Annotated in this window: 116 protein-coding genes and 1 tRNA gene (1 of these 117 only partly in view); 74 read left to right on the top strand and 43 right to left on the bottom strand. The window is 68.4% G+C overall.

Annotated features, from left to right (window positions below; all coding sequences use genetic code 11):
- The 4 genes from cydC to ACZ5BU_RS34600 all read left to right on the top strand — a co-directional run.
- Positions 1-931, top strand: the 3' portion of a protein-coding gene (gene cydC, locus ACZ5BU_RS34615) for a thiol reductant ABC exporter subunit CydC (protein WP_465704879.1). It extends 686 nt beyond the left edge of the window; the window shows 931 of its 1617 coding nt (coding positions 687-1617); the start codon falls outside the window, past its left edge; it ends in the stop codon at positions 929-931.
- Positions 932-1010: 79 nt separating this feature from the next.
- Positions 1011-2177, top strand: coding sequence for a signal recognition particle-docking protein FtsY (gene ftsY / locus ACZ5BU_RS34610; RefSeq protein WP_465705165.1), 1167 nt, complete (start codon positions 1011-1013; stop codon positions 2175-2177).
- Between the two features lie 63 nt (positions 2178-2240).
- Positions 2241-2648, top strand: coding sequence for a YciI family protein (locus ACZ5BU_RS34605; RefSeq protein WP_465704877.1), 408 nt, complete (start codon positions 2241-2243; stop codon positions 2646-2648).
- Positions 2626-3831 (top strand): RNA polymerase sigma factor, encoded by a 1206-nt coding sequence (locus ACZ5BU_RS34600; RefSeq protein ID WP_465704875.1) that lies wholly within the window; start codon positions 2626-2628, stop codon positions 3829-3831. Before ACZ5BU_RS34605 ends, ACZ5BU_RS34600 begins: the two co-directional genes overlap by 23 nt.
- Here ACZ5BU_RS34600 and ACZ5BU_RS34595 read toward each other — a convergent pair.
- Together ACZ5BU_RS34595 and ACZ5BU_RS34590 are read right to left on the bottom strand one after the other, a co-directional pair.
- Positions 3828-4787 carry an asparaginase gene (locus ACZ5BU_RS34595; RefSeq protein ID WP_465704873.1) on the bottom strand — a complete coding sequence of 320 codons (960 nt, stop codon included), beginning with the start codon at positions 4785-4787 and terminating at the stop codon, positions 3828-3830. The genes ACZ5BU_RS34600 and ACZ5BU_RS34595 overlap by 4 nt on opposite strands.
- Before the next feature lie 13 nt (positions 4788-4800).
- Complete coding sequence (locus ACZ5BU_RS34590; RefSeq protein ID WP_465704871.1) at positions 4801-5376, bottom strand: XRE family transcriptional regulator; 576 nt, start codon at positions 5374-5376, stop codon at positions 4801-4803.
- Positions 5377-5426: 50 nt separating this feature from the next.
- Between ACZ5BU_RS34590 and ACZ5BU_RS34585 the strand changes: the two genes are divergently transcribed.
- Genes ACZ5BU_RS34585 through ACZ5BU_RS34575 form a run of 3 tightly spaced genes read left to right on the top strand, consistent with a single transcriptional unit; the run spans position 5427 to position 7038 of the window.
- Entirely contained in the window at positions 5427-6383 is a 957-nt protein-coding gene (locus ACZ5BU_RS34585; RefSeq protein ID WP_465704869.1) for an NAD(P)/FAD-dependent oxidoreductase, read from the top strand.
- Positions 6384-6409: 26 nt separating this feature from the next.
- Positions 6410-6853, top strand: coding sequence for an RNA polymerase sigma factor (locus ACZ5BU_RS34580; protein ID WP_465704867.1), 444 nt, complete (start codon positions 6410-6412; stop codon positions 6851-6853).
- Positions 6850-7038 (top strand): hypothetical protein, encoded by a 189-nt coding sequence (locus tag ACZ5BU_RS34575; RefSeq protein WP_465704865.1) that lies wholly within the window; start codon positions 6850-6852, stop codon positions 7036-7038. Before ACZ5BU_RS34580 ends, ACZ5BU_RS34575 begins: the two co-directional genes overlap by 4 nt.
- Positions 7039-7064: 26 nt before the next feature.
- Here ACZ5BU_RS34575 and ACZ5BU_RS34570 read toward each other — a convergent pair whose 3' ends face one another.
- Positions 7065-7613, bottom strand: coding sequence for a TetR/AcrR family transcriptional regulator (locus ACZ5BU_RS34570; protein ID WP_465704863.1), 549 nt, complete (start codon positions 7611-7613; stop codon positions 7065-7067).
- Between the two features lie 417 nt (positions 7614-8030).
- Here ACZ5BU_RS34570 and ACZ5BU_RS34565 point away from each other — a divergent pair, with 417 nt between their 5' ends.
- The 12 genes from ACZ5BU_RS34565 to ACZ5BU_RS34510 all read left to right on the top strand — a co-directional run bounded on the left by ACZ5BU_RS34565 (position 8031) and on the right by ACZ5BU_RS34510 (position 21830).
- Entirely contained in the window at positions 8031-9368 is a 1338-nt protein-coding gene (locus tag ACZ5BU_RS34565; RefSeq protein ID WP_465704861.1) for an ammonium transporter, read from the top strand.
- Complete coding sequence (locus ACZ5BU_RS34560) at positions 9365-9703, top strand: P-II family nitrogen regulator (protein WP_465704859.1); 339 nt, start codon at positions 9365-9367, stop codon at positions 9701-9703. The genes ACZ5BU_RS34565 and ACZ5BU_RS34560 overlap by 4 nt, the downstream gene beginning before the upstream one ends.
- Entirely contained in the window at positions 9704-11962 is a 2259-nt protein-coding gene (locus tag ACZ5BU_RS34555) for a [protein-PII] uridylyltransferase (RefSeq protein WP_465704857.1), read from the top strand.
- Positions 11963-11971: 9 nt separating this feature from the next.
- On the top strand, positions 11972-13024 hold the full coding sequence (locus ACZ5BU_RS34550) for a DUF2332 domain-containing protein (RefSeq protein WP_465704855.1): 1053 nt from the start codon (positions 11972-11974) through the stop codon (positions 13022-13024).
- 41 nt (positions 13025-13065) lie between these two features.
- Positions 13066-14625 carry a signal recognition particle protein gene (gene ffh, locus ACZ5BU_RS34545; RefSeq protein ID WP_465704854.1) on the top strand — a complete coding sequence of 520 codons (1560 nt, stop codon included), beginning with the start codon at positions 13066-13068 and terminating at the stop codon, positions 14623-14625.
- A 256-nt stretch (positions 14626-14881) separates the two neighbouring features.
- Positions 14882-16228, top strand: coding sequence for a lytic transglycosylase domain-containing protein (locus ACZ5BU_RS34540; RefSeq protein ID WP_465704852.1), 1347 nt, complete (start codon positions 14882-14884; stop codon positions 16226-16228).
- Positions 16229-16357: 129 nt separating this feature from the next.
- Entirely contained in the window at positions 16358-17620 is a 1263-nt protein-coding gene (locus tag ACZ5BU_RS34535) for a lytic transglycosylase domain-containing protein (RefSeq protein WP_465704850.1), read from the top strand.
- 26 nt (positions 17621-17646) lie between these two features.
- On the top strand, positions 17647-18732 hold the full coding sequence (locus tag ACZ5BU_RS34530; protein ID WP_465704848.1) for an amidohydrolase family protein: 1086 nt from the start codon (positions 17647-17649) through the stop codon (positions 18730-18732).
- Positions 18733-18786: 54 nt separating this feature from the next.
- Positions 18787-19119, top strand: a complete 333-nt coding sequence (locus ACZ5BU_RS34525) for a hypothetical protein (protein WP_465704846.1) — start codon at positions 18787-18789, stop codon at positions 19117-19119.
- Positions 19116-20018 carry a sensor histidine kinase gene (locus tag ACZ5BU_RS34520; RefSeq protein WP_465704844.1) on the top strand — a complete coding sequence of 301 codons (903 nt, stop codon included), beginning with the start codon at positions 19116-19118 and terminating at the stop codon, positions 20016-20018. Before ACZ5BU_RS34525 ends, ACZ5BU_RS34520 begins: the two co-directional genes overlap by 4 nt.
- Positions 20018-20647 carry a LuxR C-terminal-related transcriptional regulator gene (locus tag ACZ5BU_RS34515; protein WP_465705163.1) on the top strand — a complete coding sequence of 210 codons (630 nt, stop codon included), beginning with the start codon at positions 20018-20020 and terminating at the stop codon, positions 20645-20647. Before ACZ5BU_RS34520 ends, ACZ5BU_RS34515 begins: the two co-directional genes overlap by 1 nt.
- A gap of 88 nt (positions 20648-20735) precedes the next feature.
- Positions 20736-21830: a S1 family peptidase gene (locus ACZ5BU_RS34510; RefSeq protein ID WP_465704842.1), complete on the top strand. Its 1095-nt coding sequence runs from the start codon at positions 20736-20738 to the stop codon at positions 21828-21830.
- A gap of 61 nt (positions 21831-21891) precedes the next feature.
- Here the strand turns inward: ACZ5BU_RS34510 and ACZ5BU_RS34505 are convergent, their stop codons facing one another.
- The 3 genes from ACZ5BU_RS34505 to ACZ5BU_RS34495 all read right to left on the bottom strand — a co-directional run bounded on the left by ACZ5BU_RS34505 (position 21892) and on the right by ACZ5BU_RS34495 (position 24054).
- Complete coding sequence (locus ACZ5BU_RS34505; RefSeq protein WP_465704840.1) at positions 21892-23241, bottom strand: flotillin family protein; 1350 nt, start codon at positions 23239-23241, stop codon at positions 21892-21894.
- 22 nt (positions 23242-23263) lie between these two features.
- The gene (locus ACZ5BU_RS34500) at positions 23264-23458 is read right to left on the bottom strand and encodes a hypothetical protein (protein ID WP_130387656.1); all 195 of its coding nucleotides are present in this window, start codon (positions 23456-23458) and stop codon (positions 23264-23266) included.
- A gap of 143 nt (positions 23459-23601) precedes the next feature.
- Complete coding sequence (locus ACZ5BU_RS34495) at positions 23602-24054, bottom strand: hypothetical protein (RefSeq protein ID WP_465704838.1); 453 nt, start codon at positions 24052-24054, stop codon at positions 23602-23604.
- 197 nt (positions 24055-24251) lie between these two features.
- On the opposite strand from ACZ5BU_RS34495, the gene ACZ5BU_RS34490 reads away from it, so the two are divergent.
- Complete coding sequence (locus ACZ5BU_RS34490) at positions 24252-24635, top strand: hypothetical protein (RefSeq protein ID WP_465704836.1); 384 nt, start codon at positions 24252-24254, stop codon at positions 24633-24635.
- A complete protein-coding gene (locus ACZ5BU_RS34485) occupies positions 24574-26724 on the top strand; it encodes a caspase, EACC1-associated type (RefSeq protein ID WP_465704834.1) in 2151 nt (716 codons plus the stop codon). The genes ACZ5BU_RS34490 and ACZ5BU_RS34485 overlap by 62 nt, the downstream gene beginning before the upstream one ends.
- Here ACZ5BU_RS34485 and ACZ5BU_RS34480 read toward each other — a convergent pair.
- The 4 genes from ACZ5BU_RS34480 to ACZ5BU_RS34465 are packed head-to-tail and all read right to left on the bottom strand — an operon-like array spanning position 26690 to position 30699.
- On the bottom strand, positions 26690-27517 hold the full coding sequence (locus tag ACZ5BU_RS34480) for a carbohydrate ABC transporter permease (RefSeq protein ID WP_465704832.1): 828 nt from the start codon (positions 27515-27517) through the stop codon (positions 26690-26692). The genes ACZ5BU_RS34485 and ACZ5BU_RS34480 overlap by 35 nt on opposite strands.
- On the bottom strand, positions 27514-28446 hold the full coding sequence (locus ACZ5BU_RS34475) for a carbohydrate ABC transporter permease (protein WP_465704830.1): 933 nt from the start codon (positions 28444-28446) through the stop codon (positions 27514-27516). Before ACZ5BU_RS34475 ends, ACZ5BU_RS34480 begins: the two co-directional genes overlap by 4 nt.
- Positions 28443-29732 carry an ABC transporter substrate-binding protein gene (locus tag ACZ5BU_RS34470; RefSeq protein WP_465704828.1) on the bottom strand — a complete coding sequence of 430 codons (1290 nt, stop codon included), beginning with the start codon at positions 29730-29732 and terminating at the stop codon, positions 28443-28445. The genes ACZ5BU_RS34475 and ACZ5BU_RS34470 overlap by 4 nt, the downstream gene beginning before the upstream one ends.
- 4 nt (positions 29733-29736) lie before the next feature.
- Positions 29737-30699, bottom strand: a complete 963-nt coding sequence (locus ACZ5BU_RS34465; RefSeq protein ID WP_465704826.1) for a carbohydrate kinase family protein — start codon at positions 30697-30699, stop codon at positions 29737-29739.
- A 126-nt stretch (positions 30700-30825) separates the two neighbouring features.
- On the opposite strand from ACZ5BU_RS34465, the gene ACZ5BU_RS34460 reads away from it, so the two are divergent.
- From ACZ5BU_RS34460 to ACZ5BU_RS34405, 12 genes are all read left to right on the top strand, one after another.
- The gene (locus ACZ5BU_RS34460) at positions 30826-31578 is read left to right on the top strand and encodes a DeoR/GlpR family DNA-binding transcription regulator (RefSeq protein WP_465704824.1); all 753 of its coding nucleotides are present in this window, start codon (positions 30826-30828) and stop codon (positions 31576-31578) included.
- Positions 31579-31603: 25 nt separating this feature from the next.
- On the top strand, positions 31604-32956 hold the full coding sequence (locus tag ACZ5BU_RS34455; RefSeq protein WP_465704822.1) for a 6-phospho-beta-glucosidase: 1353 nt from the start codon (positions 31604-31606) through the stop codon (positions 32954-32956).
- Between the two features lie 176 nt (positions 32957-33132).
- The gene (rpsP, locus tag ACZ5BU_RS34450; protein WP_465704821.1) at positions 33133-33669 is read left to right on the top strand and encodes a 30S ribosomal protein S16; all 537 of its coding nucleotides are present in this window, start codon (positions 33133-33135) and stop codon (positions 33667-33669) included.
- A gap of 5 nt (positions 33670-33674) precedes the next feature.
- The gene (locus ACZ5BU_RS34445; protein ID WP_131292053.1) at positions 33675-33926 is read left to right on the top strand and encodes an RNA-binding protein; all 252 of its coding nucleotides are present in this window, start codon (positions 33675-33677) and stop codon (positions 33924-33926) included.
- Positions 33927-33999: 73 nt separating this feature from the next.
- On the top strand, positions 34000-34542 hold the full coding sequence (rimM, locus tag ACZ5BU_RS34440; protein ID WP_465704819.1) for a ribosome maturation factor RimM: 543 nt from the start codon (positions 34000-34002) through the stop codon (positions 34540-34542).
- Complete coding sequence (gene trmD, locus ACZ5BU_RS34435; RefSeq protein ID WP_465704817.1) at positions 34532-35728, top strand: tRNA (guanosine(37)-N1)-methyltransferase TrmD; 1197 nt, start codon at positions 34532-34534, stop codon at positions 35726-35728. Before rimM ends, trmD begins: the two co-directional genes overlap by 11 nt.
- A 172-nt stretch (positions 35729-35900) precedes the next feature.
- Positions 35901-36260 (top strand): 50S ribosomal protein L19, encoded by a 360-nt coding sequence (rplS, locus tag ACZ5BU_RS34430; RefSeq protein WP_458166475.1) that lies wholly within the window; start codon positions 35901-35903, stop codon positions 36258-36260.
- Between the two features lie 145 nt (positions 36261-36405).
- Positions 36406-37035 (top strand): signal peptidase I, encoded by a 630-nt coding sequence (gene lepB, locus ACZ5BU_RS34425; RefSeq protein ID WP_465704814.1) that lies wholly within the window; start codon positions 36406-36408, stop codon positions 37033-37035.
- The gene (gene lepB, locus ACZ5BU_RS34420) at positions 37032-37805 is read left to right on the top strand and encodes a signal peptidase I (protein ID WP_465704812.1); all 774 of its coding nucleotides are present in this window, start codon (positions 37032-37034) and stop codon (positions 37803-37805) included. The genes lepB (ACZ5BU_RS34425) and lepB (ACZ5BU_RS34420) overlap by 4 nt, the downstream gene beginning before the upstream one ends.
- Positions 37806-37856: 51 nt before the next feature.
- Positions 37857-38564 (top strand): ribonuclease HII, encoded by a 708-nt coding sequence (locus tag ACZ5BU_RS34415; protein WP_465704810.1) that lies wholly within the window; start codon positions 37857-37859, stop codon positions 38562-38564.
- On the top strand, positions 38554-38877 hold the full coding sequence (locus ACZ5BU_RS34410; RefSeq protein WP_012922325.1) for a DUF2469 domain-containing protein: 324 nt from the start codon (positions 38554-38556) through the stop codon (positions 38875-38877). Before ACZ5BU_RS34415 ends, ACZ5BU_RS34410 begins: the two co-directional genes overlap by 11 nt.
- A gap of 513 nt (positions 38878-39390) precedes the next feature.
- Positions 39391-39456 (top strand) — tRNA-Thr (locus ACZ5BU_RS34405).
- A 184-nt stretch (positions 39457-39640) separates the two neighbouring features.
- Here the strand turns inward: ACZ5BU_RS34405 and dprA are convergent.
- The 4 genes from dprA to ACZ5BU_RS34385 form a co-directional block, all read right to left on the bottom strand.
- Entirely contained in the window at positions 39641-41416 is a 1776-nt protein-coding gene (gene dprA, locus ACZ5BU_RS34400) for a DNA-processing protein DprA (protein WP_465704808.1), read from the bottom strand.
- Positions 41413-42993 carry a YifB family Mg chelatase-like AAA ATPase gene (locus ACZ5BU_RS34395; protein WP_465704806.1) on the bottom strand — a complete coding sequence of 527 codons (1581 nt, stop codon included), beginning with the start codon at positions 42991-42993 and terminating at the stop codon, positions 41413-41415. Before ACZ5BU_RS34395 ends, dprA begins: the two co-directional genes overlap by 4 nt.
- Entirely contained in the window at positions 42993-43349 is a 357-nt protein-coding gene (locus tag ACZ5BU_RS34390; RefSeq protein WP_465704805.1) for a YraN family protein, read from the bottom strand. The genes ACZ5BU_RS34395 and ACZ5BU_RS34390 overlap by 1 nt, the downstream gene beginning before the upstream one ends.
- Before the next feature lie 99 nt (positions 43350-43448).
- The gene (locus ACZ5BU_RS34385) at positions 43449-45086 is read right to left on the bottom strand and encodes an APC family permease (protein WP_465704803.1); all 1638 of its coding nucleotides are present in this window, start codon (positions 45084-45086) and stop codon (positions 43449-43451) included.
- A 136-nt stretch (positions 45087-45222) separates the two neighbouring features.
- Between ACZ5BU_RS34385 and ACZ5BU_RS34380 the strand changes: the two genes are divergently transcribed.
- From ACZ5BU_RS34380 to ACZ5BU_RS34370, 3 genes are read left to right on the top strand one after another with little or no spacing between them, the layout of a single operon-like run.
- Positions 45223-46164: a tyrosine recombinase XerC gene (locus ACZ5BU_RS34380; protein WP_465704801.1), complete on the top strand. Its 942-nt coding sequence runs from the start codon at positions 45223-45225 to the stop codon at positions 46162-46164.
- Positions 46165-46224: 60 nt separating this feature from the next.
- The gene (locus ACZ5BU_RS34375; protein ID WP_141852253.1) at positions 46225-46704 is read left to right on the top strand and encodes an RrF2 family transcriptional regulator; all 480 of its coding nucleotides are present in this window, start codon (positions 46225-46227) and stop codon (positions 46702-46704) included.
- 51 nt (positions 46705-46755) lie between these two features.
- A complete protein-coding gene (locus tag ACZ5BU_RS34370; RefSeq protein WP_465704799.1) occupies positions 46756-47160 on the top strand; it encodes a VOC family protein in 405 nt (134 codons plus the stop codon).
- Positions 47161-47163: 3 nt separating this feature from the next.
- Here ACZ5BU_RS34370 and ACZ5BU_RS34365 read toward each other — a convergent pair whose 3' ends face one another.
- Positions 47164-47766 (bottom strand): peptidoglycan DD-metalloendopeptidase family protein, encoded by a 603-nt coding sequence (locus ACZ5BU_RS34365; protein ID WP_465704797.1) that lies wholly within the window; start codon positions 47764-47766, stop codon positions 47164-47166.
- Between the two features lie 291 nt (positions 47767-48057).
- Between ACZ5BU_RS34365 and rpsB the strand changes: the two genes are divergently transcribed.
- The 6 genes from rpsB (at position 48058) to ACZ5BU_RS34335 (ending at position 52826) form a co-directional block, all read left to right on the top strand.
- Positions 48058-49032 (top strand): 30S ribosomal protein S2, encoded by a 975-nt coding sequence (gene rpsB, locus ACZ5BU_RS34360; RefSeq protein WP_465704795.1) that lies wholly within the window; start codon positions 48058-48060, stop codon positions 49030-49032.
- Between the two features lie 84 nt (positions 49033-49116).
- Positions 49117-49935 (top strand): translation elongation factor Ts, encoded by an 819-nt coding sequence (gene tsf / locus ACZ5BU_RS34355; protein ID WP_465704793.1) that lies wholly within the window; start codon positions 49117-49119, stop codon positions 49933-49935.
- A 57-nt stretch (positions 49936-49992) separates the two neighbouring features.
- Entirely contained in the window at positions 49993-50754 is a 762-nt protein-coding gene (gene pyrH / locus ACZ5BU_RS34350) for a UMP kinase (protein ID WP_387666247.1), read from the top strand.
- A gap of 82 nt (positions 50755-50836) precedes the next feature.
- Positions 50837-51391 carry a ribosome recycling factor gene (frr, locus tag ACZ5BU_RS34345; protein WP_465705161.1) on the top strand — a complete coding sequence of 185 codons (555 nt, stop codon included), beginning with the start codon at positions 50837-50839 and terminating at the stop codon, positions 51389-51391.
- Complete coding sequence (locus tag ACZ5BU_RS34340; protein ID WP_465704791.1) at positions 51391-52239, top strand: phosphatidate cytidylyltransferase; 849 nt, start codon at positions 51391-51393, stop codon at positions 52237-52239. Before frr ends, ACZ5BU_RS34340 begins: the two co-directional genes overlap by 1 nt.
- Positions 52236-52826 carry a GNAT family N-acetyltransferase gene (locus ACZ5BU_RS34335; protein ID WP_465704789.1) on the top strand — a complete coding sequence of 197 codons (591 nt, stop codon included), beginning with the start codon at positions 52236-52238 and terminating at the stop codon, positions 52824-52826. Before ACZ5BU_RS34340 ends, ACZ5BU_RS34335 begins: the two co-directional genes overlap by 4 nt.
- Here the strand turns inward: ACZ5BU_RS34335 and ACZ5BU_RS34330 are convergent.
- Together ACZ5BU_RS34330 and ACZ5BU_RS34325 are read right to left on the bottom strand one after the other, a co-directional pair.
- Entirely contained in the window at positions 52816-53781 is a 966-nt protein-coding gene (locus tag ACZ5BU_RS34330; protein WP_465704787.1) for an LLM class flavin-dependent oxidoreductase, read from the bottom strand. The genes ACZ5BU_RS34335 and ACZ5BU_RS34330 overlap by 11 nt on opposite strands.
- 28 nt (positions 53782-53809) lie before the next feature.
- Complete coding sequence (locus ACZ5BU_RS34325; RefSeq protein WP_465704785.1) at positions 53810-54211, bottom strand: MarR family winged helix-turn-helix transcriptional regulator; 402 nt, start codon at positions 54209-54211, stop codon at positions 53810-53812.
- A gap of 61 nt (positions 54212-54272) precedes the next feature.
- On the opposite strand from ACZ5BU_RS34325, the gene ACZ5BU_RS34320 reads away from it, so the two are divergent.
- From ACZ5BU_RS34320 to ACZ5BU_RS34300, 5 genes are all read left to right on the top strand, one after another.
- Positions 54273-55169, top strand: a complete 897-nt coding sequence (locus ACZ5BU_RS34320; protein WP_465704783.1) for an LLM class flavin-dependent oxidoreductase — start codon at positions 54273-54275, stop codon at positions 55167-55169.
- A 99-nt stretch (positions 55170-55268) separates the two neighbouring features.
- Complete coding sequence (locus ACZ5BU_RS34315; protein ID WP_465704781.1) at positions 55269-55940, top strand: C39 family peptidase; 672 nt, start codon at positions 55269-55271, stop codon at positions 55938-55940.
- 75 nt (positions 55941-56015) lie between these two features.
- Positions 56016-56324, top strand: coding sequence for an Rdx family protein (locus ACZ5BU_RS34310; RefSeq protein ID WP_465704779.1), 309 nt, complete (start codon positions 56016-56018; stop codon positions 56322-56324).
- A 41-nt stretch (positions 56325-56365) separates the two neighbouring features.
- The gene (gene rlmN, locus ACZ5BU_RS34305) at positions 56366-57487 is read left to right on the top strand and encodes a dual-specificity RNA methyltransferase RlmN (protein WP_465704777.1); all 1122 of its coding nucleotides are present in this window, start codon (positions 56366-56368) and stop codon (positions 57485-57487) included.
- Positions 57487-57819: a DivIVA domain-containing protein gene (locus tag ACZ5BU_RS34300; protein WP_465704776.1), complete on the top strand. Its 333-nt coding sequence runs from the start codon at positions 57487-57489 to the stop codon at positions 57817-57819. The genes rlmN and ACZ5BU_RS34300 overlap by 1 nt, the downstream gene beginning before the upstream one ends.
- Here the strand turns inward: ACZ5BU_RS34300 and ACZ5BU_RS34295 are convergent.
- Positions 57816-58154, bottom strand: coding sequence for a YybH family protein (locus ACZ5BU_RS34295; protein ID WP_465704774.1), 339 nt, complete (start codon positions 58152-58154; stop codon positions 57816-57818). The genes ACZ5BU_RS34300 and ACZ5BU_RS34295 overlap by 4 nt on opposite strands.
- Complete coding sequence (locus ACZ5BU_RS34290; RefSeq protein ID WP_465704772.1) at positions 58151-58849, bottom strand: alpha/beta fold hydrolase; 699 nt, start codon at positions 58847-58849, stop codon at positions 58151-58153. The genes ACZ5BU_RS34295 and ACZ5BU_RS34290 overlap by 4 nt, the downstream gene beginning before the upstream one ends.
- A 37-nt stretch (positions 58850-58886) precedes the next feature.
- Here ACZ5BU_RS34290 and pdxY point away from each other — a divergent pair, with 37 nt between their 5' ends.
- Positions 58887-59738, top strand: coding sequence for a pyridoxal kinase PdxY (gene pdxY, locus ACZ5BU_RS34285; RefSeq protein ID WP_465704770.1), 852 nt, complete (start codon positions 58887-58889; stop codon positions 59736-59738).
- Here pdxY and ACZ5BU_RS34280 read toward each other — a convergent pair.
- The 3 genes from ACZ5BU_RS34280 to ACZ5BU_RS34270 all read right to left on the bottom strand — a co-directional run bounded on the left by ACZ5BU_RS34280 (position 59735) and on the right by ACZ5BU_RS34270 (position 62015).
- Complete coding sequence (locus ACZ5BU_RS34280) at positions 59735-59959, bottom strand: ATP-binding domain-containing protein (protein WP_465704768.1); 225 nt, start codon at positions 59957-59959, stop codon at positions 59735-59737. The two genes, pdxY and ACZ5BU_RS34280, sit on opposite strands and share 4 nt — an antisense overlap.
- Before the next feature lie 227 nt (positions 59960-60186).
- Positions 60187-60894 (bottom strand): alpha/beta fold hydrolase, encoded by a 708-nt coding sequence (locus ACZ5BU_RS34275; RefSeq protein WP_465704766.1) that lies wholly within the window; start codon positions 60892-60894, stop codon positions 60187-60189.
- Between the two features lie 32 nt (positions 60895-60926).
- On the bottom strand, positions 60927-62015 hold the full coding sequence (locus tag ACZ5BU_RS34270; RefSeq protein WP_465704765.1) for an LOG family protein: 1089 nt from the start codon (positions 62013-62015) through the stop codon (positions 60927-60929).
- A 41-nt stretch (positions 62016-62056) separates the two neighbouring features.
- On the opposite strand from ACZ5BU_RS34270, the gene ACZ5BU_RS34265 reads away from it, so the two are divergent.
- Positions 62057-63346 (top strand): aspartate aminotransferase family protein, encoded by a 1290-nt coding sequence (locus ACZ5BU_RS34265; protein WP_465704763.1) that lies wholly within the window; start codon positions 62057-62059, stop codon positions 63344-63346.
- A gap of 66 nt (positions 63347-63412) precedes the next feature.
- Here ACZ5BU_RS34265 and ACZ5BU_RS34260 read toward each other — a convergent pair whose 3' ends face one another.
- From ACZ5BU_RS34260 to ACZ5BU_RS34235, 6 genes are all read right to left on the bottom strand, one after another.
- Entirely contained in the window at positions 63413-63841 is a 429-nt protein-coding gene (locus ACZ5BU_RS34260) for a hypothetical protein (protein ID WP_465704761.1), read from the bottom strand.
- Between the two features lie 21 nt (positions 63842-63862).
- The gene (locus tag ACZ5BU_RS34255) at positions 63863-64291 is read right to left on the bottom strand and encodes a hypothetical protein (RefSeq protein ID WP_465704759.1); all 429 of its coding nucleotides are present in this window, start codon (positions 64289-64291) and stop codon (positions 63863-63865) included.
- A gap of 217 nt (positions 64292-64508) precedes the next feature.
- Entirely contained in the window at positions 64509-65411 is a 903-nt protein-coding gene (locus tag ACZ5BU_RS34250) for an amino acid ABC transporter permease (RefSeq protein ID WP_465704757.1), read from the bottom strand.
- On the bottom strand, positions 65408-66097 hold the full coding sequence (locus ACZ5BU_RS34245) for an amino acid ABC transporter permease (RefSeq protein WP_465704755.1): 690 nt from the start codon (positions 66095-66097) through the stop codon (positions 65408-65410). Before ACZ5BU_RS34245 ends, ACZ5BU_RS34250 begins: the two co-directional genes overlap by 4 nt.
- Positions 66098-66175: 78 nt before the next feature.
- Complete coding sequence (locus ACZ5BU_RS34240) at positions 66176-67009, bottom strand: glutamate ABC transporter substrate-binding protein (protein WP_465704753.1); 834 nt, start codon at positions 67007-67009, stop codon at positions 66176-66178.
- 47 nt (positions 67010-67056) lie between these two features.
- Positions 67057-67818: an amino acid ABC transporter ATP-binding protein gene (locus tag ACZ5BU_RS34235; RefSeq protein ID WP_465704751.1), complete on the bottom strand. Its 762-nt coding sequence runs from the start codon at positions 67816-67818 to the stop codon at positions 67057-67059.
- A 261-nt stretch (positions 67819-68079) separates the two neighbouring features.
- Here ACZ5BU_RS34235 and ACZ5BU_RS34230 point away from each other — a divergent pair, with 261 nt between their 5' ends.
- Positions 68080-70755 carry a WD40/YVTN/BNR-like repeat-containing protein gene (locus ACZ5BU_RS34230; RefSeq protein ID WP_465704750.1) on the top strand — a complete coding sequence of 892 codons (2676 nt, stop codon included), beginning with the start codon at positions 68080-68082 and terminating at the stop codon, positions 70753-70755.
- 55 nt (positions 70756-70810) lie between these two features.
- Here the strand turns inward: ACZ5BU_RS34230 and ACZ5BU_RS34225 are convergent, their stop codons facing one another.
- Positions 70811-72337 (bottom strand): amidohydrolase family protein, encoded by a 1527-nt coding sequence (locus tag ACZ5BU_RS34225; RefSeq protein ID WP_465704748.1) that lies wholly within the window; start codon positions 72335-72337, stop codon positions 70811-70813.
- Positions 72338-72438: 101 nt separating this feature from the next.
- Here ACZ5BU_RS34225 and miaB point away from each other — a divergent pair, with 101 nt between their 5' ends.
- Together miaB and ACZ5BU_RS34215 are read left to right on the top strand one after the other, a co-directional pair.
- Complete coding sequence (gene miaB, locus ACZ5BU_RS34220) at positions 72439-73911, top strand: tRNA (N6-isopentenyl adenosine(37)-C2)-methylthiotransferase MiaB (protein ID WP_465704746.1); 1473 nt, start codon at positions 72439-72441, stop codon at positions 73909-73911.
- Positions 73908-74594 carry a phosphotransferase gene (locus tag ACZ5BU_RS34215; protein WP_465704744.1) on the top strand — a complete coding sequence of 229 codons (687 nt, stop codon included), beginning with the start codon at positions 73908-73910 and terminating at the stop codon, positions 74592-74594. The genes miaB and ACZ5BU_RS34215 overlap by 4 nt, the downstream gene beginning before the upstream one ends.
- 7 nt (positions 74595-74601) lie before the next feature.
- Here the strand turns inward: ACZ5BU_RS34215 and ACZ5BU_RS34210 are convergent, their stop codons facing one another.
- The 5 genes from ACZ5BU_RS34210 to ACZ5BU_RS34190 all read right to left on the bottom strand — a co-directional run bounded on the left by ACZ5BU_RS34210 (position 74602) and on the right by ACZ5BU_RS34190 (position 78392).
- Complete coding sequence (locus ACZ5BU_RS34210; protein WP_465704742.1) at positions 74602-76410, bottom strand: LamG-like jellyroll fold domain-containing protein; 1809 nt, start codon at positions 76408-76410, stop codon at positions 74602-74604.
- 69 nt (positions 76411-76479) lie between these two features.
- Positions 76480-76932, bottom strand: a complete 453-nt coding sequence (locus ACZ5BU_RS34205; RefSeq protein WP_465704740.1) for an NUDIX hydrolase — start codon at positions 76930-76932, stop codon at positions 76480-76482.
- A 61-nt stretch (positions 76933-76993) separates the two neighbouring features.
- Complete coding sequence (locus ACZ5BU_RS34200; protein ID WP_465704738.1) at positions 76994-77731, bottom strand: MBL fold metallo-hydrolase; 738 nt, start codon at positions 77729-77731, stop codon at positions 76994-76996.
- Between the two features lie 63 nt (positions 77732-77794).
- Positions 77795-78034, bottom strand: coding sequence for an antitoxin (locus ACZ5BU_RS34195; RefSeq protein ID WP_465704736.1), 240 nt, complete (start codon positions 78032-78034; stop codon positions 77795-77797).
- A 121-nt stretch (positions 78035-78155) separates the two neighbouring features.
- A complete protein-coding gene (locus tag ACZ5BU_RS34190; protein WP_465704734.1) occupies positions 78156-78392 on the bottom strand; it encodes a hypothetical protein in 237 nt (78 codons plus the stop codon).
- A gap of 122 nt (positions 78393-78514) precedes the next feature.
- Between ACZ5BU_RS34190 and miaA the strand changes: the two genes are divergently transcribed.
- From miaA to ggt, 4 genes are read left to right on the top strand one after another with little or no spacing between them, the layout of a single operon-like run.
- Positions 78515-79492, top strand: a complete 978-nt coding sequence (miaA, locus tag ACZ5BU_RS34185; protein ID WP_465704733.1) for a tRNA (adenosine(37)-N6)-dimethylallyltransferase MiaA — start codon at positions 78515-78517, stop codon at positions 79490-79492.
- Positions 79479-79982 (top strand): SigE family RNA polymerase sigma factor, encoded by a 504-nt coding sequence (locus tag ACZ5BU_RS34180; protein ID WP_465704731.1) that lies wholly within the window; start codon positions 79479-79481, stop codon positions 79980-79982. Before miaA ends, ACZ5BU_RS34180 begins: the two co-directional genes overlap by 14 nt.
- Before the next feature lie 8 nt (positions 79983-79990).
- On the top strand, positions 79991-80683 hold the full coding sequence (locus ACZ5BU_RS34175; RefSeq protein WP_465704729.1) for a hypothetical protein: 693 nt from the start codon (positions 79991-79993) through the stop codon (positions 80681-80683).
- A 41-nt stretch (positions 80684-80724) separates the two neighbouring features.
- Entirely contained in the window at positions 80725-82569 is a 1845-nt protein-coding gene (ggt, locus tag ACZ5BU_RS34170; RefSeq protein WP_465704727.1) for a gamma-glutamyltransferase, read from the top strand.
- On the opposite strand, the gene ACZ5BU_RS34165 is transcribed toward ggt, so the two are convergent.
- Positions 82556-83638 (bottom strand): M20 family metallopeptidase, encoded by a 1083-nt coding sequence (locus ACZ5BU_RS34165; RefSeq protein WP_465704725.1) that lies wholly within the window; start codon positions 83636-83638, stop codon positions 82556-82558. The two genes, ggt and ACZ5BU_RS34165, sit on opposite strands and share 14 nt — an antisense overlap.
- A gap of 69 nt (positions 83639-83707) precedes the next feature.
- Here ACZ5BU_RS34165 and ACZ5BU_RS34160 point away from each other — a divergent pair, with 69 nt between their 5' ends.
- Genes ACZ5BU_RS34160 through menC form a run of 3 tightly spaced genes read left to right on the top strand, consistent with a single transcriptional unit; the run spans position 83708 to position 86109 of the window.
- On the top strand, positions 83708-84361 hold the full coding sequence (locus ACZ5BU_RS34160; protein WP_465704723.1) for a GNAT family N-acetyltransferase: 654 nt from the start codon (positions 83708-83710) through the stop codon (positions 84359-84361).
- Positions 84354-84989: a MurR/RpiR family transcriptional regulator gene (locus ACZ5BU_RS34155; protein ID WP_465704721.1), complete on the top strand. Its 636-nt coding sequence runs from the start codon at positions 84354-84356 to the stop codon at positions 84987-84989. The genes ACZ5BU_RS34160 and ACZ5BU_RS34155 overlap by 8 nt, the downstream gene beginning before the upstream one ends.
- Positions 84979-86109: an o-succinylbenzoate synthase gene (gene menC / locus ACZ5BU_RS34150; RefSeq protein ID WP_465704719.1), complete on the top strand. Its 1131-nt coding sequence runs from the start codon at positions 84979-84981 to the stop codon at positions 86107-86109. Before ACZ5BU_RS34155 ends, menC begins: the two co-directional genes overlap by 11 nt.
- Positions 86110-86247: 138 nt before the next feature.
- On the opposite strand, the gene ACZ5BU_RS34145 is transcribed toward menC, so the two are convergent.
- Positions 86248-86541, bottom strand: coding sequence for a hypothetical protein (locus tag ACZ5BU_RS34145; protein ID WP_465704717.1), 294 nt, complete (start codon positions 86539-86541; stop codon positions 86248-86250).
- 24 nt (positions 86542-86565) lie between these two features.
- Here ACZ5BU_RS34145 and dapF point away from each other — a divergent pair, with 24 nt between their 5' ends.
- The gene (gene dapF, locus ACZ5BU_RS34140; protein ID WP_465704715.1) at positions 86566-87426 is read left to right on the top strand and encodes a diaminopimelate epimerase; all 861 of its coding nucleotides are present in this window, start codon (positions 86566-86568) and stop codon (positions 87424-87426) included.
- Between the two features lie 54 nt (positions 87427-87480).
- On the top strand, positions 87481-88962 hold the full coding sequence (gene hflX, locus ACZ5BU_RS34135; RefSeq protein ID WP_465704713.1) for a GTPase HflX: 1482 nt from the start codon (positions 87481-87483) through the stop codon (positions 88960-88962).
- A 51-nt stretch (positions 88963-89013) separates the two neighbouring features.
- Here hflX and ACZ5BU_RS34130 read toward each other — a convergent pair whose 3' ends face one another.
- Positions 89014-91380 carry an immune inhibitor A domain-containing protein gene (locus tag ACZ5BU_RS34130; RefSeq protein WP_465704712.1) on the bottom strand — a complete coding sequence of 789 codons (2367 nt, stop codon included), beginning with the start codon at positions 91378-91380 and terminating at the stop codon, positions 89014-89016.
- A gap of 187 nt (positions 91381-91567) precedes the next feature.
- Between ACZ5BU_RS34130 and macS the strand changes: the two genes are divergently transcribed.
- The 5 genes from macS to ligD all read left to right on the top strand — a co-directional run bounded on the left by macS (position 91568) and on the right by ligD (position 98886).
- On the top strand, positions 91568-92683 hold the full coding sequence (gene macS, locus ACZ5BU_RS34125; protein WP_465704710.1) for a MacS family sensor histidine kinase: 1116 nt from the start codon (positions 91568-91570) through the stop codon (positions 92681-92683).
- Between the two features lie 31 nt (positions 92684-92714).
- Positions 92715-93347 (top strand): response regulator, encoded by a 633-nt coding sequence (locus tag ACZ5BU_RS34120; protein WP_465704708.1) that lies wholly within the window; start codon positions 92715-92717, stop codon positions 93345-93347.
- Between the two features lie 164 nt (positions 93348-93511).
- Positions 93512-95851: a protein translocase subunit SecD gene (gene secD, locus ACZ5BU_RS34115; RefSeq protein WP_465704706.1), complete on the top strand. Its 2340-nt coding sequence runs from the start codon at positions 93512-93514 to the stop codon at positions 95849-95851.
- A 55-nt stretch (positions 95852-95906) separates the two neighbouring features.
- Positions 95907-97904: an ATP-dependent DNA helicase gene (locus ACZ5BU_RS34110; protein ID WP_465704704.1), complete on the top strand. Its 1998-nt coding sequence runs from the start codon at positions 95907-95909 to the stop codon at positions 97902-97904.
- Positions 97905-97911: 7 nt separating this feature from the next.
- Entirely contained in the window at positions 97912-98886 is a 975-nt protein-coding gene (ligD, locus tag ACZ5BU_RS34105) for a non-homologous end-joining DNA ligase (RefSeq protein ID WP_465704702.1), read from the top strand.
- Between the two features lie 126 nt (positions 98887-99012).
- Here ligD and ACZ5BU_RS34100 read toward each other — a convergent pair whose 3' ends face one another.
- Positions 99013-99522, bottom strand: a complete 510-nt coding sequence (locus ACZ5BU_RS34100; protein ID WP_465704700.1) for a glutathione peroxidase — start codon at positions 99520-99522, stop codon at positions 99013-99015.
- Positions 99523-99570: 48 nt separating this feature from the next.
- Positions 99571-100368 (bottom strand): transcriptional repressor LexA, encoded by a 798-nt coding sequence (lexA, locus tag ACZ5BU_RS34095; protein ID WP_465704698.1) that lies wholly within the window; start codon positions 100366-100368, stop codon positions 99571-99573.
- Between the two features lie 366 nt (positions 100369-100734).
- Between lexA and ACZ5BU_RS34090 the strand changes: the two genes are divergently transcribed.
- Positions 100735-101262 carry a LysM peptidoglycan-binding domain-containing protein gene (locus ACZ5BU_RS34090; RefSeq protein ID WP_465704696.1) on the top strand — a complete coding sequence of 176 codons (528 nt, stop codon included), beginning with the start codon at positions 100735-100737 and terminating at the stop codon, positions 101260-101262.
- Positions 101263-101268: 6 nt separating this feature from the next.
- Here ACZ5BU_RS34090 and ACZ5BU_RS34085 read toward each other — a convergent pair whose 3' ends face one another.
- The 3 genes from ACZ5BU_RS34085 to ACZ5BU_RS34075 are packed head-to-tail and all read right to left on the bottom strand — an operon-like array spanning position 101269 to position 103169.
- Positions 101269-101838, bottom strand: coding sequence for a GNAT family N-acetyltransferase (locus ACZ5BU_RS34085; protein WP_465704694.1), 570 nt, complete (start codon positions 101836-101838; stop codon positions 101269-101271).
- A gap of 60 nt (positions 101839-101898) precedes the next feature.
- Positions 101899-102861 carry a nucleoside hydrolase gene (locus ACZ5BU_RS34080; RefSeq protein ID WP_465704692.1) on the bottom strand — a complete coding sequence of 321 codons (963 nt, stop codon included), beginning with the start codon at positions 102859-102861 and terminating at the stop codon, positions 101899-101901.
- On the bottom strand, positions 102858-103169 hold the full coding sequence (locus ACZ5BU_RS34075; RefSeq protein WP_465704690.1) for a metal-sensitive transcriptional regulator: 312 nt from the start codon (positions 103167-103169) through the stop codon (positions 102858-102860). Before ACZ5BU_RS34075 ends, ACZ5BU_RS34080 begins: the two co-directional genes overlap by 4 nt.
- Before the next feature lie 343 nt (positions 103170-103512).
- Between ACZ5BU_RS34075 and nrdR the strand changes: the two genes are divergently transcribed.
- From nrdR to ACZ5BU_RS34055, 4 genes are all read left to right on the top strand, one after another.
- On the top strand, positions 103513-103992 hold the full coding sequence (gene nrdR / locus ACZ5BU_RS34070; protein ID WP_465704688.1) for a transcriptional regulator NrdR: 480 nt from the start codon (positions 103513-103515) through the stop codon (positions 103990-103992).
- A 117-nt stretch (positions 103993-104109) separates the two neighbouring features.
- A complete protein-coding gene (locus ACZ5BU_RS34065; RefSeq protein WP_465704686.1) occupies positions 104110-107028 on the top strand; it encodes a vitamin B12-dependent ribonucleotide reductase in 2919 nt (972 codons plus the stop codon).
- 426 nt (positions 107029-107454) lie between these two features.
- Positions 107455-108084, top strand: a complete 630-nt coding sequence (locus ACZ5BU_RS34060; RefSeq protein ID WP_465704684.1) for a hypothetical protein — start codon at positions 107455-107457, stop codon at positions 108082-108084.
- A 189-nt stretch (positions 108085-108273) separates the two neighbouring features.
- Positions 108274-109323 (top strand): hypothetical protein, encoded by a 1050-nt coding sequence (locus tag ACZ5BU_RS34055; RefSeq protein WP_465704682.1) that lies wholly within the window; start codon positions 108274-108276, stop codon positions 109321-109323.
- A 59-nt stretch (positions 109324-109382) separates the two neighbouring features.
- Here ACZ5BU_RS34055 and ACZ5BU_RS34050 read toward each other — a convergent pair whose 3' ends face one another.
- Entirely contained in the window at positions 109383-109676 is a 294-nt protein-coding gene (locus ACZ5BU_RS34050) for a hypothetical protein (protein ID WP_465704680.1), read from the bottom strand.
- A gap of 140 nt (positions 109677-109816) precedes the next feature.
- Here ACZ5BU_RS34050 and ACZ5BU_RS34045 point away from each other — a divergent pair, with 140 nt between their 5' ends.
- The 3 genes from ACZ5BU_RS34045 to ACZ5BU_RS34035 all read left to right on the top strand — a co-directional run bounded on the left by ACZ5BU_RS34045 (position 109817) and on the right by ACZ5BU_RS34035 (position 110719).
- Complete coding sequence (locus tag ACZ5BU_RS34045; protein WP_465704678.1) at positions 109817-110170, top strand: helix-turn-helix domain-containing protein; 354 nt, start codon at positions 109817-109819, stop codon at positions 110168-110170.
- A 50-nt stretch (positions 110171-110220) separates the two neighbouring features.
- Positions 110221-110424 carry a KTSC domain-containing protein gene (locus tag ACZ5BU_RS34040; protein WP_465704676.1) on the top strand — a complete coding sequence of 68 codons (204 nt, stop codon included), beginning with the start codon at positions 110221-110223 and terminating at the stop codon, positions 110422-110424.
- A gap of 70 nt (positions 110425-110494) precedes the next feature.
- Complete coding sequence (locus tag ACZ5BU_RS34035; protein ID WP_465704674.1) at positions 110495-110719, top strand: hypothetical protein; 225 nt, start codon at positions 110495-110497, stop codon at positions 110717-110719.
- Positions 110720-111465 lie beyond the last annotated feature (746 nt).

Raw genomic sequence — 111465 nt, 5'->3', positions numbered from 1 at the left:
CGCAGAACGCCGATCCGCTTGGAGCGCCGGCCTCGGCAGCGCCCTCCTAGTACTGTGCGTCGGCGGCGCCAGCGTCGCAGCCCTCGTCCTCGGCAGTACGGTGAACATCACCGGCGCCGTCTTCGCCGTACTCGTCCTCACTCCGCTGGCCCTGGCCGACGTACTCGGTGGCATCCCCGCAGCCGCCCAGCTGGCCATCCGCGTACGAGCCTCCCTGGCCCGGGTCCAAGAACTCATCGACGCCCCACAACCAGTAACCGAGCCGGACTACCCGCTCTCGCTCCCACCCGGCCGCGACCTCCACGTGAACCTGCTACGGGTCGGGTACGACGACACAGACGTGCTAGACGGCCTCAGCCTCGACCTGCCCGCCGGGAGCCGGGTAGTGATCACCGGCCCGAGCGGCTCGGGCAAGAGCACCCTGGCAGCCGTACTGCTCCGTTTCCTCGAGCCCCGCGGCGGAGAGGTGCTCCTGGACGGCGTAGACCTCTCCAAGCTCGACGGCGACCAGGTGCGCTCAGTAGTAGGCCTGCTGACCCAGGAGAGCCACGTCTTCGACACGACCATCCGCGAGAACCTCCTCCTCGCCAGGCCAGGCGTGAGCGACCTACAGCTCTGGAAGGCCCTCTACCGCGCCCGCCTGGGAATCTTCGTCGAGAACCTGCCCGACGGCCTCGACACGATGGTCGGCGAGCACGGCGCCCGCCTGTCGGGCGGGGAACGTCAGCGGCTCGCGTTCGCCCGCCTCCTGCTGGCCGAGCGCGACGTCCTCGTCCTGGACGAGCCCACCGAGCATCTGGACGAGGAGACCGGCCGCGCCCTGCTGGCCGACCTGTTCGCAGCTGCCGGCGATCGGACGGTGGTCCTGCTCACCCACCGCCACGAGCTGGTACCCCCTCACGTACCGCGACAGCATGTTTGCCTGACGTGACGAATGCGTGCGGCGGGCCGGGCGTCTGTCAAGATGGGGAACCGTGTTGATCCCACAGCTCATCTCGATGCTCCTCCCGATGCTGACCGACCAGGCGTTGATCACGATCGTGGTCGTGATCGCGGTCGTCCTGGTCGTCGGTACCACCGGCCTGGTCGTCGCCCGCAGGCGCCGCGGAGAGTTGCCGTCGGCCACCAAGCCGGCGGTCGAGGCCCCGGAGGCCACTGAGCCGAAGGTCGGTGACGACGCCGAGGAGCCGCGCGACACACCGACCCGCACGCTCGAGGACACCGAGCTGCCGGAAGCGACGACGACGCTCGAGAAGCCCGAGTCCGCACAGGGCCGTCTGGTCCGGCTGCGCGCCCGCCTGGCCCGTTCGCAGGGCTCGCTCGGCAAGGGCCTGCTTGCGCTGCTGTCCCGGGACAAGCTCGACGACGAGGCCTGGGAGGACATCGAGACCACGCTGATCACCGCGGACGTCGGTGTGGCGCCTACGCAGGAGCTGGTCGAGAAGCTGCGCACCCGGATGCGTGTCGAGGGTGTCGGCGCCGCCCAGGCCAGGGAGATCCTCCGCGAGGAGCTGGTGAGCCTGGTCGACCCGTCGATGGACCGGTCGCTGAACGCGAGCCGCAAGAACGGTCAGCCCGCCGTCGTCCTGATGGTCGGCGTGAACGGTACCGGCAAGACCACCACCGTCGGGCGCCTGGCCCGGGTGCTGATCGCCGAGGACAAACACGTCGTCCTCGGTGCCGCCGACACCTTCCGTGCGGCCGCCGCCGACCAGTTGCAGACCTGGGGTGAGCGAGTCGGTGCCCGTACGGTGCGGGGTCCGGAGGGCGGCGACCCGGCCAGCATCGCGTTCGACGCGGTCAAGGAAGGCATCGAGGAGGAGGCGGACGTCGTACTCGTCGACACCGCCGGCCGCCTGCACACCAAGACCGGTCTGATGGACGAGCTCGGCAAGGTGAAGCGGGTGATCGAGAAGACCGCCGAGGTGGACGAGGTCCTGCTGGTCATCGACGCCACCACCGGTCAGAACGGCCTCACCCAGGCCCGGGTGTTCGCGGAGGTCATCAACGTCACGGGCCTGGTGCTGACCAAGCTGGACGGTACGGCGAAGGGCGGCATCGTGATCGCCGTCCAGCGGGAACTCGGCGTACCGGTGAAGCTGGTCGGCCTCGGCGAGGGCCCCGACGACCTGGCCCCGTTCGACCCCGAGCAGTTCGTCGACGCCCTGCTGGACTGATGTAGAGAACCGGCCAGCGGCTCCGTCTCCGGGTAGAACAACACCCGTACCTAGGAGGACCTGATGACGAAGTTCATGCTGCTGATGAACATGGACGGCGGGAACTGCGACGTCCCGATGCTGGAGTGGGACAAGGCCGACATGGACGCCCACCTGAAGCACCTGGGCGACAGCATCGAGCGCCTGCGGCAGAGTGGTGAACTGGTCGAGGTGAACGGGCTGACCTGGCCCAAGCACGCCAAGGTGGTGCGGGCGAACGGCGTGAGCGCGCCGGTGCTCACCGACGGTCCGTACGCCGAGTCCAAGGAAGTGCTGGCCGGTTACACGTTGATCGACGTGGAGTCGGAGGAGCGGGCGCTGGAGATCGCGGCGGAGCAGTCCAGCGCTCCCGGGCCGGGCGGCGTACCGCTGGAGCAACCGATCGAAGTACGCCGGCTGATGGATTCGGATGGCGATCTCCAAGACTTCTGACGGAGGATTCGAGGACCTGCTGCGGGAGCTGACGCCGCAGGTCGTCGGTGCCGTCGTGCGCTGGTCCGGTGACTTCGCCGCGGCCGAGGACGCCGTACAGGAGGCCCTGCTCGCGGCCGCGACCACCTGGCCGCGGGACGGCCGTCCTGACAACCCGAAGGCCTGGCTGATCCAGACGGCCTCGAGACGCTTCATCGACGAGGTACGGCAGCAGCAGGCCAGGCGGCGCCGTGAAGAACGCGCAGCGCTCCGCGAGGTTCCGCTGGGAGAGGTGGAGGAGTACGACGACACCCTCCGGCTGCTGTTCCTCTGCTGCCACCCCGAGCTGACCCCGGCGTCAGCGATCGCGCTGACGCTGAGAGCCGTCGGCGGGCTCACCACCGCCGAGATCGCCACGGCGTACCTCGTACCGGAGGCGACGATGGCGCAGCGGATCAGCCGCGCCAAGTCGAAGCTCAAAGGCGCCAGCTTCGAGCTGGACGCTGACCCGGACCGGCTGCGCAACGTGCTGCACGTGCTCTACCTGATGTTCAACGAGGGCTACACCAGCTCCAGCGGGCCTGAGCTGCACCGTAGCGACCTGTCGAGTGAGGCGATCCGCCTGACGCGCGCCGTACACGCTCAGCTGCCTGAGGACGGCCAGGTGACCGGCCTGCTTGCCCTGATGCTGCTGACCGACGCCAGGCGCGCAGCACGGACTGGTAAGGGCGGGGAGCTCATCCCGCTGGCTGAGCAGGACCGGTCGCTGTGGAACCACGAGTACATCACCGAAGGTGTGGAGCTCGCGGTCGAGGCGTTCGACACGCCACCGCTGGGGGAGTACCAGCTGCAGGCGGCGATCGCCGCGCTGCACGACGAGGTGGACCGGGCCGAGGAGACCGACTGGCCGCAGATCCTCGCGCTGTACGGCCTGCTGGAGAACCTGTCGGGCAACCCGATGGTGAAGCTCAACCGGGCGATCGCCGCCGCGATGGTCGACGGTCCTGACGCCGGCCTGAAGCTGCTCGAACCGCTGGACGCCGAACTGGCCGGGCACTACCGCCTGGACGCCACCCGCGGCCACCTGTACGAGATGCTGGGCGACCGCGGGACCGCCGCGGAACACTTCCGCGCGGCGGCCCGCGGTACGACGAGCCTGCCGGAACGTGACTACCTGATGGCGAAGGCCGCCTCGCTCAGCTAGGCGTACTGCGAGAACGCCGTCGCGACGTCGTCGTCCGTTGCCAACAGCAACCGAAGTAGGACGCGCGCCTTGTACGGATCGAGGAACCCGCCGTCGATCAGCCCGCGCTGCAACAGATCGGCCTCCGAGCCGGGGGAGTGGTACGTGTTGCGTACGACGGAACCCGCGCCGGTGCGTGACGTCAGCACGACCGGGATCCGCGTGGCCAGCTCACCGAGCACCGGAGCGAGCGCGGCCGGCACGTGGCCGACGCCGTACCCGGCTACGACCAGGCCCTGGTGTGTGTCGGCAAGCCCCTGAAGCAGCAGGCCGTCGTCGTCCAGTGTGACGGTGTAGAGCGCCACGTGAACGCGGTCGAGCTCAGTGGGTTCAGCGCTGCCCTGTACGCCGTCCAGCCGCTGCGGGCGGGTAAGAACCCGCACCTGGTCCTCGACGACGTGTCCGATCGGCCCGGTGTTCGGTGACGCGAACGTCGCCGTACTCGTGCTGTGTGTCTTGCGGACCCAGCGCGCTGCGTGGATCTCCTCCTTGAAGACGACCAGTGCGCCGAGGTCACGTGCCGCAGGGGAGCAGGCGACGCGTAGAGCGGCCAGGAGGTTCGCGGGGCCGTCAGGGCCGGCCAGGGTCGGGTTGCGCATCGCCCCTGTGAACACAAGCGGTTGCGGGTGCGGCCAGACCAGGTCGCCGAGGAAGGCGCTCTCTTCGAGTGTGTCGGTGCCCTGCGTGACCACTGCCCCGGCCGCGCCGGCCGCCACGGCCTTGGAGGCAGCGTCGACGACCTCCAGCAGCTTCGCTGCGGTCAGGTTGGCGCTGGGGACCTTCTCGATGTCCTGGATCTCCACCTGGTGCCCGAGGTCGGGCAGCCCAGGCATGGCTGCGGTGAGGTCGTCACCGGTCAGCCGACGGTTGCCGGCCATCGAGATCGTCCCGCCCAAGGTGAACAACGCGACGCTCACTGAATGTCTCCTGTCATTTGGTGCGTGCTCTGACGTGCAGCCGCTCCCCCTGCGGGCCGAACAGACATAGCACCTCGGCCGGTCCAGGACCCGGGTTGGAGAACCAGTGCGGCACCCGGCAATCGAACTCGGCCACCTCACCCTCGTTGACGACGAAGTCCTGATCGCCCAGCTTGAGCCGGATCCGGCCCGACAGCACGTAGAACCAGTCGTAGCCCTCGTGGGTCTTCTGCTCGATGTCGTTGCCCGGGTAGCCCTCCGGGAGGATCTGCTTGATCGCCTGCAGCCCACCCGGCCGCCGGCTGAGCGGGATGAGGATCGCGCCGTGCCGTTTGATCGGCTTCGGGTAGATCCGCGGGTCGCCCGTCGGCGGCGCGTCCACCAGCTCGTCCAGCTGCACCTGGTGCGCCCGCGCCAGCGGCAGGAGCAGCTCCAGCGTCGGCCTGCGCTGCCCGGACTCCAGGCGGGACAGAGTGCTCACCGAGATCCCGGTGGCGTCGGACAGTTGCGACAGTGTCGTACCGCGCTCGAGGCGAAGCGCCCGTAGCCGCGGTCCGACCGACTCGAGAACATCCTCGTCGTTTGCCATACCGGCAACATTACTTGTCGAAAGTGAAAACCACCACGCACTCTCGGATCATGACCTTTCAGACGAAGTACGACGTGATCGTGATCGGCGGCGGTGCGGCCGGGCTGAGCGGGGCGCTGGCGCTGGCCCGGTCGCGCCGGTCGGTGCTGGTCATCGACGACGGCATGCCCCGGAACGCACCCGCCGACGGAGTGCACAACTTCCTCACCCGGGACGGTGTACCGCCCGCCGAGATCTACGCCCTCGGCCGCCAGGAGGTGCAGGGGTACGGCGGTGAGTTCGCAGACGGCACCGTGACGGCCGCGCGGCGTGACGACGACGGTTTCGTGGTGGAGCTCGCAGACGGTACGCCGTACCGCAGCAGGCGGCTGCTGATCACCACAGGGCTCACAGACGTGTTGCCCGACGTACCTGGGCTGGCTGAACGCTGGGGGAAGGACGTAGTGCACTGCCCGTACTGCCACGGCTGGGAGGTGAAGGACCAGGCCATCGGCGTACTGGCGACCAGCCCGATGGCGATGCACCAAGTGCTGCTCTTCCGGCAGCTGAGCGACGACGTGACGCTGTTCCTGCACACTGCACCGGAGCCGACCGACGAGCAGTGGGAGCAGCTGGCTGCGCGTGGAATCGCTGTAGTACAAGGCAAAGTCGAGCAGGTGGAAGTGGCCGACGGCAGGATCACCGGCGTACGGCTGGAGGGTGGCACGGTCGTCCCGCGACAGGCCCTGGCGATTCAAACGACTGTTCGCGCCCGTGCCGGGTTCTTGGCCGACCTGGGTCTGGAAACGACCATGGTCGAGGCCAACGGGGTAGAGGTCGGTACTGCGATCCAGGTCGACGCCATGGGCGCTACCGAAGTCCCCGGCGTGTTCGCGGCCGGCAACGTCAGCAATCCGATGGCACAGGTGTTGCCGTCCGCTGCGGCCGGTCTGATGACCGCGGCCGGTATCAACTTCGACCTGATCAACGAAGAGACGCGTCTGGCTGTAGCAGCGCGCAGTAGTTGAGGAGTTGAATAGCCCCGGGAGGTCGGATGCGCGACACGGTCGACCCGGATTTCGCCTCGTTCGTCGATGCACGACAGGCCAGATGGTTACGTACGACGTACCTCGTGTACGGCGACCTGCAACGAGCCGAAGCTGCACTGCTGCACGCCTTCACACAGCTCTCGATGCGCTGGCCGCGGGTGGACGACCCGGACGTCTTCGTGCAGCGCCTGCTCTACCAGCCCGTTCTGAGGCCGTGGAACCGTACGAAGCCGTTCGTCGGCGAGGAGGATCAGGTGAAGCTCGCACTGGCCGCGCTGACGCCCGCACAGCGCACGGTGTTCGTACTGCTGCACCTGGAGGAGCTGACCGAGTTCGAGATCGCGGACCTGCTCGGGATGTCGCATACCGCCGTACACGCCCACGGCCTGAGCGCACTCGGACGCTTCCGTACGGCGCTGGGTGCGGGAAACTGGCGGGACGCTCGATGAGACGTGAGGACGTGCCACCGCTGCTGTTGCAGGCGGGCGACGACTTGCCGGAGCCTGATCTGGCGGACGCTGCTTGGGCCGGGGGCCTGAGGACACGGCAGCGCCGGCGCAGGGCGGTGATGTACTCCGTACTGCTGGTGATCGTCGCGTTGATCGTGGTGTCGATCGTGATCGAGGCCGGCTAGGTCCGGGCCGGCCCGATCGAGGGCGGTCAGCTGTCCGTCGAGTTGTCCGTTGGCATGTCCAGGTCCAGAACTGCCCGCAGGGTGACGTCGACCAGGCTGTCGGCGTCCTCGACCGGTGGCATCGGCTGCCCGGTCAGTGCCCGGATCACGAACACCCCGGCCAGCCACTCCACCATCAACACCGGATCCGCGGTGTCCTTGATCGGTTCGCCCCGCTCCCGGGCGCGTTCCAGCGCTTCCCGGGTCAGTTCGATCCGGCGTTCCAGTACCGCTCGGTAGACGGCGGCCGACCTCTCGTCGCGGTTCGCCTCCGAGACCGCGAGCCGGATCATCGCCCGGCCGCGCTCACTGTTCGCGAAGGCCAGTGCGACCCGGTAGACCTGGCGCAGGTCACCGGCGATCGAACCGGTGTCGGCGTCCGGGATCTCCAGATCGAACAGGTCGGCCATCGCGTCGTTGGCGAGCAGCTCCTTGCTGGCCCACCGCCGGTAGATCGTCGCCTTGCCGACCCCCGCGGCCTCGGCGACGTCGTCCACCGTCATTCCGTCGAATCCCCGCTCCAGCAGCAGTTGCACGGCATACCTGCGGATCCTCGGTTCCGCTTCCGGGTCCCGTGGTCTGCCGCGTCGCGGCCTCACCCCGTAGTTCGGCTCCATTTCGTCGTTCCCCAGGTAGGACGGGTGCAGTGGCGCGGCTGCGGGCCCGTGTGGTCCAGGCCAGAGTGCCACACTCCGCTGCGTAGTGGGCGGCGGAGCCTCTCTGCCAGGTGCCGCGTTGTGGACGCAGCGTCCTCGGACGCTCACTGGACCGCCGATGTCACCTCGATGTCACCTGGGGAGGCGCTTTGTCACATGCCTGAAACAAACGGACCGATCGGCTGAAACGGCGCGCCGACACCGTTTGCGATGTGGCCGTGCGGCGGGCTCCCCGGCGTTGTGGAGCTTCCCGACTGAGGACGCCGGCTACCTCAGAACATGGAAGGGACGACGCTCATGACGATTGTGCCCGGCGATACCGCCTGGGTCCTGGCAAGCGCCGCTCTGGTGATGCTGATGACACCGGGCCTGGCTTTCTTCTACGGCGGCATGGTGCGCGTGAAGAGCGTGCTGAACATGATGATGATGAGCTTCATCACCATCGCCGTCGTGACCATCCTCTGGGTGGTGGTCGGCTACTCGCTGACGTTCGCGGGTGACACCGGGCACGTGATCGGAGACTTCTCCGAGGTAGGCCTCAAGGGCCTGCTCTCGCCGGACGCGGTGAGCGGGACGACGCCCACGCTCGCATTCGTCGCGTTCCAGCTGATGTTCGCGATCATCACCCCCGCGCTGATCTCCGGCGCGATCGCCGACCGGGCGACGTTCCGCGGCTGGATCGCGTTCGTGGTCGGCTGGACCCTGCTCGTGTACTTCCCGGTCGCGCACTCCGTGTGGTTCCTGGACAAGGGCAACGGTGGCTGGATCGGTGACAAGCTCAAGGCGGTCGACTTCGCCGGAGGTACGGCGGTCCACCTGAACGCCGGTGCTGCCGCGCTCGCGCTGGCGATCGTGCTCGGCAAGCGGATCGGCTGGAAGAAGGACCCGATGCGGCCGCACAGCCTGCCGCTGGTGATCCTCGGCGCCGGTCTGCTGTGGTTCGGCTGGTTCGGCTTCAACGCCGGCTCCGCGCTGAGCGCCGGCACCACCGCTTCGGTCACCTTCGTGAACACCCAGGTCGCCACCGCCGCGGCGGTGATCGGCTGGCTGATCGTCGAGCGGCTCACGCACGGCAAGGCCACCACGCTGGGTATGGCCTCCGGCGCGGTCGCCGGTCTGGTCGCGATCACCCCGTCCTGTGGTGCGGTCACCCCGCTCGGCGCGATCGCCGTCGGTGTGCTGGCCGGTGCGATCTGCGCCTTCGCGGTCTCGCTGAAGTACAAGCTCGGCTTCGACGACTCCCTCGACGTGGTCGGTGTGCACTTCGTCGGCGGTCTGTTCGGTTCGCTCGCGATCGGCCTGTTCGGTACGGCGGCGGCGCCGTCGGCCGTGGACGGCCTGTTCTACGGTGGCGGTGCCACCCAGCTCGGCCGGCAGGCGCTGGCCAACCTGGTCGTCGGCGTGTACTCCTTCACCGTCGCGTTCATCCTCGGCAAGGTGATCGACAAGACGATCGGCTTCCGGCTCAAGGAGGACGACGAGATCACCGGTGTCGACCAGGTCGAGCACGCTGAGACGGCGTACGACTTCCTGAGCGCAGCGGGCCTGCGCGGCATGCTGGGGACGCGCCCCGCCCCCGCTGAGACCGAGAATGGGACCACCGACGCTTCGGAGAAGGAAGGTGTCAAGGCATGAAGCTGGTCACCGCGGTGGTTAAGCCGCACAAGCTCGACGACGTGCGGGCCGCGCTGGAGACGTTCGGGGTCACCGGTATGACGGTCACCGAGGCGAGCGGCTACGGCCGGCAGAAGGGCCACACCGAGGTCTACCGCGGCGCGGAGTACGAGGTGGACCTGGTGCCGAAGGTGCGCCTCGAGGTGGTCGTCGAGGACGGCGACAGCGCTGACGTCGTGGACGTGATCGTGAAGGCCGCCCAGACCGGCAAGATCGGTGACGGCAAGGTCTGGGTCACCCCGGTGGAGACGATCGTGAGGGTCCGCACCGGCGAGCTGGACGGAGACGCACTCTAGATGGTTGACCGCGCAGAGCAGCGGCGGGTTCGGGCCCTCGAGGCGGACGAGCTGCTGCAACTGCTGCTGGCGAAGGCCTGCGACGCCCTCGGTGTACCTACCGAGGGCGTCGCCCTCGTCGCTGTAGGCGGATACGGCCGCGAGGAGCTCTCGCCGTACAGCGACCTCGACGTGATGCTCGTGCACGCCGAGGGGTACCCGCGGATCGACGAGCTGGCTGCCCAGATCTGGTACCCGCTGTGGGACTCCAGGACCAAGCTGGACCACAGCGTGCGCACGCTGGCCGACGCGCAGCAGGCAGCCGCTGCGGACGACAGGGTGGCGCTGGGCCTGCTCGACGCGAGGCATGTCGCCGGTGACACGCACCTGACGCTGCAGCTCCGGTCTGTGCTCATGGCCGACTGGAGACGTACGGCGAAGTCCCGGCTGCCCGGTCTGGCCCAGGCCTGCCGTGACCGGGCCTCCAACGTCGGAGAGCTCGCGCACCTCGCGGAACCCGACCTCAAGGAGGCGTACGGCGGTCTGCGCGACGCCGTCGTACTGCGGGCGCTCGTGGCGTCGTGGCTCGTCGACGTACCGCATCCCGTGGTGGAGCGGGCACGGCGCGATCTGCTCGAGATCCGCGACGTACTGCACGAGGTCGCCGGGCGCGCGACGGACCGGCTGGTGGCCGACCTGGCCGGTGAGGTCGCGGCGGGGCTCGGCTTGTCGGGTCGGGACGAGCTGCTGCGGCATGTGTACGCGACCGGGCGAACGCTGGCGCATGTGTGTGACGTGTCGTGGCGACGCGTCGAGAGCCTGATCACGAAGCCGCCGCGCTCCAGGCGCCGCCAGCGGACCGGTGGACCGCTACTGCTTGCGCTGGACGAGGGAGTTGGCCAGCACGAGGGTGAGGTCGTGCTGATGCCGGACGCGCGGCCAGAGCGCGACGCTGTGCTCGGTCTGCGCGCTGCTGCGGTCGCTGCGGACCGTGAGCTCGTCCTGTCGCCTGCTGTGTGCGCACGGCTGGCGTCGTCGGCTGCTGAGCTGCCGGAGCCGTGGCCGGGGGAGGCACGGCGATTGCTGTGCGCGCTGCTCGGTGCTGGGTCCGGTCTGCTCGAGGTATGGGAGGCGCTGGACCAGGCTGGGTACATCTCGCGGCTCCTGCCCGAGTGGGATGCAGTACGGTTCCGGCCGCCGCAGTCGGCGATCCACCGGTTCACTGTCGACAGGCACCTGCTCGAGACCTGTGTCGAGGCCTCTTCGATGGTGCGTGACGTACGGCGGCCGGACCTGTTGCTGGTGGCTGCTCTGCTGCACGACCTCGGTAAGGCGCTCGACGGCGACCACAGCGTCACCGGTGCGGGCATTGCGGCGCGGGTAGCGCGCCGGATCGGCTTCAGTGAGGCTGACGCCGACACCATCACGTTGCTGGTCCGCCAGCACCTCATGCTCGCGCAGGTCGCCACGCGGCGCGATCTTGAAGACCCGATGACGGTGGACATGGTCGCCGGCATCGTCCACAGCACCGAGACCCTGGACCTGCTGGAGGCGTTGACGTACGCCGATGCGCGCGCGGCTGGTCCTGCCGCGTCGTCGCCGTGGCGGATGCGGCTCGTAGGAGAGCTGTGCCGGCGGGTACGCGGTGAGCTCGCAGGCGGCGGCGAGAGCATGTGGAGCGACACCCCTCCTGTTCCGGTACCTGTACTGCACCAGGTCGTCGGTGTCGGGCGTCTTGGCGTCACGGTGTCCGATCACCACGGCGACCTGCGCGTGAACGTCGCGGTACCCGATCAAGTGGGGACCCTGTCGACGGTTGCCGCCGTGCTGGCTGTTGAGCGGCTCGCTGTGCGGTCTGCTGTCGTCACCTCTGTTGACGGGCTGGGTATCTCGCAGTGGACCGTTGCTGGATCACCTCCCGATCCGGTGCGTCTGCGGGACCGGCTGGCGGTAGCGCTCCGGGACTCGGCGGACGTCGTACGGCGGTTGGCCGCCCGGGACTCGGCGCAGCCGCGGGTTGCCAGCAGGGTCGACTTGTTGTCAGACGCGTCCGAGACGGCCACGGTGCTACAGGTGCGGGCGCATGACCGTCCAGGGCTCATGTACGACGTGACTGCGGCGATCGCTGCTACTGGTGCGGATATTCGGTCTGCACATGTCAGCACGCTCGGTGCCGAGTGCGTGGACGTCTTCTACCTGACTGATCGCCATGGCGCTCCCCTGGAACCAGAGGACGCGCGGACGACGGCCAAGTCGGTGCTGGATCGGCTGAGCTTCTAACCTCACTACGTGGATCTTGTAGAGGCACTGCAGCGACAGGCCACCGCCTGTGAGGACCTGGGCTCTCCGATGTACGCCGAGCTGCTCCGGCTGCTCGTCGACGACTACGAGGTCGGTGGAGTCTCCGTCAGGGCGCTGGAGGGGTACGAGAACCGTTCTTTCGGCGAGGCGATCGGGCTGCGGCTGCTGGCCGCCGTACACGGGCTGGTGCTGTCCGGTACGGCTCCTGAGCTGGCGGCGTTCTACACGAGCGTGGGCGGGACGTGGGACCCAGTGCTCGGCTGGGAAGCGTTCGAGCAGCTGCTGCAGTCGCGGCTGGGGGAGGTGCGGTCGCTGCTGACACAGCCGCCGCAGACGAACGAGGTGGGTCGGGCGGCTGCCCTGTACGGCGGCCTGCTGCAGCTGGTGGAGGCGGTACCGCTGCCGGTACGGCTGTTCGAGATCGGTGCGAGTGGTGGGTTGAACCTGCGAGCAGACCGGTTCCGCTACGAGGCCGGCGGGACGTCGTACGGGCCTGCTGACAGTCCTGTGGTGTTCTCGTCAGCTTGGACCGGACGGGTGCCGTCGGTGGACCTGCGGATCGCTGAGCGGGTCGGGTGCGACATCGCGCCCGTGAACCCGCTGACGCCGAGCGGTGCGCTCACGTTGACGTCGTACGTCTGGCCCGACATGGCTGACCGCTTGGCGCGGCTGCGTGGTGCGCTGGCGATCGCCCACGACGTACCGGCCGACGTACGGCGAGAGGAGGCGGTCTCGTTCCTACATGCCTTGGAGCTGTCGGAAGGCCACGTCACGGTCGTCTGGCACTCGATCATGTGGCAGTACCTCCGCCGCCCGGACCGAGCCGCCATCGAAGCACGCCTGGCCGAGCTCGGCGCCCAGGCCACCCACTCCGCCCCCTTAGCCCACCTGAGCCTCGAACCCCACCGAGTCCTGACCCACGACCGCGGCTCCGACGGCTACGAGTTCCGCGTAGACCTACAAACCTGGCCCACTGGCAAAACCCGCACCCTGGGTACCGCCACCCCCCACGGCCAAGACCTCGTCTGGCCGGGCCGGTAGACTCGGGGAGTTCATCGCTTCGAGGAAACGGACTGTTTCTCGTGTTCGACACGCTTTCCGATCGGCTCTCCACCGCGTTCAAGAATCTGCGGGGCAAGGGCAAGCTGACCGACGCCGACATCGACGCGACCGCCCGGGAGATCCGGATCGCGTTGCTGGAGGCGGATGTCGCGCTGCCGGTGGTGCGGGAGTTCATCGCGGCGATGAAGGAACGCGCCAGCGGTAGCGACGTACGCGGCGGGCTGAACCCGGCGCAGCAGGTGATCAAGATCGTCAACGAGGAACTGGTCAAGATCCTCGGTGGCGAGACCCGCGAGCTGCGGATGGCGAAGCGGCCGCCGACGGTGATCATGCTCGCCGGTCTGCAGGGTGCCGGTAAGACCACCCTGGCCGGCAAGCTCGCCAAGTGGCTGAAGGAGACCCGGCACCAGACCCCGATGCTGGTCGCGGCCGACCTGCAGCGGCCGAACGCGGTCACCCAGCTCCAGGTCGTCGGCCAGCGCGCCGGCGTACCGGTGTACGCGCCCGAGCCGGGAAACGGCGTCGGCGACCCGGTCGACGTGGCCCGCAAGGCGATGGACGAAGCACGGTCCAAGCAGCACAGCGTGGTGATCGTCGACACCGCCGGCCGGCTGGGTGTCGACGAGGAGCTGATGAAGCAGGCCGCGGACATCCGCGACGCGGTCAGCCCGGACGAGATCCTGTTCGTGGTCGACGCGATGATCGGTCAGGACGCGGTCACCACGGCGCAGGCCTTCCTGGACGGCGTCGGCTTCGACGGCGTCGTCCTGTCCAAGCTCGACGGTGACGCCCGCGGTGGTGCCGCGCTGTCGATCGCGCAGGTCACCGGCCGCCAGGTGATGTTCGCGTCGAACGGCGAGAAGCTCGAGGACTTCGACGTCTTCCACCCGGACCGGATGGCGTCCCGGATCCTCGGCATGGGTGACGTACTCAGCCTGATCGAGCAGGCGGAACGCACCTTCGACGCCGAGGAGGCCGCGAAGACCGCGGCCAAGCTGGCGAAGAAGGGCGGCAAGGACTTCACCCTGGACGACTTCCTCGCCCAGATGCAGTCGGTCCGCAAGATGGGCCCGCTGACCAAGATCTTCGGCATGCTGCCCGGTGCGAACCAGTTCAAGGACCAGCTGGAGAACTTCGACGAGCGCGAGGTCGACCGGATCGAGGCGGTCATCCACTCGATGACGCCGGCGGAGCGGAACGACCCGACGATCATCAACGGTTCCCGCCGGGCCCGGATCGCGAAGGGGTCCGGTACCGAGGTGGCCACCGTCAGCGGCCTGGTCGAGCGGTTCTTCGAGGCCCGCAAGATGATGGCCGCGATGGCCTCCGGCAAGGGCCTGCCGGGGATGCCCGGGATGCCCGGCATGCCCGGGATGGGCGGCGGCGGCCGGAAGGCCAAGCAGCAACAGCAGAAGAAGGGCAAGAAGCGCGGCTCCGGCAACCCCGCCAAGCGGGCGAACCAGGGCAACCAGCCGCAGACCCCGCAGCCGGGTCAGCTGCCCGCGGCCTTCGGCGGCGGCCAGAACGGCGGCGACTTCGAGCTGCCGGACGACCTGAAGAAGATGCTCGGCGGCAACTGACCCTTCCCGAAAGGGCAGCTTCGCGTCGGCCGAACGGATGGCGGAACGTCGTCCGTTCACCCGGCGCGCCGAGTGCTGTCCGCGGCCTACTGTGGTGGACGTGGGGGAGTGAACACCCGGGGACGAGTTGCTGAACTTGCCTGTTCGGTACTCGGTCACGGCGCACCGGCTCCGGTTGTGGCCGACCTTCCGGCGGTTAAGATCGTCCCTACGCCCGAGAGACACACCACTGCGGAATGCGTCGAGGACGGTTCGGATGAGGCAGCAGTTCAAGAACCTGGACACCTGGCGGGGAAAGTTGACCGCCACCTGGGTCTGCCTGGCTCCGCCCACCGCCATGGTCGCCGTGTTCGTGGTCGGCGGAGTCACCTCGAACACGTTCGTCGTCGACGCGCACGCGCTGGCCGCGCCGCGCCAGGACGCGGTCTTCGACGACCTGGCGAACAACGTCCCGGACCAGCCGGGCGTCGACGGCAGCCTCCCGTCGCAGGCGAAGTCCACGATCGTCGTCCCGGTCACCGGTACGACCGACGGCACCGTGCAGCCGATACCCGCCGCGTTCGGGGACGCCTCGGGTATCCCCGGCACCGTGCTGGCGGCGTACCAGAAGGCCGCCCGCGATCTGGCCATGTCGATGCCGGGCTGCCACATCACCTGGCCGCTGCTGGCCGGGATCGGCAAGGTCGAGTCCGACCACGCCAGCGGCGGCAAGGTCGACGGATCAGGCAACACCCGCGGCAAGATCCTCGGCCCGGTCCTCGACGGCGGCCCTGGTACTGCGGCCATCGCCGACACCGACCAGGGCGTGTACGACGGGAACGCGACGTGGGACCGCGCCGTCGGGCCGATGCAGTTCATCCCTGGCACCTGGAGGACGTTCGGTGCCGACGGCAACGGTGACGGCGTGAAGGACCCGCACAACGTGTTCGACGCGGCCCGCGCGGCGGGGGACTACCTCTGCTCCGGCGGCGCGAACCTGTCCGACCCGCAGGGCCTGGTGCAGGCGGTGCTGAGCTACAACCACTCGATGGACTACGTGTCCACCGTGCTGCGCTGGATGCAGTCGTACAGCAAGGACACCGTGAGCATCCCGGACAAGCCGGGACAGATCGTCGTCCCGGGCGACGACGGCAACGCCGAGGACAAGGACGGCCGGCGGACGACGACCACGACGCCGACCAGCCCGCCGACCACGGTCCCGACGACGGCGCCGACGACCGGTACGACGACCCGGCCGACCGTCGTACCGACGACGTCGAAGCCGACGTCCGGCGTGACCGCCAAGCCGACCACCCCGAAGCCGACGAACGGCCCGGGCTCCACGTCGCCGACCAAGACGCCGACGACCCCGCCGAGCACCCCGACGACGCCGCCGACGAGCCCGACCACGCCGCCGTCGACCCCGCCGACCACCCCGCCGACGACGCCGCCCACCACTCCGCCGACGACGCCGCCGACGAGTCCGGACCCGAGCTGCTCGCCGACCACGACGCCGACGGAGACCCCGACCACGACGCCGTCGGACTCGCCGACCACCACGCCTACCACGCCGCCGGGCTCCTGTGACTCGACCGCCCCGTCGGCGTCCCAGCCGGCGAACTGAGCCGGTCCCAACCGTCGCCGAGGTAGCCGGCTTCGTTACCTCGGTGCCGGTTTTCCGAGCGCTTTCTGTAGCCGGTAACTTTGCGTCGTCTTGATGTAACTTTGTGGCGCCTGGTTCGTTGAAGGGGCTATGCGCCTAACCCGTAGTGGTAACCGTCGGGTCAAAATCATCATCGCTTCACTGTGTACCGCCCCGCTCCTGGTCGGGGCTGTTGTCACCGTCGCCTCGGGGGGAACCGGCGCCGCCGGTCAGCTCACGGCGGGCGGCCCGGTCGCCCCGTCGCCCGGTGCCGGGCTGAACAGCGGTGAGTTCGACGAACTGACGATGATCGTGCCGCAGCGTCCCGGAGTGGACGGGCAGCTCGGATCCGACAAGCCCGCCCGCGCCGACGTCCCCGTGCAAGGGGCCACCGACGGGCGATCGGTCGTCCGTCCCGGACGGCCGGGTGCCGTGAACGGCATCCCCCGCGGAGTCTTCCCCGCCTACCGCCGGGCCACCGCGAACCTCGCGGTCGTCCGGCCGAACTGTGGTCTCACCTGGCCGCTGCTGGCCGGGATCGGCAAGGTCGAGTCCGACCACGCCAGCGGCGGCCGGGTCGACGTGGCCGGCACCACCCGCGGCCGGATCCTCGGCCCGGTGCTGAACGGCCGGCACGGCAACGGCCGGATCACCGACACCGACAAGGGCAAGTACGACGCCGACCAGACCTGGGATCGCGCCGTCGGGCCGATGCAGATCATCCCGCAGGTCTGGGACGAGTTCGGGGCCGACGGCAACGGCGACGGCTTCCGCAACCCGAACAACGTGTACGACGCGGTCACCACGGTCGCCGTGGTGCTCTGCGCCGAGGGCGACGACCTGCGCAGCCCGCGTGACCTGGTCGCCTCGCTGCTCCGCTACCACCACTCCAAGGACTTCGTCGCCACGGTGCTGAAATGGATGCGGGTCTACAGCAAGAACGCGGTCCTGGTGCCGAACGCGAAGGGCAACATCGCGGCCGCGAAGCAGAACGGCAACGCGGACCGCCGGGTCGACCCGCGGGTGGTCCCGGACATCCCGGACGACACCAAGACGCCGACCCCGACGCCGACGCCGGTGACCGCCACCACGATTCCGACCGAGGCGCCGACGACCCCGTGGGACAAGCCGACGCCGCCGAAGCCGATCGAGACGCCGACGAACTGGCCGACGCACCACCCGACGTCGACGCCGACCAAGACCCCCACCAAGACGCCGACGAAGACGCCTACCACGACGCCGACGACGACCCCCACGTCGACACCGACCTCGACGCCGACCGACACCCCGACGCAGACGCCGACCGGGACACCCTGCGCCGGCAACGAGACCACCACCCCGACCTGCACGGCGGGCGGCGGCTCTCACGGCTAGCGGACCAACGGGGTACGGTCGCTCCCATGAGCGGCGTACTACGGCTGACCGGCACGGTGTTGCCGGCTGGTGAGCAGCAGGAGATCCACCTCAGCGGTGGGCTGGTCGTCGACCGGCCCGCCGCTGCTGACGTGACGACCGTGCACACCGGTGGCTGGATCGTGCCCGGGCTGGTCGACGCGCACTGCCACATCGGGCTCGACCAGCACGGCGGGGTCGACCGGGAGACACAGGAGCAGCAGGCGATCGCCGATCGCGATGCCGGCGCGTTGCTGATCCGGGACGCCGGTTCGCCGGTCGACACCCGCTGGATCGACGACCGCGAAGACCTGCCGAAGATCATCCGGGCCGGTCGGCACCTCGCCCGCTCGAAGCGGTACCTGCGCAACTACGGCTGGGAGATCGAGCCGGAGGAACTCGTCGCGTACGTCGAGCAGGAGGCCCGCCGCGGTGACGGGTGGGTCAAGCTGGTCGGCGACTGGATCGACCGCGACGCCGGCGACCTCACGCCGTGCTGGCCGGCCGACGCGCTGAACGCCGCGATCGCCCGCGCCCACGAGCTCGGCGCCAGGGTCACCGCGCACGTCTTCGGCGAGCACGCGCTGCCCGATCTGCTCGCCGCGGGCATCGACTGCCTCGAACACGGCACCGGCATCGAGCCCGACCTCCTCGCCCAGCTGGCCGAGCACCAGGTGGCCGTCGTACCGACGATGATCCAGCTGGAGAACTTCCCGCAGTACGCCGAGCAGGCCGCGGGGAAGTTCCCGGTGTACGCCGCGCACATGCGGGACCTCTACGAGCGCCGCCTGCACCGGCTGCGGGACGCGTTCGAGGCCGGCGTACCGGTGTACGCCGGGACCGACGCGGGCGGCGTACTCGGGCACGGCCTCGTCGCTCAGGAGATCCAGGCGCTGACCGAGATCGGGCTGTCGGGGGAGCAGGCGCTGGCCGCCGGCTCGTGGGCCGCCCGCGAGTGGCTGGGTGCGCCGAGCGAGCTGCGCCCCGGCGACCCGGCCGATCTCGTGGTGTACGACGAGGACCCGCGGGCGAACCCAGCCGTACTGACCCACCCGCGGCTGATCGCTCTGCGTGGACGGGTCATCCGGGGCTGAAAGGTAGAGCCTGCTGTACCGACTGCGCCCGTGCTGGTGCCGGAAGATAAGAGCATGCTCAAGAAGATGCTGTCCCGGGGTGTTCCGGCCGCTGGCTACCTGGTCATCCGCTTCTTCAAGTCGGTCACGTTGCTGGCCGCTGTCCCGGTCAGCCTGATCTGGGGCTGGCTCATCCCGGGCGCGACCGCCGGCCTGGTACGGCTCGCCAACAGTGAGCGGTACCGCGCAGCGAAGTTCCTCGGCCTCCCGCAGGCAGAGGAACTCCCGCCCGCGCTGCCGCGGCAGCCCGGGGATGTGGTCACCCTGTTCCGCGACAAGTCGTTCAAGCGCGCTCTGCGGTGTCTGTTGATGCCGGTGGTGAAGATCCCCGAGCGGTCGTCGCGGTGATCGCACTGATCGGTGCGCCCGCGGCGGTCGTCGGCATGCTGCTCTGGTGGATCGACCCTGGCAACGTCAGCCTGATGGGTATCGACGTCAACAACTGGTTCGAGGCGCTCACACTGGGCCCGCTGCAGCTCGGAGCAGGTCTGTGGTTCCTCAGCCGAGTCGCACCGCTGGTAGCGCGCAGTCACGCCAACGCGGCGCTCGAGCTCCTGGCACCTAACCCAGAGCAGTTGGAGACTGTCAGGCTCGAGCAGCGCGTGGAGGAGCTCACGAAGACCAGGGCCGGTGCTGTCGACTCCCACGGCGCTGAGCTACGCCGGATCGAGCGAGACCTTCATGACGGTACGCAGGCGCAGCTGGTGTCGCTGGCGATGCGGATCGGTGTTGCCAAGCAGACGATGGCTGACGACCCGGAGAAGGCGGCCAAGCTGCTGGACGATGCCCGTGACGGTGCAGAGCAGGCCATGACGGAGCTGCGTGGCGTACTGCGCACCATGTACCCGCCGATCCTTGCTGACCGCGGTCTGGCCGGGGCAGTGTCCGCACTGGCCGCCAGGTGCCCGTTGCCAGTGGAGCTCCGCATAGGCGAGCTCGGGCAGGTCCCAGCAGCAGTAGAGGCTTGCGCGTACTTCGTGGTCGCGGAAGCGCTCACCAACATCACCAAGCACAGTGCGGCCGGGCACGTCGACGTACAGCTCGAACGGCGTGGTCCGGAGCTCTACCTGGCGATCACGGACGACGGGATCGGCGGAGCGCGGATCAGCGAGCAGAACGACCTGCTGGGCCGGGGGAGTGGGCTGCATGGCATGCTCCATCGCGTGCAGGCGATCGACGGACACCTGGAACTGCAGAGCCCGATCGGTGGGCCGACCACCGTCGAGGTGATCCTTCCGTGCGGGTGATGATCCTCGAGGACAACCCGATCCTCGCCGAAGGTCTGAGCCTGCTGCTGGACAACTCCGGCTTCCAGGTCGCCGCGATCGCCACCGACGCGGACGAGTTCGCGAAGGCGATCGCCGAGTACGAGGTCGACATCGCAGTCGTCGACGTACGGCTGCCACCCACGTTCACCGACGAGGGCCTGCGCGCCGCGATCGAGGCCCGCCGCGTCCGGCCGGGGCTCCCGGTGCTGGTGTTCTCGCAGTACGTCGAGGAGGTGTACGCGGCCGAGCTACTCGCGGCCGGCAGCGAGGGCGTCGGGTATCTCCTGAAGGACCGGGTGTCCCGCGTCGACGAGTTCTTGGAAGCAGTACGCCGGGTTGCGGGCGGAGGCACCGTGCTCGACCCGGAGGTGGTCAGCCAGCTGATGGTGAAGCGCAGCAGCCCGCTCGACCGCCTGACGCCGCGCGAACGCGAAGTACTCGCACTGATGGCCGAGGGCCTCGGCAATACGGCTATCGGCGAAAAGCTGTTCATCTCGGACGGTGCTGTACACAAGCACGTCGGCAACGTGTTCCTGAAGCTTGACCTCCCACCGACCGACTCCGGCCACCGCAGGGTGCTGGCGGTTCTCGCTTACCTCGGCCTGTGAGCTCTTGACGCGCTTGACAACGTACGCCACTCTCATTGTCTGAGAGCGCTCTCATCCACCGAACCGCCCCTAGGTGAGGAGAGTTCACATGAAGGTCCTTTTAGCCGCCGTGCTCACGGCGGCTGCACTGACTGTGCCCACAACACAAGCGCTCGCTGTGCCCGACCAGTCCGCCGCCATGCAACGTGACTTCGGGCTGACCGAACAGCAGATGCAGCAACGGCTCGCAGCCGAGACGTCAGCCGCGAAGCTGTTGCCTACAGCGCAGAAGGCAGCCGGCGCTGCCTTCGGCGGAGCCTGGTACGACGCCAGGACGCAGAAGCTGGTCGTAGGAGTCGTCGGCCAGGACCAGGTGGCCGCCGTACGCGCTACAGGCGCTCAGGTGGTCGTCGTACCGGTAACAGCGAAGGCCCTGGACCAGCGGAAGGCTGCTGTCGACAAGCTGGCCGGCAAGGCAGTACCGGCGGCAGTGAGCGGCTGGGCTGCCGACCCGAAGTCCGGGACGGTCGTCGTCAACGTCCAAGCAGGTAAGCGTTCCAAGGCCGTCGACTCATTCTTGGCCAGGCTAGGTCCTGTCACCGTGAAGCAGGTCGCGGCTCAGGCGCCACGTACGTTCGCAGCCGGCACGGTCGGCGGGGACCCGTTCTATGTCGACAACATCCGCTGTTCGATCGGCTTCTCGGTGGTCGGCGGCTACGTGACCGCGGGCCACTGCGGGCGTGGCAGCATCGTCCGCGGCTGGGACGGTTCGGAGCAGGGCTGGTTCCAGGGCTGGTCGTTCCCGGACAACGACTATGCGTGGGTGTCGACGGGGTACGGCTGGTGGAACGTCGGCGTCGTGCTCGGCTGGGGACAGGTGAGTGACCAGCTGGTCCGCGGGTCGTGGGAGGCGCCGATCGGTTCCTCGGTGTGCCGGAGCGGTTCGACGAGCCACTGGCACTGCGGCACGATCCTGGCCAAGAACGAGACCGTGAACTACGGCAACGGCCAGCTGTTCTACGGCGCGACCAAGACCAACGTCTGCGCCGAGCCCGGTGACTCGGGCGGGTCGTTCATCACCGGCGACCAGGCGCAGGGCGTCACCTCCGGCGGCTGGGGCGACTGCAGCAGCGGCGGCGAGACCTGGTTCCAGCCCGTCAACGAGATCCTCCAGACGTACCACCTGACCCTGCAGACTGCCTGAAAAACAACAACGTCCGAAGAACCGAGTGCGATAAGCCTCAGTTCTTCGGACGTTGGTTGGGTCAGGCCGGCTCGTCCGGTACCGACTCCAGCTTCGGGGGCTCGTCCTTCTTGGTGGCCAGTGAGTCGATCAGCTGCTTGGCCAGGGCGAAGCCGGAGCCGCCCATCGTGATGGTCTTGACCAGGGTGTCCTCGATGCCCTGGGCACCGTTCAGCACGACCATGTTGCCGACCTTCTCGAACGAGCTCGCCGCCGCGGCGACGATCTGCGGGTAGGCCTCGGCGAGCTGCTGCGCGACGACGGCCTCGGTGTTCGTGGCCAGCGCCTCGGCACGGGCCTTGATACCGGCGGCCTCGGCCATCGCCTTCGCCTGTACCGCGGACGCCTCCGCCTTACCGGTCAGCTCGGTGGCCTGCGCCTGGGCCTCACCACGCAACTGGACCTCGCGGGCGTTCGCCTCGGCGGCCGCGATCTGCGCGTCCCGGCTGGCCTGCGCCAGCGTCCGCTGCCGGTACGCCTCCGCGTCGGCCGGCTTCAGTACCGTCGACTCCAGCTGCTTCTCGGCCAGCGACGCGTTCAGCTTCGCGGTCTCGGTCTCGGCGACGACGACCTGCTGGCGGGCCAGCGCCTCGGCCAGCGGGCCGGACTGCGACGCCTTGGACTTCGCCTGGTCGACCTCGGCCTGGTAACCGGCCTGGGCGATCGAGCTCTCCCGGACGGCCGCGGCCTTCTGCGCGGCGGCGGCCTGCTCGCGCTCGGTCGCCTCCCGGTCCCGCTCGGCCTGCGCGATCCGGGCCGCGGCCTCGACCGCAGCGGCCTGCGGACGGCCCAGGTTCCGGATGTAGCCGGACTCGTCGTCGATCTCCTGGATCTGCAGCGAGTCGACGACCAGGCCGAGCTTCTCCATGTCGCCGGCCAGCGAGCCACGGATGTTCGTGGTCAGCGTCTCCCGGTCGTGCAGCATCTCCTCGACCGTGGTCGAGCCGACGATCGCCCGCAGGTGACCCGCGAACAGCTCGTGGATCGTGCTCATCACCTGCTCGTCGCTCTGCTCCAGGAACCGCCGGGCCGCGTTCGCGATCGAGCCGTAGTCGTCACCGACCTTGTACGCGGTGACGCCCTTGATGTGCAGCGGGATGCCCTGGCTGGACACACACGTCACGGCAAGCGGCGTGGCCCGGATGTCGAGCGGCAACCGGCGTACGGTCTGGAAACCCGGGAGCACCGCCGTACCGCGGCCGACCACGATCTTGAAGCCGAGGGTCTCGTTGACCTGCTCGTTGCCCGAGTGCGCGCCGAGACCGGAGATGATCAGCGCCTCGTTCGGCTCCGCCACCCGCCAGACCATCCGGAAGATGATGAGCAGGGCGATCACCGCGGCAGCGGCGACGCCCACGTACGTCCACAGCATTTCCCCTCCAAGGGAACGAAAGTTAGATGGCGCGAGCCACGTAGACGGTGCGCGGCGGGTCGAAGTCGACGACGACCACCTGCGTCCCCACCTCCAGCACCTCGTCGGTCGCCGGGTAGGCGTAGAAGGCCTCGGTGGCACCCCGGACCGGCAGCATCACCTCGCCGACGATCCCGGGTGCGATCCGGCCGATCACCCGCCCCCGCTTGCCTACCATGTTGCCCCTCCGACGCACTTCCGCCTGCTCCAGTTCCCCGAAGCCTAGATCACCACGGCCGGCACCGCGGACATGCGAGTGCCCAGGTGGTCACAACGACCACCTGAGCACTCGGCGTTGTCCGTACGGTCCCGCTGCCGCTGTTACGGAGCCACTTGCAGCTCCGAGTCGCCGATCCCGCTCGGGATGAAGCCCGGAAGGGTCATGAACGTTTCGTCGGTCCCACGCCGGTGGCCGTACGTCGCCGGGATGGTGACGGTGGTGACGTACCCGCCGAGGCCGTTCAGGACGGTCCCGGAGATGACGATGTGGCTGTGGTCAGCGGTGTAGGCCCAGGTCGCTTCGCCGGAATTGTGCGCGGCCCCCTCGCCGCCGTGACCGCAGTCGGAGCCCTGGTAGTCGGAGCTGCCGTCGCTGCTGAGCTCCCACCACAACCAGACGCCACCACCCTGCGGGCCGGGGATGTTGACCGACAGTTCGATCTGGTAGATCGCCGTGTTGCCGTAGTCCGCGGCCGCAGGTGTTGCCGTCCCCAGTCCCGCGGCAAGCACGGCCGCGGAGATGGCCGCAGCGGCGACCGTCTTTCGTGCAGGCATGGTGTCCTCCCGTTGGTCGTTGCTGGATCGAGCCGGTCAGGTTCGGCTCGACTGGTCGGGAGGGCAGTCCACGCCAGGATTGCCCGGATTGGTGCGGCGAGCAAGTGTTCATTACCACCGCGACGCCGCGGTCGCACCTTGTGATCGGCGCGCCACGGGCGCATGGTTGTGCTGTCGACCTCGGGGCGGGAGGGACCATGGACGCCGATGTCCGGGTGCAGGTTGTGGACGAGGGCGCCGACGAGGGTGAGCTCGAAGTACTGGCTCTGTTGCTGCGGCAGGAGTTGCTGATGCTCGACGTGCGCTCGGTTCAGCCGTACGAGGAGGGCGCCGCGCCCGAGGGCTCGAAGGGTGGCTTGGCTGCCGTCGCCGGACTCCTGAGCGTTTCGCTCGCACCGGGACTGCAGGCCGTCGGCTCGGTGATCGTGGTGATTCGCGAATGGCTGCGCCGATCCGGATCAGTACGGACGGTGAAGCTGACCATCGACGGTGACGTGATCGAGCTGAGCGGAGCGACCGGTGAGGTCCAGCAGCAGCTGGTCGACGCGTTCGTACGGCGGCACAGCGGAGCGGACGCGTGAGATGAGCGGCTCGCGGGTCGCCCTCGTGATCGCCAACGACGAGTACGACGATCCGGGGCTGCGGCGGCTGGTCGCGCCGGCCCAGGACGCCGCGGCGCTCGCCGAGGTGCTGGCCGACCCGTCCGTCGGTGGGTTCGACGTGCGGGTACTGCGCAACGAGCCTGCGCAGCAGATCCGGGTCGCGGTCGAGGACTTCTTCGCCGACCGGATGCCGGAAGACCTGCTGTTGCTGCACTTCTCCTGTCACGGTTTGAAGAACGCCGCCGGTGAGCTGTTCCTGGCGGTCGCGGACACGAAACCGGCCCGGCTCGCGTCGACCGCGGTCGCCGCCGACTTCGTGAACCGGCAGATGGCCGACAGCCGGGCGCAGCGAATCGCGTTGTTCCTGGACTGTTGCTACGGCGGTGCGTTTCCACGCGGCATGGTCGTCCGGGCAACGGCCGAGGCGCAGGTCCGGGACGCGTTCGCGCGGCAGGCGGAGGTCGGCGGTGGACGTGGACGCGTGGTGGTCACTGCTTCCAGCGCGATGGAGTACGCGTTCGAGGGCGGCCAGTTGGCCACCGATGCCGCCGCGCCGGCTCCGTCCGTGTTCACCGGCGCGGTGGTCGACGGACTGACCACCGGCGCGGCGGACCGGGACGGTGACGGGTGGGTCGGACTCACCGAGCTGGTCGGATACGTGACCGACCGCATCCATCGGGTGACGCCGAACCAGAACCCGCAGATGTGGACCTTCGGAGCGCAGGGCGAGCTGCTGATCGCGCGCAGCCGGGTACGCCGGATCACACCGGCGCCGCTTGCGCCGGAGCTCTCGGAGGCGATGGAAAGTCCGTTGCCTGCGGCAAGGTTCGGGGTGGTCGACTACCTGCGCGAACGGCTGGCCGACGAAGACCTCGGGCAGGCGTACGCCGCCTGGCAGGCGCTCGGGCGAATGGTCGGCGACGACAGCCGCAAGGTCTCCGAGGCGGCTACGGAGGCCATCGCGGTAGCCGTGCCGAAGGTGACACCTCACGAGCTGACGCTCGATCGTGCGGGTACTGCGGAGGTGCGGTTGGACGGTCCACCGATCGCGCTGACCGCGGTGGCCTCGGCTGCTGACACCTGGCTCAAGGTCGAGCAGGACGGCGTGCTGGTCCGTGTCCGGGTCGCAGAACCCGAGCAGGCGCACGAGACGACGTCCGTGATTCTCACCGGTCCGACCGCCGAACTGACGATCCCGGTCCGGCTGACAACTCCGGACACGGACTCCGAGCCGCCGTCCCCACCACCCGAACCCGAGCCGGAACCCGCCCCACCGCCCCGGCCCGAACCACCCCACACAGAACAGCAGACGGCCACGGCAACCACGCCGCCGTGGTGGCTGATCGCCGTACTGGTGCTCGGGGCTGCCTTCCTGGTGCTGGTGAACTGGCCGGGATCCACCGATTCCCGCAAACTCTGGTACGACCCGGACCCGACCGGCTGGTACATCTACCGGACGTGGGGCGACCCGGCGATCCTCGGTTCGATCGTCGCCGTACTGGCAGCGCTGGCAGTGCGATGGACCGGCACGGTCGCACTAGGCGTCGTGGCCGGCTGCATGCTCGCCCTGTTCGAGAAGGGGGTGGCCATTCTCGGCGGCGGTATCAGCGCGGACGAATCGAGCGCGTGGGTCGTCACGATCGTTGTCAGTGCCGCTCTGGCCGCCGCTCTCGGGTTCACCCTGAGGCCGCGGACGTGGCCGCTGCGTCCCGTCCCGACGGCGCCGGCCGTCGTTGTTGTTGCCGGTGGCATCTTGCTGCTGCTCGCACTGTCCGTCCAGAGCCCCAGTGGGTACTCGGTGCTGACCGTGACGCCGCTGTTCCTGCTGGATCCCCTGACCATCGTCGCGCTCGCCTGGTCCGCGCTGGCGGCGGTGGAGGCCAGGGCACAGACCTGGCTCACCAGTGCGGTGGTGACGCTCGGGGTGCTCGATGCCCTCGGCGCCGTACCCACCTGGACCCAGGGCCACTCGGTGCCTGTCTTCCTGCTGTACCTGGCGGGCAACGTTCTGCTGGTGACCGCCGTCGTCGTTCTCATCCCCGTACGGCGCCTTCGGTCGCGCCCTTGATGAACTGGCGGGCGAAGACCGCGAACACGATCACCAGCGGAATCATCGCCATCAGCGCGCCGGTCATCACCATGCTGTAGTCGACGCCGTGCGCGCGGTTCAGCGTGGACAGTGCAACCTGCAGCGTCACGTGGTCCGGGTTGGTCAGCACGATCAGCGGCCACATGTAGTCGTTCCAGGAGCCGACGAACGTGAAGATGCCGAGGAACGCCAGGGCCGGCCGTGCGGACGGCAGCGCGACGTGCCAGTACGTACCGAAGAAGCCGCAGCCGTCCAGCGTCGCCGCCTCGACCAGCTCGTCGTGGATGGAGTTCTGGAAGTACTGCCGCATCCAGAAGATCCCGAACGCGTTCGCTGCGCCCGGGATGATCAGCGCCTTCAGCGAACCGACCCAGCCGAGGATCGCCATCGTCTGGAACTGCGGTACGGCCGCCAGTTGCGCCGGCAGCAGCATCGTCGCGAGCAGGATCACGAACAACGCGTTCCGCCCCGGGAACCGGAACTTCGCGAACGTGAACGCGGCCAGCGAGTCGAAGAACAGCACCAGCGCCGTGGTCGAGACCGCCACGACCGCGGTGTTCCCCATCGACTGGAAGAACGCGACGTTGGTCAGTACGTGGTGGACGTTGTCGCCGAAATGCCCGCCGAACGTGAACTTCGGCGGGAACCGGTAGATGTCCGCGGTCGTGTTCGACGCCATGATGATCGTCCACACGAACGGGAACATGAACACCAGCAACGCCAGTACGAGTACGGCGTGCAGCGTGAGGCCCCGCCACCGGATGCGCGTCATCGGTCCTCACCCCGTCCGCGGAAGATCCGCCAGTTGATTGCCGTGAACAACAACACCAGCGCGAAGATGCTCAGCGCGATCGCGGCGGCGTACCCGTAGTCGTTGTCGAGGAACGCGGCCCGGTAGAAGAACAGCACCACGGTCATGCCGCTCTGCCCGGTGCCGCCGCTGTTGCCGACCATCACCTGCGGCTCGGTGAACGTCTGCAGCCCGCCGATCGTCGACATGATGACGGTGAACAGTACGACCGGACGCAGCTGTGGCAACGTGATCGAGAAGAACGTCCGGGCCGCGCCGGCCCCGTCCACCTTCGCGGCCTCGTACTGCTCCTTCGGGATCGCCTGCAGACCGGCCAGGTAGATCAGCGTGTTGTACCCGACCCACTGCCACACGATCATCGTGGAGATCGCGATCTTGATGCCCCACGGTTCGCCGAGCCAGTCCTGCTGCGGGATCCCGAGCGAACGCAGCGCGGCGTTCACCAGACCGAAGTTCGTACTGAAGATCGAGCTGAAGAAGATCGCCATCGCGACCAGCGAGGTGACGTTCGGGATGAAGTACGCGATCCGGTAAACGTTGGTGAACCGGACGGCCGACTGCAGCATCACTGCGAGCAGCAACGCCAGCACGAGCGTGGGCACCGTCGACATGAAGAACAGGACGACGGTGTTCTCCAGCGACTGCCAGAACGTCGGGTCCTTGACCAGGAACGCGAAGTTGCCGAGGCCGGTGAACCGGCGGGCACTCAGGCCGTCCCAGCGCTGGAACGCCAGCACGATCGTGGACACCATCGGGTACAGCCCGAACACCGCGAACAGCAGGTAGAACGGCGACAGCGCCAGGTAGAACCGCCAGTACGACCAGATCCGCTTCCGCGGTGGCGGCGCCGCAGCCACCGCGGGTCTGGACAACGTCGCCGTAACGGTCACTGCACCCCCTGCCGCTTGGCGATCGCCTTCGCCTTGGAGACGGCGGACGACCAGGCCGCGTCCGACGTCTTGGTGCCGGTCTGCACGGTCTTCAGCTCATCGTGGAACGGCGCCGCGACCGCGTCGTCGTACGGGCTCTGGTACGCGACCGGGATCCCCTTCGCGGCCGGTCCGAAGACGCTGATCGGTACCTGGCCGCCGAAGAACTTGTCCGCCGCCGTGAGCTGCGGCTTGTCGTACGCCGCCGGCGCCGCCGGGAAGATCTGCGCGTCGGCGAACGCCTTGGCCTCGTTGTCCGCGCTGAGCATGTACTTGATCACCTCGAACGCCTTCTGCGGATCCGCCGCGTTCTTGGTGATCGCCAGGAACGAGCCGCCGAAGTTCGCCGGGCCGCTCGGCGTCGCCGCCAGCCGCCACTTGCCGACGCTGGTCTTCACCGCGGACTTGATGTCGGAGGCGACCCAGGCGGCGCCGATGTGCGCGGGCACCGTGCCCTGGTCGAGGCCGGCGTTCCAGTCCGGGCTGCCGCTCGGCGTCTTGCCGTCGATCTTCATCGTCATCGCCTTGACCGAGGTGTCCCAGGCCTTGCGGATGTGGTCCTGGTCGCCGATGAACTTGTTGTCCTTGGAGATGTACCGCTCGGTGCCCTGGCCGATGACCATGTCGTACAGGTCGGTGGCGTCCCAGACGAGCAGTGCCTTCGGGTTCTTCGCCTTCAGCTGGACGCCGGCGGCGAAGAAGTCGTCCCAGGTCTTCAGCTGGTCGGCCACCTTGGCCGGATCGCTCGGTAGGCCGGCCGCGGCGAAGACGTCCTCGCGGTAGAACAGCGCCGTCGGCCCGACATCGATCGGCAGCCCGATCACCTTGCCGTCCAGCGTCGTCGCCTGCTTGACCTTCCAGTCCAGGTAGTCGCCGAGGACCGAGTCCGCGCCGACGCTCTTCAGGTCCACGAACCGGTCCGCCTGGGGCAGCAGCGAGGCGATGTCCTCACCCTTGAGGCCGGTGATGTCCGGGATCCCGGTGCCGCCGTTGAACGTGGTGACCAGCTTCTGCTTGAAGTCGCCGCCGATCTCGGAGTACTTGATCTTCGGGTCCGGGAAGTGCGCGATCGTGTCGGTCAGTACCGACTTGCCGAGGCCGCCCGGCCAGCACCAGAAGGTCAGCTCGGTGGCGACGTTCTTCTTGGCCGGCGCACCGGCGTTGTTCATTCCGGACGAGCAGCCGACGAGCGCGCCACTCGCTACGGCCGCGAAGCCCCCGAGCAGCGTCCGACGTGAGAGCTCCATGGTTCTACCTTCCTGAGTGGGCGCTGATCAGCGCTTCCAGCTGGTGGTCTTCGGGGTTCGCGTCCTGCCAGGCCGCGAGGTCTGCCCAGCGCGGCGCGGCGTCCGCACCGCCGAGCCGGGTGACGGAGATGGCCGCTGTGAGTGCGGCGAACCGCACGCGTTGCTCGAGCGGCAGCTCCCAGAGCGTGGCCGCGATGAAACCGGCGGCGAACACATCACCCGCCCCGGTGGTGTCCGCCGCCGGGACCGGATACGCAGGTACGGCGACCTGCTCGCCAGTGCCCGCATCGATCGCGAGAGCACCTGCTGCACCGTTCGAAACGACGACCAGCGGTACCCGCTCCGCCAGCCGGCGCATCGCTTGCTCCGGTGAGTCTGTGCGGGTGTAGGCCATCGCTTCGTCGGCGTTGGGCAGAAAGACGTCGCAGTGCTCGAGCTGATCGAGTACTGCGGGGTCCCACTGCTCGGTCGGGTCCCACCCGACATCGGCGAACACCACGCTGCCGGCCGCCTTCGCCTTCGCCAGCCACTCGTTCGGCCAGGATCCGATGTGGGCGGCGACGGCCCGGGCAGCCGGCGGCGTGGTGATCAGCTCGTCGGCCGACAGTAGGGGTGACGTGCCCCTCGTGACCAGCGCACGGTCGTTCTCGTACGCGAGGGCCACGGTGAGCGGCGTCTGCCAGCCGGCGAGTCTGCGGGAGAGTGACAGATCGATGCCCTCGGCGGTCAGCCGCGTCCACACCCGGTCGCCCAGGTCGTCCGCGCCGAAAACTGCGGCCATTCCGGTACGCAGCCTGAGCCGGGCGAGCGCGACCGCGAAGTTCGCGATCCCGCCGGGGCTCTCGTGCGACTCGGTGGCCCACACCTCGGTGCCGGGCCGCGGAGGAGTGGGCAGGCCGAGCACCAGGTCGTGGAAGACCAGACCGGACACGACAACATCCAGAGCAGGTACGTCCAGCTCGTGCATGTGCAGCCACACTCCTGCATGCTCGATCAAACTCGTGCATGAATCTTGAAACGTGTGCACAGGTTTAGCAATACCTGCTCATAGATTTGACTGATAATGACGGAGTTTGCGTGATACGGTCTGCCTGTGTTGCCGAAGCAGCGACAGGATCAGATCGTCCGGGCGCTCCGGGCCGACGGGGCCGGGGGCGTCAAGGTGCTTGCCTCCAAGCTCGGCGTGAGCGAGGCGACGATCCGCCGCGACCTGGAGCAGCTGCACGCCGAGGGCCGACTGACCCGGGTGTACGGCGGAGCGCTCGCGGTCGACGGCGGCGACGAACCGTTCGCGGACGTCAACGCCGTACATGCCGAGGAGAAGGACCGGATCGCGCGCAGGGCCGCCGAGTTGGTGACCGACGGTGAGTCGGTGCTGCTCGACATCGGTACGACGGCACTCCGGGTGGCGCAACACCTGCACGGCCGGTCGTTGACGGTTGTGACCAGCAACCTCGCCGTACTGGAGGAGCTGCAGAACGACGAGCAGATCGAGCTGATCGTGCTCGGTGGATTCGTACGGCGCTCGTACCGGTCGTTGGTCGGCTACCTGACCGAGGAGAGCCTGCGGCAGATCCACGTCGACTGGCTGTTCCTCGGGACCAGCGGGGTCCGTCCGGACGGCCGGGTGATGGACAGCACGATGATCGAAGTTCCGGTGAAGCGGGCGATGATCAACGCGGCGGACCGCGTCGTACTGCTCGCCGACGGGACCAAGTTCCCGGGCCACGGGGTGGCGCGGGTGTGTGAACCGGGTGAACTGACGATGGTGGTGACCGAGCCCGGCGCCGACGAGGCCACCCGGGCCCAACTGGCGGAGGCGGGAGTACAGGTGGTTTTGGCGTGAACACGCGGATCCAGGGGGTGTCGCTGTGCGACTGACGATTCTCGGCGGGGGCGGGTTCCGGGTTCCGCTCGTTTACCACGCGCTGCTGGGTGATCTCGGCGACGGCCGGATCACCGACGTGATGCTGTACGACACCGACCGGACCCGGCTTGCCGCGATCGGCGCCGTCCTGCGCCAGCAGGCGGACGCCGCTGATCCAGGCCTGACGGCGCCGGTGGTGACGGAGACGACCGACCTGGACGAGGCCCTGCGCGGCGCCGACTTCATCTTCTCGGCCATCCGCGTCGGCGGCCTCGACGGCCGCACGGTCGACGAACGCGTCGCCCTCGGCCTCGGCGTCCTCGGCCAGGAAACGGTCGGAGCCGGCGGCATCGCGTACGGCCTTCGCACTCTCCCGGTCGCGCGGCAGATCGCCCAACGCATCGCGGCCGTCGCACCCGACGCCTGGACGATCAACTTCACCAATCCCGCGGGCATGGTGACCGAGGCCATGCTCCCGTTCCTGGGCGATCGGGTCATCGGTATCTGCGACTCACCGTCCGGGCTCGGACGGCGCGCGGCGTTGGCTCTCGGCGTGGAGCCGTCAACCGCGTTCTACGACTACGCGGGCCTCAACCACCTCGGCTGGCTTCGGGGACTCCGCTCCGGCGGCGTGGACCGGCTGCCCGAGTTGCTGCAGTCGTCCGGGGCGCTGTCGTCCTTCGAAGAGGGCCGGCTGTTCGGCGCGGACTGGCTCCGCTCGATCGGCTCGATCCCGAACGAGTACCTGCACTACTACTACTTCGCCCGCGAGACGCTGGCCGCCGTACAGGCTGTCCGGCAGACGCGTGGCGCGTTCCTGCTCGAGCAGCAGTCCGCGTTCTACGCCGAGACCGGGCGACACCCGGACCAGGCGTTCGAGTTGTGGCAGAAGACCCGGGCCGAGCGCGAGTCGACGTACATGGTGGAAAGCCGTGAGGTCGCGGACGCGGGGGAGCGGGACGAACGCGACATGGCCGCCGGCGGGTACGAGCAGGTCGCGCTGTCGCTGATGCGGGCGATCGCGCACAACGAACGCGCGTCGCTGATCCTGAACGTCCGCAACCGCGGCGTACTACAGCACTTGGACGACGACGCGGTCGTGGAGATCCCGTGCACGGTGGACGCGAACGGTGCGCTGCCGGTCACCGTGTCCCAGCTCACCGACCACCAGGCAGGGCTCGTCTGCGCGGTGAAGGCCGTGGAACGATCGACGATCGATGCCGCCACGTCGGGGTCGCGGGACGCGGCCGTACGGGCGTTCGCCTGGCACCCGCTGGTCGACTCGGTGACGGTCGCCCACGAGTTGCTGGACTCGTACGTCGAACAGCTCCCGGACCTCGGGTACCTGCGCGGCTGAGGCCGATTGGTGTCCACGCTGTGGGATCTGGCACAATGTCAGGCTGAGTCCGTCCTGGTTTCGTGCAGCCCTCTAACTCCACTGCCCGGCCGGCCCATCGAGTGCCGCCACGTTGTCCCCACGACGCGGTCGTGCTGCTCACCCAGAATGTAATTTCCGAGGGAGACCACCCGAAAGTGGCAGTCAAGATCCGTTTGAAGCGCATCGGCAAGAAGCGCACCCCGCACTACCGCATCGTCGTGATGGACGCCCGCACCAAGCGGGACGGCCGGGCGATCGAGGAGATCGGGATCTACAACCCGAAGACCGAGCCGTCGTTCATCCGCGTCGAGTCGGAGCGGGCGCAGTACTGGCTGGGCGTCGGCGCGCAGCCGAGCGAGGCCGTCGAGGCGATCTTCAAGGCCTCCGGCGACTGGCAGAAGTTCAAGGGCCTGGAGGCCCCGGCGCCGCTGCGGGTCGCCGAGCCGAAGCGGGACAAGCAGGAGATCTTCAACGAGGCGCTGGCCGAGGCCCACGGTTCGCTGAAGACCGAGGCCGTCACCGCGAAGAAGACCGCCAAGAAGGCCGCGAAGTCGGACGACACCGCGAAGGACGCCGCCGCCGAGGCCCCGAAGGCCGACGAGGCGCCGAAGGCTGAAGCTCCCAAGGCTGAGGCCCCCAAGGCTGACGAGGCCAAGGCCGACGAGGCTGCGGCCGAGACCACCGAGGCCTGACGATGATGGAGACCGAGGCGCTCGAGCACCTGGTCCGAGGCATCGTGGACAACCCCGACGACGTCAGCGTCCGGGCCCGGAACCTGCGCCGTGGCCGCACCCTCGAGGTGCACGTCCACCCCGACGACATCGGCAAGGTGATCGGCCGCAACGGCCGGACCGCCACCGCGATCCGTACCGTCGTCGGCGCGCTCAGCTCCGAGTCCTCGCTGCGCATCGACTTCGTCGACGAGTTCAACCGGCGCCCGCGCCGCTGACCTCAGCAGTCCACAATGAAGGGCCGCCCCGAATCGGGTGCGGCCCTTCGTCTCGTACAGAAGGAGTTTGCAGGTGCTGGTGACAGTCGGGCGGATCGGCCGGGCGCACGGGATCAAGGGTGAGGTCGGGATCGACGTCCGGACCGACGAGCCGGATCGCCGGTTCGCGGACGGTGCGGTGGTCGTCACGGACGCCAAGGTGTCCCGGACCCTGACCGTGGCCACGAGCCGCTGGCACAGCGGGCGGCTGCTGGTGAAGTTCGCCGAGGTACCGGACCGGACCGCCGCGGAGCAGCTGCGGAACCTGCTGATCCAGTCCGAGGTCGACGACGACGAGCGCCCGGAGGACCCGGACGAGTTCTACGACCGCGACCTGATCGGCCTCGCGGTACGCACCACCGACGGCGCGGACGTCGGCGAGGTCGTCGATGTCGTCCACCTGCCGGCGCAGGACCTGCTGGAGATCCGTCGTACGGCGGGCAACGTGGTGATGGTGCCGCTCGTCGAGGAGCTGGTCCCGGAGCTCAACGTCGACAAGCAGTACGTCGTCGTGGCGGACCGGCCCGGCCTGCTGGACCCGGAGGGCGCCGAGGTGGTCCCGACCGATGAGGCTTGACGTCGTCACGATCTTCCCGGAGTACCTGGCCGCTCTTGACGTCTCCCTGGTCGGAAAGGCCGCCAAGAGCGGGCTGCTCGACGTACACCTGCACGATCTGCGCGACTGGACCCACGACCGGCACCGGACCGTCGACGACACCCCGTACGGCGGGGGAGCCGGCATGGTGATGAAGCCCGAGCCCTGGGGGCAGGCGCTGGACACGATCGCGCCTGTCGACGGTCCCGCGCAGCCCCGGCTGATCGTCCCGACGCCTGCTGGGCGCCCGTTCACCCAGGAGCTCGCTTACGAGCTCGCTGCCGAGCCCTGGCTGGCGTTCGCGTGTGGGCGCTACGAGGGCATCGACGCGCGTGTGGCGTCGTATGCGGCCGAGCGGATGCGCGTCGACGAGGTGTCGATCGGTGACTACGTGCTGAACGGCGGTGAGGTCGCCGTACTCGTCATGGTCGAGGCCGTGGCCCGCCTGCTGCCCGGTGTGATCGGCAACCCGGAGTCCCTGGCAGAGGAGTCCCACTCCGGTGACGGCCTGCTCGAGTACCCGGTCTATACGAAGCCACCGGAATGGCGCGGGCATGACGTACCCGAGTTGCTTCTGTCCGGGAACCACGGCCTGATCGCGGAGTGGCGCCACGAGGAGTCGGTACGCCGTACCGCCGAGCGCCGGCCGGATCTCCTGGCGGCGTGGGGCGACGTACTCGGGCAGGGCGACGACACCGCGGGCGTCCGGATCCTGCCCGCGACGGCCGCTGATGCCGGCGAGATCCACGTACTCCAGCTGGCAGCCTTCCTCTCGGAGGCGCGGCAGTACGACGACTACACGATCCCGCCGCTGACCGACGACCCTGCCGCCACGACGGCCCGCCTGGAACGCGGGAACGTGCTCAAGGCCGTCGCGGGCACCCGCATCGTCGGATCGGTCCAGCTGGTCGTGGACGACACCGTGGGACGGGTCGAGCGGCTCGCCGTCGCCCCGGACTGGCAGGGCCGCGGGCTCGGAGCCCGTCTGCTCCGAGCTGCCGAGCAGCTGGCGCCGGCCGAGGTCACGTCATACGCGCTGGACACCGGTGCGCTCAGTGAGCGGAACCTGGCGCTCTACCGGAAAGCCGGCTACCGGGAGGCCGGCCGGAAGGCTCAGACGCCCAAGGTCGAGCTGGTGTACCTGGCCAAACGCCGTCGCCGTAAGTAGGGGACACCAGCGGATTTCGTCACCGTGTGGGGCGTGTGGCAAGATTGTCTGCTGCTGCCCTTCGGTGCTCCTGCCACAGGGGGTGACCACCGACCGGCAGCCTTCTGATGACTTCATCACCACCGAGATTCGTGGGTGACCTGTGGCACGCGCGAGGAAGAGACACCTGAAGATGAGCAACATCCTGAACGAGCTCGACAACGCGAGCAAGCGTGACGACCTCCCGGCCTTCCGCGCCGGTGACACCGTGAACGTGCACGTGAAGGTCGTCGAAGGCAACCGGTCCCGCGTCCAGGTGTTCAAGGGTGTCGTGATCCGGCGCCAGGGTGGTGGCCTGCAGGAGACCTTCACGGTCCGCAAGGTCAGCTTCGGCGTCGGCGTCGAGCGGACCTTCCCGCTGCACACCCCGATCGTCGAGAAGATCGAGGTCGTCACCCGCGGCGACGTCCGCCGCGCCAAGCTGTACTACCTGCGCGAGCTGCGCGGTAAGGCGGCGAAGATCAAGGAGAAGCGCGAAGTTCCGGCCTCCTGACGCCGCGTAACGACGACGGTCACCTATGGCGCCGAGCACTGCGACTCGCGCTCGCCCTCGGCCGGAACCGACGAGGGCACGTCGCAGCAAGGGACGGCACCGCAGGCTGAAGCAGCGCAATCCGCTGCTCAGCCTGCTCGTCGAGATGAGCACCGTCACGGCGCTCGCGCTCGTCATCACCGTGATCCTGCGGCTGTTCGTGGCCGAGGCCTTCTACGTCCCGTCGGAGTCGATGTACGACACGCTGACCAAGGACGACCGGATCCTGGCCGAGAAGATCAGCTACATGCACCGCGACGTCGGCCGCGGTGACATCATCGTCTTCAAGGACCCGGCCAACTGGCTGAACGAGGCGCCGACCGAGCCCGGCACGCTGCGCCGGATCGGTGAGTTCGTCGGCATCCTGCCGCGCAGCGGTGAGGGTCACCTGGTGAAGCGGGTGATCGGCATCGGCGGCGACCGGGTGGTCTGCTGCAACAAGCAGGGCCAGATCACCGTCAACGGCATCCCGCTGGACGAGCGGGAGTACCTGCTGAAGGACGCCAAGCCGTCCGAGATGCCCTTCAACGTCCTGGTCCCGCCCGGTCACCTGTGGGTGATGGGGGACAATCGCGCCGAGTCGGCCGACTCCCGTGCGCACATGGGCGGGCCTGGCGGCGGGTTCGTACCGGTCGAGAACGTGGTTGGCCGGGCCTGTTGCGTAATCTGGCCGTCTGACCGGATGACGATGCTGCGTCCTCCGGATACCTTCAAGAAGCCGGGGCTCAAGAAGTGACCGATACACCGACCAAGTCGGACGCCAAGGACACCAAACCCGCCCACCGCTCGGGGTTCGCGGCGGCCGCCCGTGAGTTCGTCCTGATCGTGGTCGGCGCCCTGATCGTGTCGTCGATCCTGCGGGCGTTCGTCGGGCAGATGTTCATCATCCCGAGCGAGTCGATGGAGAACACCCTGCTGGTCGGCGACCGGGTCGTGGTGGAGAAGCTCACCGACGTCAAGCGCGGCGACGTGGTCGTGTTCGAGGACCCGGGAGGCTGGCTCGGCCGGGAGGAGAGCGGCCAGAAGCGCGGCTCGATCGGCCGGTTCTTCGAGATCGTCGGCCTGCTGCCGGACTCCAGCCACGGTCACCTGATCAAGCGCCTGATCGGCATGCCGGGCGACAAGGTGGCCTGCTGCGACGCCAAGGGCCGGATCCTGGTCAACGGTCAGCCGCTGGACGAGACCGGCTACCTGTATCCCGGTGACACACCGTCCCAGATGCAGTTCCAGGTCACCGTCCCGGCCGGACGGATCTTCGTGATGGGCGACCACCGGTCCGCCTCCGGGGACTCCCGCGTGCACCTGCAGGACCTGGACGCGAACGGCACCAACCAGGGCGACGCCGCGTTCGTACCGCTCGACAAGGTGACCGGACGGGCGATCGCGATCGTCTGGCCGGCCGGCCGTTGGAACAAACTCGGCGTCCCCGACACCTTCAAGGCGGTCCCGGCCCCCGGCCCCGCGCCGGACAAGCCCTCGATATCCCTGACGCCACCACCCAAGTGAGGTTCTGTCGGCTTCGAAGCCTAGGGTGAGGTGTGTGATGCGGAGGGCTGGATGAGCGCGCTGCCGCGCGGTAGCACGGTACGACGGGACGCCGGGCTGTACGGGTACGAGCGGGCCCTGCGCCGGGTCGGGCTGGACCCGATCGCCGGCGTCGACGAGGCCGGTCGTGGGCCGTGTGCGGGCCCGCTGGTGGCGGCCGCCGTGATCCTGCCCGACGGCAAGCGCGGCCAGATCCCGGAGCTCGCCGACTCGAAGCTGCTGACCGCGAAGGCACGGGACCGGTGCTACGACCAGATCCGCCAGCGGGCCCTGGCATGGTCGGTCGTGTCGATCGAGGCCGCGGAGTGCGACCGGCTCGGCATGCACGTGGCGAACGTGGAGGCCCTGCGCCGCGCGCTGTTCCGCCTGGACGTGCGCCCCTCGTACGTCCTCACCGACGGCTTCGGGGTCGACGGTCTCGACGTACCCGGCCTCGCGATCTGGAAGGGCGACCGCGTGGCGGCTTGTATCGCGGCGGCGTCCGTGATCGCCAAGGTGACCCGCGACCGGGTGATGGAGCACTGGGACAAGGAGTACCCGCAGTACGGCTTCGGCATCCACAAGGGTTACTGCACCCCGGAGCACCAAGCGGCACTGGACGAATACGGCCCGTGCCCACAACATCGACGCCGGTTTGAGAATGTCCGCCGCAGTCTGCGACCCGATATGGGACAGAATGTGACCAGTCCCACCGGAGTGGAGAGTGTGCATGAGCGCTGACGACCTTGAGAAGTACGAGACCGATATGGAGCTCCAGCTCTATCGGGAGTACAAGGACGTCGTCGGGATCTTCAAGTACGTCGTCGAGACCGAGCGGCGCTTCTACCTGTGCAACGCGGTCGACCTGAAGGTCCGCACCGAGGGCGGCGACGTGTACTTCGAGGTCACGATGGCCGACGCCTGGGTCTGGGACGTGTACCGCTCCGCCCGCTTCGTCAAGAACGCGAAGGTCGTCACCTTCCGCGACGTCAACATCGAAGAACTCGCCAAGTCCGACCTAGAAGTCCCCAAAGACTCCGACTTCGGCCGCTAGCCCCAAGTCCGCAAGCTGCCCTCCCGCGACCTCCCGACAACCCGCCCCACCAGCCGCCGCCACACCGGGCGAAGCTGGCTTTCGCCGGATCGCCGGGACGCCGCACCGGCCGCGCGACGTTGCACAGGCACGCACCGGAAGGCCACCGCCCCGCCGACCAACCAGCGCCAACAGCCGACAGGTGGCGCCAGGGGCCAGCGGCCGGTAGCCGGTAGCCGATCCGTCGGCCGCGCGGCGTAGCGCTGGCACGCAGCAGAAGCCCACCACCCCGGCGACCAACCGGCAACAGGCAGCCGCCAGCGGCCGGCGATCTGCGGCACCTGCCTGAGTCCCCTGACGTCCGCAGGCGCGGCGTACGCCGGCCCGCAGCCTCTCAGCAGCCTGTCGGGCCGGCAGCCGGTCATCCGGTCAGCCGGGCTGCCCGTAGTCTGTCGGCCCGTCGGCGGGGTGCTCTAGCGACCCGGTGACCCGGCGATGTGACGACCCGGGCATTGGGCGATCAGGTGAGCCCGCGGCCAGGCGGGGTGGGGACGCGGCGGCCTGGTAAGCCGGCGTCCAGGTCAACTCCTGGACGGGCCGGACCGCCCCCCGCTTAGTCCGACCTGGCAATCCTGCGACATGGTCTTCCGACCTTGTGACCCCTCGACCTTGTGACCCCTCGCCTTGTGACCCCTCGACCTGGTGACCCGGCGGCGGGGAGGCGCGGCGGCGCGGCGGTGGGGGGCGGGGCGGCGGGGAGTAGTCGGGTATCCGGTTGGTCTCGTCAGGGTGTTGTGTCGGGGTCGGTGGTGGTTGGTGGTAGGTGCCAGCCGGTTTCGTCGTGTTCGACCAGGGAGAGGTCGGCGAGATCGTCGAGGCATTCCTGGGTGGTGTCGAGGTCCAGGCCGGCGTCGATTGCGATGCGTTCGGCGGGTGCTGCCCGTTGGGTGGGCACGGCGTCCAAGGTGCGGCGCTGGTCGTGGTCCAGGCGGTCGTAGGGCGTGCTCGGAGTGACCTGCCGGGGCGCCAGCCGGGTGCCCAGCGGGGAGATCGCTTCGATGATCTCCGCGACGTTGGTGACGAGGACGGCGCCGCGCTCACGGACCAGGAGATGGGTGCCTTCGGACATCCGGGAAGTGACAGGACCCGGGACGGCGAGGACCGCCCGCCCGCACTGCTCGGCCCAACCGGCGCTGTTGATGGCGCCGCTGCGGGCTGCTGCCTCGACGACGACAACGCCACGAGTGGAGGCCGCGATCAGTCGGTTGCGGGCCAGGAAGCGCAGTCGAGTCGGGGGAAAGCCTGGTGGGAGCTCGCTCACCACCAGGCCCTGCTCGGCGATCAGGCTGAGCAGCGCCGAGTTCCGTCGTGGATAGAATTGGTCGACGCCGCATGCCAGCACGGCAACCGTCGCTCCGGATGTGGCGAGCGCGCCACGGTGTGCAGCTGCGTCGATCCCGTACGCTCCGCCGGACACCACGACGAATCCGTTGTCCGCGAGTCCTGACGACAACTCGGCTGCCACATGCTCGCCGTACGACGAGCTCGCTCGCGATCCAACCATCGCGACCGACTGATCGAGCGTGGTCCGTAGGTTCAGCGGTCCTCTGACCCACAAGCCGAACGGCACTCCGGCTCGGCGCGCGAGTTGCCCCGCCTCGGCCAGGACGTCGATCTGCTCGGGCCACTCGTCGTCGCCAGGTATGACGAACCGTGCACCGACCGCCGCAGCCCGCTCGAGGTCGCGTTTCGGGTCCGTCTCGGCCAACCGCGTCGACCACCGCTCGGTTCCTTTGGCTTTCCGGCTCAGCATGTCCCAGATCTCCGCCGGCGCCATCCCGCCGAACGCCTGCAACGCCTTCAAGTCCCCCGGCTCGATCACCCGGCACAGCCCGACTCTCGCGAGCCGTTCGTCGTCCTCACCCTCATCACTCAGCACCTTCGCAACCGAACCTCCGCCGAACCCGGCACCTCCGGCTGATCCCCCGCCTCCACCCGCGCAGGCAGCTCCCGACGACGTGTCACCGGCCGGCTCGACTGCCATCCCAGGTGTCGCGAAGAAGGTGGCAGCGCCAGAGACGCCCGTCACGACATCAGTGGTCGAGCTGCCGAGGCGGTCGCCGGAGCGGGTGGGCGTCCGTCGGGCGGGGACTCCTGATGCGTTGGCCGTCTGCTTGCCGGCGGTGCTGGTGACGCAGACTGCACTGGGAGCGTCGGTGCCGGTGGATGTGGCGGTGCCGGCGGGTGTGACGGCGGCGGGTGCCGCGGTGGTCGAGCTGGTGAGGCGGTCGGCGGAGCGGGCGGGTGTCCGTCTGGCGCGGACGCCCGGTGCGTTGGCCGTCTGCTTGCTGGTGGTGCCGGTGACGCAGACTGCACCGGGAGCGCCGCTGGAGGCGAGTGTGATGGTGCCGGCGGGTGTGGAGACCGGCGTGGAGACGGGTGCGGCGGCGGGTGCGGCGACGGGTGTGGCGACGGTGGCGGTGGGTGCGGCGGGTGCGGCGGCGGTGGGGAGACGGAGGGGTTGTGGGGCTCGGGGGAGGGTTGGGGGGATGGGGGTCATGGGGTGGGTCCTTTGAGGGGGCGGGCGTCGGAGAGGGCGGTGAGGGGTTCGCCGGTGCGGAGTTGGAAGGCTTCGTGGGTCAGGTCGACGGTTGGATGTGCGCGCCCTTCCAGGTCGGCGAGGGTCCAGGCGAGTCGGACGACTCGGTCGAGGCCCCGGGCGGTGAGACGGCCGGCCGAGTAGAGGTCCTCGAGGAGTTTCTGGCCGGCGTCGTTGAGCGGGTGCTCGCGGCGCAGGACGGGGCCTGGGACGTCGCTGTTGAGGGTCCAGCCTGTGTTGCGGTAGCGGGATGCCTGCCGGTCTCGGGCCTCTTTGACACGAGCGGCCACGACGGCGGTTGATTCGGACGATGCGTCGTCGCGGACCGTTCGGGCGGCCGGGAGGATCTGGCGCTGGATGTCGAGCCGGTCCTTGATCGGGCCGCTGATTCGCTGGCGATAGCGCATGAGTACCTGCGGCGTGCAGGTGCACGAGCCACCGATTTCTGTGCCGGAGAGTCCGCACGGGCAGGGATTCGCCGCCATGACGAGCATGAACCTGGCCGGGAACTTGGCGACCGCGGCGGCGCGATGGATCTCGATGTATCCCGATTCGAGCGGCTGCCGCAGCGTGTCGAGCGTGAGCGGGTGCATCTCTGCTGCCTCGTCGATGAAGAGCACGCCGCGGTGTGCGCAGCTGATGGCTCCCGGTCGCGGTACGCCTGATCCGCCACCGACCAGACTGGCCAGCGACGCGGTGTGGTGTGGTGCGATGAACGGCGGGCGCGTGACCAGCTCGGCATCGCTCGTCAGCAAGCCGGCCAGTGAATGGACGGCCGAGACCTCCAACGAGTCCTCCATCGACAGGTCCGGCAACAACCCGCTCAGTCGCTCGGCGAGCATGGTCTTTCCCGATCCTGGTGGGCCGTGCAAGAACAGGTTGTGGCCGCCGGCCGCGGCGGCTTCGATCGCACGCCGCCCGTCATGGTGGCCGATGACGTCGTCCAGGTCGACGTCGGGAACGCGGGTCAACGACTCGGACAGCAGCCGTGGCTCGGCGCGGGCCGGCGCCTCGTCGGGGAGCTCGGTGCCGCGCAGCAGCGCCAGCACCTGACGGAGGGAGCGAACGCCGTACACCTCGATGCCCGGCACCAGACGGGCCTCGCTGGCGTTTTGATCGGGGACGACGATGCGGTCGAAGCCGGCCCGGGCGGCGGCGAGCGTCATCGCCAGCGCCCCGCGGACCTCCCGGATCCGGCCGTCGAGGCCGAGCTCGCCGATGATCGCGGTCTGCCGGAGCGCGCCGCGGTCGACGACACCGGCGGCGGTGAGCAGACTGAGCGCGATGGCGACGTCGTAGTGCGAGCCGTTCTTGGGCAGGGTGGCCGGTGAGAGGCCGATGGTGATCTTGCGATCGGGGAATCGCTCGCCACTGTTGACGACGGCTGCCCGGACGCGGTCGCGAGCCTCGGTCAGCGAGGCATCCGGCAAGCCGATCAGGGTCGTCTTCGGCAAGCCTTGGGAGATGTCGGCTTCGACCTCGACCAGATGACCTTCCAGGCCGACGAGGGCGACGGACCAGGTGTGGGCGAGCGCCATCAGGCGGCACCTCGGAGATGGTCCACGCTGGGCGGGGTGTTGTTGTCGAAGACGATCGCAATGATGTCGATCCGGATCGCGGACGGCCGGATCTCGTGGGTCTGCAGCCAGCGTCCGGCCAGCTTGCGGAGAGTCGTCAGCTTTTTGTAGGTGATCGATTCCAGCGGGGAGCCGTAGTTGAGTCCGCGGCGGGTCTTGACCTCGCAGATGACCAGGGTGCCGGCCTCGCGCGCGACGATGTCGATCTCGCCCAGGTCACAACGCCAGTTGCGCTCCAGCACGGAGAAACCGTTGCTGATGAGGTACCTCGCGGCGAGATCTTCGCCGTACTGCCCGACTGCTGTCTTGGTCTGCATCGATGACCACCTCCGGCAGAGAAGATGCCGGGATCGGGCCGGATTTCAGCAGTCACTTTTTCAGCTGTGGACAACAGTGGTGCGGACCGCGACGGGCGGTCAGTTGCGCATGTGTTTGCCGCGGGTGGGTTTCGAGGGCTGTTGCCGCTCGGGTGGGGTGCGGATGGCGCGGAGTTCGGGGTGGCGGTCGGGCTCGGGGCGGATCGCTTGGAGGCCCCCGGTGCCGGGGTCGGTGTCGCCGAGGTCGAAGTCCCAGCTGTCCTCGTTGGCCAGGCGGCTGTGCCAGCGGCCGTAGAGGCCGTAGATCGCGATGCCGATGACCATCCAGACGAAGAACTTGATCCACGTGCCGGTCTTCAGGTTCAGCATCAGCCAGAGCGTGGCGCCGAGCGACAGCAGCGGGATCAGCGGGACCATCGGGACCCGGAAGCCGCGCTCGAGGTTCGGCTCCGTACGGCGCAGGCGGAGGACGCCGACGGCGCAGAACGCGAAGCAGAAAAGGGCTCCGATGACGAGAAGTTCTTCGAGCTCCAGCACCTTCGGGTACAGGGTGAGGAGCAGGGCGGCGACGCCGGCGGCGGTTGCGGCGCGGGCGGGCGAGGAGTACACCCGGCTGACCCGGCCGAGGCTCTTCGGGAGCAGGCCGTCGCGGCCCATGTTGAACAGCACCCGGCTCTGCGCGATCAGGACCACCATGATCACGGTCATCAACGCGAGCAAGGCCCCGAGGTTCACGACCTTCGCGGCCCAGCCGACACCGACCGCGGCGAGAGCTTCGGAGACCGGTGCGGAGCCGCCGAGTTTGGCGTACGGGCGCATGCCGACCAGGACGACCGCCATCGCGATGTAGAGGATCGTCACCGCTCCGACACCGAGCAGCATGCCCTGCGGGACGGTCTTGCGCGGGCTGCGGGCGTCCTCGGACGCAGTCGCGATCAGGTCGAAGCCGATGTAGGCGAACACGATCGTGCTCGCGGCGGTGAAGATGCCCATCGTCCCGAACGAGCCGAACGCCGAGTCCAGCACCCAGCCGAGCACGGTCGGATCGGCCGCCGCGGGCGCCGCCCGGGCGGTCGGCACGAACGGGTGGTAGTTCGCCATCTTGACGTGCGCGGCGCCGACGACCACGACCAGCAGGATCACCGCGACCTTCGCGACCACGACGATGGTCAGCACCCGCGACGACAGCTTGGTACCGGTCACGATCAGCGCGGTCAGGATCAGCAGCAGCAGCGGGGCGACCAGGTTCACCTTGGCCTCGGGCCCGAAGAACTGCGCGATACCGCTCGGCAGCGTGACGCCGAACCCGTCCAGGGTGGCCAGGAAGTACGCCGACCAGACGCGGGCGACGATCGCCGCCGCGGTGACGAGTTCGAGGACGAGTGCCCAGCCGACCAGCCATGCCCAGGCCTCGCCGAACGTCACGTAGCTGAACGTGTACGCGCTACCCGAGACCGGGATCGTGGACGACAGTTCGGCGTAGCAGGCCGCGGCCAGCAGGCAGACGATCGCGGCAATGACGAACGACAGGATCACCGCCGGTCCGGCGACGTTGGCCGCCTGGACGCCGCTGATGCTGAAGATGCCTGAACCGATCATCACGCCCAGGCCGAGTACAACCAGGTCGCGACGACCGAACAAACGCGGCAGACGGTGCCGCGCGTCCTCGACTCGAGTGAACGCCGACTCGACCGGCAAGCGCCGGCCTACGGTCTGTCCGTTCGCTGAGGGGGCCATGGTCAGGGGTGCCTCCGTTGCTACTAGGGCAATCGGGCCGAACAGTAGTCGACCGTTGGGCTATCGACCAGACCTCCTCTTCCCGGCCCCCGCGCGGTGCCTTGCAGTGCCGGGGTGCCTACCGCATCGTCGGGGTATGACGCCGGACGAAGTCAGTGGAAACCGTTCCTGGCCGGAAGGTTTCACTGTGTTACTGGCTGACTACGAAAGGCACCTGACGGCGGAAAGAAACCTCAGCACTCACTCGGTGAGAGCCTACATCGGCGACGTGACGGATTTACTCGAACATTTGATTCGGCTTGGTCACGATGATCTCGAACGGCTCGATATCAGAGGTCTGCGCTCCTGGCTGGCGAAACAGCAAAGTCTGGGGAAATCCCGCAGCACGATGGCCCGCCGCGCGACCGCCGCAAGGGTGTTTACGGGCTGGGCGCAACGAACCGGACGGATCAGTACGGATCCCGGAGCGTTGCTCGCCAGCCCGAAGGCGCACCGGACGCTGCCGGGCGTCCTCGGCCAGGCCGACACCCGCGCGGTGCTCGACGCGGCCGCGGTCGCCGCGGACGACGGCAGTCCGGTCGGACTCCGCGACCTCGCGATCATGGAACTGCTCTACGCCACCGGCATCCGGGTCGGCGAGCTGTGCGCGCTCGACATCGACGACATCGACCGGTCGCGTCGCGTCGTCCGGGTGTTCGGCAAAGGGCGGAAGGAGCGGTCGGTGCCGTACGGTGTGCCGGCTGGTCAGGCGCTCGAACGGTGGCTGGCCGAAGCGCGACCGAGGCTGGCCCGGGAGGGGAGCGGGCCGGCCGTCTTCCTCGGCGCTCGTGGCGGCCGGATCGATCAGCGGGCGGTTCGCCGGCTGGTGCACGAACGGATCGAGGTCGTCGTCGACGCCGACATGGCCCCGCACGGGCTGCGGCACACAGCGGCAACGCACCTGCTCGAAGGTGGAGCCGATCTGCGCAGCGTGCAGGAGCTGCTCGGGCACGCGTCGCTCGCGACCACGCAGGTCTACACCCACATCTCCGACGAACGGCTCCGGCAGGCTTTCCAGCAGGCGCATCCGCGGGCCTGAGGCGCGGTTGTCCGCGAGGAATGCGGCGGGCGGGAGCCGTGATGCGGCAGACTGCGGGACATGCGGGTTTCGGCGAAGTCTGACTATGCGTTGCGAGCTCTGATCGAGATCACCCAGCGATGGGTGGCCAACGACCATTCGGTGGTGTCGGCCGAGGAGTTGAGCCGTGCGCAGGGGATTCCGCACGGGTTCCTGCAGGGCATCCTCGCCGACCTGCGGCGGGCCGGCGTGCTGTCCAGCCAGCGCGGGCAGTCGGGCGGCTGGCGACTGGCCGTCGACCCGAACGAGATCTCGGTCGCGGACGTGATGCGCGCCGTCGACGGCCCGATCGTGAGCATCTCGGGCGTCCGGCCGGAGAGCGTGTCCTACAACGAGCACGCGGTCGTCCTGCAGCGGGTCTGGATCGCGGCCCGGGCCAGCCTGCGCGACGTCCTCGAGAACACCACGCTCACCGATCTCGCCAAGAACAAGCTCCCGGCCGGCGTCGAGCGCCGTTCGCGGGACGAGGACGCGTGGCAAGCGCGGGTCCCGGGCAGCTGATCGGGTGCTACAGTCTGGACTTATATAAGCGGTGACTGTAGGAGATGAGTGATGGCCGAGCAGCAGATCAAGACGTTCCTGATGTTCGAGGGCGGCGCGGAGAAGGCGATGACCTTCTACCTGTCGCTGTTCGACGACGCCGAAGTGGTGTCGATGACCAAGTACAGCGCCGAGGGGCCCGGCCCGGAGGGCTCGGTGATGGTGGCCGTGTTCCGTCTGGCCGGGCAGCAGTTCATTTGCAGTGACAGCTTCCAGCACCATGGATTCACCTTCACGCCTTCGATGTCGTTCTTCGTGGACTGTGCGGACGAGGCCGAGCTCGAGCGGCTGTACAACGCGCTGGTCGAGGGTGGTGGCGCGCTGATGCCGCTGGGTGAGTACGGGTTCAGCAAGAAATTCGGGTGGGTCAACGACCGGTTCGGGGTGTCGTGGCAGCTCAACCTGCCGCACGCGTGAGGCTCACTGCCGCCTGATCAGCAGGCCGACGGTCAACGACAGGACAGCCGTGGCGGCGACGACGAGCTTGGCCGCCCGCCGATTCCGGTAGGCCGAGTCACCGATCGGGGCAGGCTGTGGAGCGGGCGCGGGTGTCCGCCTGACCGAGGTAAGAGGCGGGAGCAGCGGGAGAAGACGGACCGGTGGGCGGGGGAGTAGGGACAACGGGTTCAGGTACTGCCTGTCCTGAAGCAGGCCCCAGTGCAGGCACGCTCTGGGCAGGCAGTGCGAGCCCGCCGCGGAGAGGCGGCCGATGACGGTGCCGGTGCGTACGGACGCCCCGACCGGTACGTCGGCGACGACGGGTTCGTACGTCGTACGGCGGGTGCCGTACGTGATCGTGACGACGCCGCGGCCGGCGAGCGGACCGGCGTATGTGACGGTGCCGGGGGTGGCGGCGAGGACGGGCTGACCGGGACGGCCGAGGAGGTCGACGCCGCGGTGGCCGGGTAGCCACGGTTTCGCGGGCAGCTCGAACCCGTGGACGACTTCTGGACGAGGTTGAAGAGGCCAGTCGGAGGCGTGGGCGGGCGGGGGATCGGACAGTGGCAGGACGGTGACGTTCATGCCAGAGAAAGTGCCGTGGTTCGGCGACCGGCCGACCGGCGATCCGGGGATTGTGGACAACTGCGCCCGGTTCGCGTTGCGGGCGGCGGGTCACGTACACTTCCGGTGGCGTCCCATCCAGGTGGGACGACTACGCATGCCCGCACAAATTGTGCCGTTCCTCGGTCCCGGAGCCAGCTCCGGGTGGATCGGCGCGACGGGCATCAGGAGCTGCGGGTCACCCGATCCGTGGCGTTACAACCGAGAACCAGGCCCGGACCGAACGAACCCGGGCCGCCAAAGGAGACCCTCATGGCCGTCGTGACCATGAAGCAGCTGCTCGAGAGCGGCGTGCACTTCGGGCACCAGACCCGGCGCTGGAACCCGAAGATGAAGCGCTACATCCTCACCGAGCGCAACGGCATCTACATCATCGACCTGCAGCAGTCGCTGTCCTACATCGACCGTGCGTACGAGTTCGTCCGCAGCACGGTGGCGTCCGGCGGTGCGATCCTGTTCGTCGGTACCAAGAAGCAGGCGCAGGAAGCGATCGCCGAGCAGGCGACCCGGGTCGGGATGCCGTACGTGAACCAGCGCTGGCTGGGCGGCATGCTGACCAACTTCCAGACCGTGAACAAGCGGCTCCAGCGGCTCAAGGAGCTCGAGCTCATCGACTTCGACGACGTCGCCGCCTCCGGTGTCACCAAGAAGGAGCTGCTGCAGAAGCGTCGCGAGCACGACAAGCTGCTCAAGACCCTCGGCGGTATCCGCGACATGGCCCGGGTTCCGGCCGCCGTGTGGATCGTGGACACCAAGAAGGAGCACCTCGCGGTCGACGAGGCGCGCAAGCTGAAGCTGCCGATCATCGGCATCCTCGACACCAACTGCGACCCGGACGAGGTCGACTACCCGATTCCGGGTAACGACGACGCGATCCGCTCGGTCGGCCTGCTCACCCGGGTCGTCGCCGACGCCGTCGCGGACGGTCTGATGGGCCGCTCCGGCCAGGGCGCTGCCGCCGCCGGCGAGGAGCTGGGCCAGGAGGAGCCGATGGCCGCCTGGGAGCGGGAGCTGCTGGAGAGCCAGAACGGCACCACCGAGGCCAAGGCCGAGGCTGCCGCGGAGACCCCGGCCGCCGACGCGCCGGCCGCCGAGGCGACCGAGGCCGCTGCGGCGACCGACGTCCTGACCGAGCCGGTCGCGACCGACGCCGAGGTCACCGAGGCCGCCGTCACCGAGGCCAAGGACGAGGTCAAGGACGAGGCCCCGAAGGCCGACGAGGCCTGACAGCCCGCTGGTGCCGCCCGGGTCCGCCCGGGTGGCACCAACAGTTGCCCCCAGCCGCACCAGAACAGGACGAGAGAACGAGGAATGGCGAACTACACCGCCGCTGACGTGAAGAAGCTCCGCGACACCACCGGCGCGGGCATGATGGACGCGAAGAAGGCGCTCGAGGCCACCGACGGCGACTTCGAGAAGGCGATCGAGGAGCTGCGCATCAAGGGCGCGGCCAAGGCCCAGAAGCGCGGCGCCGAGCGGTCCGCCACCAACGGCCTGGTGGCCGCGGCGGAGAACGCGCTCGTCCAGCTGAACTGCGAGACCGACTTCGTCGCCAAGAACGAGCAGTTCCAGCAGCTCGCCGCCGACATCGTCACGCACGCCGCGGCCAGCAAGGTCGGCGACGTCGAGGGCCTGCTGAACGAGAAGCTGACCGACGGCAAGTCGGTCGCCGAGAACATCGAGGCGCTGGCCGCCGTCATCGGCGAGAAGCTGGAGCTCGGCAAGGTGGCCGTGTTCGACGGCCAGGTCACCGCGTACATGCACAAGCGTGCCGCTGACCTCCCGGCCCAGGTCGGCGTACTGGTCGAGTTCGAGGGCGACAACGTCGAGGCCGCCCGCGGCGCCGCCATGCAGGCCGCCGCGATGCGTCCGCTGTACACCACCCGCGACGAGGTCCCGGCCGAGACGGTCGAGAACGAGAAGCGGATCGCCGAGGCGACCGCCCGCGAGGAGGGCAAGCCCGAGGGCGCCCTGCCGAAGATCGTCGAGGGCCGCGTGAACGGCTTCTTCAAGGACGTCGTGCTGCTCGAGCAGCCGTCGGTCACGGAGAACAAGAAGACCGTGAAGGCCGTGCTGGACGAGGCCGGTGTCACCGTGAAGCGGTTCGCCCGCTTCGAGGTCGGCGCCTGATCCCGCGAAGGATCTGAGCGCACAGGCAACGAAGCAACGAACGAGGAGGCCGGAATCGTGACGGAAACCCTGGGTACCGAGACGAGTCCGGCCTCTCCGCCGTTCTCTCCCGCCTACCACCGCGTGCTGCTGAAGCTGTCCGGTGAGGTGTTCGGCGGCGGCAAGCTCGGCGTCGACCCGGACGTGGTGAACTCGATCGCCAAGCAGATCGCCGACGTGGCGCGGGCCGGCGTACAGGTCGCCGTGGTGGTCGGCGGCGGCAACTTCTTCCGCGGTGCCGAGCTGCAGCAGCGCGGTATGGAGCGGAACCGGGCCGACTACATGGGCATGCTCGGCACGGTGATGAACTGCCTGGCCCTGCAGGACTTCCTGGAGAAGCTCGGTATCGAGACCCGGGTGCAGACCGCGATCACCATGGGGCAGGTCGCCGAGCCGTACATCCCGCGCAAGGCCGAGCGGCACCTGGAGAAGGGCCGCGTGGTGATCTTCGGCGCTGGTTCGGGCATGCCGTACTTCTCCACCGACACCGTCGCCGCGCAGCGCGCGCTCGAGGTCGGCGCCGAGGCGCTGCTGATGGGCAAGCAGGGCGTGGACGGGGTGTACGACTCGGACCCGAAGAAGAACCCCGACGCGGTCAAGTTCGACCAGCTGTCGTACGACGACTTCCTGGCCCGCGGCCTGCGGGTCGCCGATGCCACCGCGATCAGCCTGGCCCGCGACAACGCGCTGCCGATCGTGATCTTCGGTCTCGAAGAGGGCAATATCGAGCGGGTCATCCACGGTGAGAAGATCGGCACTGTCGTCTCGCGGGGTCAGTAACCGGTAGTAAGCCCCGTACGACTAGGATCTTGGACACACGTGGCCGCGCCGAGGCGGCCCAGAGGAAGCGAGGAATGTCGTGATCGACGAAGCTCTCCGCGATGCCGACCAGAAGATGGCGAAGGCCGTGGAGGTTGCCAAGGACGACTTCGCCGCGATCCGCACCGGCCGCGCCCACCCGCAGATGTTCGCGGGCATCCTGGCCGACTACTACGGCAGCCCGACGCCGCTGCAGCAGCTCGCCGGCTTCCAGGTCCCGGAGCCCCGCACGGTGCTGATCTCGCCCTACGACAAGGGTGCGATGGCCGCGATCGAAAAGGCGATCCGCGACTCCGACCTCGGAGTGAACCCGAGCGACGACGGCGCGGTGATCCGGGTCGTGCTGCCGGCCCTCACCGAGGAGCGGCGCAAGGAGTACATCAAGGTCGCGAAGACCAAGGCCGAGGACGCCAAGGTCTCGGTCCGGAACATCCGCCGGCACGCCATGGACCAGGTGCACAAGACCGTCAAGGACGGCGACGCGGGCGAGGACGAGGGCAAGAGTGCTGAGAAGCGGCTCGACGGGTTGACGAAGAAGTACGTCGACTCCATCGACGAGCTGCTCAAGCACAAGGAAGCCGAACTCCTCGAGGTGTGATGGGCGTCGACAGCACGCCCGCGCCGAGTCCCAGCCCGAGCCGCGCCGGGCGGAATCTACCCGCGGCCATCGCGGTCGGGGTCGGGCTCGGCGCGCTGATCCTCGGATCGCTGTACTGGCAGAAGATCCTGTTCGTCGTACTCGTGCTGGTGGTCGTACTGGTCGCGGTCGACGAGATGATCAAGGCGCTGCGTACCGGCGGTGCGGTCATCCCGAAGATCCCGCTGTTCACCGGTACGGCGGCCATGCTGGTGGCGGCGTACTTCGGTGGCCCGATGGCGCTCCTGGTGGCGCTCGGGATCACCGTACTCGGGACGATCTTCTGGCGGATGCCGGACGGATCGGTCGGGTTCGTCCGGGATGTCAGCGCCGGGGTGTTCCTGATCGGGTACGTGCCGCTGCTGGCCGGGTTCGCGATCCTGCTGGCACAGCCGGACGCAGACGGCCCGGGCCGGGTGGTGACGTTCTTCGCCGTCACCGTGGCCAGCGACGTCGGCGGTTATGTGGCCGGTGTCCTGTTCGGCAAGCATCCGATGGCGCCGACGATCAGCCCGAAGAAGTCCTGGGAGGGCTTCACCGGCTCCGCGCTCGCGTGTATCGGCGCGGGCATCGCGGCGGTCGTGTTCCTGCTGCACGGTGACTGGTGGGTCGGCGCGATCGTCGGTGCGGTCGCGGTGCTGACCGCCACGGTCGGTGACCTCGGCGAGTCGATGATCAAGCGTGACCTCGGTATCAAGGACATGTCGAACCTGCTGCCCGGTCACGGCGGCGTGATGGATCGGCTGGACTCGCTGCTCGCCACCGCCCCGGTCGTCTGGCTGCTACTGCATCTCCTGGTGAAAGCATGACCGTTGCTCCCGACGGACGTTCGCTGGTCGGCGACGTCGTACGGCTGGATCGGATGCAGGCGTCCGACATCGACGAGCTGTACGCCGCGATCGGCAACGAGCAGGTCTACGCCGACGGCTTCGGCGGCGGTCCTGCCGCGCTGCCGGCCAGCGCCGAGGACATGCGGGCGCAGTGGATCCCGGCCGCGGCGAAGCGGTTCGCGTACGTCGTCCGCTTGGTTGCCGACGGCACCGTTGTCGGTACGTCGAGCCTCGGCGACGTCGACCTGACGAACGAGCGGATCCACCTCGGCTGGACCGGGTACGCGCCGGCCGTGTGGGGGACCGCGGTCAACCCGGCCACCAAGCTGCTGCTGCTCGAGCACGCCTTCGAGGTGTGTGGGTTCGGCCGCGTGAAGATCCAGACCGGGTCGAAGAACACCCGTTCGCAGGCGGCGATCGCGAAGCTCGGTGCGACCCGCGAGGGCTTGCTACGCCGGCACATGCTGCAGGCGGACGGAACGTTTCGCGACACCGTGGTGTTCTCGATCCTGGCGGACGAGTGGCCGGACGTGCGGAAGCGGCTCGAGGACCGGATCAACCGGTGAGCTTCGCCAGCGCCTCGTAGTTCGCCAGCAGGGCGGCGCGGTCGAAGGTGTTGGTGGTGATCAGCAGTTCGTCGGCGCCGGTTCGGCGTACCAGATCGTCGAGTGTTTCCTCGACCTCGGACGAAGTCCCGTAGATCTGGCCGCGGAGCGCGTTCTCGAAGTACTCCTGCTCGCGGGCGGTCAGCTCAGCCGGTACGTCGGCCTGCAGCGGAGGGAACACGCCGCGCGTCCGCGAGTACGCGCTGGCCCACGCCTCGGGCAGTAGCAACTGACGGGCGGCCTCGGTGGAGTCGGCAACAGCCGCAGTGACCGCGAGGATCACATACGGCTGCGGAGCCCAAGCAGAAGGCTCGAAGGCGCTCCGGTAGTCCTCCAGCAGCGACACCGAGTCAGGGCGAGCCGCGAGCACGACAGGTAGTCCCAGCGCGGCCGCGATCGCAGCACCTTCGCCCACAGCGAGGATGTACGGCGGTATCCGCAGCCCTTCACCAGGACGAGCATGCACCCGGTCAGGCGACGTACCGGCGAGATAACCGAGCAACTCCTGTACCTGAGTCGTGAAGTCGTCGGCCGCGTCCTTCTCGACGCCGAGCGCCCGCCGTACGCCATTCGTGAAGCCGACGGAGCGGCCGAGGCCCATGTCGATGCGTCCCGGGTAGAGCGACTCGAGTACACCGAACTGCTCTGCGACGACGAGCGGCTTGTGGTTCGGCAGCATCACACCGCCCGTACCCACGCGGATGTGATCGGTGCGAGCGGCAACCGCGGCCGCAAGCACCGTAGGAGCCGAGCCGGCCACTCCTGGAACGCTGTGGTGCTCCGACACCCAGAAACGCTTGTAGCCAAGCTGTTCCACCTGCTGCGCCAGCTCCACCGTCGCACGCAGTGTCTCCGCTTCCGACTCGGCTACACGCGTCCGGGAGCGGTCCAGGACTGAGAGCGGGACGGAGAGCATGCAAAGTCCAACGGGCGTGCGGGAGACCTCATTCCCCCAGTAAGAGCCGCAGGTCGTCGCGAAAGCGGTCCGGCGCGGCCAGCGGCGCCAGGAACGATTGCTCAACCTCCAACCGAACCTGCTCGGCGGCGGCGAATGTGGACTCGCCAAGAAAGGTGAGTACGACGACGTTCCTCCGCCGATCTTCCGCGCTGCGTCGGCGTTCGACGAAGCCCCGTTCCTCGAGTCCGTCCAGCAGGTCGCCGATCGACGTACGGTCGACCCGCAGCCGCGCTGCGACCTCGAGCTGGGAGAGCGGCTCGCCCGACGCGACCGCGGACAGCACCGCCAGGTCGCGGCCGTTCAGCCCGTGCGGCGCGAGCGCCTCGGTCTGTGCCTCGGTGAGCCGCGCGAGGACGTGCTTGAGCAGATACCCCAGCCGATCAGCCATACGGCAAATCTACCGGGCAACTGATCGTCAGGAATGCTGATCATCAGTTACCCTGATGATTATGTCACCGACCTTCGGTCTGAAGACCACTCCGATGCACGTCCCGTACGCCGACATCCGGCGCGTCTGGCTCGAGGCCGACGAGGAGCCGCTGATCCGCGACGCCTGGCTGTGGGACCACTTCCTCCCGCTGGCCGGCCCGAAGGACGGCGACGTCCTCGAAGGCTGGACCCTGCTCACCGCGCTCGCCGCGCAGACCACCCGGCTCCGCCTCGGCCTGCTCGTCACCAGCAACCGGATCCGCCCGCCGGCTGTTCTCGGCAAGATCGCGAGCACGCTCGACGTGATCTCCGGAGGCCGCCTGATCATGGGACTCGGTGCCGGCGGTACCCATCAACCCGCCGGTCTGAGTGGCATCCCGGGACCGAATCCGGCGATCGAGGAGTACGCCGCGTACGGGCTGACCCTGGTGCCGCCGGGGGAGGGGATCGACCGGCTCCGCGAGACGATCGAGATCCTGCGCCGGATGTGGACCGAGGAGGAGTTCGACTTCCACGGCCGGTACTACACCCTCGAACGCAACCGGAACGCGCCGAAGCCGATCCAGCCGGGCGGTCCACCGCTGCTGATCGGCGGCTGGGGCAACCGCATGCTCCGGCTGGTCGCGCAGTACGCCGATCAGTGGAACATCGGCGGCCCGCCGCACACCGACTTCGAGACGATCGCCGACCGGGTCCGAAGGCTCGACGCGGAGTGTGAGCGGATCGGGCGCGACCCGTCGACGGTCAGCCGCTCGCTGCAGCAGATCGTGTCGTACGACGACCCGGCCGGGACGCGGGCGATCGTCGAGAAGGCCGTCGGACTGGGGTTCGACCACATCGTGCTGTCGCTGCCGCGACCGTACCCGGAGCACGCCGTGCGCTGGCTGGTCCGGGAAATCGTCGACCCTTTCCACTGAGATCGAAACGAGTGGTGATTTTTTCACCGCTACGCGAAGTCGTGTGTCAGGATCAAACACAGGACGATCCGCCCCGGTCGTCCCAGTGAGGAGCCTGCCATGATTCCCACGACGAAATTCAAGGCCGCCCTCGGCGGTCTCGCCCTGATCGCGGCCGCTGTCCTCCCGGTGAACGCCGCCACCGCCGTACAGCAGACCGGTGCGTCGGCGGAGCAGATCGCGGCGAGCAAGCCGGTGCCGAAGCTCGGTTACTCGACGCAGACGGTCCGGACGCTCAACATCGACTTCCAGTACCAGCAGACGGGTTACTGGTGTGGCCCGGCCGCGACCCGGATCGCGCTGTCGGCGCGCATCTCACCGCCGAGCCAGCAGCAACTGGCCGACGAGTTGCCGACCACCACCAACGGCACGGACTGGATCGGCCAGGTCACCCGGGTGCTGAACAACCACCTCGGCACCGGCTGGTACGAGACCAAGGAGATGCCGGACGACCCGCCCACCCAGGCGCAGCGCGATCTGCTCTGGCGCGACGTCGTCCTCGACATCGACAACAACTACCCGATCGTCGCCAACATCGTTGCCCCGGCCAACAACCACCCGCCGGGCTACCCGAACTACACGATCTACCACTACTTCACCGTGATCGGGTACGACGACAGCGACCAGACCGTCCTCATCGCCGACCCAGCCGGCTTCGCCCCGACCGCGACGTACTGGCTCACCTTCAACCAGTTGGCGACGCTCATCCCGCCCAAGGGCTACTCGGCTTAGGGCCACTTTGTGCACCAGATCCGTACGGTTCCCGCCCCGCCGCACGGACCTGGTGCACAAAGAGATACTGGGGCGGTGACCAGAGACCCGCGGTTGGAGATTGAGTACTGCACGCAGTGCCGGTGGTTGATGCGGGCCGCGTGGACCGCGCAGGAGTTGCTGACCACGTTCCCGCAGGAGCTGGGGGAGGTCGCGCTGATCCCGAGTAGCGGCGGCGTGTTCGACGTACGGCTGGACGGCGAGACGCTGTGGTCGAGGAAGGCGGAGGGCGGGTTCGCCGAGATCCCGCTGCTGAAGCAGATGGTGCGCGACCGGATCGCCCCGGACCGCAAGCTCGGCCACTCGGACCGCAAGCCCGTCGGTGACGAGGGTCATGGGTCGTGAATTTGTGAATCATCAGGGGCGCTTGCGACAATAGGTCGGTTATGTCTACCTCCCTGCCTCTTGTTTTCGATGAGCCGCGCCGTGCCAAGAAGCCGCCGCGGCACCTGGCCGATCTCTCCGGGGAGGAACGGCGTACCGCGGTCGAAGCGCTCGGTGAGCCCGCGTTCCGGGCCAAGCAGCTCTCGAACCACTACTTCTCCCGGCTGGTGTCCGACCCGGCCGAGATGACCGACCTGCCGGCCGCGACCCGGGACAAGCTGGTCGCGGACCTGATGCCGCCGCTGCTGACCCGGGTCCGCGACCTGGAGTGCGACAACGGGGAGACCCGTAAGACGCTGTGGAAGCTGCTCGACGGATCGCTCGTCGAGTCGGTGCTGATGCGGTACCCGGGCCGTGTGACGATGTGCGTGTCCTCGCAGGCCGGGTGCGGGATGGCGTGCCCGTTCTGCGCGACCGGCCAGGGCGGCCTGACCCGGAACATGACCACCGCGGAGATCGTCGAGCAGGTCGTCGACGGTGCGCGGGCGCTCGCCCGCGGCGAGATCGCCGGCGGTCCGGGTCGGGTCTCGAACATCGTGTTCATGGGCATGGGCGAGCCGATGGCCAACTACAAGGCCGTGATCGGCGCGGTCCGGCGGTTCACCGACCCGTCGCCCGAGGGCCTGGGCATCTCCGCGCGCGGTGTGACCGTGTCGACGGTCGGCCTGGTGCCGCGGATGAACCAGCTCGCCACCGAGGGGATCCCGGTCACGCTGGCGCTGTCGCTGCACGCGCCGGACGACGAGCTGCGCGACGAGCTGGTCCCGATCAACAACCGCTGGAAGGTCGACGAGGTACTGGACGCGGCGTGGGACTACGCGCGGCAGACCAAGCGCCGCGTCTCGATCGAGTACGCGATGATCCGCGACATCAACGACCACGCCTGGCGTGCCGACCTGCTGGCCGAGAAGCTCCGCGCCCGCGGCGACTGGGCCTGGGTGCACGTCAACCTGATCCCGCTGAACCCGACCCCCGGCTCGAAGTGGACCGCGTCCGACCCGGCCGACGAGCGCGAGTTCGTCCGGCGGCTCGAGGCCGGCGGAATCCCGGTAACGGTCCGCGACACCCGCGGCCAGGAGATCGACGGCGCCTGCGGCCAACTCGCAGCCGCGACCATGTCCTGATGCTCAAGCCGCAGTTCCGCGTCCGGCGGCTGGGGCAGCGCTACGACTGCGCGCAGGTCGACGCCTTCGTGGACCGGATCGTGGCGACGGCCGAGCGGCGGTCGGTCGGGCCCGGCGTGACTGTGGAAGAGCTGCGTGAGGGGTACGCGATCGACGAGGTGGACGACTTCGTCGATCGGGTGATGGCGACTGTGAACGGTCAGCCGGTGACCAGGCCGGTGACGGTGGACGAGGTACGGCGCGTTCAGTTCCGGCCGGTTCGGCTTGCCGAGGGGTACGACATTGTCGAGGTCGATGCGTTTCTCGATACCGCTGAGGGATGGCTCCGCTAGACCTGGAAGACGTTTGGGCGGTCGAGGAGCCATTTCCAGGTGCCGTCGGGTTGGCGGCGGGCTACTTCGGCGGTGGCTGCGGTGGGACTGAGGACGGTTGAGGTGAGTGCGATGTCCCCGGACACGAGGGTGGGGGACTGGGCGCCGGCCGTGAACTTGGTGCCCGGCGGGATCGCGTCGTAGAACTCGCGGATCGCCTGATGGCCGGCGGCGAAGGAGCCGTCGGGCCGCGCGAGTACGGCGTTCTCCTCGTACAGATCGACCAGACCGTCGACGTCGTGGGCGTTCAGGCGTTCGAGCAGGACCGGTGTCAGCTCGTCGGGTGTCTGCGTCATGAACCGGCCTCCATGAGGATCTTCGCGAGGGCCCCGGGTTGGGAGAGCATCGGCCAGTGGCCGGTCGGCAGCTCGGCCAGTGTCCAGTGCGGTGACTTCAGCGCTTCCTGTACGTCGGGTGACGGGGTGTCGCCTGCCATCAGGCACTTGATGTACGTCGTGGGCAGCTCACCGATCGGCCTGACCAGCCGCGCCGGTTGCGTCAGCGTCAGCCCGGGATGCGGCGTGCCGCGTATCACCAGCAGGCTGATCGCCTCGTCGGACAGATCCTGGTCGACGAAGTGCTCCGCTGGGGCCGGCAGCCACGTACCGTCGCCTTCGGCCAACTGCTCGTCCAGCCATGCGCGGTCGTCGGCGGGCCACGCGTCCGCGAACGACAGCCCCTCGGCCGGGATGCTCGAGTCGACGTACACGACCCGCCGCAGCCGGTCCCCGATCCGACCGGCCGCCTGTCCGACCGGGATCCCGGAGTAGCTGTGCCCGACCATTACCACGTCGTACAACTCGTTGCCCTCGACCACCGAGACGATGTCGTCCACGTGCTGTTGCTGCCCGACCCGCTCCGCGTCGCCTTCCGCGAGACCGCTCAGGGTCACGGCGTACACCGCGTGCCCGGCGTTCCGCAGATGCTCCGCGACGGCGTCCCACGCCCACGCTCCGAGCCGAGCTCCTGGTACCAGTACGAACTCACCCATGCCGCGCACAGTAGTCCAGGGGTGGGACAATCGGGCGGTGAAAATCCTCTCGATCCAGTCTGCGGTCGCGTACGGGCATGTGGGGAACTCGGCGGCTGTCTTCCCACTTCAGCGCATCGGTGTGGAGGTGCTGCCGGTCTACACGGTGAACTTCTCGAACCACACCGGTTACGGGGCGTGGCGTGGGCCGATGATCAGTCCGGACGACGTACGCGAGGTGCTGCTGGGGATCGAGGAGCGTGGCGTGCTGCCGCAGATCGACGTGGTGCTCTCGGGCTACCAAGGTGGCGAGGGGATCGCCGACGTGATTCTCGAGGCGGTGAAGCGGGTGAAGGCGGCGAACCCGAACGCCGTGTACTCCTGCGACCCGGTGATGGGCAACGCGAAGTCCGGATGCTTCGTCGCGCCGGCGATCCCGGTGCTGCTGCGCGATCGGGTGGTGCCGGCGGCCGACATCATCACGCCGAACCAGTTCGAGCTGGGCTTCCTGACCAACACCGAGCCGGACACGCTCGAGTCGACGCTGGCATCGGTGGAGCTGGTACGCGCGACCGGGCCGCGGACCGTACTCGTCACGAGTGTCGAGCGTCCCGATCGCGAGGACGGCACGATCGAGATGCTCGCCGTCGACGACAGTGGCGCGTGGTTGGTGCAGACGCCGTACATCCCGATGAAGGCGAACGGCTCCGGTGACGTGACAGCCGCGCTCTTCACGGCGCACTACCGCCGCACGGGCGACCTCCCCGACGCGCTCGCCCGAGCGACGTCCAGCGTGTTCGACCTGCTAACACGCACCCACGAATCGGGCGAGCGCGAGCTACAACTCGTCGAGTCCCAGGACGCGTACGCCAACCCACAGCTGCAGTTCAAACCGCAGCGCGTGGCTTAGGTGTACTGAACCGAGAACGTGCACAGTCTCTTGGTGGCTCGTGTGAGGGCGACGTAGAGGTCCCGCAAACCGCTCGGGCGGGCGGCGGCGATCTCCTCCGGGCCGACGAAGACGATCGCGTCGAACTCCAGGCCCCGGGCCTCGGAGGCCGGCACGAGGCGCGCCCACTGGACGGCGCCGGCAGCTGCCAAGTCCTTGATCCGGGAGTCCGAGCAGATCACGCCCGTACACCTCGCCCGCGTTGTCGGTCGACGACCTCAGCACGTAGGCCAGCTCGGCCCGTACCTCCGCCGTCTGCTCGTCGAGCAGTCCGTACATGGCGGAAACATGTGCCTGCTCCAGCGCGACCTTGCTCTGCGGCACCCTCGTTGAACTGCGGCAACTCCAGCCTTCCTCTCGACCCGGCCTCCCACTATGCAGTTGGAGTTCGGTGAAAGTAAGGCTTGACTTACTTGCCCGCGTCAGCCGCCTCGACGAGGACCTTCGCGAGGGCGTCCGGTTGGGAGAACATCGGCCAGTGGCCGGTGTTCAGCTCCACCAGCTCCCAGGTCGGTGACTTCAGCTGCTCGAGCACGACGGCAGATGGCATCGCGCCGTCCATCAGGCATTTGAGGTACGTCGTGGGCAGCTCGCCGATCGGCCGGACCAGCTCGGCGGGCTCCGTGATCGCCCGCCCCGGATGCGGCGTACCGCGGGACAGGATCAGCTCGATCGACTCCTCGCACAGGTCCTGGTCCACGTAGTCCTCGGCCTCCAGCGGAGGCCAGTACCCGCCGGACTTCTCCATCTGTTCCCGCAGCCAGGCCTGTCCTTCCGCGGACCACCCGTCCGTGAACGACTTCCCGTCGGTCGGGATGTTCGAGTCGACGTACACGACCCGCCGGAGCCGATCCCCGATCCGCCCAGCCGCCTGCCCGACCGGAACCCCCGCGTAGCTGTGCCCGACCAGCACGACGTCCCGCAGGTCGTTCTCCTCGACAACCCGCACGATGTCGTCGACGTGCTCCCGCTGCCCCGCGTTCACCCCGGACCGCTCGGCCACCCCGCTCAACGTCAGCGCATGAACCTCATGCCCCTCAGCCCGAAGCGCCGCCGCCACCCCGTCCCAGGCCCACGCACCCAACCAAGCCCCCGGCACCAGAACAAAACTCGTCATGCGCCGTACCGTAAAGCACGCCACCGACAGAACTAGCCGACCAGTTCGGCTGCTTCGTCGATGGTGTTGACGAGGTGGAGGGTCATGGGGTGGTCGGTGGACAGGGACTGGAGGAGGGGCCAGACGGGGAGTTTGGTTGTCCAGTGGGTTTCGTCGACCAGGATCAGCGCGATCTGGGTGGCGGGGTCGCCGTAGTAGTTGGGGGTGGTGGCTTGGAAGACTTCTTGGACGGTGCCGGCGGCGCCGGGGAGGTAGATGATGCCGCCTCGGGCTCGGCTGAGGAGGACGTCCTCGCGTTGGGCGTTGGAGAAGTACTTCGCGATCGCGGACGCGAAGACGTTCGGCGGCTCGTGGCCGTAGAACCACGTCGGGATGGAGACGCCACCGTCCCCCGGGAACTCCCGCCGTACGTCTAGGCCGGCCGTAGCCCACGCAGCGATCGACGGGCGGAAGGACGGTACTGCGGCCAGCCGTGTGAGCACCTGCTCCACGGTGGGGTCGTCGTAAGCCGCCAGCGAGGCCCCGAGGTTGGCAGCCTCCATAGCGCCCGGACCGCCGCCTGTGACGACCACATGGCCGCGGCGGGCCAACGTACGGCCGAGCAGGACGGCAGACCGGTAGTCCGAGGAACCACGCAGTACGCCGTGACCTCCCATCACCCCGACCCACGGCTTACCCGCAGGGAGCTCCGTCAGCGCGTCAGCGATCGCGTGGTCGTGCAGGGCCGCCGCGAGCGTACGGCTGGTGTCGCCCTTCTCGTCGCGCTGCCGGGACCACGCGTAGATCTGCGCGTCCGGCGTGGCGTCGTACCCGTGCTCGAGACCCGCATACAGCTCGTCCGCGTCGTACAGCCGTCCGCGGTACGCGTCGAACGGCAGCTCCGGGATCGCCGGGAACACCAGCCCGCCGCCGTCCCGCACCCAGGTGTCGGCCTTCTCCTCCAGGGCGCAGCCGAGGAACACCGAGCCGGCCGGCTTCAGCCCGAGGAGTTCCGCCGTACGCCCGGTGAGGTCGACGGACTGGACCCGCCAGCCGGCCATCGTGGTCGCTCCGGCGGCGACCAGGCGGTCGAAGTGGTCCAGGGACTCGATGTCCACGTGCGGAATGCTGGGCAACGTCACGGAGAGCACCATAGCGGCGATAGACGTGCTAAACGTTGGACATGACACATGCGGAGCTCTGGGAGCGTCACAAGGCCGTCATGCCGGCATGGCTCGCGTTGTACTACGAGGAGCCGATCGAGATCGTGCAGGGCTCCGGCCGCCGGGTGACCGACGGCGAGGGCAACACCTACCTCGACTTCTTCGCCGGCATCCTGACCAACGCGATCGGCTACGACATCGCGGAGATCTCCGACGCGGTCCGCGAACAGCTCGGGACCGGGATCGCCCACACCTCGACGGTGTACCTGATCCGCAAGCAGATCGAGCTGGCCGAGCGGATCGCCGAGCTGTCCGGGATCCCGGACGCGAAGGTGTTCTTCGCGAACTCCGGCACCGAGGCGAACGAGACCGCCCTGCTGCTGGCCACCCAGGCGCGCCGCTCCAACCAGGTCCTCGCGATGCGCAACTCGTACCACGGCCGGGCGTTCGGCACGGTCGCGATCACCGGTAACCGCGGCTGGTCCGCCAGCAGCCTGTCGCCGGTGAACGTGCAGTACGTCCAGGGCGCGTACCGGTACCGCAGCCCGTTCCGGGATCTGCCGGACGCGGAGTACATCAAGGTCTGCGTCGACGACCTGCGCGAGGTCATCCAGACCACGACCGCCGGCGACGTCGCGTGCCTGATCGCGGAGCCGATCCAGGGCGTCGGCGGGTTCTCCTCACCGCCCGACGGGTTGTACGCGGCGTTCAAGGAGGTCCTGGACGAGTACGGGATCCTGTTCATCTCCGACGAGGTGCAGACCGGGTGGGGCCGGACCGGCGACCACTTCTGGGGGATCCAGGCGCACAACGTCGTACCGGACGCGATGACGTTCGCGAAGGGGCTCGGCAACGGGTTCGCGATCGGTGGGGTGGTCGCAAAGGCTGAGTTGATGGACAGCATCAAGGCGAACTCGCTGTCGACGTTCGGCGGCAACCCGATCTCCACGACCGCCGCGAAGGCGACCATCGACTACCTGCTGGACAAGGACCTGCAGGCGAACGCGGCCAAGCGCGGCGCGCAGCTGGCCGACGGGCTGCGCGGGATCTCCGACGAGTTCCCCGAGCTCGGCGACGTCCGCGGCAAGGGCCTGATGCTCGCCGCCGAGATCGTCAAGCCGGAGGACCGGACTCCGGACGCGGCCGCGACCGCGAAGCTTCAGCAGGAGACGAAGAACCGCGGCCTGCTGATCGGCAAGGGCGGTCTGTACGGCAACGTACTGCGGATGGCGCCCCCGATGACCTTGACCGAAGAAGAGGCCGCCGAAGCCCTCGAAATCATCCGGGACTCCTTCGGCACCCTGCACTGACAGCACCTTGCACTGAAAGCAGTCAGGCCCCTCTCCCGCAGTAGGAGAGGGGCCCGACCCGTCGGTCTAGTCGGTGCAGCCTGTGCAAGGCAGGTATCCTAGGTCTTCCTCGTACACGTTCGTCCAACTGGCACCGGTGGTGTACGTGATCTTCACCCAGGTGTAGTTGCCGCGTTTGTCGTTCGGCTTCGGCATCTTCTGTGCGTAGGTCTTGATGGTGTGCGTCCCGGCTTTCACGCTGCCCTGGGACGTCGCCCACCAGTCCCCGTTCACGTAGACGTCCATCCGCCAGTTGGCTTTGGAAACCGTGCAGTCACCGGTCACCACGACCGTCCCGCTGCGACCTGCCGTCGACGTCCTCCAGTTGGCGCCCGTCGAGCCGCAGAAGCTCCAGTCGGAGCTGCCGGCCATCGCGGTGCCGGGTGAGACCGTCAGCAGCGCCAGGCCTGTGGTCCCGGTCAGCGCGGCGACAATGGCTTGCCTCGTTCTGCTCATCTGTTCTCCCCGTTCTCGTGGTCAAGGTGTCGCGGTCTTGAAGCAGGCGTTGCGGTTCTGCTCGTCCTTGACGTCCTGCTTGAGGTCGTACACCTCTGAGTGTGCCGAGACACAGGCAGACTTGTTCGCGCTGATGGGCGTCGCCGGAATGACGACGGTTTTGCTGTATCCGCCGGTGACATAACCGGTTGTCTCCATCACGAACTGCTTGGTGAGCGGCCGGTCGTAGATGTCCAGCGAATACCGCTTGTAGCGGTTGGCCGGCGAACAATTCATCGAGGTGGTGACCGTCCACCAGCCGCCGGTCTGGTCGTTGTCGAAGACGTAGCTGATCGAGATCGTGCCGCAGTGGTAGTTCACCGCAGAGGTCGCCGACGCAGTTCCGGCGGATACGGCAAGTGGCAACAGTGCTGTTGCGGCAAGTGCCGGCAACGCGCGGGTCGAGCGCATCGATTGTCCCTTCTCGAGGTACTCATCCGGACCAGGCCTGTTCCTCAAGTCTTGCCATCGGCAACAATCTCTGTCTACGCGGAGACGGCGAATTGCAGGAAGTGGCAGAGCGCAGAGCTCCTGCGGCCGCGAATGAGACGGTATCTCGATCGTTCCGCGGGACGGCTGTAACAAAGAATGGCCCGGGAGCTGGTCCCGGGCCATTCGTGAGTTCCGTTCAGCGGCTGGGGTCCGATGTGGAGGCATCTGCCACGGCCACAGCGCCGGCCTGGTCGATCGGATCGGCCGTCAGGGGCCCGCCGGCGGAGCGGCCGCGGCGGCGCATCAGCGCCTCGACGCGACCGGCTGCGACGGTCAGCAGGTAGTTGATCAGGATGAAGATCGCCGCGATGACGATGAAAGCCGCGAGCAGGTTCGACTTGTAGTTGCCGATCTGCTCGGCTTTCCGGAGCAGTTCCTCGTACGTGATGATGTAGCCGAGCGCGGTGTCCTTCAGGATCACGACCAGCTGGCCGACGATCGCGGGCAGCATCGCGGTGATTGCCTGCGGCAACAGGACGAGCCGCATCGACTGGCCGGTGGTCAGACCGATCGCCATCGCGGCCTCGTTCTGGCCCTTCGGCAGCGCGTGGACGCCGGACCGGACCAGCTCCGCGACGACCGAGCCGTTGTACAGCGTGAGCCCGGTGATGACGGCCGCCAGCGCGTACTGCTCCGGTGGGAAAACCTCGTACTTCGCGTACAGCGCGAACATGAACAGCATCATCAGCAGCACCGGTACGGCGCGGAAGAACTCGACGATCACGCCGCACGGCCAGCGCACCCAGGCCTGGTGGGACAGCCGGCCGACACCGAGCAGCACGCCGACGACCATCGCGAACACGACCGAGATCGCCGCCGCCAGCAGCGTCCCGCCGAGCCCGGGCAGGATGTACTGGGTCCAGATCTCACCGGTCAGGAACGGCTTCCACTTGTCCGCGGTCAGCTGTCCCTTGGCCTGGAACTTGGCCAGCACGAACCACAGCGCGAGCAGCATGGCGAGGATCGAGGCGACGCTGACGCCGAGATAGATCCGCTTCGACCGCGGCCCCGGTGCGTCGAACAGAACGCTGCCGCTCATCGCTTCACCGCCAGTCGCTTCGACATCGACGTGAACAGCACACCGACCGGCAGGGTGAGGATCACGAACCCGACCGCGAAGATGCCGAACACCACGAAGATCACGTCCGGCCGGTTCTCCATCATCACCTTCATCACCGCGGACGCCTCGGTGACACCGATCACGGACGCGACCGTGGAGTTCTTGGTCAGGGCGATCAGCACGTTGCCCAGCGGTGCGATCGCGCCGCGGAACGCCTGCGGCAGGACGACGTACCGGAGGGTCTTCAGGAACGGCAGGCCGATCGCGCGGGCCGCCTCGGCCTGGCCGAGCGGCACCGTGTTCACGCCGCTGCGGATCGCCTCGGCCACGAACGACGCGTGGTACACCGACAGGCCGAGGACGGCGAGCCGGAAGTTGTTGTCGTTGATGAAGGTGCCCGAGTTCTTGTTCGCCAGCGCGAGGCCGAGCTGCAGGAACAGCCCGAGGTTGCAGAACACGATCACCAGCGTCAGCGGCGTGTTCCGGACGATGTTCACGTAGCCGGCACCGATGATCTGCAGCACCCGGATCGGCGACACCCGCATCACAGCCACGGCAGTGCCGATGATCAGCGCGAACAACGCCGACAGCAACGTCAGGTAGACCGTCGTCCGGAAGGCCTGCAGGCCGTCGTACTGGGAGAAGAACTCCGAAATCACGTCCATGTTTCTCCAGCTGGGAACGAGGTGGAGACCAGCGCGCCGGGGAGGAACCGCGAACGGTTCCTCCCCGGCGGCATCAGGTCAGGCGCAGGCGTCGAAGGTCTTCGGCGGGTTCGTCGCCGGGTCGAGCTTCACCCCGGAGGCCCCGAGATTCTTGTCGAAGGCCTTCTGCCACTCGCCGGAGTCGACCATCTTCTTCAGCGCGTCGTTGACCTTCTTGCAGGTGTCGGTGTCGCCCTTCTTGAGGCCGACGCCGTACTTCTCGGTCGAGAAGGTCTTGCCGACCACCTTGAACTTGCCCTTGTTGGCCTCCTGCGAGGCGAAACCGGCCAGGATGGTGTTGTCGGTCGTCACCGCGTCGATCGCGCCGGCGCCGAGCGCCTCGACGCACTTGGAGTACGTGTCGTACTCCTGCAGTTGCACGGACTTGGCGAACTTGTCCTTGACCTTCTGCGCCGAGGTCGAACCGGTCACCGAGCACAGCTTCTTGCCGTTCAGCGACTCCGGCCCGGTGATGTCGGTGTTGTCGGCCTTGACCAGCAGGTCCTGGCCGGCCGTCAGGTACGGACCGGCGAAGGACACCTTCTCCTTGCGCTTGTCGGTGATCGAGTAGGTCGCGAAGATCATCTTGACCTGCCCGTTTTCCAGCAGCGTCTCGCGCTGCGCCGACGGCGACTCCTTGAAGGTGATGTTCTTCTCGTCGTAGCCGAGCTCCTTGGCGACGTACTTTGCCACGTCGACGTCCATGCCGGTGTAGTTCGAGCCTTCCTTCAGGCCGAGACCAGGCTGGTCGTACTTGATGCCGATGGTGATCTTGTTGCCGCCGGAACCCGATCCCGAGCCGTTGCCGCAGGCGGCGAGTCCGGCCGTGGCGAGCGCCGCGATGCCGAGGGCAGCGATGATCCGCTGTCGCATTTGTTTCCTCCGTTGTGTTTCGGTACTGCGCTGGGGACTGGTCCGGGTCAGTGCGTCAGGATCTTGGACAGGAAGTCCTGGGCGCGCTTGCTCTGCGGATCGGTGAAGAACTTCTCCGGCTCCGCCTGCTCGACGATCTGCCCGTCGGCCATGAAGACGACTCGGTTCGCGGCCCGGCGGGCGAAACCCATCTCGTGGGTGACCACGACCATCGTCATGCTCTGACCGGCCAGGTCGACCATGACGTCCAGGACCTCCTTGATCATCTCCGGGTCCAGGGCCGACGTGGGCTCGTCGAACAGCATCACCTTGGGGTCCATGGCCAGCGCCCGGGCGATCGCCACCCGCTGCTGCTGACCGCCGGACAGTTGGGCCGGGTACTTCGCCGCCTGAGCGCCGACGCCGACGCGGTCCAGCAGTGCCTTGGCCCGCTCCTCGGCCTCGGCCTTGGACTTGCCGCGGACCTTGGTCGGGCCCAGGGTGACGTTCTGCAGGATCGTCTTGTGGGCGAACAGGTTGAACGACTGGAACACCATGCCGACGTCGGCGCGCAGCTTGGCCAGCGCCCTGCCCTCGCTGGGGAGCGGTTGACCGTCCAGCGTGATGCTGCCGGAATCGATCGGCTCCAGCCGGTTGATCGCGCGGCACAGCGTCGACTTGCCGGACCCGGACGGGCCGATCACGACCACGACCTCGCCCTCGTCGATGGACAGGTCGATGTCCTTCAGGACATGCAGATCGCCGAAATGCTTGTTGACGCCGGTCAGCGCAACCAGGCCTGTTTTTGTGACTGTGCCCGAATCGCTCATGGCCAGAACCTACTGGAGCCGGGGGTGCGGACGCAGGCCCGGGTGGTTCCACGCTGGTAACGATCTGCAATAAAGCGACACTCCGTACCGGGCCCGTCACAGATCGGCGAACATGCGGGTTTTCCCTTGCTACTCACAGTAGGGATCCAATCGCTTCCGCCTCGCCGAGCGCGGCCGTATGTTCACTCCGGCCCTTGCCTCGACAGGGCTACGGGAGCGCCGCCACGCGACGGCGACCCGCCGAACCACCCGGAGTACGTCATGCGGATCTCGCTGGCAAAACGCAGTCGTCAAGTCATCGCCGGCGGTCTGGGGATCGCCCTTGTCGCCGCCGGCGTCGGCGCCTACGCCGGCCGCTACGAGCTGAAGGAGCAGTGGCTCAAACATCAGTGGGCCGGCCGGCACTACAACGCGGCCGTGATGGAGAAAGCGCTGATGATCGCCGGTGGTAATCCGGCCGAGATGCAGAGCGAGTCCAAGGAAGCCTTCACGATCGCCGACGAGTTCGAGCAGGCCCGCACGGCGCCGGGCGGCATCGTCGCCCCGGGCGCCTACTCGGCCGCCTTCTCCCAGCTCACCGCGCTGCCGCACACCGCCGGGGCCTGGCACGAGGTCACGAAGGTGCCGTACAACGCCGACGACACCCGGTACCGGGACTGGTACTCCAATTCCAGCGGCGGCGCCGGTCACGTCACCGGCCGGATCACCGGCCTGGCGGCCGACAACGCCGGCCACGTGTACGCGGCCGGCGCGAACGGCGGCGTGTGGCGCTCCAGCACCGGCGGCGGCAACTGGACCCCGCTGAGCGACTCGCTGCCGTCGCTGAGCGGCGGCGACCTCCAGCTCGCGGGCGACGGCTCGCTCTGGTACGCGACCGGGGAGGCGAACACCGGCGGTACGTCGTACGTCGGATCGGGTGTCTACCGGCTCGCGAACCCGGCGAGCGGCACGTACACCCCGGGTGACCGGGTCGGCGGCAAGGAACTGGAATCGACCACGATCGGCCGGCTGCGCTGGGGCGGCGGTCAGGTCTTCGCCGCGACGAACCGCGGCGTCTGGTACCACGACGCGTCGACGAACGCGGGCGCGTGGAAGGTCGCGTTCTACCCGAACCCGGACTACATGCCGCAGATCAAGGACGACGCCGGCAACGTGCTGGTCCCGGCCGGCAGCCAGACCGGTGGCGCGACGAACGCGGCGTACAAGAACATCGTCAACGATGTCGCGATCGACCCGAAGAACCCCAAGCACGTGATCGCGGCGATCGGCTGGCGGTCGGGCGACACCTACAACGGGTTCTACGAGACCAACGACTACACGGCCGGGCCGTCCAGCTGGAAGCGGCTCGACGTGGTCCTCGGCGGTATCAAGAACAGCACCGACGTCGGCTACACGACGTTCGCCTTCAGCAAGACCGGCGACCGGCTGTACGCGCTGGTGCAGCAGCCGAGCAAGATCAACGGCAGCACGAGCCTGGCCGGCATCTTCGTGTCCAAGACCGGCAGCCCGTCCGGGCCGTGGAACAAGATCGCCGATCCGCAGATCCTGCACAACAGCGGATCCGCGCTCGACCGGAAGGGGTACGCCGTCGGCGTCCAGGCCTGGTACAACCAGTTCCTGACCGTCGACCCGGCGAACGCCGACCATGTCTGGGCGGGGCTGGAAGAGGTGTTCGAGACCTCCGACGCGGGCTCGCACTGGGCGGCCGTGGCGCCGTACTGGAACTTCGGCTTCTCCTGCTGGAACATCGACAGCGCCAAGAACACGTGTCCGATGGCGCCGCACTCCGACCAGCACTCGGTCGCCGTCGGAACGTCGGGCGGTAAGCCGATGGTGTTCATCGGCAACGACGGCGGCATCTACACCCGCCCGGTCAACGGCCAGGTCAACGCGAACAACAACGGCACGGACTGGAAGTCGCTGACCACCGACGGGACGATGGACGCCCTGCAGTACTACTCGGTGTCGGTCGGCAAGGACACCAAGAACGGTGGCGTCGTGGTGTCCGGCGGTCTGCAGGACAACGGCGTCTCCAACCTGTTCGGCGTCAAGCCGGACGGCACCAACAGCGACACCGAGATGGGATCGAACTTCGGTGGTGACGGCGGCGACGGCGCCGCGGACCCGCAGAACGGGTGCAACCAGCTGCAGGAGTACGTCTCCCTCGCGGTCAAGATCACCAACAACTGTGCGCTGAACAAGGGCGCGCTGAGCGAGGCCGACGCCAGCTCCTGGAGCCTCGACTCGGGCGACCCCGCGCCGCGGTTCATCGCACCGATCTCGATCGACTCCACGAACCCGAACGGCTTCATCGCCGGAGGTGAGTTCGTCTACACCTCCACCAAGGGCTGGGGGATGCGCAGCGCCTCCGAGTGGACGAAGGCGTTCGACCTCGGTGCCGGGCACTCGGCCACAGCGGTCGCGATGCGCGGCGGCGTCGGCTGGGTGAGCTGGTGCGGACCGTGCAACAACGCCGGCTTCACCCGCGGCCTGGCCACCAACGCCGGCGGCAGCTGGCACCAGGTGACCCTGCCGTCGGACTTCCCGAACCGGTTCCTGGCCGGCGTCGGCATCGATCCGGCGAACGGTCAGCACGCGTACGTCGCCGTCAACGGCTTCTCGCGGCGGTTCACCGAAGGACCCGGGGCAGGCGTCGGACACGTCTACGAGACCAAGGACGGCGGTACGACCTGGTCGGACATCTCCGCGAACCTGCCGGACATTCCGACGAGTTCGATCAAGCAGCTGGCGAACGGTGCGCTCGTGGTCGGGTCCGACCTGGCAACGTTCTACCGGGCTCCGGGCGCGACGAACTGGCAGGTGCTCGGCACCGGCCTGCCGACGACGACGGTGATGGACATCGAGTCCGGCCCCGACGGCAACATCTACGCCGCGACGCACGGCCGCGGCATCTGGAGCATCACTCCGCCTGCCTGACCTGAGGCGGTAGACGGCCCACCCCGGAGTTTCCAGGGTGGGCCGTTCACATTGGTCAGGCTGGGCGGTGGCCGCCGCAGCAGCCGCCGGCGCTCAGGGTGGCGGCGGTGGGCGGTTCCTTGACGGCGGCCTCTACATCGGCGAGCATCCGTTGGCGCTGGGCGGGGGAGATGACTCGGCCGCGGGTGACCACAGTGTGGATGCGGCGGGAGTTGCGGATGTCGGTGAGCGGGTCCGCGTCGAGTACGACGAGGTCGGCGATCTTCCCGGGCTCCACGGAACCGGTGTTCGACCCGAGGAACTTGGCCGGTTCGACCGTGGCGGCGTACAGCGCCTGCCGCGGCGTGGCGCCGGCGGCGACGAGGTGCTCCAGTTCGTCGTGGAGCGCGAATCCGGGTACGGAGTACGGCGTACCCGTGTCGGTGCCGGCCATGACCGGTACGTCGTGCGCGAACAGTTCGCGGACGAACCGCTGCCGCCACGCCCACATCTCGTGCTGGTGGGAGATCTCCTCCGCGGTGCGGTTGGCGGCGTACAAGGTCTGGACGGCGTAGTCGTAGACGTCGAGCTCGTCGGCGCTCATGTACTTGGTGAGGCTCGGGTCCATGCTCGTGTAGTCGACCTGGTCGAGGACGTTGTGCATGGTCAGCGTCGGTGTCACCCGCGTGTTGTTGCGGCGGAGCGTGCCGAAGACTTCGGCGGCGCGGGACGGGCTGTACGTGTTCGCGGCGATCCACTCGATCGGATGCAGCTGCCGGAACCACGAGTTGTAGTCGCCGGTCGCGACCTTGACCGCGAGCACCAGCTGCCGGACTTCGGCCTCCCGGGTGGACACCGCGAGGCTCACCGAGTGGAGGTGCTCGATACTGCGCTGCCCGCGGTCGCTGACCTCCTTGGACGTCACCTGGTCGGGGCCGTGACCATGGACGGTCAGTCCGAGCTTGCGGGCCTCGTCCAGGATTGCGAGCCAGGACTCCCGGCTGAGGCGTGAGTACACCTTGATGAAGTCGGCACCCGCCGACTTGGCCTGGCGTACGGCGGCCCGTGCGTCGTCGGTACCGTCCACCACGACGACCTTCATCAGGTTCGGGTCCCACAACGTCGGGTCCCCGTCGATGATCTGGCTGGCGACGACCATCCGCGGGCCGAGCAGCGATCCCGCCGCGATCCGGTCCCGCCAGTCGTACAGCATCGGGTTGGTGCCGGCCATCTCGCGGACCGTGGTCAGGCCGTTCGCGAGGTAGAGCGGTGGCGACACGCGCTCGTCGCCGAGGCTGTGGACGTGCATGTCGGCGAGACCGGGGATGACGTACTTCCCACTCAGGTCGACCTCGACGGCGCCGTGGGGGACCGGGATGCGGCCGACCCCGATGATCCGGTCGCCGCTGAGCAGCACGGTCTGGTGTGGGTGCCTGCGGCCGGAGACGACGTCGATGACGGTGACATCGGTGAGTGCGGTGAGCCGCGTCGCCGGTGTGCGGACGGCGGACGCGGTCGTGGTCGTGCTCGTGAAGGTGCCGCCGGCGAGGATCGCGGCCCCGGCGGCGGTACGGGCGAGGAACTGACGGCGAGAACTGTTCATACCCCTCACTGTTGTCGCCGCCCGCCCGCCGGTCAGGGGTTGCAGGCAGCCGGTCCCAGGTAGGTTTTTGTCTACCCCGGCACGTACTCTTGGTGGCTGTCATGCGTACTTATGAGGTCCGCACCTACGGGTGCCAGATGAACGTCCACGACTCCGAGCGCCTGCGCGGGCTGCTGGAGGACGCGGGCTATGTCCGCGCGCCCGAGGGGGACGAGGCCGATGTCGTCGTCTTCAACACCTGCGCGGTCCGCGAGAACGCCGACAACAAGCTGTACGGCAACCTCGGGCACCTGGCGCCGGTGAAGGCGCGCAAGCCCGGTATGCAGATCGCCGTCGGCGGATGCCTGGCGCAGAAGGACAAGGCCACGATCACGCGCAAGGCCCCGTGGGTCGACGTGGTGTTCGGGACGCACAACATCGGCTCGCTGCCGGCGCTGCTGGAGCGGTCCCGGGTCGGGCAGGAGTCGCAGGTCGAGATCCTCGAGGCGCTCGAGGTGTTCCCGTCGACGCTGCCGACCCGGCGCGAGTCGCCGTACAGCGCCTGGGTCTCGGTGAGCGTCGGCTGCAACAACACCTGCACGTTCTGCATCGTGCCGGCGCTGCGCGGCCGCGAGAAGGACCGCCGGCCGGGCGAGATCCTCGCCGAGGTCGAGGCGCTGGTCGCCGAGGGCGTGCTCGAGGTGACCCTGCTCGGGCAGAACGTGAACTCGTACGGCGTGGAGTTCGGCGACCGGTACGCGTTCTCGAAGCTGCTCCGCGCGTGCGGAACGATCGACGGCCTGGAGCGGGTCCGCTTCACCTCGCCGCACCCGCGGGACTTCACCGCGGACGTGATCGAGGCGATGGCCGAGACGCCGAACGTGATGCACTCGCTGCACATGCCGCTGCAGTCCGGGTCGGACGCCGTGCTGAAGGCGATGCGGCGCTCGTACCGTCGCGACCGGTACCTGAAGATCATCGAGGACGTACGGGCGGCGATGCCGGACGCGGCGATCACGACCGACATCATCGTCGGGTTCCCGGGGGAGACCGAGGAGGACTTCCAGGGGACCCTCGACGTGGTCCGGCAGGCGCGGTTCGCGGGCGCGTTCACCTTCCAGTACTCGAAGCGTCCCGGGACGCCGGCCGAGTCGATGGAGAACCAGGTCCCGCGCGAGGTCGTCCAGGAGCGGTACGAGCGACTCGTCGCGCTGCAGGACGACCTGGCCTGGGCGGAGAACAAGCTGCTCGTCGGGCGTTCGGTCGAGGTGCTCGTCGCCGAGGGGGAGGGGCGCAAGGACGCCAGCACCCACCGGCTCAGCGGTCGTGGTGCGGACAACCGGCTCGTCCACTTCGCCGTACCGGAAGGCGTCGAGGCGCCGCGGCCGGGCGATATGGCGACGGTCGAGATCACGTACGCCGCCCCGCATCACCTGGTCGCCGACGTGTTCGGTGCGGTACGCCGTACTCGCGCCGGCGACGCGTGGCAGCGGACCCAGGACGCGCCCGCCGAGGCCCCCGGCGTGATGCTCGGTATGCCGACCGTCGGCGCCAAGCCCTTCGAGCCGGCAGTCGGCGGCTGCCAGATCGGATGACTTCGGGAGAGCCGCCGTCCGCCCTGCTTCCGCCCGGCGCCGAGCCGTTCGCGTTCGGGCGGGACGCGGACATCTACGCGATCGACGACCAGTGGGTACTGCGGCGGTACCGCAACGGCCATCCGGTGCGGGACGAGGCCGACTACATGCGCCACGTCGCGAAGTACGGCTATCCGGTGCCGACTGTGCGCGAGATCGACGGGCCGGACATGGTGCTGGAGCGGCTGACCGGCCCGACCCTCGCCGAGTCGGCGATCGCAGGCAACCTCACCGGGACCGAGCTCGGCGAGATCCACGCCGAGCTGCACCGTCGCCTGCATGCGATCCCCGCACCCAGTGGCACTCCCGGCCGGGTCGTCGTGCACGGCGACCTGCACCCGCTCAACGTGATCGCCACCGACGACGGTCCGGTCGTCATCGACTGGTGCAACGCGCACGAAGGCACGCCGGCGTTCGATGTCGCGATGACCGCGATCATCTGCGCGCAGGTCGCCCTCGATCCGTCGTTCGATGCGCTGACCCCGCTGCTGCGTGAGACGCTCGGCGCTTACCTGGCCAACTCCATCGACCCGACCCCGGGTCTGGACGACGCCCTCGCCGTACGGGGCCGCAACATCACTCTGACCCCTGAGGAGTTGGCCCTCCTGCCCGCGCAGGAGGACCTCATCCGCTCGTATCTCTAGGCTGTCTCTAGGCGTTGAGGAACTGGGACGGCTTCACCGGCCGGGTGACCACGCGGAGTTCGCCGAGGTGGCCGGCGAAGCCCTGGTCGATGTTGTTCGCGTAGTGGCCGGCGGCAACCAGCCACGGCTTGCCGGCGGTCGCGAGGCCGTTCGACGGGGTCGCCGGGTTGCGCAGCAGCTGCGACGAGTCGACGTACAGGATGCTGTGCCGGCCGTCGTTCACGATCGCGAGGTGGAACCACTCACCGGCCCGCATTTCGTGACCCCAGTTGGTGAACGTGTCGTTCTTGTCCGCCGGGTAGACCGCCCACTGCATCTCCAGCCCGCCGGAGAACCCGAGCTTGGCCGCCGGCTCGTCCGGGTCGCTGCCGGTCTTGCCCGCGTCGCGCCCGGTGCCGAGCCGTGTGAACAGACCCTCCCACGAGTGGTCCTGACCGTCGTCGGCCAGCTTCACGAAGGCCTCGATCGTGTACCCCTTCGAGAACGTCATCGCGTTCAGCGGGGCGCCGTCCACAGTCTTCAGGTACCCGCCGCGGGCCGGGTTCTTGCCGCCGGGGAACTGCCAGCTCGCGTGTCCCGGCTGGTCCGGGTGGTACTCCGCCGACGCGGTCGGCAGGTCGTTGCTGAGCTGGACGCGGGTCAGGTCGTTGCCCTGGCCGGACTGGTCGACGACCTTGTCCGCGACCGGTCCGTCGAAGCGCCAGTAAGCCGCCGTACCGGGGATGACGAGCTGCTTCGCGGGACGCGCCGGGCGTACCGGCTCCGGGGCGAACTTGGCGAACCGCTCGGTGAAGTCGGTCGGGATGCCGAACCGGTTGGTTTCGTCGCTGAGCTCGATCTCGGCCTCGGCGAGCTCGTTCCGGCGGGCCGGGTCCTGCGCCATGATCCACGGCGAGATGGTCTCGACGTCGATGGTGTTCCGGGCCAGGTCGAAGTGGTACAGCCGGACCATGCCGGCGCCGCCGTAGTACCGGTCCTGGTAGTTGGTGATGTGCAGGTGCACATCGTTGCCCGCGGCATTCTTCCGGGTGACCCGGCCGGGCGGCCAGTAGTGCCCGTTCAGGGTCAGGAAGATCTGGTCGCTGTCGTCGACGAGCTGGTCCCAGACGCGGTTGCCGAAGTCGCTGAAGTACGCCGTCGGGTCGCCGGCGTCGGCGTACACGAGCTCGTGAATCGTCAGGATCACCGGCAGTTTCGGGTGTGCCTCGAGCACCGCGCGGGCCCACGCGAAGCTCGCGTCCGACGGCCGCCAGTCCATTGCCAGCAGCAACCACTGACGGCCGGCGGCGCGGAACACGTGGTACGAGTTGTACCCGTTCGCCGTCGATCCGCCGTACGTCGGCATCCAGCGGAACCGCTGCGGGTTGAACGTGTCCAGGTACGGCGAGGGGCCGCGGGTGTCGTCCTTCGACCCGTCGATGTCGTGGTTGCCGGCCAGCACCGAGTACGGGAAGCGGGCGCGGTCGAGGATCTTGAACACCGGGCCGGCCTGTGCGAACTCGCTCGCCAGCGCGTTCTGCACCACGTCCCCGAGATGCGCGATGAACACGATGTTCTGCTCGGCGCGCTGCTCGACCAGATACTTGAACGTCGCGGTCAGCGGCGCCGCGTCACCGCGGTCCTCGTCGAACTGGTACTGCGTGTCCGGGACCACCGCGAGCGTGAACTGCGGATGCTCGGTGTCGATCCTGCCTGTCTGCCCTTGCGTGGTCGCCCCGGCGTCCTGGGTGCTGAAGGTCGTCGATGCGAGCACCGCGCCCGCCCCGATCGCGCCCAGCAACCCACGCCGGCTCGTCCCGCTGTACTGCTCGTCCATCGCCCCACGCTCCCAAGGTCATTGACAACGTTGGCACAGTAGAGCGTGGTGACCGGCCCGACGGTGAACTCAAGCGAAACCCTGGACGATCACCGCGGGAAGCGCTTCGGCTCGCAGCGACCCGAGCACGCGCGCCTCGTGCGGCACCAGCGGCTCCGGCAGGTCGTCCAGCGAGTACCACCCGAGCGCGGCTGCCTTGTCCGGTTCCATGAGGCTCGGCTCACCCGACCACTTGGACGTCATGAAGAAGAAGTCGACCCGCTCGTCGATCGGATCCCCGTTCCCGCCGGTCCGGTGCATCGCCGTCACCGGCACCAGATCCACCGGGTCCACGTCGATCCCCACCTCCTCCTTCAACTCCCGCACCGCCGCCGCGACCGCCGACTCCCCCCGCTCCACATGCCCCGCCGGCACCGCCCAGTACCCGTCCATGTAGCCGGTGTTGGCCCGCAGCAACAACAACACCTCGTCCCGCCGCCGAACCACCACATAAGCCGCCGGCACCACCCGAAACCGATCCATACGCAGACCCTAACCACCCGCACCGACACGTGACCCCACGCGGATCCCCGTCCGGAAAGCATCAAATCCGGTATGTCGCATCCGGCACGGCGTGCTCCACCGGCCCGTCGTACCGGCTCGCCGCCCGCGCCGCGGCCGCCGCGGGTGTCGTAGCCCGCCCGACATGCGTAACGATCAACCGGCCGGCCCCCGCCGCGCTGGTACCTGCCTGCTCGGGAGTGTGATGCGCCGGATCCGCCCCGTCGGCCTCACACAGCAGTACGTCGCAACCGTCCGCAAGCTCGGTCAACGCCGGGCAAGGCGCCGTATCACCCGAATACACGAGCGACCGCCCGGAACCTTCCATCCGTACGCCGAACGCCGGCAGCCCGTGCTCCACCGCACGCGACGTCAGCGCAAGACTGCCAACTGTGGTCGTATGCCCGTCGGACAACTCCGTGATCTCGAAGGCCGACTCGATCGGGCTGCGCGTGGACCCGTTCGTCAGGAACCCGGCGAGCCGATCGGCGATCCCGGGCGGACCGTACAGCGGGATCGGCGCGCGCAGCGTCATGTCGGCGTACAGCGCGCCGTAGTACGCCGTCAGGAGGTCCGCGCTGTGGTCCGCGTGCAGATGCGAGATCCAGATCGCGTCCAGCTCGTCCAGCCGCGTGTACTGCTGCAGCGGCCCGAGCGTGCCGGCGCCCGCGTCCATCCAGATCCGTGTCGACCCCGCCGTGACGAGGTAGCCGGAGCATGGGTTGTCGACGGCCGGGTACGGCGTCGCGCATCCGAGCACGGTCAGGTGGAGGTCGGCCATGCGCTGGATCCTAGACAGGCAGAAGGGCCGCAAGCACGTGGCTTGCGGCCCTTCCGGAGAGGTTCAGGCGGACGGGTTGTTCGGGATGTCGTCGTCCTGGCCGTCCAGGTTGTCCAGACCGTCCTTGGCCTTGTCGACGCCGGAGTCGATCTGGTCGCCGTACTTGCCGCCCGTCTTCTCGTCGACGAAGTCGCCGGCCTTGTCCAGGCCTTCGCCGACCTTGTCGCCGTGACCGTCGACCAGGTCGGTGGCCTTCTCCTTGAGGTCCTCGGCCTTGCCCTTGAACTTGTCGAAGATGCCCATCTCGGGGCTCCCATTCCTGCGTAGTTGAGTGCTTACAGACAGCTAGCGGTGATCTTCGCACCTGCAACGCCGGAACTGTGGGATCCCGCGAGCGCCGTTCCCAAAACGATGCCGAGGGCTACTACTCTACGTCGCCACCACTGTCCGTGGTCGCTCCGCCACCGGATTCGACGTCACCGCCGGATTCCACGTCGCCGCCGGACTCGATGTCACCACCCGGCTCGGTGTCGGCCGCGAACTCGACGTCCCCGCCGCTCTTCGCCTCGACGTCGCCGCCGCTGCTCTTGGCCGCGGTCAGGTCCTCGGCCTCCTCCCCGGCAGCGTCCTTGGCCGGCTCTTCATCGAACGAATTCGTCACTTGGTGTCCTCCCGTAGAAATGTCACGAACTGCAAGCTTCCTACCGAACTTTCCGGGTCATCCACAAGGCCGGTCGGGACCTCTTGGCGAACTCTTCGCGGGGGTACTGCCAGACTGGAGCGATGCCTGCTCCACTCGTCGTCGCGGTCGTGGGTCCGACCGCGGCCGGGAAGTCCGACCTTGCCGTTGCCCTGTCCCAGCGCCTCGGCGGTGAGGTGGTGAACGCCGACGCCATGCAGGTGTACCGCGGCATGGACATCGGTACGGCGAAGATCACCGCGGCCGAGCAGGGTGGCGTACGGCATCATCTGCTGGACATTCTGGACGTCACCGAAACGGCGACTGTCGCCGAGTTCCAGGAACTCGCCCGCGGGGCGATCGACGACTGCCTGGACAGGCAGGTGGTACCGGTACTCGCCGGCGGCTCGGCGCTCTACGTCCGCGCGATCCTCGACGACTTCGTCTTCCCCGGCACCGACCCGGTGGTCCGCGCCCGGCTCGAGGCCGAACTGGAGGCTCACGGGTCCGCAGCCCTCCACAGAACCCTGGCAACCAAGGATCGGAAAGCGGCTGAACAGATCCTGCCCAGCAACGGCCGGCGGATCGTCCGCGCGCTCGAGGTCATCGAGATCACCGGCGGCCCGTACGTCGCCACGCTGCCCGAGCACCGCTACGTGTACGAAGGAGCGATCCAGCTCGGGCTCGACGTACCGCGGCCGGTGCTGGACGAGCGGATCGACCGCCGGGTGGACCGGATGTTCGACGCCGGATTCGTGGCCGAGGTGCGAGGACTGCTGGACAAGGGTTTGATTGAGGGGAAGACCGCCAACCGCGCACTCGGATATTCGCAGGTGATCGCGTTGCTGAACGGTGAGATCGACGAAGCCCAGGCCCGGGAGCGGACCGCCCAGGCCACCCGGCGGTTCGCGCGCCGGCAGGATTCCTGGTTCCGTAAGGACCAACGCATCACGTGGCTCCCGTACGACGCCCCGAACCTGCCCGAATTGGCACTCGAAGTGATAGCCGAAGGCAACCGCGAGGCCGCGTCCGGCGTAGTCGAGGTGAAGAAAGCCCGAGGGGCTGTAGATGCGAGGGGGTGACCGTGAGGCCGAGTTCCGCGAGTACCTGATCGCGGACCGCACGAGGCTCATGCGAACGGCGTTGCTGCTCACCGCGGGGGATGTGCACACCGCCGAGGATCTGGTCCAGACCGCCTGCACGCGAGTGTACGTTCACTGGCACCGGATCAAGCACGAAGGCGCCGGTCCGTATGCGCACCGCATCCTGGTCAACGCCTTCCTCGACGAGCGTCGCCGGGCCGGCCGCCACCCCGAGGTGGTGACCGCCGACACGCTCGAACCACGGCTGTCCGACGTACCGGACCAGGCGGACACACTGGCGGTCCGGGACGCCTTGCTGGATCTCGCGCCCCGGCAGCGAGCGGTCCTGGTCCTGCGGTACTTCCAGGATCTCGATGTCGCCACCTGCGCACGGATCCTGGAGTGCACCGAGGGAACGGTGAAGAGCCAGACGGCGAAGGCGCTCAGGCGCCTCAAGGAACTGATGACGGAAGAGACGGGGAGTAGCTGAGACCGCCGATGGACGAGGTCAAGAAACTGCTGGAGGGGTTCGCGGACCGGGCCGCCGCCGGGCTGCCGGACGCGGACATCGACGCGGACGTCAGCCGCGGGCGGCTCGCGCTGCGCCGGATCAAGCGCCGGCGCCGGGTCACCGGCGTGCTGTGTGTCGCCGCCGCGTCCGCTCTCGTGCTCGCGATCGGCAACCAGGTGAAGTGGTGGGGGAACGGCAACGAGGTCGCGGACAGCCCGGTCCCGCAGGGGACGGCCGCCGCCTCCGCGGCCGCTCCTTCGACGCTCCGGCCTTGGACTCCGAAGTCCAACCAGACGATCACGGCGTTCGGCGCGCCGGTCGTCGAACTGGTCGCGAACCGGCAGGCCTGGAGCACGATCGCGTGCACCCTCGCCCCGAAGGGCTGGTCGCCGGAGACCCCGATCGCGGCGAACCACGTCGTACTGTCCCAGCCGAAGATGCGGACGGCCGACACCGCCGCGAAGGTAGTGCTCCAAGCGGCAACGCAGCCACCCACCCTGTCGCACCCCCGCGTGACCGCCACAGGCGGCAAGACGTTCCACATCGGCACCGTCAACGGCCGCCTGACCGGCCAGGTGAAACTCCCGAACCACTGGCTCCTGCTGGAGCTACCCACCGGCACAGTCGAATGGCCGGACGACGAAGTACGCCGCTTCCTCGACTCCTGCGCGGTGAACTGAGGCCGACAACTGGCGTCGCGCCCCGTACGTGGGATAGGCAAGTGTTTGTCCCTGTCCCCGAAGCCCGTGTGGGGGAGTTCGTGAAGAAGCTGGTCGCATCTCTGTCCGCAGGAACCCTCGTTCTCACTGCCTTCACCGCAACAGCAACCGCAACCCCGCAAGTCGAGCCGACGCCGCGGCAGCCGGTCGCGATCGGGTACGGCGGTGCCGTCTCCTCGGTCGATCCCGACGCCACGAACATCGGCCTCGACGTACTGCGTCGTGGTGGTAACGCCGTCGACGCAGCCGTCGCGACGGCCGCCGCGCTGGGTGTCACCGAGCCGTACTCGGCCGGCATCGGCGGTGGTGGGTACTTCGTCTACTACAACGCCAAGAGCCGCCGGGTGTACACGATCGACGGCCGCGAGACCGCGCCCGCGACGATGCCGTCGGACGCTTTCATCGACAAGGCGACCGGCAAGCCGTACGCGTTCGCGAACGCGGTGACCTCCGGTGTCTCGATCGGCGTGCCGGGTACCCTCGCGACCTGGAGCAGCGCGCTGAAGCAGTGGGGCTCGTTGTCGCTCGGCAAGGCGTTGACGCCCGCCGAGGAGCTCGCCGAGCGTGGTTTCGTCGTCGACCCGACGTTCCGCCTGCAGACGCTGGAGAACAAGAGCCGGTTCGCGCAGGTCGTGCCGACCGCGAAGCTGTTCCTGCCGAACGGCGACGCGCCGCAGGTGGGTTCGTTGTTCAAGAACCCCGAGCTCGCGGCGACGTACAAGCTGATCGGTCAGCAGGGTCCGTCGGTGTTCTACAACGGTCAGCTGTCGGGTGAGATGGCTGCGGTCGCGAAGAACCCGCCGAAGACCGCGGACGCGACGCTGCCGTTCTACCCCGGCTACCTCCAGACCAGCGACCTGGCGTCGTACCACGCGATCGACCGGACGCCGACCAAGGTCCGGTACGACGGACTCAACGTCTACGGCATGCCGCCGTCGTCGTCCGGCGGCATCACGGTCGGCGAGGCGCTGAACATCCTGCAACCGCAGCACCTCGGTGAGATGTCCAACGTTCAGGCGCTGCACACGTACCTCGAGGCGTCCGCGCTGGCCTTCGCCGACCGCGGCGCGTACATCGGTGACCCGGCGTACGTCGACGTACCGCAGAAGGAACTGCTGTCGCGTGGATTCGGGGCGGAGAGGTCCTGCCTGATCGACCCGGACAAGGCGGCGGTCAAGCCCGTGCCGGCGGGATCGCCCGACGGGGAGTACTCGCCGTGCAGCGCGGGCAGCGCGGTCGAGCAGCGTCCGGACACCGAGGGGCGTTCGACGACGCACCTGGTCGCGGCCGACAAGTGGGGCAACGTGGTGTCGTACACGCTGACCATCGAGCAGACCGGCGGCAGCGGGATCACGCTGCCCGGTCGCGGGTTCCTGCTCAACAACGAGCTGACCGACTTCTCCTTCGTGCCGGACCCGAAGGACCCGAACATCGTCGCGGGCGGGAAGCGGCCGCGGTCGTCGATGTCGCCGACGATCGTGCTGCGCGGCACCCAGCCGTACATCGCGCTCGGTTCGCCCGGTGGTTCGACGATCATCACGACCGTCCTGCAGACGCTGACGAACCGGCTCGACCGTGGCATGACGTTGCCGCAGGCGATCGCGGCACCACGGGCGTCGCAACGCAACACCGCGTCGGTGACGGCCGAGCAGTCGTTCATCGATCAGTACGGCGCAGCACTCGGGGCGTACGGTCACACGTTCACACCGGCCGGTGCGCCGGGGACCTCGGCTGCCGAGATCGGTGCGGTCGAGGCGCTCGAATTCCTGCCCGGCGGTGCGATCCTCGCCGCGGCCGAACCTACCCGGCGTGGTGGGGGAGCAGCGGGGGTCGTCACAGAGCGGTGATGATGGCGGCGACCAGGGCTGCTCGTTCGGTCAGGGTCGCCGCGATCACCTGTTCGTGGACGGCGTGGGCGCCCTTGCCGACGGGGCCCAGGCCGTCCAGCGTTGGGATGCCCAACCATCCGGTCAGGTTCGTGTCGGCGGCGCCCGAGGCCGGTGCGCCGCCGATCTCCTGACCGATCGACCGCCCGGCGGCGGCGACCTTCGCCAGCAACTCGGCTGTTTCTGGTGACGGCTGCCACGCCGGGCGGTTCGACATCACCCGCACCTGTAGCTGGGCGTCGCGCACGGGTTGCAGCCCGGTGACCGCTGCAAGGACCGATTCCTCGGTCTGTGGGTCCATGAACCGGAACCCGATGTCGGCCGACGCTCTTCCCGGTACGACGTTCGTTCGCCCGCCGCCCGTGATCGTGCCGACGTTGCACAGCACGTTGTCGTGCGCGGCGACCACGCTGCGTACGGCGATCAACTGGTCCACGAGCTCGTCGATCGCGGAGACGCCGCTGTCCGGATCGAGGGCGGCATGCGCCTCGCGGCCGGTGACCTCGATGCGGACCCGGGTACTGCCCCAGCGTGACGTCTTCAGGTCGCCGTTCGGGTGCGGCGGCTCGAACCCGAAGGCGGCATACGCGCCCTTCGCCTCGGCGGTCACCAGTGCGCGGGCCGACGGCGACCCGATCTCCTCGTCCGCGACGACCACGACCCGGAGCGGCCGGTGGTCGCGACCGGCGACCTGTTCGAGGGCGGTCTCCAGGACGACCAGGCCGCCCTTCATGTCGAAGACGCCCGGTCCGTGGATGATCCCGTCCGCCGCACGCCACGGCATCGCGGTCTCGAGCTGCCCTCTCGGCCAGACCGTGTCGTGGTGAGTGAGGAAGAGCAGCGGAGCCTCGTCCGCGCGGCCCGGGAAGTCCGCCACCAGGTGGTCGCCGGTCGCGTGCTGCTCCCGGCGGACGGTTGCGCCCAGGTCCGCGTACTGCGTCGCCAGCCGGTCGGCGAACGCGTTCAGGGCCGCCGCGTCACCCGTCGGGGTCTCCGCGCCGACGTACTCCCGGAGTCGCTCGATCATCATGGATAGTCAACGTATCATCATCTGACCCACGGTTGACCCGAGTGGCCTGGGTGCGGATATCGTCAGGATATGAATCGTATCTCGGAGGTGAGCTTTCGTGCGGTCTCGCTCACCACGGCGTCCCGGTTCGCCGAGGCGTCGGCGCTCTACCGCGAGGTGTTCGGGTACCGCGACCCGGCGTACGGATTGAACCCGCGGCTGCTCGGGGCGCTCGCGAGCAACGGCGGCTCGGTGGTCGGCGTTCTCGACGAGAGCGATCAGCTGGTCGCGTTCGCGTACGGGTTCTGTGCGACCGACCGGCGCGGCTTCTACCACTACTCGCAGTCCGCCGTGGTGGCCTCCGGGCAGCAGGGCCGCGGCCTCGGGCGGATGCTCAAGCACGCCCAGAAGGAAGTTGCCCTCAGCCACGGCATGACACGGATGCGCTGGACGTACGACCCCGTGCAGATCCGCAACGCGCACTTCAACCTCGACGTACTCGGCGCCCGCGGCCGCTGGTTCGCTCCCGATATGTACGGTCCCGGGACGGATCGCGTCATCGTCGAGTGGGACCTGACCCGCGAGCACCCGGTGACGCCCGAGCCGGTGGCTGAGTTGGTGGTACCAACGACCAGCCTTCGGCGTTCTTTCGAGGAACTGCTCGGGAAGGGGCTGGTCGCGGTGTCGTGTCAGCGGCAGCAGGACGGCGGCATCTACTACTTCGGAAGGGCCGACGATGCGTGACAACCGCGAGCTCACCAGCCCCCAGGAGCGGTACGACGCCCGCCTGCAACGGCGCTCGTCGGCACTGTTGCAGCGTCGCGTCGTCGAGCAGGAACGCGCCTCGATCGACGAGGCGCTCGACCAGATCCTCACCGACGAGTCGATCGCGCAGGCCGCGGCCCGGATCGTCGCGGCCCGCCGGCGCTTCGTCATCGGCTCCGCCAAGTCGTTCTCGTACGCGTCGCTGCTCGCGTTCGACCTCGGCGTCGGGTTGTCGCAGGTGACGCTGATCGACGGCACGGTGGTACGCGGCGTCGACGTCCTGGCCGACGTCCGGTCGAACGACCTGATGGTCGCGTTCTCGTTCCGCCGGTACCGGCGCGACACCGTCGACATCGCGCGCCGGTTCGTCGAGGCCGGCGGCGAACTCGTCGCGATCACGGACTTCGAGGACGCTCCGCTGGCGAAGCTCGCTGACCAGAGCATCTACGTCGCGACCGGCAGCGCGTCGTACGTCGACTCGCCGACCGTCGTCGCGTCCGTACTGCACGTCCTCGCGACACTCACCACCGCGAGCGCGAAGGGTGCCCGCCGGCGCCTGGTCGAGCGGGATCGGCTGAACTCGGAGCTGGGGTTGTATGTCAACTGAGCTCAAGGTGGTCGCGGCGCGGCTGCACCGGGTGCGGATGCCGCTCGTGCACGCGTTCCAGACCAGCTCGCATCGCAAGGCGTTCCTCGAGCACATCCTGGTGGAACTGGAGGACGAGTCAGGCGCCATCGGCTGGGGTGAGATCGCGTCCCCGTCCGACCCGTACTACGCCCCCGAAACCGTCGAGACCTGCTGGCACATCGCCTCTCGCTACCTTCTACCCGCGGTCATCGGCCGCCGCTGGACCGACCCCTCCGAACTCAGCGCGTTGTGGTCGAAGGTCCGCGGCAACAACTTCGCCAAGGCCGGGGTGGATGTGGCCACCTGGACGCTCTGGGCAGAGGCCCAGCAACTGCCTTTGGCAACAGTCCTGGGTGGAAAGCGCACTGAGGTCGTCGCGGGGGTTTCGCTGGGCATCGAGCCGACGATCGACGACCTGCTGGTACAGGTACAGCATCAGGTCGAAGCCGGGTACCCGCGGGTGAAGTTGAAGATCGCCCACGACTGGGACGTCGAACCGGTGCGAGCGGTGCGTGCGGCGTACCCGGACCTCGATCTGCACGTGGATGCCAACGGCATCTACACCGCCGGCGACCTGGACCGGCTGGTGGAGCTGGATGACTTCGGCCTGACGATGATCGAGCAGCCGTTCGCCCCGCGGGACCTGCTCGCCCACGCCGAACTGCAGCGGCGCATCCGCACACCGGTCTGCCTCGACGAGAGTGTCGAAACGGTCGCCGACCTGGAAACCGCGCTCCAGCTAGAAGCGCTGCAGATCCTCAACATCAAGGTGTCGCGGATGGGCGGTCTGACCGCGGCCGTGGCGGCGCATGATCGGGCGCAGAACGCCGGGGTCGCCGTCTGGTGCGGCGGCATGCACGAGTTCGGGATCGGCCGGCTGGCGAACATCGCGCTCTCCAGTCTCCCCGGCTTCACCCTCCCATCGGACGTGTCCGCCTCGGAGAAGTACTACGCCCGGGACATCGTTCAACCCGCCGTGACCGCTGTCGGCGGGGTCGTCCGGGTACCGCGGGGGAGCGGGCTGGGGCATTCGGTCGACCGGGAGTTCCTTGCTGCCAACACGGTCGAGGAACTGGCTCTCGGCCCAGGACAGGAGTGACTCCAGGCTCGCCCTGACCGGCAGCCTTCCGGTCTCCGGAGCCGAGGTGATCGATGCCACGGGCAACATTGTGGCACCGGCGCTCGTCGATCTGCACCCACCTGCGGATTTCAGTCTCGGCTCAAGTCCGGCGGCACGTTATCGCTTGAAGCGCTTGGGCTCCGTCGGCAGAGGGACCGGCGGCGCGTCCACGGGCGGGGGAGCCGACGCGACGCCGCCCCGTACCCCAGGCTCGTCGTCCTCCAGCCAGCCGTCGTACTCGGCGAGCAGTTCGTCGAGCACCAGCCGGTCCGGCTCGGCCAGCACGACGACCCACGGGTGATCCTCGTCGTCGTCCTCCCCGTGGAACCGCCCCCGCCGTACCTCCCCACCCAGCCGCACGGCGACCACGTCCGCATCGTCCCGCTCCCAGAAGTACGCGATCAGCTCCACAACCGGACACCGTACGCTTCTCCCATGAGTACGTTTCCCTGGTTGAAGGGCCACGGCACGGAGAACGACTTCGTGGTCCTGCCCGACCCGGACGGTTCCGTGCACGGCGAGTTGGACGCGGCCGTCGTACGGTTCCTGTGCGACCGGCACGCTGGGCTCGGCGCGGACGGCGTACTGCGGGTGATCCAGGGCGACAAGCAGTCGTACGTCGAGGACGGCGGCGACTGGTTCATGGACTACCGGAACGCGGACGGCTCGATCGCGGAGATGTGCGGGAACGGCGTCCGGGTTTTCGTGAAGTACCTGGCCGAGGCGGGCCTGATCGACGGCAAGCCCGTCCGGGTCGGTACCCGCGCCGGCGTCAAGGAGGTCGTACAGAACGACGACGGCACGCTCACCGTCGACATGGGCGCCCCGAAACTCCCCGACGCGGCCGGAATCGTGGTCGAGGCCAACGGTCACCAGTGGACCGCGCTGCACGTCGACATGGGCAACCCGCACGCGGTCGCGTTCGTCGACAGCCTGGACGAGCCCGGCAACCTGTGCGACCAGCCCACCTGGACCCCGGCGGCGGCGTTCCCGAACGGGGTGAACGTCGAGTTCGTCGTACGGCGGGACGCGCACGACGTACAGATGCGGGTGCACGAGCGCGGCGCGGGCGAGACCCGCTCCTGCGGCACGGGTACCTGCGCGGTGACCGTGGCTGCGGCACGCCAGGCCCACGACGAGTTGCCGGTGACGTACCGCGTCGGCGTACCAGGGGGTGAGGTCTCGGTGACCTGGCGTGCCGACAACCACCTGGAACTGACTGGGCCGGCCGTTCTGCACGCTCGTGGCGAGTTCGACCGCGCCTGGCTGGGATCTGATTCCTGCGTGGGGCGTTGACTCCTGGTAAACGGGTCGCCTGTACTAGGAGCCCCGTGCCACCATGGAAGGTATATGACGACCCATTCACAGTTTTACGACGAGACCTCCGACGTCGAACTTGACCTCCTTGAGGGCGAGGACTCCGGCGATTCGTTGACGGGTCACGATGAGTACGAACACGAGCTGAGCACCGAAGGCCTCGAGCTCGAGGAGCGCCAGGCGCTGCGCCGCGTCGTCGGCATGTCGACCGAGCTGACCGACATCAGCGAGGTCGAGTACCGGAAACTGCTGCTCGAGCGGGTGCTGCTGGTCGGCGTCTGGACCGAGGGCAGTGCCGAGGACGCGGACAACTCGCTGGCCGAGCTGAAGCTGCTCGCCGAGACCGCCGGGTCCGAGGTACTGGACGGCGTGATCCAGCGGCGGAAGAAGCCGGACCCGGCGACCTTCATCGGTTCCGGCAAGGTCGCCGACCTGCGCAACCTGGTCGCGTCGCTCGGCGCCGACACGGTGATCGCGGACGGCGAGCTGGCGCCCGCGCAGCTGCGTAACCTCGAGGACAAGCTCAAGGTCAAGGTGGTCGACCGGACCGCGCTGATCCTGGACATCTTCGCGCAGCACGCGAAGAGCAAGGAAGGCAAGGCCCAGGTCGAGCTGGCTCAGCTGCAGTACATGAAGCAACGCCTGCGTGGTTGGGGTGGGAACCTGTCCCGCCAGGCCGGTGGACGCGTCGGCGCGGCTGGTGGCGGTATCGGTGGTCGTGGTCCCGGTGAGACCAAGATCGAGACCGACCGGCGCCGGATCAACACCAAGATCGCCAAGCTCCGCCGGACGCTCAAGGACATGAAGGGCACCCGCTCGACGATGCGCCAGGAGCGCCGCCGGCACCTGGTCCCGTCGGTCGCGATCGCTGGTTACACCAACGCCGGCAAGTCGTCGCTGCTGAACCAGATCACCGGCGCGGGCGTACTGGTCGAGGACGCGCTGTTCGCGACCCTGGACCCGACGACCCGTCGTACGACGACCTCCGACGGCCGCGTTTTCACGCTGACCGACACGGTCGGGTTCGTCCGGCACCTGCCGCACGACATCGTCGAGGCGTTCCGCTCGACGCTGGAGGAGGTCACCGACGCGGACCTGCTGCTACACGTGGTCGACGGTTCGCACCCGGACCCGATCGCGCAGATCCAGGCCGTCCGCGAGGTGCTGGCCGAGATCAACGCGACCGACGTACCGGAGATCGTGGTGATCAACAAGGCCGACGCCGCCGACCCGCTGGCGCTGGCCCCGATCCTGCACCGCGAGCCGAACGCGATCGTCGTGTCGGCCCGTACCGGCGAAGGCATCGACAAGCTCCGCGAACTCCTCGAAAGCGCCCTCCCACAGCCGCACCTGGCCGTGGAGGTTCTGCTTCCGTACGAGCGCGGCGACCTGGTCTCCCGGATGCACTCGGAAGGCTCGGTGGAACAGCTCGAACACACCGCCGACGGCACGCACATCACCGGCCGGGTGCACCCCGCGCTGGCCGGCGAGCTCACGCCGTACGCGACTGTCTGACGCAACGAGAACGGCCCCCCGAGGATCTCCTCGGGGGGCCGTTTCAGGTGGTCACTTGCGCTTGGAGACCTGGACCTTCATCGAGGTGCCGGTCTTGGACAGGACCTTGATGTTGATGCCGTTGTTCGGGACCTTGACGCTGCTCGTCGGCAGGTCCGCGGACCAGTACGACTTGCTGTCGTTGAAGGTCGGTACGGCGTTCTGGCCGCGGATGTAGCTCGCCTGGCCGTTGACGTGCAGGGTGAACGAGTCCGCCTTCTCGAGACCGAACGGGGCGTCGTACGCCGACACCCGCGGACGCCAGAGTTGGCCGTCGAGACGGTTGATCGGGGTTGGGTGCGAGTCGATCGGCAGGATCAGGCCCTCGCCCGGGTGGACGTTGGTGTTGTTGTCGCCCTGCGAGGTGTCCCAGTACCAGAGCAGCAGGCCGTCCTGGTACGGGAAGTGCTCGACCTTGTCCGGCAGCGTGGTGTTCCAGCCGAAGTTGTACGGGCCGGTCTGCAGGAACTTGTCGTGGTCGACGTAGTTGATGTTCGAGGCCAGGTAGTAGTTGTCGTGCTGACTCGTGTACGACGAGCCGACCGAGCTGAACCCGTTCAGCGTCCAGCCGTCCGGCGAGGTCTCCGCACCCGAGTCGACCACCGTGGTGGAACCCGACGTCACCTTGATGTCGTCGGCGAAGAAGCCGATCCCGCCGGCCGCCGGGTCGGTGGCGTACCGGAACTGCAGCGTGATCGTCTTGCCGGCGTACGCCGAGAGGTCGAAGGCGGCTGGCTTCCATCCGTTGCTGGTGCCGTCGATCCCGTTGCCCTCGGCATCGTTGGTGATGCTGCCCTTGACCGCCTTGAAGCCGGTGCCGTCGTTCACGTCGACGTACGCGTAGTCGCAGGCGGTCGTACCGCAGTCCTCGATGTCCCAGTTCGCCTGGAACGTGAGGCTCGCGGGCTGGCCGGCCGGCAGCGTCACCTGGCGGCTCATCGTGTGCGTGAAGCTGTTGCCCTGACCGCTCCACCAGTCCTTGGTCCCGGTGGTCGGCTGGACGAGCTGGTGCTGCACCTCCTTCTTCGGCAGCGTCACCACCAGGCCCTGGGCCTTCTTGGAGTTGTACTCGTGCGGGCCGAGGTCGACGGTCCGGTTCTGGCCGGCGTTCACGATCTCGTAGTCCAGCCAGCCGAGCTGCAGCTTGTCCCAGGCGTTGAAGTCAGCCGCCTGCTCGCCGATGCCGCCGTCGGACGGCTTGCCGACGCGGCTCTGGGACATGATCGTCCACCAGTTCACGCCGTTCTCGACGGCCGCGCCGGAGGTGTCGTACTCGTCCGGCAGCCCGAGGTCGTGGCCGTACTCGTGGGCGAACACGCTGATGCCGCCGTTCTCCGGCTGGATCGTGTAGTCGCCGACGTACAGGCCGGTGTCGCCGATCTGCGCGCCGCCGTTCGGGTTGGTCGCCGGGCCGCCCGGGAAGCCGGCGAACCAGCGGTGCGACCAGATCGCGTCCTCGCCCTGCCACGGGTCGCCGTCGGCCTGGTCGCCACCGGCGTGCACGATCTGGAAGTGGTCGATGTACCCGTCCGGCTCGTTGAAGTTCCCGTCACCGTCGTAGTCGTACCGGTCCCACTGGTCGAACGACTTCAGGTCCGTGGTGATCTCGGCCTTCGTCCGGCCCCTGGCCTCCTGGTCGGCGACCCACTGGTTGACGGCGTCCTGGATCAGGTTCCAGGTGTTGTTGCAGACGTTGCCGCTGCACGGGTAGCCGTTCGAGCGGCCGTACCGCGCCTCGTTGTACTTGACCTTCACCCAGTCGGTGACCTCACCGGACACCGAGTACCGGCCGGACGACTGCTTCTCGTAGTAGCTCTTCAGCGAGTTGCCGGTGCCGAAGTACAGGTCCTGGAAGTGCTGCTGGCTGTAGTCGGCCTGCCAGATGGTCGAGTTGTCGACCGAACGGTCCGGGGCCGGGATCTGGTTGTGCAGCGGGCCGTCGAAGCGTGCCGGGCCCGGGACGTTCGGCGCGGTGTCCTTGTCCGGGTAGTTCGGGTGCCGCTCGTTGCCGAACTCCGCGAGGACGACGAAGATCCGGTCGGTCTTCTCCCGGGACAGCTCGACGTACTGGTCGACCTTGCTCTTGGCGGTCTTGCTACTTGATGCCTTCGCGCCGAGGTTGACGACCGTACTGCCGTTGCGCTGCTCCGGCGTGGCCTGGCCGTTGATGACCTTCGTCAGCGCCTCCTGCCGCAGCTCACGGCGCTTGGCCTCGAGCGGGCTGGACAGCTCGTCCGGCGCTGGAGCAGCCTCACTGGCGATCGGCGCCGACCCTTGTTTGGGCGGTGTGGCGGCGTTACCGGCCGAGGCGGCGGCGATGCCGAGCCCGGTCGTCGCCGCCAGAGCCAGGCTGAACAGCCCGGCGGGTAGCTTGCGCACGATTCCCCTCCGTGTCTCATGACGCTGTGTAGTCGATGCTCCCCCGAGCGTGTTTGCGCGAGATTACGGGGAAAATCTGCCGAGCTGAAGTGGAAACTGAGAAATACCTGTGAAGGTGCGGGGAAACCTGCGGCTTGAGTAGAACGGCTCACGCCTTTGTCGAGGGCCGCTTGGCAGACTGGTCCGCGTGGAGCGCCAGACCGTCGACCTGCTGCAGCCGTTGTGGCGTGCGCTGGTCGTGTTCCGGGTGATCACCTGGGGGTTCGCGTGCTTCGGCGTGTGGACGCGGTGGGGCGGGATCGTGCATCCGTACGGCGCTGTGCTCCAGCTCGCGGTGATGGGCGTGTGGACGGCGATCTCGTCGTACGGCTACAGCGTCCGCTGGGGCCGGCGGAACACCCGGCTCGCGTTCGCGGACCTGATCGTCACGGTCGGCTGCATGTACGCGACGCTGTGGGCGCAGCCGTTGGTCGACATCCGCGGCGGCGCGTCCGTACTGACCTCGGTGTGGGCGGCCGGGCCGGTGCTCGCGCTCGCGATCTCCCGCGGCCGCGACGGCGGTCTGCTCGGCGCCGCCACGATCAGCCTGGCGCTGCTCTCGCTGCGCGGGATCGACCACCTGTCGAAGATCCTCAGCAACGTCCAACTGCTGCTCGTGGCCGGGCTGGTCGTCGGGTACGCCGCCTCGACGATGCGCCGAGCCGGGGCCAGGCTGCGTGAGGCGATCGCGGCGGAGAGTGCGACCGCGGAACGGCTGCGGCTTAGCCGCTCGATCCACGACGGCGTACTCCAGGTCCTGGCGCAGGTCCAGCGGCGCGGTACGGCGATCGGCGGCGAGGCGCTCGAACTCGCCCAGCTCGCGGCCGAACAGGAGGTTGCCCTGCGCACCTTGATGTCGACGCGTCCGGCCGTCGCCGAGGGGGATCGCGTTGATCTGTGCGGGTTGTTGTTGCCGTTGGCCACCACCCGCGTCGACGTCGTCGTACCGGCCGGACCGGTGTTGCTGCCTGCTTCCACTGCGGCCGAACTGGTTGCCGCGGTCAAGGAAGCGCTCAGCAACGTGACCAAACACGCCGGCCCCGGCGCCCGCTCCTGGGTCGTCGTCGAGGAATTGGGGGAGGAGGTCGTGGTCTCGGTCCGCGACGACGGCATCGGTACGACTCCCGCTCGCCTCGAACAGGCTCGCGCCGACGGCCACCTCGGCGTCAGCCAGTCCATCCGCGGCCGGATCACCGACCTCGGCGGCACCGTCACCGTCCGCACCGCCCCCGGCGAAGGAACCGAATGGGAGCTGAAGGTATGACCGCACCGCTTGGATCGTGGGGTGGCCGGCCGTGATCCGCGTCATGATCGTCGACGACCATCCCATGTGGCGCGAAGGTGTCGCCCGCGACCTCGGCAGCCGCGGGTACGACGTCTGCGCGACCGCCTCGGACGTGGCGTCCGCGGTGAGGATCGCCCTTGCGACCCGGCCGGACGTCGTCGTGATGGACCTGCAGCTAGGCACCGGCTCCGGCGTCGACGCGACCCGGTCGATCACCACCGCACTCCCGGATACCCGGGTGCTCGTGCTGTCGGCCAGCGCCGAGCAGGACGACGTACTGGCTGCCGTCAAGAACGGCGCCTCCGGCTACCTCGTGAAGTCCGCGTCCCTCGACGAATTCGACGATGCCGTCCGCCGAACCGCCGAAGGCGACGCCGTCTTCACCGCCGGCCTCGCCGGACTGCTGCTGGGCGAGTACCGCCGCCTGGGCACAACCGGCCCCGAAGTCCCCCGACTCACCGACCGCGAAACCGAAGTCCTCCGCCTGGTAGCCCGAGGCCTCACCGCCAAACAAATCGCCACCCGCCTCGTCCTCTCCCACCGCACAGTCGAGAACCACGTCCAGAACACCCTCCGCAAACTCCAACTCCACAACCGAGCCGAACTCGTCCGCTACGCCCTCGAAAACGGCCTCGGCGAGTAGTCCGTCCGCCGAGTCGTGGATTTTGGCTGGGATTCGGCCCGATTCCGCGCCATTTTCCACGACTCGGCGCCTGAGGAAGTGTTACGGACGCGACGGAGTCGCTTGTGTGATTGTGTCGCGTTCGTACACTGGGCGCTCCACGGGCTGCGTGGATCGTCTGTGTCATGACACCTGTGCTGCGGGTGCCTACCTCCGGAGGCTCGGTGAACCGGTCGTCCATCGTTCGTGTAGTTCTCGCGTTCCTGGTTCTGGCGGCGTCTACGTACGTCACGTTGACCGCGAAACCACAGCTCGGTCTCGACCTGCGCGGCGGGACGCAGATCGTCCTGGAGGCGAAGGACTCGCCGACCGTGAAGGCGACCAAGGAGACCACCGACAAGGCCACCCAGGTTCTGCACCGGCGCATCGACGCGCTCGGGGTGAGCGAGCCGAACGTCACCCGCCAGGGCGAGAACCGGATCATCGTCGAGCTCCCCGGCGTCCAGGACCCGCGGGAAGCCGCGAAGGTGATCGGCAAGACCGCGCAGCTCACCTTCCACGAGGTCCTCGACCAGGTCGCGACCAAGCCGGCCAAACCCGCGGCGGGGGAGACCTACCTACCGAGCGAACAAGGCCAGGACTACTTGAGACTCGCCAAACCCGCGATGACCGGGGAACTGGTGAGCGGCGCCGACGGCATGCTCGACCCGCAGCAGGTCGCGCAGGGCTGGTTCGTGCAGATGAAGTTCAAGGGCGACGGCGACAAGATCTGGGCGAACATCACCGGCAAGGCGGCCTGCAACCCGGTCGGTACGCCGCAACGCCTGATCGCGATCGTCCTCGACAACGAGGTGATCAGCGCCCCGCAGGTCGACCCGAACGGCGGCAACCAGCTCTGCAACCTCGGCATCTCGGGCGGCTCCACCACGATCTCCGGTGCCTTCACCGAGGAGGACGCGAAGGATCTGGCCGCGCTGATCTCCGGCGGCGCCCTTCCGGTTCCCGTACAGGTCATCGACCAGCGTACGGTCGGCCCGTCGCTCGGCCAGGACGCGATCCAGGCCAGCGCCCTCGCCGCGATCATCGGCCTCGCGCTCACCGCGCTGTTCATCGTCGTGGTCTACCGCCTCGTCGGCCTGATGGCGGTCCTGGGCCTGATCGGGTACGCCGCGATGTCGTACGCCGCCCTGACCGCGATCGGGGCCACCCTCACTCTGCCCGGCCTGGCGGGTTTCGTCCTGGCGATCGGAATGGCTGTCGACGCGAACGTCCTGGTCTTCGAACGAGCCCGCGAGGACTACACAGCCGGCCGTACGGACGGCCTGCGCCGATCGCTCCGCAGCGGATTCCAGAACGCGCTGTCCGCGATCGCGGACTCCAACATCACGACGCTGCTCGCCGCCGGCCTGCTGTTCTTCCTGGCCGCAGGCCCGGTCCGCGGCTTCGGCGTCACGCTCTCGATCGGCGTCATCGCGTCGATGCTGTCCGCGCTGGTCGTCACCCGCGTGTTCGCCGAGTTCGTGGTCTCCCGCGGCTTCGTACTGCGTCGGCCGGCGCTGAGCGGGATCGCCGGCCACGGACGCGTACGGACCTGGCTCGAGGCCCGCCGGCCGTCGCTGATGAAGCACAGCAGGCGTTGGCTCGTCATCACGGCCGTCGCGATCGTCGTCAGCGTCGCCGGTGTCGCCGTACGCGGCCTGAACCTCGGCATCGAGTTCACCGGCGGCCGGCTGATCGAGGTCAGTACGGCGCAACGCATCACGCCGGACCAGGCCCGGGCCGCCGTAGCCGAGGCCGGGTACCCGACCGCGGTCGTGCAGACGTCCGGAACCGACGACATCACCGTGCGGACCGGCACGATCAGCGACGACGAGGCCGAGAAGATCAAGGAGTCGATCGGCCGGATCGGCGGCGACGCCGAGGTGATCCGGAACGAGAGCATCGGTCCGTCGCTGGGCAAGGAGCTGCGGAACAAGGGCCTGATCGCGCTGGGCATCGCGCTGCTCGCCCAGCTCGCGTACCTCGCCGTCCGGTTCCGCTGGACGTTCGGCGCGGGCGCGGTCCTCGCGCTCGTCCAGAACGTCGCGGTCGTGGTCGGTGTCTTCGCCTGGACCGGCAAACCGATTGACGGAATCTTCCTCGCCGCGATCCTGACGATCATCGGGTACACGGTCAACGACTCGGTCGTGGTCTTCGACCGGATCCGCGAGACCCGGAACGCCCGCGCCACCGGCAGCCTCGGCAAGATCATCGACACGGCGATCGTCAACGTGCTGCCGCGGACCGTCAACACCGGTATCTCGACGCTCTTCATCCTGAGCGCGCTGCTGTTCCTCGGCGGCGACTCGCTGGCCGACTTCGCGCTCGCGCTGCTGCTCGGCATCGTCGTCGGTACGTACTCGTCCAACCTGACCGCGGCGCCGCTGCTGCTCGAGCTCGAACGCCGCTACCCGGCGCCGCCGCCACGCCCCAAGCGCGCGCAGGTCGATCGCGACGCCCAGCCGGACCGCGGAGCCGTCGTCTGAGTTATCCACACCCAGCCTGCCGGACCGGAAATCTGTCGGCTCCGCGGGCTAGGGTGTGGCGGTGGGTGTCGATGTGCGAGAACTGCTGGAAGCCGCCGTGTCCGGGATCGCCGGTCAGACCCGGCCCGGGCAGGTGGAGATGGCGCAAGCCGTGGACACCGCGATGCACGAGGGATCGCATCTGCTCGTCCAGGCCGGCACCGGCACCGGCAAGTCCCTCGGGTACTTGGTGCCCGCGCTGCTGCACGCCATCGAGGACCGTCGGGTGGTGGTCTCGACGGCGACCCTGGCGCTGCAGTCCCAGCTCGTCGACCGCGACGTACCGGCACTGCTCGACGCGACGGAGAAGCTCCTGCCGCGGCGGCCGAAGTACGCGATCCAGAAGGGGCGGAACAACTACGCCTGCCTGCACCGGATCCGTGAGGGGGCGCCGGACGACGACGGCATGCTGATCGACGTCCCGCCGGCGGGCGAGGTCGGTCGCCAGGTCGTCCAGCTCCGCGAATGGGCCGAGCAGCAGCTCGCCGACGGCGAGGCCGGGGACCGCGACCACGCGCCCTCCCACCAGTACCAGGCCTGGAACCAGGTCGCCATCGCCGCCCGCGAGTGCCTCGGCGCGCAGAAGTGCCCGTACGGCGAGGAGTGCTTCGCCGAGAAGGCCAAGGAAGAGGCCCGTAAGGCCGACATCGTCATCACCAACCACGCGCTGCTCTCGATCGACGCCTTCGAGAACCGGACGGTCCTGCCGGAGCACGACGTCGTGATCGTGGACGAGGCGCACGAGCTGCCTGCCCGGGTCACCGGCGCCGCGGGCGACGAGCTGTCGCCACAGATGGTCGAGCGCGCCGCCCGGCGGGCGCGCCGGTTCGTCGACGACGACAAGGCCGACGACCTGATCGACGCCTCCGACGCGCTCCGCGTCGCCCTCGACGGCACCCGCGAGGGCCGCATCGAGCCGGCCAGCACAGCGGTCCTGGAGGCCGCCGGCCTGGTCCGCGACGCCGCCCGCGCGTTGTACTCCGACCTCAACAAGAAGTCCGACGACAAGGACAACGACCCGGACGGCGCCAAGCGGCAGTCGAAGGGCGCGGTCAAGGAGATCTTCGACGTCGCCGAACGGGTCGCGGCGCTGAGCGACGCCGACGTGGTCTGGATGATCGACCGCGACCGCTTCGGCCGCGAGCTCCGGATCGCGCCGCTGACCGTGGCCGGCCTGCTTCGTGAGCTCGTGCTCCGGGACCGTACGGCCGTGCTCACGTCCGCGACGCTGACCCTCGGCGGCGACTTCGACGCGATCGCCCGCCAGGTCGGCCTCCGTCCGAACGACAAACTCGATGACGACGACGAGATGCCCGACCTCGACGAGAACGACGAGAAGGGCCCGCTGCCGTGGCGCGGCCTCGACGTCGGCTCCCCGTTCGAGTACGAGAAGCAGGCCATCCTGTACGTCGCCAAGCACCTGCCCGCGCCGCACCGCGACGGCCTCGGCAAGAAGCAGTTCGAGGAGATCGTCGACCTGATCACCGCGGCCGGCGGCCGGACGCTCGGCCTGTTCTCGTCGCGTCGCGCGGCCGAGGCGGCGACCGCGGCGGTCCGCGAGGCGACCGATCTGAAGGTGCTGTGCCAGGGCGACGCGCAGCTCGGCGAGCTGGCCCGCGAGTTCGTCGACGACCCGGAGACCTCCCTGTTCGGCACGCTGTCGCTGTGGCAGGGCATCGACGTACCGGGCTCGACCTGCAACCTGGTGATCATCGACCGGATCCCGTTCCCGCGCCCGGACGAGCCGTTGATGGCCGCCCGGCAGCGCGCCGTCGACGAGGCCGGCGGCAACGGCTTCATGTCCGTCGCCGCGACGCACGCCGGTCTGCTGCTTGCCCAGGGCACCGGCCGGCTGATCCGCCGCAGCACCGACCGCGGCGTGGTCGCGATCCTCGACCCCCGCATCGTCACCCAGCGGTACGGCGGGTTCCTGCGCGCGTCGCTCCCGCCGATGTGGCCGACCGCCGACCGGGAGAAGGTGCTCGGCGCCCTGAGGCGGTTGCAGACGGCATGATGGCTTCATGAGCCCAGTGACCGGTCCGCCGGTGCTGCCGATGATGGCGGCGTTGGGGGAGATGCCCGCCGGCGCCGGCTGGTCGTACGAGCTGAAGTGGGACGGCATCCGGGTCATCGCCGAGGTCGACGACGGTGTCTGCCGGCTCTGGTCGCGGAACAGCCACGACGTCTCCGGCGGGTACCCGGAGCTGATCGGCCTGGCGGAGGCGCCAGGATTGCGGCTGCCCGCCGTACTCGACGGGGAGATCGTCACGCTCGACGAGAACGGCGCACCGTCGTTCGGGCTGCTGCAGCGGCGGATGCACGTCCGCGATCCACGCCAGCTCCGGCACCTGATCACCGACGTACCGGTCTCGGTCCGGCTCTTCGACGTCCTCCGGTTCGATGGCAAGTGGTTGCTAGAGGCAACGTACGACGACCGCCGCGGGCTGCTCGACTCGCTCGACATCGGCGACCCGTTCTGGGAGGTGCCGCCCGCTCTGACCGACGGCGACGCGGCGCTCGAACAGTCTGCTGCACAAGGGCTCGAGGGCGTCGTGGCCAAGCGCCGCAAGTCGCGGTACCTGCCCGGTCGCCGCAGCGCGGACTGGATCAAGATCAAGCCGGTGCTCACCCGCGACGTCGTGCTGTGCGGCTGGCATCCGGGGGAGGGCAACCGGGAAGGGAAGATCGGCTCGTTCTACTGCGGGGCGTACGACGGCGACGACCTCGTGCTGATCGGCAAGGTCGGCTCCGGGCTGGACTTCGCGACGCTCGACCTGCTCAGCGCCGAGCTGAGCGGCCTGGAGATCGACCGGCCCGCGTTCGATCCGTCGAGCATCCCGACGACGGACCGGCGGCGCGCGCACTGGCTGGACCCGGTCCTGGTCGCCGAGGTGACCTATTCCGGCTGGGCCGGCGACGGCCGGCTGCGGCATCCGGTCTGGCGCGGTCTACGTCTCGACATCGACCCGGAATCGGTCCTCGTGGACCGCAGCTGAATACATTTCACGAGAGGCCGGCGAACGTCGCGACATGCGGCGAACGGCCGAATTGTTCGAAATGCGGTGAATAGTGCGGATCGCTGAGACGCTTTCTGTTCAACTGTCGCAGCAATTAGGAGATTGTCAGTCGTTCGTTTTCGGCGACGGTGCCGGAACGGCAAGCGCGGCCTCGATCCTGTCGGACAGCTTCTCCGGCGCGTGGGTGGGCGCGTAGCGGCCGATCACGCCGCCGTCGCGGCCGACCAGGAACTTGGTGAAGTTCCACTTGATCCGGCCGCCGAGCAGGCCGCCCTGCTCCCGCTTCAGCCAGTTGTACAACGGGATCGTCTTCGACCCGTTGACGTCGATCTTGGCGAACATCGGGAACGTGATGTGGTAGATCGTCGAGCAGAAGTTGGCGATCTCGTTCTCGTCGCCAGGCTCCTGGTGGCCGAACTGGTCGCAGGGAAAACCCAGCACTGCGAAGCCCTGCCGGCGGTAGGTCCGGTAGAGCTTCTGCAGGCCGGTGTACTGCGGGGTCTGGGCACACTGGGATGCCACGTTCACCACCAGGAGCACCTGGTCGCGGAAATCGGCAAGAGACTGTTCATTGCCTTCGATCCGCCGCGCGCTGAAGTCATAGACAGTCGTCATGACTCAATGCTGACACGTCACGCCGAAGTTCGCTCGCCGTCCGATATGTCAGACACGGCGCAGAACTGTTACGACCTTTCCGAGAATGGTCGCGTCCTTCCCGTCGATCGGCTCGAACGCCGGGTTGTGCGGTAGCAGCAGGATCTCGGACTTGGTCTTCTTGAACGTCTTCACGGTCGCCTCGCCGTCGATCATCGCGGCCACGATGTCGCCGTTCTCCGCGGTCGGCTGCTGCCGGACGACCACCCAGTCGCCGTCGCAGATGGCCGCCTCGATCATCGACTCGCCCTTGACCTTCAGCATGAACAGCGTGCCCTCGCCGACCATTGCCTTGGGCAACGGGAAGACCTCTTCGATCTCCTGCTCGGCCAGGATCGGCCCACCGGCGGCGATCCGGCCGACCACCGGGACGTACGCCGCGTCCGGATGCGCGTCACCGGCACCGGTCTCGTCGTACGCCGTCTGCCGGACCGGGCCGAGCGCCGCCCGCTTGGCGGCCGCGTCGACCTCGCCGGGGTAGCGCACCTCGATCGCGCGCGGCCGGTTCGGGTCGCGGCGGAGCAGGCCCTTCTGCTCGAGCACACGGAGCTGGTGCGACACCGAGGACGAGCTGGTCAGGCCGACCCGCTCACCGATCTCGCGCATCGACGGCGGGTAGCCGCGGCTGTCGACCGAGTCGCGGATCACGTCCAGCACACGGCGCTGGCGGGGCGTCAGACCGGTCGCGTCGGCCGGGCCGTCCGGCAGCTCGGCGACGGTCCGGTCCGGGTCCTTGCCCGCAGATCCTTGCTGCCCCGCTCCACCGCCCCGGTCGGGCTTGCTGGAATCGCTCGGCGTCCTGGCCATCGGTGGTTGCTCCTCGGGTCGGGCCGGCGATCACGCACCAGCCGTTGCTTGCTCGACTGAGTCGACCGTAGACCGAATTCTGAGATTCTTCAAACATCTGTTCGAAGGCGTGTCGGTTCGCAAGTTTGTTCGGGTGTCAGGTTATAAGGCGTACGCGGGCAGCTTCGGCGTCAGGGAATTTCCTGGGTGTGTCCCGGTTGGAAGTGGTTGCGCGACGGGTGGTTGTCGGTTAATCATTCGTACAGACGTTCGATCGAACAGGTGTTCGGGCCGGTCGGACAGGTTGTCTCCGCAGAAAACTGTCGGAGGCGGCCGGTAGACAGGGATCAACACCGAGAACGCGCACTGACCGAGCTGGAGGATCCGATGAGCACAGCAGCTGTAGCGGCCGACGTACCGGCCTCGCGCCGCTCGACGAAGGGCGCGGCGCCTGCTCACCTCAAGGTTGTCCCGAGGGAGCGTACGGCGGCCCCGTCGCCGGTCGCCGCCCCGCGGCGGCGGCCGCGGATCGACGGTGCGACCACCGAGCGGATGCCGGTGCGTGGCTGCTCCGGCGAGTCCGTGGGTGTCCGCGTCGATGAGCAGCTCGAGCCGACGCTCCGGCTCACCCGTCGCGGCCGCATGTTGCTGACCGCGGTGTCGGTCCTGGTCTTCGGTGCCGCGGTCGTCGTCCTGGGTCTGCGTGTCTCCGGTGTCCTCGAGCCCGGGCCGCACTTCACTCACACCGTCCCGGTCCAGGTCGCTCCCGGTCAGACCCTGTGGTCGATCGCCGAGTCCACCAACCCCGGCCAGGACCCCGCGATCGTCGTCGAGAAGATCGCGAAGCTGAACAAGCTCGCCGGGCCCGCCGATATCACTCCTGGTCAGACGCTGCAGATCCCGATCGCGGGTTGATCGAAGCTAGTTGAGTCCGGAGCGCCACTCGTCTTCCAGCAAGGCGTAGACGTACTCGTTCGCCCACTCGCCCTTGAACCACAGCGCGTCCAGGTGATGCGCTTCGCGCCGCATCCCGAGCCGCTCGAGCAGCTGGGCCGACGGCTTGTTCCGATCGTCGAGAATCGCGACGATCCGATGCAGCCCGAGCTCCTCGAAGCCGACTCGCAGCATCTCCCGCGCGGCTTCCGCCGCTAGACCCTTGCCTTGGTAGTCCGTGTGCAGCGCGAACCCGATCTCGCCCTGGCGATCCGCCTCGCTGGCCCACTTCAGCAGCACCTCGCCGATCACAGTTCCGGTCTCGCGCAGCTCGATCGCCAGCACCAGCCATTGTCCCGCCTCGGTCAGTTCGCCCTGCGGCAGTTTCCGCTCCAGCGCGGCCCGGGTCTCCTCGCGGTCCCGCACCGGCCACGGCGTGTACCGCACCACCTCCGGCCGCGAATGGAACGCGTACAGGTCGTCCAGATCGTCCGTCCGGTGCGGCCGCAGTTCCAGCCGCTCGGTCAGCAGCGGATACGCGGGTCGGAATCCGGTCACGTCACCATCCTCGTCGAATGTTGCTGGAAAATAGCTCCGCCGGTGTTCACGCCAGGCCGGCTACTTGACGGTCGCCAGCCACAACTCGGCGTACCGCTTGGCGTCCACCGCCGTCGCGACCTTGATCATCGGCGCCGGTCCCAGTGGATCGTTGGCCTGGTCGACCGCGTCCCGGGTGTCCACGATCGTCCGCCCGCGTGACCACCCGCCGGACAGCTCGACACGTACCGGGTACCGCTGCGTGGTCAGCCCGGACGGATCGATCACCGCACAGACCGCGCCGCCGTCGCCGATGCTTCCGCCGTCCGACTGGAACCGCTCGCTGCGCTTCTCGATCAGCTTGCGGGCCAGTTCCGCCGAGGACGATCCGCTCAGTGCGCGGGCCTGCTCCAGCGTGACAACCACGTCGTGGAACACGTCCAGCCCGTACATTGTGACCGGGATGCCCAGGTCGTCGGCCGCCTTCAAGACGATCGCGGCCGCCTCCGGATCGGTCCAGATGTTGAACTCCGCGGACGCCGTGGCGTTCCCGCTGCCCGCGGATCCGCCCATGAAGACGATCTCCTTCAGGCCGGCCGCGGCCTCCGGGTACGTACGCAGCAGTAGTGCGATGTTCGTCAACGGCGCCAGCGGGATCAGCGTGACGAGCTCACCGGTGGCGGCAGCATCCCGCAGTACGTCGCGCAGCAACTCGATCGCGTGCCGCGGATCGGTCGGGCGCGCCGACCGCGGCCAGTCCAGATCCCCGAGCCCGTCCGCGCCGTGCACGTGCCGCGCCGGACGCGTCGGCTGGATCAGCGGTACGGCGGCACCGCGGGCGACCGGCACGTCGGGACGACCCGCCGCGTCGAGCACCGTCAGCGTGTTGCGGACGACGTCGTCGATCCCGACGTTCCCGCCGGCACAGGTGACGGCCTTCAGGTCGAGCTCGGGATGCCGGCCGGCGAGCAGCAGCGCGCAGGCGTCGTCCAGCCCGGTGTCGACGTCGAGAACCACCGGCGTCCGCGTGGTCCCTTCGCTCACGAGCGCACCAGTCGCGCGATCGCCGCGGAGGCTTCCTTGATCTTCGCGTCGGCCTCCGGTCCACCGGCCGCGGCGGCGTCGACGACGCAGTGCGCCAGGTGGTCCTCGAGCAGGCCGAGCGCGACCGATTCGAGCGCCTTCGTCATCGCCGAGACCTGCGTGAGGATGTCGATGCAGTACTTCTCGTCCTCGACCATCCGCTGCAGCCCGCGGGCCTGCCCCTCGATCCGCTTCAACCGCCGCAGATACGCGTCCTTGTCGCCGATGTAACCGTGCGCATGCGCTGCGACCGGTTCGGTCACGCTCACCACATCCTCCCAGGTTCCGCCGAAACCCTATCCCGCCGAAGGCCCGGAGGAGCGGGCTGTGCGGGCCGTAGTTTGCGCCTCGGACCGGCCCTCGCGGTGGCGCCACGCGGGAGTACACAGGGCCGCGCGAGTGTTGGAACCTGTGACACGCGCGGGCAACACGGGCGATGCCGAGCGTGCTTGCAAACTGTCGGAGCAGCGATCTAGGATCCCTACATGTAGTGGTTACACGGGTGTAATTTTCCACAGGTAGTGGTTGGTTGCACACAGGTTCTACACAGGTTGTCCCCAGGCTGATCCACAAACCATCCCCCGGGATGGTCACGGGAGGAAGTGATTCGTCGTGCACTGTCCGTATTGCCGGCACGCCGACTCCCGAGTGGTCGACAGCCGGGTGGCCGAGGACGGCGGAGCGATCCGCCGCCGGCGGCAGTGCCCGGTCTGCGAGAAGCGGTTCACCACCGTCGAGCAGATGCAGCTCACGGTCGTGAAGCGCTCCGGCGCGACCGAGCCGTTCAGCCGCGAGAAGGTCATCAGCGGGGTCGGGAAGGCGTGCAAGGGCCGGCCGGTGAACGCCGACCAGCTCGCGCGCCTGGGCCAGAAGGTCGAGGACGCACTGAAGGGCGGCGGCTCGCCGGAGGTTCCCGCGCACGAGGTCGGACTCGCGATCCTCGGGCCGCTGCGGGAGCTGGACGAGGTCGCGTACCTGCGCTTCGCGAGCGTCTACCGGCAGTTCGAGTCGGCCGACGACTTCGAGACCGAGATCGCGCTGCTCCGGGCCGAGAAGGAGCCCCAGGGCACCGAGCCGGCCCAACAGACGTAAACCGGGGGAACGGCAGTTCCAAGAAGTTCCAAGCAGGTCCAGCAGTTCAGTTGTCGCAGTACTCCAACGGGGCGGTCCCGACAGACCGCGTAGTACAGACTCAGGCGAGGAGCAACCATGACAGAGACGGTGACCGGCCACTCGGGGTCGACCAAGCGGTCGACGGCCGGGTTCCGCGGGCGGAAGAACGCGCCCACGGGACTCACCATCGAGCGCGTGTTCAGCACCGAGGGCGTGCACCCCTACGACGAGGTGACGTGGGAACGTCGCGACGTCGTCCAGCAGAACTGGAAGACGGGTGAGACGGTCTTCGAGCAGCGCGGGGTGGAGTTCCCCGACTTCTGGAGCGTGAACGCTTCGACCATCGTCACCACGAAGTACTTCCGCGGCGCGGTCAGCCACGACAACCGCGAGTGGAGCCTCAAGCAGCTGCTCGACCGGGTCGTGAAGACCTACCGCAAGGCCGGTGAGGAGCACGGCTACTTCACCTCGCCGCAGGACGCGGAGGTGTTCGAGCAGGAGCTCACCTGGCTCCTCCTGCACCAGTACTTCAGCTTCAACTCGCCCGTCTGGTTCAACGTCGGTACGTCCTCGCCGCAGCAGGTGTCGGCCTGCTTCATCCTCGCCGTGGACGACTCGATGGAGTCGATCCTGAACTGGTACAAGGAAGAGGGCCTGATCTTCAAGGGCGGCTCCGGCGCCGGTCTGAACCTGTCCCGGATCCGTTCCTCGAAGGAGCTGCTGCAGTCCTCCGGCGGTACCGCGTCCGGCCCGGTCAGCTTCATGCGCGGCGCGGACGCGTCGGCCGGGACGATCAAGTCCGGCGGCGCCACCCGGCGGGCGGCGAAGATGGTCGTACTGGACGTCGACCACCCCGACATCGAGGAGTTCGTCGACACCAAGATGCGCGAGGAGGAGAAGATCCGGGTCCTGCGGGACGCGGGCTTCGACATGGACCTCGGCGGTCGCGACATCACCTCCGTGCAGTACCAGAATGCGAACAACTCGGTCCGGGTCTCGGACGAGTTCATGCGCGCGGTCGAGGAGAAGGGTGAGTTCGGGCTGCGTGCGCGGCTGGACAACTCGGTGATCGAGACCGTCGACGCGCGGACGCTGTTCGACAAGATCGCCCAGGCCGCGTGGGCCTGCGCCGACCCGGGCCTGCAGTACGACGACACCATCAACGACTGGCACACCACCCCGGAGACGGGCCGGATCACCGCGTCCAACCCGTGCTCGGAGTACATGCACCTGGACAACTCGTCCTGCAACCTCGCGTCGCTGAACCTGATGAAGTTCCTCCGTGACGACGACCTGTTCGACTCGGTGAAGTTCGTCAAGGCCGTCGAGCTGATCATCACCGCGATGGACATCTCGATCTGCTTCGCGGACTTCCCGACCGAGGCGATCGGTGCCACCACCCGGGCATACCGGCAGCTCGGCATCGGGTACGCGAACCTCGGCGCCCTGCTGATGGCGACCGGCCACGCGTACGACTCCGACGGTGGTCGCGCGCTGGCGGGCGCTATCACCTCGCTGATGACCGGTACGTCGTACAAGCGCTCCGCGGAGCTGGCCGGCATCGTCGGCGCGTACGACGGCTTCGAGCGGAACAAGGACGCGCACACCCGGGTGATGCGCAAGCACGCCGCGGCGAACGACGCGATCCGGACCATGCACGAGATCGACAAGGACGTCCAGCAGCACGCCACCGCGGCGTGGGAGGGCGTGCTGAAGATCGGCGCCAAGAACGGCTGGCGGAACGCGCAGGCCTCGGTGCTCGCGCCGACCGGCACCATCGGCTTCATGATGGACTGCGACACCACCGGGATCGAGCCGGACTTCTCGCTGGTGAAGTTCAAGAAGCTGGTCGGCGGCGGCTCGATGCAGATCGTCAACCAGACCGTCCCGCGGGCGCTGCGGCAGTACGGCTACACCGAGGAGACGATCGAGGCGATCGTCGAGTACATCGCGGAGCACGGTCACGTCGTCGGCGCCCCCGGCCTGAAGCCGGAGCACTACGAGATCTTCGACACCGCGATGGGCGAACGGGCCATCAAGCCGATGGGCCACGTACGGATGATGGCGGCCGCGCAGCCGTTCCTGTCCGGCGCGATCTCGAAGACGGTGAACCTGCCGGAGACCGCGACGGTCGAGGAGATCGCCGACGTCTACTTCCAGGGCTGGAAGCTCGGCCTGAAGGCGCTCGCGGTGTACCGCGACAACTGCAAGGTCGGCCAGCCGCTGGCGGACGCGAAAGCGAAGAAGGCCTCCGAGGCCGAGACCGCGGTGGCTGCCGAGGCCGCGATCGCCGAGAAGATCGTCGAGAAGGTCATCGAGTACCGGCCGACCCGCAAGCGCCTGCCGAAGTCGCGTCCGTCGCGCACCACCTCCTTCACGGTCGGTGGCGCCGAGGGCTACATGACGGCGGGTTCCTACCCGGACGACGGTCTCGGCGAGGTCTTCCTGAAGATGGGCAAGCAGGGTTCGACGCTTGCCGGTGTGATGGACGCCTTCTCGATCGCGATCTCGATCGCCCTGCAGCACGGCGTACCGCTGGAGACCTACGTCCAGAAGTTCACCAACCTGAAGTTCGAGCCGGCCGGTCTGACCGACGACCCGGACGTCCGGATGGCGCAGTCGATCATGGACTACATCTTCCGCCGCCTGGCCCTGGACTACCTGCCGTTCGACGACCGGGCCGCCCTGGGCATCTACTCCGCGGAGGAGCGGTCCCGGCAGCTCGACACCGGTTCGTACGAGCCGGCTCCGGTCGAGGTCTCCGAGGCCGAGTCGCTGAAGTCGGTGGAGCCGGTCGCGGACGCCGTCGAGGCGGTCGAGGCCGTCGCAAAGCCGGCCGACGCGGTCGCCGCCAAGCCGGTCAAGGGCGAGGCCCACACCACCGCCGAGATGCTCGAACTCATCACCGGCACCTCGGTCGACGCACCGCTCTGCTTCACCTGCGGCACCAAGATGCGCCCCAGCGGCTCCTGCTACGTCTGCGAAGGCTGCGGCAGCACCTCCGGCTGCAGCTGACCAGTAGCTGAAAGCACTACGGCCCCCGGGAACTTCCCACTTCCCCCGGGGGCCGCGGTGCGCCCACCTGGCACCCACCCAGCCGAACTGGAACGACTCCGACGGCTGGCCTACGCGCTCCACCTCCCGACCCCGCCCGCCCGGCCGGCATCGGTGTCGTTCATCGCCGAGGTTCCGAGACCGAACTGCGGCATCAGGTGTCCGTGACTCAGTGTGAGCGTTGGCACCTCGCTTATCCGTGTCCTCCATCGGCGTACGCGGCCCCGCCAGCCTGAGCCGATCACGGTCCGCACCCGCGGTCTCGGTCCGTACGCCGTACGGCCGTCTCACCCTCGTGATACCCCCGCGCGAACTGTCCGATGTGTGGTTCATGATGGGTTCCGCGGGTCGTGAGGATTTGCTGAAAAGCGTTGGAGGGGTGGGCTTATGAAGAACCGGCTGATCACTCTCGTGGACCTCGGTCTGGACAGTTCGTTCGACGCGTCGATGACCTTCGTGCAGGGCATCACCGGCAACATCAACGCCGGCTGGGACCGCCCGTACCTCGACGTGAACTTCGTCCGCAGCCGGGACCACGAGACCGCGTTCTCGGCCCTCACCACCCCCTCGACCGTGCTGCATGTGATGGCACACGGTGACCACAGCGAGGAACCGTCCTTCCTCTCCACCGACGGCGAGACCCAGGTCTCGCTCAAGTCCCTGGCCGACTGGTTCCTCGACCACCAGTGGGGCATCGCCAGCGGCGTCGTGATCGCCGACGGCTGCAAAACCGGCATCGGCAAATGGCAACGCGCCATCCGCGACTGCATCCAGGACGACATCACGTACATCGGCACCAGTACGGTCATCGGCTGGTACGAAGCCACCGTCTTCTGCTCCGCCTTCTACGGCGCTTTGGTCCGCAACCGAGGTCTCGGTCGCACTCCCTCCGAGCAGGGCTGGGACGCCGCCAACCGAGCCATCCGAGCCTACGAAACCCTCACCGACAAGCCTTGCCCCTACAAGCCCGTAGTCCTGACCCCCTCCCGCCAAGCCCTCCGCTCCCTCACCGGCTGACCCACCGCAGCCGACACGCGTTCGGCGGCTACTTTGGGTTAGGGGTGGGAAACTTTTGGTGGACTCGTCGTGTGGCGCAGTCTGTGGTCTGGGTTGCCGGTGGCTCGGATGGTGTGGGGACGGGGAAGCTGTCGGGTGCGCCTTGGTCGGCCCGTTGACCTCCGCCCGACCCGGTGAAGGAACGCCACCATGAAGCTCCACCGGAACACGCTCCTGACGGCTGCCGCGATTGTCGTGGTTCTGTACGTCGTTTCGCTGATCGCGGGACTGCCGGCTTGGGCGGCAGTGGTGCTGATCGTGGTGCTGCTGGTGTTGCTGGCCGTTGTGTGGAAGCAGCCCGACGAACCTCGGCCCGTCGTGGCTCAGCCGGCGCCTTCCGTCGTACTGCCCAAGCCGGAGCCGGTGTTCTCCGGGCCGCCGTCGAGGACTGTCACGGATGTCCGGTTGCCGTCCGCGTCGCCGGACTTCCAGTTCAGTTTCTCGGCGGTGGTGCAGTGGTCGACCGTGCTGTCGGGGTCGCGTCATGCCGACCTCGGCGCGGTCGCCGTCGACGCCTTGCTGGATCGGGCTCGTTCGCTGACCTCGGGTCAGCAGGTGACCGAGGAATCCCTCAACCAGCACCGCCTTGCCGCGCTGCTCGGTGAGCCGGCACTCGACGAGAAGGGGCAGGTACGCAGCTGGGCGACCGAGATCCGCCTCCGGTTGCCGGACGCCGACCAGAAGCACCTTCAGCATCTTGCGGCCCTGCATCGCCGGGAGCAGACCACGCTGCTCGAGCGGCGGATGGAGCAGGACAAACGCGCCTACCTGAAGGACGACGTGTTCGCGACGCCGGGGTCGGCCGCAGTCTGGTGGCTGGTCAATCACCCAGGCGAGGTCGAGACCGCGCTCGGTCTTCTCGACACGTTGGCCGAGTTGTCGGCAGCGGCGAACGACCTCCCCGTGCGGCGAACCACCACCGCCGAGGAGATCGAACGCCAACGGCCGACCCGCGCCGAACTCGCCTTCAGCACGGCGGTGGAAGAACTCACCGAGGCGGCTCGGACCGCGGCCGACGCGACGGCCGCTACGGCGAGCCAGACGACCCCGGAGGCGGAATCCCAGCAGCGCCCGGTCCCGAAGCACGCCGGCGCCGAGAGCCAGGACGGCCACCACGACACCGGCCCGGTCAAGTCGGAGCTGAATGGCTCCGAACCAGAACGGCGCAAGGAGTACCGGGAGCAGTTCTTCACCGAGTAGGCCGGCGAGGCGGGTTGTCTGCAGGGGCGTCCCGCCGCGCCGGGGTCCGATACGCATGGCTACTTGTCCAGCCAGCGGATCGTGGTCCTGCCGTTGTGCCCGTGGACGGTCAGCAGCGCATCGATGCCGTCCTGCCACACGGTGGTGGTCGGAAAGCACCCGCCCCAGCGCAGCGCAACGGTCCCGTCGCTCCACTCGACTCCCTCCGCGACGACGCCCGTACCGCTGACACCTGACACGTCTTCGTGGCGGAACAGCTGGAAACGGCGCGGCCCGGATCTGGTGACCATACGTAGGTGACGGCGTTGCGCGCTGTGCAACAGCGTCGCGGTACGCCCGCTGATCTCGTCCATGGCCCAAGTCAACGCGCGGAGGCCTGCCCCCACCAGGAACTCAACCGGTATCCACAGCGCACAAATTCTGCCCACCGGGGGTCACCGAATCGCCATATTCTCATTGCAGGGAGTAACTGACTCGCAAAGGAGCGACCCGGATGACAGTGATCGACGAGTGGACCGGCCGGCACGCCCACGCCCTGCGTACGGCGCTGCGGATGACCAACGAAGCGTTCGCCGAGCGGCTCGGGATTTCGCCGCGCACGCTGACGAAGTGGCGGGAGAGACCCGAGCTCGTGCCCAGTCCCTACCTCCAGGAGGCGCTCGACACCTACCTCAACCAAGCACCACCCGACGCGCACGAGCGGTTCGCGGCGAACCTCGGTCTGGACGACGGCCGGGTGCCGATCGACAACACCGTGCTGACCCAGCTCAACGCGGCGCTCGGCGACCTGGCGCGTGCCCTGGCACGCCTGCAGAGCGAGGATCCGAAGCGATCCCCGTTGCCTTGACCGCAGAGGGAGGCAGACTAGGCCGAGCGTGAGCGCGGAAGGAGCCGCGGATGAGGCGACGCCCGGTGAACTCGTCGAGTGTGCGATCGGTCGGATGGTCCGACGGCACGCTGGAGCTCGAGTACGTGAACGGCTACATCTACCAGTACTTCGACGTACCGCAGCCGACCTATGCGGCACTGCTGGCCGCACCGAGCATCGGCTCCTACGTCAACAAACACATCAAGCCGTACTTCGAGTTCCGCGAACGCTGAGTTTCCGCGCAGCCGGCCGCGGGCACCTGTGGAGCGTCCACACGGGGGTTCGTCGACCTCGGAGGCTGGCATGAGCACTAGAGCGTCCATGACCGGATCGCGTGCGATCGCGGTCATCGTCATCGTTTGGCTGGTCATCGGCCTGGCGGCCGCAGCGCAACGGAACTACTTCTCCGGCTCCAGCACGAGCTGTGCCAGAGTCGGTACCACACTCGTGACGATCGTCGCCGGTCCGCTCAACTACGTTGGTGCCAACCCGAAGATCGACTGCACGGCTCCGCAGCCCTCACGGTAGCGAGCCCCGTTCGCCGTATCCCTCGGCAGAGGGCTCGGCGTCGCTTGCTACAGGGTGGCAGCGAGTTCTCGTGTACCCGGGAATAGGTCCCTGGGGAGGGCGGTTACACCTGATGCCGTCCGGTTCGTGACCCCGGGCCTCAACCTAAGCCGCTACGAGCGGCCACTCGCCGAGAGGCGTCTGCTGGACGGTGCGGTACGTGACAGGTGGGAGCCGGCTGACCGGCTCCCACCTCGTCGTCCGACCGGCCCGCGCGAAAACCGCTTGTGTGGGTGCGGCATGATGGAAGAGTCGCTGGCGGAGACGCCAGTGAGTGATGTGACCAGAGGGACGAGCACTGCTTCCCTCGGCACCGGATCATCGGCGCCGAGGACGGGTGCCGGGAGCCTCGGACAGCGGTCCAGGACCCCGATTTGCATCCGCACCACGAATGTCAGTAATGTTCTTCTTGTTGGACGGAAGCGCAGGACGCGAAAGCGGCCGGGCCGCCAACAAACTCCCTGAAGGTCTCGGAAGCCGAAACACGCCTCGGCGGGTTTCGGGCACTGAGTCGCGCGGGGAGACTGGATCGAAAAGGCCGATTTGACCGGCTGAAAGCGAAACAGTAAAGTAGGGCGAGTTGCCCCGGAGCTTCAAACGAAAGTGCGAAGCGCGGTGTGCGTCCGATTCTTGAGAACTCAACAGCGTGCCGAAAGTCAATGCCGAAAGATGCATTAACCCCGTCTACAGGCATTCAATGTCTGTGG

Source organism: Kribbella sp. NPDC031520 (assembly GCF_055580825.1).
The sequence above is the reverse complement of the archived record's forward strand: the minus strand, read 5'-3'. Positions and strand labels throughout refer to the sequence as shown.

Bases quoted from the DNA above. Each gene is read 5' to 3' on its own strand.
- ftsY (WP_465705165.1), top strand. From the start codon at position 1,011: ATGCTGACCGACCAGGCGTTGATCACGATCGTGGTCGTGATCGCGGTC.
- ACZ5BU_RS34605 (WP_465704877.1), top strand. From the start codon at position 2,241: ATGACGAAGTTCATGCTGCTGATGAACATGGACGGCGGGAACTGCGAC.
- ACZ5BU_RS34600 (WP_465704875.1), top strand. From the start codon at position 2,626: ATGGCGATCTCCAAGACTTCTGACGGAGGATTCGAGGACCTGCTGCGG.
- ACZ5BU_RS34590 (WP_465704871.1), bottom strand. From the start codon at position 5,376: ATGGCAAACGACGAGGATGTTCTCGAGTCGGTCGGACCGCGGCTACGG.
- ACZ5BU_RS34585 (WP_465704869.1), top strand. From the start codon at position 5,427: ATGACCTTTCAGACGAAGTACGACGTGATCGTGATCGGCGGCGGTGCG.
- ACZ5BU_RS34580 (WP_465704867.1), top strand. From the start codon at position 6,410: ATGCGCGACACGGTCGACCCGGATTTCGCCTCGTTCGTCGATGCACGA.
- ACZ5BU_RS34575 (WP_465704865.1), top strand. From the start codon at position 6,850: ATGAGACGTGAGGACGTGCCACCGCTGCTGTTGCAGGCGGGCGACGAC.
- ACZ5BU_RS34565 (WP_465704861.1), top strand. From the start codon at position 8,031: ATGACGATTGTGCCCGGCGATACCGCCTGGGTCCTGGCAAGCGCCGCT.
- ACZ5BU_RS34560 (WP_465704859.1), top strand. From the start codon at position 9,365: ATGAAGCTGGTCACCGCGGTGGTTAAGCCGCACAAGCTCGACGACGTG.
- ACZ5BU_RS34555 (WP_465704857.1), top strand. From the start codon at position 9,704: ATGGTTGACCGCGCAGAGCAGCGGCGGGTTCGGGCCCTCGAGGCGGAC.
- ACZ5BU_RS34540 (WP_465704852.1), top strand. From the start codon at position 14,882: ATGAGGCAGCAGTTCAAGAACCTGGACACCTGGCGGGGAAAGTTGACC.
- ACZ5BU_RS34535 (WP_465704850.1), top strand. From the start codon at position 16,358: ATGCGCCTAACCCGTAGTGGTAACCGTCGGGTCAAAATCATCATCGCT.
- ACZ5BU_RS34530 (WP_465704848.1), top strand. From the start codon at position 17,647: ATGAGCGGCGTACTACGGCTGACCGGCACGGTGTTGCCGGCTGGTGAG.
- ACZ5BU_RS34525 (WP_465704846.1), top strand. From the start codon at position 18,787: ATGCTCAAGAAGATGCTGTCCCGGGGTGTTCCGGCCGCTGGCTACCTG.
- ACZ5BU_RS34515 (WP_465705163.1), top strand. From the start codon at position 20,018: ATGATCCTCGAGGACAACCCGATCCTCGCCGAAGGTCTGAGCCTGCTG.
- ACZ5BU_RS34510 (WP_465704842.1), top strand. From the start codon at position 20,736: ATGAAGGTCCTTTTAGCCGCCGTGCTCACGGCGGCTGCACTGACTGTG.
- ACZ5BU_RS34505 (WP_465704840.1), bottom strand. From the start codon at position 23,241: ATGCTGTGGACGTACGTGGGCGTCGCCGCTGCCGCGGTGATCGCCCTG.
- ACZ5BU_RS34500 (WP_130387656.1), bottom strand. From the start codon at position 23,458: ATGGTAGGCAAGCGGGGGCGGGTGATCGGCCGGATCGCACCCGGGATC.
- ACZ5BU_RS34495 (WP_465704838.1), bottom strand. From the start codon at position 24,054: ATGCCTGCACGAAAGACGGTCGCCGCTGCGGCCATCTCCGCGGCCGTG.
- ACZ5BU_RS34490 (WP_465704836.1), top strand. From the start codon at position 24,252: ATGGACGCCGATGTCCGGGTGCAGGTTGTGGACGAGGGCGCCGACGAG.
- ACZ5BU_RS34480 (WP_465704832.1), bottom strand. From the start codon at position 27,517: ATGACGCGCATCCGGTGGCGGGGCCTCACGCTGCACGCCGTACTCGTA.
- ACZ5BU_RS34470 (WP_465704828.1), bottom strand. From the start codon at position 29,732: ATGGAGCTCTCACGTCGGACGCTGCTCGGGGGCTTCGCGGCCGTAGCG.
- ACZ5BU_RS34465 (WP_465704826.1), bottom strand. From the start codon at position 30,699: ATGCACGAGCTGGACGTACCTGCTCTGGATGTTGTCGTGTCCGGTCTG.
- ACZ5BU_RS34445 (WP_131292053.1), top strand. From the start codon at position 33,675: ATGGAGACCGAGGCGCTCGAGCACCTGGTCCGAGGCATCGTGGACAAC.
- trmD (WP_465704817.1), top strand. From the start codon at position 34,532: ATGAGGCTTGACGTCGTCACGATCTTCCCGGAGTACCTGGCCGCTCTT.
- rplS (WP_458166475.1), top strand. From the start codon at position 35,901: ATGAGCAACATCCTGAACGAGCTCGACAACGCGAGCAAGCGTGACGAC.
- lepB (WP_465704814.1), top strand. From the start codon at position 36,406: ATGAGCACCGTCACGGCGCTCGCGCTCGTCATCACCGTGATCCTGCGG.
- ACZ5BU_RS34415 (WP_465704810.1), top strand. From the start codon at position 37,857: ATGAGCGCGCTGCCGCGCGGTAGCACGGTACGACGGGACGCCGGGCTG.
- ACZ5BU_RS34410 (WP_012922325.1), top strand. From the start codon at position 38,554: ATGAGCGCTGACGACCTTGAGAAGTACGAGACCGATATGGAGCTCCAG.
- dprA (WP_465704808.1), bottom strand. From the start codon at position 41,416: ATGACCCCCATCCCCCCAACCCTCCCCCGAGCCCCACAACCCCTCCGT.
- ACZ5BU_RS34395 (WP_465704806.1), bottom strand. From the start codon at position 42,993: ATGGCGCTCGCCCACACCTGGTCCGTCGCCCTCGTCGGCCTGGAAGGT.
- ACZ5BU_RS34390 (WP_465704805.1), bottom strand. From the start codon at position 43,349: ATGCAGACCAAGACAGCAGTCGGGCAGTACGGCGAAGATCTCGCCGCG.
- ACZ5BU_RS34385 (WP_465704803.1), bottom strand. From the start codon at position 45,086: ATGGCCCCCTCAGCGAACGGACAGACCGTAGGCCGGCGCTTGCCGGTC.
- ACZ5BU_RS34380 (WP_465704801.1), top strand. From the start codon at position 45,223: ATGACGCCGGACGAAGTCAGTGGAAACCGTTCCTGGCCGGAAGGTTTC.
- ACZ5BU_RS34375 (WP_141852253.1), top strand. From the start codon at position 46,225: ATGCGGGTTTCGGCGAAGTCTGACTATGCGTTGCGAGCTCTGATCGAG.
- ACZ5BU_RS34370 (WP_465704799.1), top strand. From the start codon at position 46,756: ATGGCCGAGCAGCAGATCAAGACGTTCCTGATGTTCGAGGGCGGCGCG.
- ACZ5BU_RS34365 (WP_465704797.1), bottom strand. From the start codon at position 47,766: ATGAACGTCACCGTCCTGCCACTGTCCGATCCCCCGCCCGCCCACGCC.
- rpsB (WP_465704795.1), top strand. From the start codon at position 48,058: ATGGCCGTCGTGACCATGAAGCAGCTGCTCGAGAGCGGCGTGCACTTC.
- tsf (WP_465704793.1), top strand. From the start codon at position 49,117: ATGGCGAACTACACCGCCGCTGACGTGAAGAAGCTCCGCGACACCACC.
- ACZ5BU_RS34340 (WP_465704791.1), top strand. From the start codon at position 51,391: ATGGGCGTCGACAGCACGCCCGCGCCGAGTCCCAGCCCGAGCCGCGCC.
- ACZ5BU_RS34335 (WP_465704789.1), top strand. From the start codon at position 52,236: ATGACCGTTGCTCCCGACGGACGTTCGCTGGTCGGCGACGTCGTACGG.
- ACZ5BU_RS34330 (WP_465704787.1), bottom strand. From the start codon at position 53,781: ATGCTCTCCGTCCCGCTCTCAGTCCTGGACCGCTCCCGGACGCGTGTA.
- ACZ5BU_RS34325 (WP_465704785.1), bottom strand. From the start codon at position 54,211: ATGGCTGATCGGCTGGGGTATCTGCTCAAGCACGTCCTCGCGCGGCTC.
- ACZ5BU_RS34320 (WP_465704783.1), top strand. From the start codon at position 54,273: ATGTCACCGACCTTCGGTCTGAAGACCACTCCGATGCACGTCCCGTAC.
- ACZ5BU_RS34315 (WP_465704781.1), top strand. From the start codon at position 55,269: ATGATTCCCACGACGAAATTCAAGGCCGCCCTCGGCGGTCTCGCCCTG.
- rlmN (WP_465704777.1), top strand. From the start codon at position 56,366: ATGTCTACCTCCCTGCCTCTTGTTTTCGATGAGCCGCGCCGTGCCAAG.
- ACZ5BU_RS34300 (WP_465704776.1), top strand. From the start codon at position 57,487: ATGCTCAAGCCGCAGTTCCGCGTCCGGCGGCTGGGGCAGCGCTACGAC.
- ACZ5BU_RS34295 (WP_465704774.1), bottom strand. From the start codon at position 58,154: ATGACGCAGACACCCGACGAGCTGACACCGGTCCTGCTCGAACGCCTG.
- ACZ5BU_RS34290 (WP_465704772.1), bottom strand. From the start codon at position 58,849: ATGGGTGAGTTCGTACTGGTACCAGGAGCTCGGCTCGGAGCGTGGGCG.
- ACZ5BU_RS34275 (WP_465704766.1), bottom strand. From the start codon at position 60,894: ATGACGAGTTTTGTTCTGGTGCCGGGGGCTTGGTTGGGTGCGTGGGCC.
- ACZ5BU_RS34265 (WP_465704763.1), top strand. From the start codon at position 62,057: ATGACACATGCGGAGCTCTGGGAGCGTCACAAGGCCGTCATGCCGGCA.
- ACZ5BU_RS34260 (WP_465704761.1), bottom strand. From the start codon at position 63,841: ATGAGCAGAACGAGGCAAGCCATTGTCGCCGCGCTGACCGGGACCACA.
- ACZ5BU_RS34255 (WP_465704759.1), bottom strand. From the start codon at position 64,291: ATGCGCTCGACCCGCGCGTTGCCGGCACTTGCCGCAACAGCACTGTTG.
- ACZ5BU_RS34250 (WP_465704757.1), bottom strand. From the start codon at position 65,411: ATGAGCGGCAGCGTTCTGTTCGACGCACCGGGGCCGCGGTCGAAGCGG.
- ACZ5BU_RS34245 (WP_465704755.1), bottom strand. From the start codon at position 66,097: ATGGACGTGATTTCGGAGTTCTTCTCCCAGTACGACGGCCTGCAGGCC.
- ACZ5BU_RS34240 (WP_465704753.1), bottom strand. From the start codon at position 67,009: ATGCGACAGCGGATCATCGCTGCCCTCGGCATCGCGGCGCTCGCCACG.
- ACZ5BU_RS34235 (WP_465704751.1), bottom strand. From the start codon at position 67,818: ATGAGCGATTCGGGCACAGTCACAAAAACAGGCCTGGTTGCGCTGACC.
- ACZ5BU_RS34230 (WP_465704750.1), top strand. From the start codon at position 68,080: ATGCGGATCTCGCTGGCAAAACGCAGTCGTCAAGTCATCGCCGGCGGT.
- ACZ5BU_RS34225 (WP_465704748.1), bottom strand. From the start codon at position 72,337: ATGAACAGTTCTCGCCGTCAGTTCCTCGCCCGTACCGCCGCCGGGGCC.
- miaB (WP_465704746.1), top strand. From the start codon at position 72,439: ATGCGTACTTATGAGGTCCGCACCTACGGGTGCCAGATGAACGTCCAC.
- ACZ5BU_RS34215 (WP_465704744.1), top strand. From the start codon at position 73,908: ATGACTTCGGGAGAGCCGCCGTCCGCCCTGCTTCCGCCCGGCGCCGAG.
- ACZ5BU_RS34210 (WP_465704742.1), bottom strand. From the start codon at position 76,410: ATGGACGAGCAGTACAGCGGGACGAGCCGGCGTGGGTTGCTGGGCGCG.
- ACZ5BU_RS34205 (WP_465704740.1), bottom strand. From the start codon at position 76,932: ATGGATCGGTTTCGGGTGGTGCCGGCGGCTTATGTGGTGGTTCGGCGG.
- ACZ5BU_RS34200 (WP_465704738.1), bottom strand. From the start codon at position 77,731: ATGGCCGACCTCCACCTGACCGTGCTCGGATGCGCGACGCCGTACCCG.
- ACZ5BU_RS34195 (WP_465704736.1), bottom strand. From the start codon at position 78,034: ATGGGCATCTTCGACAAGTTCAAGGGCAAGGCCGAGGACCTCAAGGAG.
- miaA (WP_465704733.1), top strand. From the start codon at position 78,515: ATGCCTGCTCCACTCGTCGTCGCGGTCGTGGGTCCGACCGCGGCCGGG.
- ACZ5BU_RS34180 (WP_465704731.1), top strand. From the start codon at position 79,479: ATGCGAGGGGGTGACCGTGAGGCCGAGTTCCGCGAGTACCTGATCGCG.
- ACZ5BU_RS34175 (WP_465704729.1), top strand. From the start codon at position 79,991: ATGGACGAGGTCAAGAAACTGCTGGAGGGGTTCGCGGACCGGGCCGCC.
- ACZ5BU_RS34165 (WP_465704725.1), bottom strand. From the start codon at position 83,638: ATGATGATCGAGCGACTCCGGGAGTACGTCGGCGCGGAGACCCCGACG.
- ACZ5BU_RS34160 (WP_465704723.1), top strand. From the start codon at position 83,708: ATGAATCGTATCTCGGAGGTGAGCTTTCGTGCGGTCTCGCTCACCACG.
- ACZ5BU_RS34155 (WP_465704721.1), top strand. From the start codon at position 84,354: ATGCGTGACAACCGCGAGCTCACCAGCCCCCAGGAGCGGTACGACGCC.
- menC (WP_465704719.1), top strand. From the start codon at position 84,979: ATGTCAACTGAGCTCAAGGTGGTCGCGGCGCGGCTGCACCGGGTGCGG.
- dapF (WP_465704715.1), top strand. From the start codon at position 86,566: ATGAGTACGTTTCCCTGGTTGAAGGGCCACGGCACGGAGAACGACTTC.
- hflX (WP_465704713.1), top strand. From the start codon at position 87,481: ATGACGACCCATTCACAGTTTTACGACGAGACCTCCGACGTCGAACTT.
- secD (WP_465704706.1), top strand. From the start codon at position 93,512: ATGACACCTGTGCTGCGGGTGCCTACCTCCGGAGGCTCGGTGAACCGG.
- ligD (WP_465704702.1), top strand. From the start codon at position 97,912: ATGAGCCCAGTGACCGGTCCGCCGGTGCTGCCGATGATGGCGGCGTTG.
- ACZ5BU_RS34100 (WP_465704700.1), bottom strand. From the start codon at position 99,522: ATGACGACTGTCTATGACTTCAGCGCGCGGCGGATCGAAGGCAATGAA.
- lexA (WP_465704698.1), bottom strand. From the start codon at position 100,368: ATGGCCAGGACGCCGAGCGATTCCAGCAAGCCCGACCGGGGCGGTGGA.
- ACZ5BU_RS34090 (WP_465704696.1), top strand. From the start codon at position 100,735: ATGAGCACAGCAGCTGTAGCGGCCGACGTACCGGCCTCGCGCCGCTCG.
- ACZ5BU_RS34065 (WP_465704686.1), top strand. From the start codon at position 104,110: ATGACAGAGACGGTGACCGGCCACTCGGGGTCGACCAAGCGGTCGACG.
- ACZ5BU_RS34060 (WP_465704684.1), top strand. From the start codon at position 107,455: ATGAAGAACCGGCTGATCACTCTCGTGGACCTCGGTCTGGACAGTTCG.
- ACZ5BU_RS34055 (WP_465704682.1), top strand. From the start codon at position 108,274: ATGAAGCTCCACCGGAACACGCTCCTGACGGCTGCCGCGATTGTCGTG.
- ACZ5BU_RS34050 (WP_465704680.1), bottom strand. From the start codon at position 109,676: ATGGACGAGATCAGCGGGCGTACCGCGACGCTGTTGCACAGCGCGCAA.
- ACZ5BU_RS34045 (WP_465704678.1), top strand. From the start codon at position 109,817: ATGACAGTGATCGACGAGTGGACCGGCCGGCACGCCCACGCCCTGCGT.
- ACZ5BU_RS34040 (WP_465704676.1), top strand. From the start codon at position 110,221: ATGAGGCGACGCCCGGTGAACTCGTCGAGTGTGCGATCGGTCGGATGG.
- ACZ5BU_RS34035 (WP_465704674.1), top strand. From the start codon at position 110,495: ATGAGCACTAGAGCGTCCATGACCGGATCGCGTGCGATCGCGGTCATC.